We start from the raw sequence: 115,077 nt of genomic DNA on the forward strand, positions 1-115,077 counted from the left end.
CCACGTCCCTTCCGAGCCGTCCGTAGCGCCCGAGGTGCCGCCCTTGCCGGCCGTGCCACTGCCGGAGGTGCCGTTGCCCGCGCCGGTGAACTTGTCCCGGAGCTTGCCCCCCAGGTCACCTGCCCCGCCCGCGATGTCGCCGACGAGCTTCATCAGCGGGTCCTTGCTGGTGCGCACGGAATCCGCGTAGTGCGAGGCGGACTCCCGGAAGGAATCCGTGACCGAGGTGTTCTTGTCCTCGTCCCGCCTGGGGTAGTGGCCGTCCATGATGCGCTGGAAGTCCCGGGTCTCCGACCACTTCTTCAGCTCGGCGGCCCGCACCGTCGTGAACGGGTGGGTCCGGGGCAGCATGTTGAGGATCTTGAGCACGGAGTCGCGGAGATCACCGCCCTTCTCGTACTCGTCGGCCTGGGCGAGGAAGGCGTCCACATTCATCTCGTGGAGGTGATTGCCTCCCGCGATCTTCATCAGCCCGCGCATCGAGGCGCGCAGGTCCTGGCCCACCAGCAGCCCCGCCCGGTCGGCGGAAAGCTCCGACTTGCGGAACCACTCGCGCAGGGCCGTCACGATCGCCATGATCGCGACGTTGCCGAGCGGGATCCACGCCACCTTGACCGCGAGGTTGGTGAGGAAGAGCAATATCGTGCGGTACACCGCGTGACCGGAGAGGGCGTGGCCCACCTCGTGGCCCACGACGGCCCGCATCTCCTCCTCGTCCAGGAGCTCGACCAGGCCGGTCGTCACCACGATGATCGGCTCGTCGAGGCCGATGCACATCGCGTTGGGCTGCGGGTCCTGCGTGACATACATCGGTGGGACCTTCTTCAGGTCCAGGATGTAACACGCATCCCGCAGCATGTCGTTGAGATGGGTGAACTGGGCGTCACTCACCCGGACGGAGTCCGAGAGGAAGAGCAGTCGCAGACTGCGCTCGGGCAGCAGGCCGCTCAGCGCCTTGAACACGGTGTCGAAACCGCTCAGCTTGCGCAGCGCCACCAGGGCGGAGCGGTCCGCCGGATGCTCGTAAGCCCGTGAGGAGATGTCCGGGAATCGCCTGCGCTGCCTGCTCGGCACGCTCTCGTGACTGTTGTCGGTCATGGATGCCCCCTGTTCGTACGAGACGCCGCTCGTCCCCCTGACAGAAGCCAGCGTATGTGCTGGCGCTACGGTGTGCGGGGGGCTGTGGATAACTTTGAGGAGCGCCCGGAATGCCGCATACCGCCGTACTGCTCGCCGCCGTGTCCGAGGACCAGGGGCCGGGCAACACGCTCCGCGTCGTCCTGCTCGTCGCCCTTGTCGGAGCGGCGCTGCTCGCCTGGTTCCTGCTGCGCGGATACCGCAACGACGACAACAACGACTGAGTCGGCGTGAGCGTGCCCGGGGCGCCCGCATACGATGTGCGCGACGTCTCCCTCCTGATTCCCGATGGATAGGTCCCGCAGAAGATGAGCCTCACGAGCACCGCGCACCAGCTGGTCACCCTCGCCGCCGAAGGCGAGCAGGGCGGAAACCACGAAAGCCTCAGCCCGTACCTCACCGGTGGCGGCGCGCTCCTCGCGCTGCTCCTCCTCCTGTGGATCACCACCCGCTTCAACCGGGACCGCTGAGGCAGACGCGAACAGCTGTGCCAGTAGGGTCTGCACGCATGGGAGAGCAGAAAGTGCCTACCGGCCGCGCCAAGCGCCGACTGGGCGTGATGGGCGGGACGTTTGACCCGATTCATCATGGACACCTGGTGGCGGCCAGTGAAGTGGCCGCCCAGTTCCACCTCGACGAGGTCATCTTCGTCCCGACCGGGCAGCCGTGGCAGAAGAGCCACAAACAGGTGTCCCCGGCCGAGGACCGCTATCTGATGACGGTCATCGCGACGGCGTCCAACCCGCAGTTCTCGGTCAGCCGCAGCGACATCGACCGTGGCGGACCCACGTACACGATCGATACGCTGCGGGACCTGCGCACGGTCCACGGCGACGCGGACCTCTTCTTCATCACCGGCGCCGACGCCCTGTCCCAGATCCTCACCTGGCGCGACGCCGCGGAGCTGTTCTCGCTCTCCCACTTCATCGGCGTGACCCGGCCGGGTCACCTGCTGACGGACGACGGACTGCCCAAGGGCGGTGTCTCGCTGGTGGAGGTGCCCGCACTGGCGATCTCGTCCACGGACTGCCGTGCGAGGGTCGCGCAGGGCGAGCCCGTCTGGTATCTGGTGCCGGACGGTGTCGTCCGCTACATCGACAAGCGCCAGCTGTACCGCGGCGAATGAGCCACGGAGAGGGGCACCTGTGAACGACCGACAGAACCCGTACGACCCGTACCAGCAGGAGCAGCCGCAGATCATCGGCTACGACGCGTACGGGCAGCCGGTCTATCAGCAGCAGGGGCAGCAGCACTACGACCAGCAGCAGTACGACCCGTACGCCCAGCAGCAGCCTCAGCACCCTCAGCAGTCCCAACAGCCCCAGCATGACGGGCAGTCGCAGCAGGGGTACGGCTACGACCCGTACGCCGGCACGCAGCAGCAGTACGACCCGTACCAGCACACCCAGCAGCAGGCGCAGCAGCAGGGATACGGCTACGGCGAGGGTGGCTACGCCGCGTACGGCTACCACACAGGCACGCAGCCCGCCGTCGACGACACCGCCCAGCAGTGGGACGCGGCCCAGGCCCCGGCCGCCCCGGCGACGGCACCACCGGTGCCGGAGCCCCGGCGTGAGCCGGAACCAGCGGCCGACGCCGCCGTTCCCGGCCCTCGCCGCGCCGACCGTGACTACCGCACCGAGCAGTTCTCGTTCATCGAGGAGCCCGACGAGGACTCCGAAGACGTCATCGACTGGCTGAAATTCACCGAGAGCCGCAGCGAACGGCGCGAGGAAGCCCGTCGGCGCGGCCACAACCGGATGGTCGCGCTGATAGTCGTCGTGGCCCTCGTCGTCGTCGGCGGCGCAGGCTACCTCTGGTTCGCCGGCAAGATTCCGGGGATGTCGAGCCAGGAGGAGCAGAACGCCACGGCGACCGGGCCGCAGAAGCGGGACGTCATCGTCGTCCATCTGCACAACACCAAGAAGGGCGGCACCTCCACGGCGCTGCTCGTCGACAACGTCACCACCAAGCAGGGCACCACGGTCCTGCTCCCCAACTCGCTCGCCGTGGCGTCGGACGACGGGTCCACCACGACGCTGGGCAAGTCCGTCGAGGACGACGGGTCCACCGGCACCCGCGAGGCGATCGACACCCTGCTCGGCACCAGCATCAGCGGGACCTGGCGCCTCGACACCCCGTACCTCGAGAACCTCGTCGAGCTCGTGGGCAACATCGAGGTCGACACCGACACCGAGGTGCCCGACACCAAGAAGGGCGCCGCCCCGCTCGTGAACAAGGGCGAGGCGCAGACGCTGAGCGGCCAGATGGCCGTCGCGTACGCGACCTACCAGGGTCCGGGGGAGGCCGAGGCCAAACAGCTGACGCGCTTCGGGCAGGTCATGCGCGGCGTGCTGCGCAAGATGTCCGAGGACCCCGAGGCCGCGACCGTCACGGTCCAGACGCTGGCGCAGATTCTCGACCCGTCCCTGCCGGAGCAGGACCTCGGCGCGTCCCTGGCCAGACTCGCCGGCCACGCCAAGATCGGCGACTACAAGACGGAGCTGCTCCCGGTCCAGGCCGACGGCACACTCACCGACGCGGCCACCGAGAGCGTGGTCAAGGACGTGCTGGGCGGCGCGGTGAAGGCTCCCGACCCGGACGCCGCCGTGCGCGTGGGCATCAGGAACGGCACGGGTGACACCGCCGGGACGAACGCTGCCAGGATCCAGCTGGTCAACGGCGGATACGCCTTCGTGGACAGCGGCAAGGCGGACGTCGTGGCGACCTCCCAGATCCTGTACGGAACCGCCGAGGACAAGGCGAAGGCGGTCGAGATCGCCAAGACGCTGGGCCTGCCGACGAGCGCGGTGAAGCAGGGCAAGCCCGCCGCGAACGCCGACGTCTCCGTGGTTCTCGGCCAGAACTACGAGATCCCGAAGCGACCGGCGTCGTAGGAAGTCAGGGCTGTCGGCGGTCCGTGAGACCCTAGAGGTTGATCTGACCGCCGACGAAAGCCTGCATGTGACCGCCACGGACCGCTCCATCGAGCTCATCAACGCCGCCGCCCAGGCGGCGGCCGACCGGCTCGCGCACGACATCATCGCCTACGACGTCAGCGACGTCCTGTCGATCACCGACGCCTTCCTGCTGGCCTCGGCTCCCAACGACCGCCAGGTCAAGTCGATCGTCGACGAGATCGAGGAGCGGCTGCAGAAGGAGCTCGGCGCCAAGCCGGTACGCCGCGAGGGCGACCGCGACGCGCGCTGGATCCTCCTCGACTACGTCGACATCGTGATCCACGTCCAGCACAGCGAGGAGCGCGTGTTCTACGCGCTCGAGCGCCTGTGGAAGGACTGCCCCGAGATCGCCCTCCCCGAGGACGCGGTCAAGACCCGGGGCAAGGCCGAGGAGCACGCCCAGCTCAACGGCGGTACGGAAGGTGAGCAGAGCTGAACGGCAGCAGCAGCGGCAGGGGCCGCAGGATCGTCCTCTGGCGGCACGGCCAGACCGCGTGGAACCTCGAGCGGCGTTTCCAGGGTTCCACCGACATCGAGCTGACCGAGGTCGGCGTCGGGCAGGCCCGCCGTGCCGCCCGGCTGCTGGCCTCGTTGCGGCCGGACGCGATCGTCGCGTCCGACCTCCGGCGGGCAGCGGCCACGGCCGCCGAGCTCGCCTCGGTCACCGGCCTCGACGTCGCCCATGATTCCGCACTGCGCGAGACGTACGCGGGCGCCTGGCAGGGCCTCACGCACGAGGAGATCGTCGGGCAGTACGGCGAGCAGTACGCCGCCTGGAAGCGCGGGGAGCCGGTGCGCAGGGGTGGTGGCGAGCTGGAGACGGAGGTCGCCGACCGAGCGGCCCCCGTGGTCCTGGAGCACGCCGGCAAACTGCCTGATGCGGGCACGCTCGTCGTCGTGAGCCACGGCGGCACCATCCGGACGACCATCGGCCGCCTGCTCGGACTCGACGCCCACCACTGGGAAGGGCTCGGCGGACTCTCCAACTGCTGCTGGTCCGTCCTGGGCGAAGGCGCCCGAGGCTGGCGCCTGCTGGAGCACAACGCCGGGACGCTCCCCGAACCGGTGCTCGGGGACGACGACTAGCCGACGGCCGGGGCTCCCACGGAGCCCGTCCGTGGGCGGGAGGGGCCGGATTTCACTTTCCGGCTCGTCGCAGGCTAAAGTTCTTCTTGTTCGCAGCGCGGAAACGCAGGGAAACACAGCGGACAGCGGGGCTATAGCTCAGTTGGTAGAGCGCCTGCATGGCATGCAGGAGGTCAGGAGTTCAATTCTCCTTAGCTCCACAGTAGAGATCCCGTCCCCGGCAGGGGACGGGATCTTTTTTTGCCTGTTGTACGGAACCGGCCGCGCGTTCCGCCCGGGCATGCCTCAACTGCCTTGGCCCGTGCGGGACAAGGGCTCTCGGGGTGCACCTGGGACGTACCCGTGGGTACGCGGGCCACCCGCGGGCCGTTCCTTCAGGCCAAAGCCGGGCAGCGGGGCTCTCGTCGGGCTGACCCCCTTGCGGGGCCATGGCAGAATCGGAGCGCCGAAGGGGGCGACGGACCGATCGGGAGGGAGCGCGATGCCTGTGAGCCGCGTACAGGTCCCGGACCTGCGCGTCACCTCCACCGCGGCCCATCCCCCCGCCACGCCCCGCGGCCCCGCCGGCCCGCAGGAGGACTCCTTCGCGTGCACGGCCCGCGGCCACAGTCGGAGCTGACCGGATGGGTGCACACAGGCGGAAGTGCGACTGGTGCGGCAGTGGTACGCCCATCGTCAGGGACATGGACCCCGTCAACGCCGAGTTCCAGTACTGGTGCGAGGAGTGCGCGCGGGCGCTGATCATAAAAGGCGACCCCATCGAGACCTACCGGGAGCTCGAGGGGGAGCCCATCTACGGGCGGCTGCTCGAGGAGCACTGCACCCTCAAGCGCTTCTACTCCTTCGCCACCGCTTGACGAGCCGCTCACGGACGGGGTGTTGACGGCTGCCCGCCGCTGAGGGTCCGTGGCCCCGGCAAGCGTCGGCCCAGGGGGCCGCCGCAGGGGGATCGACCGCTGGTCGGAGCGTCGGGCGCCGGCCGCGCCGGGTGGCAGTGGAAACGATTTTTGATGCGCCGCCGGGACCGTGTAATGTTCTCGATGTCGCCAGGGAAACCGGGTGGCAAACAGCACGGGGCTATAGCTCAGTTGGTAGAGCGCCTGCATGGCATGCAGGAGGTCAGGAGTTCAATTCTCCTTAGCTCCACAGTGAAGAAGCGGACCATCCGGATCGGATGGTCCGCTTCTTGCTTGTGTCCTTCGTCTCTCCTGCGCGATCGGCCCGTTCGCGCGCTCCGCTGGATCAGCCGCTTCCGCTGCCCAGCGCCCTGCGCTCGGCGCTCGGGAGGGCGGGGCGTTCGGCCGGCGCCTGCTCGACGCGGAGGGCCAGCGCCGGGCACCGCCGGACGGCCCGCTGGGCCCGGCCCCGCAGGTGCACGGGGACGGCGGCGTCCGCGAGCGCCGGGTAGCCGTCGGGGCCAAGCCTGATCAGTTCGGGAACGATGTCCGCGCACAGGCCGTGACCCTGGCAGAGCGTCCAGTCCACCGCCAGTTTCTCGCCGCTCGGAATGGACTCCTCCAGCCCTTCGTAGCCGGGAGCGGGCAGGGGCAGGACTCCGAGTGTCTCCCGTCCGCAGCCGCCGTCCAGCACGTGCGCGGCGAGGTCGTCCGTGAACGCCGAGAGCGTGGACGCGAGGAAGCGGGCGGATCCGTCCGGATGCTTGCACGCCCCGCGGCCCTTGACCGCCTGCGTCACCTCGCGCAGCGCCTCCAGGGCCGCGGGACCGCCTCCGTTCAGCACGTCGGAAAGGCCACCCGCAGCGGCCGGCAGCCCGAGCTTGCAGGGACCGCACTGTCCGGCCGTCTCCGCCGCCAGCCAGTTCGCGATGCGCAGCGACTCACCGATCGGGCAGGTCTCCGGGCCGATCGGCAGGATGGCGCCCGCCCCGAGTGCGCCGCCCGCGGCTGCCATGGAGGCCCGGGAGACCATGGCGTCGTGCGAGGCGATCGCGTCGATCCAGCTGCCGTGATAGCCGCCGGTCAGTACGCCCTGGGGGAGAGGCGGGGCTCCGGCCAGTTCGAGGACGTACCGCAGGGGCACCCCCGTGGGCACCTCGATCACCATGGGGCGCGCCACGGCCCCCGAGACCGTGAGCAGGACCGTGCCGGGCTCGTCGGGCAGGCCGGTGTGCCCGTAGCGGCGGGAGCCGAGCCGGGCGGCGACCGCGAGCTGTGCGTACGTCTCCGCGTTCGACAGGAGGGTGGGGGCGCCGGCCACACCGGACTCCGCCGCGCGTTCCCTTCGGCCCGGCGGCAGGGCCGGCCCGCCGTTGACCGCCCTGATGACCGCCGAGGCCTCCCCGGAGACCATGCGCTCAGGGGTGCGCACGACCCGGGCGCGCAGATGCTGGCCGCGCCGGTCGGACAGACCGCGTTCGGCGAGGGCGGAGCGCACGGAGATCTCCGTGGAGTTGCGTGTGACGGCCACCACCAGGGTGCGCGCGCCGAGCGCCTCCGCCGCGAGCAGGGCGCCGTCGAGGATGAGGTGCGGGGCCCGGTTGAGCAGAACGGTGTCCTTGCGGCAGGCGGGCTCGCCCTCGCTGCCGTTGATCACGACGACGGGCCGGACCCCCCGCCGTACCGAGGCCTTCGCGACCGCGCGGAGCTTCTTGCCGAAGGGGAAGCCCGCGCCGCCGCGGCCCCGCAGCGAGATGGACTCGGCCAGTTCGGCGAGCCGCTCGCCGGTCATCGGTTCGAGCGGGCCGTGCACCTTCAGGTGCATGGCCAGCCCCAGGCGTTCCACCAGGTCGAAGCCGGTGGTCAGCTGGGGGAGCCCCACGACGCGGACCTCGGGGACATCGGGGAGGGGGACGTTCACGGGCGGTCTCCTGCGGGTGCTTGCCAGGGCGCTCCGGCCGGGGGCGGGTAGAGCGGTCCCGGCAACTGTTCGGTCTCCTGGCCGGAGGGGGGCGGAGGTGCGGCGTACGTGGGCCTGAGCGCCTGAGCGGGAGGCGCGGGCGAGGGCGCGGGCCACCGGTCGTCCGTCGCCGGCTCAGGGGGCCGGCCGGAAGCCCGGGAGACGGCCCGGTACGCCGCCGAGAATCCGGGCCGGGAGCCGGCGGGGCGTGCCGGCCCCCGGGCCGGTCGCTCCGGGCTGCGAGGCGGCGGTTCGTGGGGTGTGGCCCGGTCGTACGGATGCTCATGCAGCGTGGGCGAGTCCTGGGAGTGTTCCTGGAGCGTCGACCGGTCGTACGGACGTTCGTGGGGCTGCGGCTGCTCGTACGGACCAGCGTGCGAGGGGAAGGCCGACTGCTGCTGCTCGTGGAGCGACGTTTCGTACGGCAGCCTCCCGTGCGGCGCGGGGGCCGCGAGCGTCCGGGGGCGGACCGGGGTGCCACGTACTCCGCGGTCGTCCTCGCCCCAGCCCGGAGCCTCCGGAGGAAGGCCACGGGGAAACGGTGGAGGCATGTGATCCGCACCCGGGAGGGCGGAACCGCGCAGGACCGGGTCCGACGCGGAAGGAGGGGCCTCCGGGCTGATCAGGGAGGAGACCCGGTCGGTGATCGCACGTTTGGCCGGGCCGGGAAGCAGGCGCAGGCCGAGTGCCGCGGCCACCGCCGTCAGGCAGAGCATGTACATCACGACGACCCAGGTGGCCGGCTGCCTGCCGGCGTACAGGCCGTGCACCAGCGCCGAGCACCAGGCCGGATAGGCCAGTGCGTGCAGTGCGCGCCACCGTGCCGCGATCCTGCCCGGGGTGGCGAAGGCACTGCGCATGGCGCCGGTGGCCGCAGCGGCGATCATCAGCAGTCCGGCCAGGGAACCGAATCCGATGAGGCCGGCCGTGCCGCCGGCACCCGTGCCGAACGGGACGAGGGCGGCGAGCAGTCCGACGTGCCCGAGGGCGATCTTCACGGTTCCGTGCAGCAGGAGGAAGCCCAGAGAGGCGACGGCGCAGGCCCGGTGGACGCCTTGGCAGAGCAGCCGCTGGCGGGTCGAGAGGAACAGCCGGTCGGTGGCCAGCAGGCCCCAGGCCACGGCTGCGGTGAGCGAGACCAGCGTCAGGACGCCGGTCGTGAAGTCGAACGCGGTGCGCATGCCGTCGCTCCCGGCGACGGCGAGCAGAGGGATGAGAACCAGCGCCGCGACGGTCAGCCCGCCCTGCAGAGGGCGGCTCATTCCCGGGCTGAGGCTCATGGAGGGGGACGAACGGATCCTGCGATGAGGCTTCATGGGGGCGACTCCGAACGGCTCGGCAAAGCGGTCCCGTTGCCGCATGCTAGGTCGCCGCGTACTGACCGGTACGGGCTTTGAGCGGTTGCCCCGATAGAGGGCAGTACGCGGAGTAACCCCCGGAGTGTGTGGGTCGTGCGGAGAGTTCGTGTTCAAGGGGTGTGCTCGTGGCGCGGGCCGTGGGAGGGCGGTCGCGGCGCCCCGGCCCCGTATCTGCCGGGCCAGGGCCCGGGGCCGTGCGGTACCCTGGCGCCATGCGTGCCGTACGCCTTCTGCTTAGCGAGCCGCGCTGATCACTCCCGACCGGTGAGAATGCCTGGTCGGACTCGGCGCGGCGTCCCCTCCTGTGCGAGGGGATTTTTCGTTTCCGTAGACGTGTGTCCGTAGACGTGTGTCCGTGGACGTGGGTGCCGGCAGATGACGATCGATGGAGCTTTGAGGATCATGAGCGAGACGAACACCGCGGCCGAAGTGGCCGCGCCGCACCGCTATACGGCAGCGATGGCCGCCGACATCGAGGCACGCTGGCAGGACTTCTGGGACGCCGAGGGGACCTACGAGGCGCCGAACCCGACCGGTGATCTGGCGGGCGACGCGGAGCTGGCCGCCCGGCCGAAGAAGTTCATCATGGACATGTTCCCGTATCCCTCGGGCGCCGGTCTGCACGTCGGCCACCCCCTGGGATACATCGCCACGGACGTCTACGCCCGCCATCAGCGGATGACGGGGCACAACGTCCTGCACACCCTGGGCTTCGACGCCTTCGGTCTGCCGGCCGAGCAGTACGCCGTGCAGACGGGCACCCACCCGCGGGCCTCCACCGAGGCCAACATGGAGAACATGAAGGTCCAGCTGCGCCGGCTGGGCCTGGGCCACGACAAGCGCCGCTCCTTCGCCACGATCGACGCGGACTACTACAAGTGGACCCAGTGGATCTTCCTGCAGATCTTCAACTCCTGGTACGACACCGAGGCCGACCGGGCCCGGCCCATCGCCGAGCTGGTCGCGCAGTTCGAGAGCGGCGAGCGCCCGGTCCCCGGCGGCCGTGAGTGGGGCGCGCTGGACGCCGCCGAGCGCGCCGACGTCCTGGGACAGTACCGGCTGGCGTACGCCTCGGACGCGCCCGTCAACTGGTCGCCGGGCCTGGGCACCGTGCTGGCCAACGAAGAGGTGACGGCCGACGGTCGCTCCGAGCGTGGCAACTTCCCGGTCTTCAAGGCCAAGCTGCGCCAGTGGAACATGCGGATCACCGCCTACGCGGACCGGCTGCTGAACGACCTGGACGGGCTGGACTGGCCCGAGGCCATCAAGCTGCAGCAGCGCAACTGGATCGGCCGTTCCGAGGGCGCGCGCGTCGGCTTCCCCGTCGACGGGGCCGGTGACATCACCGTCTTCACCACTCGTCAGGACACCCTGTTCGGTGCCACCTACATGGTGCTGGCGCCGGAGCACGAGCTGGTCGAGCGGATCATCCCCGCCGCCTGGCCCGAGGGCACCCACCCGGTGTGGACCGGCGGTCACGCGAACCCCGCCGAGGCCGTCACCGCGTACCGCAAGCAGGCCGCCGCCAAGTCCGACGTCGAGCGGCAGGCGGAGGCGAAGGACAAGACCGGCGTCTTCACCGGCGCCTACGCGACCAACCCGGTCAGCGGCGAGAAGGTCCCCGTCTTCATCGCCGACTACGTGCTGATGGGTTACGGCACCGGCGCGATCATGGCCGTACCGGCGCACGATGCGCGCGACTTCGCCTTCGCGCGCGCCTTCGAGCTGCCGATGCGCTGCGTGGTCGAGCCGTCGGACGACCGCGGTACGGACCCGGCGACCTGGGAGGACGCGTTCTCCTCGTACGAAGCGAAGCTGGTCAACTCGGCCAACGACGAGATCTCGCTGGACGGCCTGGGCGTCGTCGAGGCCAAGGCGAAGATCACCGAGTGGCTGCAGGCGCGTGGCGTCGGCGAGGGCACCGTCAACTTCCGGCTGCGCGACTGGCTCTTCAGCCGCCAGCGCTACTGGGGCGAGCCGTTCCCGATCGTGTACGACGAGGAGGGCATCGCCCACCCGCTGCCCGAGTCGATGCTGCCGCTGGAGCTGCCCGAGGTCGAGGACTACTCGCCGCGCACCTTCGACCCGGAGGACGCCGACACCCAGCCTGAGACCCCGCTGTCCCGGAACGCCGACTGGGTCAACGTCACCCTGGACCTGGGTGACGGGGCCGGTCCGCGGAAGTACCGCCGCGAGACCAACACCATGCCGAACTGGGCGGGTTCCTGCTGGTACGAGCTGCGCTACCTGGACCCGCACAACGACCAGCGGCTGGTCGACCCGGCGATCGAGCAGTACTGGATGGGGCCGCGCGAGGGTCAGCCCACCGGTGGCGTCGACCTGTACGTCGGCGGCGCCGAGCACGCGGTGCTGCACCTGCTGTACGCGCGCTTCTGGTCCAAGGTTCTGCACGACCTGGGGCACATCTCCTCCTCCGAGCCCTTCCACAAGCTGTACAACCAGGGCATGATCCAGGCCTTCGTCTACCGGGACAGCCGCGGTATCGCGGTCCCGGCCGCCGAGGTCGAGGAGCGCGACGGGGCGTACTACCACGACGGTGAGAAGGTCAGCCGCGTCCTGGGCAAGATGGGCAAGTCCCTGAAGAACGCCGTCACGCCCGACGAGATCTGCGGCGAGTACGGTGCCGACACCCTGCGGCTGTACGAGATGGCCATGGGGCCGCTGGACGTTTCGCGTCCGTGGGACACCCGGGCGGTCGTCGGCCAGTACCGGCTGCTGCAGCGTCTGTGGCGCAACATCGTCGACGAGGCGACCGGCGAGGTCACCGTCGTCGACACGGAGCCCACCGAGGACACACTGCGGGCGCTGCACAAGGCCATCGACGGCGTCGGCCAGGACATGGCCGGGATGCGCTTCAACACCGCGATCGCCAAGGTCACCGAGCTGAACAACCACCTGACGAAGACGGGCGGCCCGCTGTCGCGGTCGGTCGCCGAACGGCTGGTGCTGCTGATCGCACCGCTGGCGCCCCACGTGGCCGAGGAGCTGTGGAGCCGGCTGGGCCACACCGGGTCCGTCGTCCACCAGGACTTCCCGGTCGCCGATCCGGCGTACGTCGTGGACGAGACGGTGACCTGCGTGGTGCAGGTCAAGGGCAAGGTCAAGGCGCGCCTGGAGATCTCCCCGTCGATCACGGACGAGGAACTGGAGGCGCTGGCCCTGGCCGACGCGAACGTCGTCACCGCACTGGGCGGGGCAGGGGTGCGCAAGGTGATCGTGCGTGCGCCGAAGCTGGTCAACATCGTCCCCGCTTGACGGCGCCGGGCGGCCTCCGCCGTCCGTGTGAGGTGCCCGGGCTTCTCGGCCCGGTGTGCCAGGGCTTTCCCCTACGGGCAGGTTGGGGGTTCCGGTGGAACCCTCGGCCTGCCCGTTCCGTTTACGGTAGAAGGGGCGACCGCACACCGGCAGCCGAGTCGACAATCGAGGGGCGTCCATGGAAACCGTGATCCTCATCCTGACGCTGCTGTTCATCGCGTTCATGGCGCTCGGGGTGTACGCGGGGGTCAAGGCCGTGCGCGCTGCCAAGCGCGGCGTGGACCGGACGATCACGCAGGCCCGCCGCTCCGTGGAGGACACCGCGCTGAGGGCCAAGAGCTACAGCCAGCCAGGGGTGCCGGGCGAGCTCGCACAACTGCGGCTGTCCTTGCGCACCTCGATGCGGGCCACGCAGGACGCGCTGAACGCCGGCGCCGCGGAGGATGCCTCACTCTCGGAGTCGCTGGCGCTCTTCCAGCGTCTCAGCGCTCACGGACGCGAGCTCGACGAAGACCTCAAGCGCATGGAGCGGGAGCCTGACCGGTCGACGGTCGCCTCCCTGCTGCCAGATCTGAAGGAACGCACGCAGCGCATCACGCACTCCGCGGAGTCACTGCGCTGGGCGGTTCGTGACCGGGCCAGGCAGTTCGCCGACGACGACCTGGCCGCGCTGAACGCTCAGATCGACGTGGAGGCGGGAGCCCTGCGGCACTGGACGACCGAGGAGCCCCGGACGCAGGGCGAGACGGCCGGACAGAGCTGGAGCGGACCCGCCGACGAAGGACCGCAGCCACTCGCCCCCGCGGACCCGAGGCTGAGCACCGGCTACCCGTGGCAGAAGAACTCCAAGCCGGAGACCACGACCTGACCCACCCGGTCCCTGGCTGCGGAGCACCCCGCCTGCCGATAGGCGCCCGCCTGCCGGCTGACTGCTGGTGAGGGCGGTCGCATGCGGTCGGGTTGTGCGCTGCAGGTGTGAGACGTGCGTACCGGAGAAGCCGGAAGTGTGTCGAAGCAGCCTTCGACCGATCGGAAATGATCAGCAGGTCGGTCCCGGGCTGCCGTGCCCCCTCCGCGGAAGGTAACCTCCGGCTCATGTCCCGCCATGTCGCGATCGTCACCGATTCCACGGCCTACCTGCCACCCCGGGCGATGGAACGGCACGGCATCACCGCAGTGCCGTTGACCGTGGTCCTGGGTGATCAGGCGCTGGAGGAGGGCACGGAGATCTCGGCCCGGTCGCTGGCCCTGGCCCTGCAGAAGCGCCGGTCCGTCACCACATCACGGCCCAGCCCCGAGGTCTTCGCCGCCACGTACCGTGCCGTCGCGGAGGCGGGTGCGACCGGCATCGTCTCCCTTCACCTGTCGGCCGAATTCTCCGGTACGTACGATGCCGCGCTGATCGCCGCCAAGGACGCGCCGGTGCCGGTACGGGTGGTCGACACCGGCATGGTGGCGATGGCCCTGGGATTCTGCGCGCTCGCCGCGGCTGAGGCGGCGGAGGCGGGCGGCGGTCTGGACGACGCGGTCGCGGCGGCCGAGAAGAGGGCGTCCGGCACCTCCGCCTACTTCTACGTCGACACGCTCGACTACCTGCGCAGGGGCGGACGCATAGGTGCGGCCCAGGCGCTGCTGGGGTCCGCCCTGGCCGTCAAACCCCTGTTGCAGCTCGACGGCGGACGTATCGAACTGCTGGAGAAGGTCCGGACGGCGTCGAAGGCGATCGCGCGGCTCGAGGAGATCGTCGTGGCGGAGGCGGGCACGGGCGCTGTGGACGTCGCGGTCCACCACCTGGCGGCTCCGGACGGGGCCGAGCGGCTGGCGGAGAGGCTACGGCAGCGGATTCCGGGGCTGGGCGAGCTGCATGTGAGTGAGGTGGGTGCGGTGATCGGGGCGCACACCGGGCCGGGTCTGCTCGGAGTCGTGATCTCACCCCGCTGAGGTTCACTCCTGGGTGTGGTGGAGATATCCACAACTGGCAAGTTATCCACCGCAATCAGCGCAGCTCAGCGGGTTTTCGCGGAAGTGCCTAGCGTCGTGAGGCATGACCTTCCGATCACTGCACGTGTCCACCAGCGCGCGTGGCCTCGACGGCCTGACTCCGGCCCCGCGGACGGCTCTTGCACCGGACGCGGCTCCCGCCGCGCAGCCGTACGTCTCCATGCCTGGCCAGACCGGTCCGCTCATGGACCGGTTCGTACCTCGCGCGTCGCGCGGGGCAGGGCCGGGAGGACGTGCCCGGCACAGATCCGGTGTCCGCCCCGGCGGCCCGGCCGGCACTTCGCCCGGTGCCGTGGCCGCACGCGGGCGCGGGCGCAGACGGCGCACGGCCGGCGGCACGGACGCGGCGGTGGCGGCAGCCTCGCGACTACGAGCGGACGCACTGATGGCGGGCGACCGGCCACCGGCCGGCGGCGGGGTGCCGGGTGCTGGGCCGGGCGGGGGCGGGGCGGCCGGTGGCGCGGGCTCGGGTGCGATGAGCGCGCCGGGCAGTGACGCGCCTACTTGCTCCATCCCGAGCCTCGCCGGAAACCTTGGGCCCCCCGGTTCCCTCGGATCCCCCGGCGTCTCCCACGCTTCCGGGCTGCGGCTGCGGGAGCGCCCTCGGCCGGCGCCCTCCTGGGCCGTGCGCTCCGAAATTCATGCATCGGCGGATTCTGCCCGGACGAGGCTCCTCGCGCAGGCAGTGGTCCCGCAGGCACCTGTCGGGTCGGCCCCTGCTCCGGAGGCCCCTGCCCGGCGGTTCCCCGTACAGGCACTCCCAGCGGAGGCTCCTCCCACGCAGGTACCTTCCGCTGAAGCGCCTGCCGCTGGAGCTCGTTCGGGGTCGGCGGGGAGTTCCATGGCGCCTCCGGCCGCCGGGCCGGACCTGCCCATGTGCGGCGGGGAAGTCGGTTCCGCCGGTGCCCCGCCGAGGTGGTGGCGGGAAGCCGCATGCGCTCTGCGGGACCGGTTACCCCTGTGGGTGCAGCTCCGGTGCGGTCTGGAACCGCGCGCGCTCGCCGCGCTCGCCGTGGTCCTGGCAGGGGCCGCGCTGTTCGCGGCGGCACATTTCTGGTCGGCCCGCCCCGAGCCCGTACGCCCACCGGAGCGGGTCACCGACGCCGCCGCACCCCAGGCGTCCGGGCCCGGTTCCACGCACACGCAGCTGACCGGCGCCGCGCCCGGCCCGGCCGGGGGGTCGCAGCCTGGCACTCAGCCCGGCACTCACCTCGGCGGAAGGATCGTCGTCGATGTGAGCGGCAAGGTTCACCGCCCCGGAATCCGGTATCTGCCGGCCGGGTCCCGTGTGGAGGACGCCCTGCGCGCCGCCGGAGGCATCCGCAGGGGGACCGACGTGACCGGACTCAACCGTGCCCGTGTCCTGACGGACGGGGAGCAGGTCGTGGTGGGCTTCCCCTCCCTCGCGGCGCCGCCCGGGGGAGCGGGGACGAGCGGTGGACCCACGGCAGGGCAACCAGCGCCGGGTACGCCGGTGAGCCTCGGCACAGCCACGGTGGAGCAGCTCGAAGCTCTGCCGGGGGTCGGTCCGGTACTCGCCCAGCACATCGTGGACTACCGCACCGAGCACGGCGGTTACCGTTCGGTCGACGAACTGCGCGAGGTCAACGGCATCGGCGACCGCCGGTTCGCGGACCTTCGGCCACTGGTCCGTCCATGAACAGCTCCGACGTGCAGAGGGACACGAACACGGCTGCCGACACGAACACGGCTGCCGACACGGCACGGCGGTCGTATTCGGCGGACCCGCGCCAGGAGGCTCCTGTCGATCTCCGGCTCGTCCCTCCCGCTCTCGCGGCATGGGCCGCGGCTGTCCTGGCTCTGGGGGTGCCTGGGCGGTGGGCGGCGACGGGAGCTGTTCTCTGTGCCTGCGCCGGCCTCGGCGTCATGGTCGACCCCCGGGCCGCGGCGCGCCGAGCGACCGGGGAAGGGGCGTGGATAGGCCCGCGCGGACGCTCGGGGCCCCGCGGACGCCCCGGACCGCACGGACGCCCCGGACCGCACGGACAGTCCGGGCCTCCTGGGCGGCGAGGGGCGGTGCGGTCACCGAGGCCGGCCTGGCGCGCCTTGCCGCGTAGCACCACTGCCGCCGGCGTGCTGCTCTGCGCGGCTGCCGGGGCGGCTGCGGCCGGGCTCCACGGTGCCGACGTCCGCAGCGGACCCGTCCCCGGTCTGGCGCAGGACTACGCGCGAATCCGAGCGGACGTGACCGTCACATCGGATCCCCGTCAGACCCGGCCACGCGTACAGGGTGACCACAGCACACCCGTATCCCTGCTGCTGAACGCCGAGATCACCCGGCTGACCGCTCCCGACGGCACGGTCACGGTGCTCAGCACGCCGGTACTCGTCATGGTCGCCCCGGGGGAGGCGGCGGCGCGTTGGCAGCGGCTGCTGCCCTCCACCGGGCTGAGTGTCGAAGGACGGCTCGCACCGCCGCGTCGCGAGGGTGAGCGCGTCGCGGCGGTACTCGGCACGGACGCGGACGACCCGCCGCGCGTCACGGTGGAGCCGTCCCTGCTCCACCGCACCGCGGGACGGCTGCGCTCCGGGCTGCGGGAGGCGGCCGACGGGCTCGCCCCTGATGCGCGAGCCCTCCTGCCGAGCCTGGTCGTCGGCGACACCTCGCGGGTTCCGCCCGAACTGCATGACGCGTTCAGAACCACCGACCTCACCCACCTGCTCGCTGTATCCGGGGCAAACCTCTCGATCCTGCTCTTCCTCCTCATCGGGCCCCCTGGCACGGCCCTGCGCAGCGAACGGCGGGGCCTAGCACCGCGACTGGGCATCTCCCTGCGCATGACAGCGCTGATCGGCGGAGGGATCGCCCTCGCGTTCGTGATCGTCTGCCGTCCCGAACCGAGCGTCCTGCGGGCGGCGGCCTGCGGCCTGATCACGCTGCTCGCCATCGGTACGGGCCGGCGCAGATCGCTGATTCCGGCCCTGGCCGCCGCCGTTCTGCTGCTGGTGCTGTACGACCCTTGGCTGGCCCGCAGTTACGGGTTCCTGCTGTCCGTGCTCGCCACCGGGGCGCTGCTCACGCTCGCGCCCCGGTGGAGCGACGCGCTGCGACGCCACGGGGTTCCGGCACGGCTGGCCGAGGTGCTGGCAGCCTCGGGGGCCGCGCAGGCGGTCTGCGCGCCCGTCGTCGTGGTCCTCGCGTCCCGAGTGGGGCTCGTGGCGATCCCCTGCAATCTGCTGGCCGAATTCGCGGTGGCGCCCGCGACGGTCCTGGGATTCGCCGCACTCGCCGCAGCTCCTGTGGCCATGCCGGTGGCGGAAGGTCTGGCCACGGCTGCGGGCTGGCCGACCGGATGGATCGCTTCGGTGGCCCGGACCGGAGCGGCCCTTCCCGGGGCGGAGGTCGACTGGCCGGGCGGCTGGCGCGGTGCCGCTCTCCTGGCTGTGCTCACGGCCCTGTTGGTGCTGTCCGCCCGCCGCCTGATCCGCCACCCGTGGATCTGTTCGGCCGCCGCGCTCCTGCTGGTGCTGGCGGTGCTGAGACCGGTGCCGCTCACCCGGCTCATGACGGGATGGCCGCCACCAGGCTGGGCCTTCGCCCTGTGCGACGTGGGTCAGGGTGATGCCATGGTGCTGGCCGCCGGAGACGGTACGGGGGTGGTGGTGGACACCGGCCCTGAACCCCGGCTCGTCGACCGGTGCCTGCGGGACCTGGGCATCACCCGCGTGCCACTCCTGCTGCTGACGCACTTCCACGCCGACCATGTGCGGGGACTGTCCGGTGTCTTGCGGGGCCGTGAGGTGGGGGCGATCCAGACCACGCATCTCGACGAACCGCCCGAGCAGGCGGCGTTCGTGAGGAGAACGGCCGAGACGGCGCACGTCCCGGTGATCCAAGCAGTGCCCGGGGAGCGACGCCGCGAGGGCCCGCTCCACTGGCAGGTGCTCTGGCCCGCCGCCGACGCGCGGGGGGCGGCCGGGGCCCTCGGCTCCGAGGAGCCGAACGATTCCAGCGTCACCCTCCTCGTCCGGTCCGGCGGACTGATCCTGCTGCTCCTCGGCGATCTCGAACCCCCGGCGCAGCAGGGGGTGCTGCGCAGCCATCCGGCGTTGCCCCGGGTGGACGTGCTCAAGGTCGCGCACCACGGCTCCGCCCATCAGGACCCCGCCCTCCTGCGCACCGCCCGCCCGAGGATCGCGCTGATCAGCTGCGGCACGGACAACCCGTACGGCCATCCGGCAGCCCGGACGCTCGATGCGCTCGAAGCGGCGGGGGCGAAGGTACTGCGTACCGACACCCACGGAGCGATCGCGGTGACGGGCAGCGGGGCGGGACTGCGCGCGGCAGGCCGTTCATGAGCGCGGGGTCCCGCCCGGGCTCCGTCGGCGGTCCTAGGTCCCGTGGCGCATGCGCCTGCCTGCGTGCCGCGACAGACTGCCGGTATGGACGAGGAAGTGCCCCAGCCGGCCCACACATCCGCCCCCGCCTGGGTGGATGCCTACCTGCAACACATCGGCGCCGCCCGCCCCGCCCGCGCCGACGCGGAGGCGCTGCGCGAACTGCAGTTGCGTCATCTGATGACCGTGCCCTTCGAGAACCTCTCGATCCACCTGGGACAGGACATCGTCCTGGAGGAGGAGAGGCTCGTCGACAAGATCGTGACCGATCACCGGGGAGGATTCTGCTACGAACTCAACGGCGCTTTCGCCGGACTGCTGCGCGCGCTCGGCTTCCGCGTCACCCTGCTCCAGGCGCGGGTGTTCGGCGACGGCGGACGCCTCGGCATTCCGTACGACCACGTCGCACTGCGGGTGGAGACAGAGGACGGTACGGGTCCGTGGCTCGCCGACGTAGGCTTCGGCGACCACGCCCTGAGGCCGCTCGCGCTGGACTCCCGTACGGAACAGGACGATCCCTGCGGCAGTTTCCGCTTCAGGGAGGCGCCGCAGGGGGACCTCGATCTGTTGCGCGGGAGTTCGCGGGAGTTCCGTCTGGACCTGCGACCGCGCGTACTGGCGGATTTCCGGGCCGGTGCCTGGTATCACCGCACCTCGCCGGATTCCCATTTCACCCGCTCCCCCGTCTGCTCACGACGCACCGCCGAAGGCCGGGTGACGCTTCGGGACCGCACCCTGATCACGACGGTGCGGGGCGAGCGGTACGAGAAGGAGCTGGCTGCCGATGCCGAGGTACTCGCCGCGTATCACGACCACTTCGGCATGGTGCTGCCCCGGTTGCCCGACGTTCGGGGCGCGACCACGACCGTATGAGGGGGGTGGTGCGGTGGCGCACGGCATGACAGGGGCCCGGGCTGTGGTGCGCGACGGGGAGCAGGGCAATCCGGAAGTTCCGTCGTACCTGCGTACAGCCGCGTACAGCTGGGACAGCTGGGCGCACGGCGGGACAACCCCCTCTGAGCTGCGGCGTTTGCCTCGAACCTCACAACGGTGATCGAATGTGTATTCGTCGGCGGGCCGCTGCTCCGACAGCGACGTCCAGCCGGCAGGGGTCCGAGGTGAGAACCGCCCCTGGGGAGTACGTGTACATGTTCGGCCGTTGGCTAGGCAGCAGAGCGAAGCCCGATACCGCTCAGAACAACGCCCTCGCCGCATTCCCGGTGCCGCTCACCGCCGGCATGCTGAGCTGCAGGGTCCTTGATCCTGTCAGCGAACCCGTCCCGCAGGCGGACTTCGTGGTCACCGACAGCGCCGGCCGCAAGATCGTCGCCGGCGAGACGGACCCCTTCGGGAACGTGGTCGCCACCGTCCCCGCCGGCGACTACCGCGTGGGCGTCACGGCCGACGGCTTCACTCCCTTCCACGGCCCGGTCACCGTGACCGAGGGCGGCCACGCGAGTCTCGGTGACGTGGCCCTCCAGGTGGCGCAGCCCCCGCAGCTCCCCGACCCGGGCGACTGGGAGATCGAGCCGTCGCACACCCAGATCGGTTTCACCGCACGGCACATCGGCATGGCCCGTATCCACGGCCGGTTCAACACCTTCGCCGGCGCGGTCCGGATCGCCGACCGCATGGAGGACTCCGCCATGCATGTCGTCATCGACGCCGCGTCGATCGACACGAACGTCCAGATGCGGGACGACCATCTGCGCTCCGCCGACTTCCTCGACATCGAGCGGTATCCCACCCTCGAGTTCTACAGCGACCGCTTCGTCCACCGAGGCGGCACCCGATGGGGCGTCACCGGTGGGCTCACCCTGCACGGCGTGAGCCGCACCGTCACGCTGGACACCCAGTACCTGGGCCTGGGCAACGGCCTCGAAGGTGAGACCAGGGCCGCCTGCCGCGCAACCACCGAGCTGCACCGCGAGGACTTCACGCTCACCTGGCAGACGATGCTGGCGCGCGGCATCGCGGTCGTCGGCCCCAGCATCAAGATCGACATGGACATCCAGATCGTCCCCAAGAGCTGACCTGGCGGGGGCACCGGTCACGCCCCCGCCTCGCGGCCCGGGCCCGCGCTTCACGGTCCCGGCCCTGAGCCCAGACACCGGCCCAGGCCCAGGCCCTGAGCCCCAGGCGCCGACCTGAGTGCACGCCTCACCGCGTCGGCCGGTGCCCTGGTTTTAACGACGCCGACGGGCGGTGCCGCGCGTTACGGCACTTCCAGCCATCCCTCGTACTCCGCGGCGAACATGTCGAGCGCCGCGGAGTCCAGCCGTGCGCCCGGGTCCTCCACCACGACCAGCCACTGGGCGTCCTCGGCGTCGTCCTCCCCGGCCAGGGCGTCCCGGACGAGCTGGGGCTCTTCGGTCACGCCGAACCTGTCGGCCAGTTCCCCGGCGACCTCCTCGGCGGCGTCCCGGTCGGGCAGCACCAGTACATGTCTCACATCGCTCACCCGGTCATTCTCCGGCATGTCCCGAGCGGGAACGCGTCCGGGCGGCGGCCCCCGGCGTTGTCACACGGGCGTGGGATGCTGGACGGCGATGGCCACCAGACGCAATTCCACCGACGATCCGCTCGCCCCCGTCACCCTCGCCGTGGGCCAGGAAGACCTGCTCCTGGACCGCGCCGTGCAGCAGGTGGTGGCGGCGGCCCGCGCCTCGGACGCCGATACGGACGTCCGCGACCTCACCCCGGACCAGCTGCAGCCGGGCACGCTCGCGGAGCTGACGAGTCCCTCGCTCTTCGCCGAGCGCAAGGTGGTGATCGTCCGCAACGCCCACGACCTCTCCGCCGACACCGTCAAGGACGTCAAGGCGTACATCGGCGCCCCGGCCGAGGAGATCACTCTCGTGCTCCTGCACGCGGGCGGAGCCAAGGGCAAGGGGCTGCTGGACGCGGCGCGCAAGGCGGGGGCGCGGGAGGTGGCGTGTCCCAAGACCACCAAGCCGGCCGAGCGGCTGTCCTTCGTACGGTCGGAGTTCCGGGCGCTCGGGCGGTCCGCCACCCCCGAGGCGTGCCAGGCCTTGGTGGACTCCATCGGCAGTGACCTCCGGGAGCTGGCGAGTGCCGTATCCCAGCTGGTCGCGGACGTCGAGGGCACCATCGACGAAGCGGTCGTCGGCCGTTACTACACGGGCCGCGCCGAGGCATCCTCCTTCACTGTGGCCGATCGCGCGGTCGAGGGCCGGGCGGCGGAGGCACTGGAGGCGCTGCGGTGGTCGCTCTCCACGGGTGTGGCGCCGGTCCTGATCACCAGCGCTCTGGCCCAGGGCGTCCGGGCCATCGGCAAGCTCTCCTCGGCCCGTGGCGGACGGCCTGCGGACCTTGCCCGCGAGCTCGGGATGCCGCCCTGGAAGATCGACCGGGTGCGCCAGCAGATGCGCGGATGGACGCCGGACGGAGTGGCGGCTGCGCTGCTCGCGGTCGCGGCGGCCGACGCCGGCGTCAAGGGAGGCGGGGACGACCCCGAGTACGCCCTGGAGAAGGCCGTGGTCGCCGTGGCCCGCGCGGCCCGCTCCGGCGGCCGCTGACCGCACCCCTGCCGTGGCCCGTGCGGCTCGCTCTCCCCGCTGGGGCGCGAGGCGCGGCGGGCCGTGGGGCATGGGTTCCGCGTATCCCGTGCAGCACCGCACCACACCATGCCGCACCACGCCGAAGGCCCCGGCGACATCCTGGGGAGGACGTCGGCCGGGGCCTTCGGTTCACACTTTGTGCGCCGCACCCGCGTGGCGAACGCAGGTTCGGTGTGCGGCGCGGGGTGCCGGTCAGGAGCGGGAGAGAGGGCCCGCTGAATCCGTCCCGGCGATCACATCAGTAGCTCAGCCCTGGAGGGCGGCAACCTTGAGCGCCAGCGCCGACTTCTTGTTGGCGGCGGCGTTCTTGTGGATGACACCCTTCGAGACAGCCTTGTCGAGCTGGCGCGACGCGTCACGGACGGCCACAGTGGCCTTCTCGACGTCACCGGCAGCGGCAGCCTCACGGGCCTTGCGGATCGAGGTCTTGAGCGAGGACTTGACGGCCTTGTTGCGCAGGCGCGCCTTCTCGTTCGTCTTGTTCCGCTTGATCTGGGACTTGATGTTCGCCACGAAAGAGCCTTTTCAGGTTCGTTGGATCTTCTATGTGCGCCACGCCGCTTCTGAGGGCCACGAGGCACAGCTGCCCACGGTAGCAGTCACCCTCGGACCGGCCCAAACCGGTCCCGGTCCCGCAGGCGTGGGACCATGGAGGCTACGTATCGATCCGTCCGACCCGACATCGACCCGAGACACGGCGTCCGGCGTCTCAAGAATCAGGACCCTGCGTGCCCGCGACTCCTACCAACGTGCCCGAGCCGAGCCGTACCGACCCGGCGCTGATCCGCAACTTCTGCATCATCGCGCACATCGACCACGGCAAGTCGACCCTTGCCGACCGGATGCTCCAGCTGACGGGAGTGGTCGACCAGCGGCAGATGCGCGCCCAGTATCTCGACCGGATGGACATCGAGCGCGAGCGCGGCATCACCATCAAGTCCCAGGCGGTCCGTCTGCCGTGGGCGCCCACCGAGGGTGAGGACAAGGGCGCGACCCACATCCTCAACATGATCGACACCCCGGGCCACGTGGACTTCACCTACGAGGTCTCCCGCTCGCTGGCCGCGTGCGAGGGCACCGTCCTCCTGGTCGACGCCGCTCAGGGCATCGAGGCGCAGACGCTGGCCAACCTCTACCTGGCGATGGAGAACGACCTCACCATCGTCCCGGTGCTCAACAAGATCGACCTGCCGGCCGCCCAGCCCGAGAAGTTCTCCGAGGAGCTCGCCAACCTCATCGGCTGCCAGCCCGAGGACGTGCTCAAGGTCTCGGCGAAGACCGGTGTCGGCGTCGACGCGCTGCTGGACCGGGTCGTCCGGGACGTCCCGGCTCCGGTCGGTCAGGCGGACGCACCCGCCCGCGCGATGATCTTCGACTCGGTCTACGACGCCTACCGCGGTGTCGTCACCTATGTCAGGGTCGTCGACGGTCAGCTCAACAAGCGTGAGCGCATCAAGATGATGTCGACGGGCGCCACCCACGAGCTCCTGGAGATCGGTGTCTCCTCCCCGGAGATGACCCCGGCCGACGGCATCGGCGTGGGTGAGGTCGGCTACATCATCACCGGTGTGAAGGACGTCCGGCAGTCCAAGGTCGGTGACACCATCACCTCCCTGAACAAGGGGGCGACCGAGGCGCTGGGCGGCTACAAGGACCCCAAGCCGATGGTGTTCTCGGGGCTCTACCCCCTGGACGGATCCGACTACCCGGACCTGCGTGAGGCCCTGGACAAGCTCCAGCTCAACGACGCCGCCCTGGTGTACGAGCCGGAGACCTCGGCCGCGCTCGGCTTCGGCTTCCGCGTCGGCTTCCTCGGTCTGCTGCACCTCGACGTGATCCGTGAGCGCCTGGAGCGCGAGTTCGGCCTGGAGCTCATCGCCACCGCGCCCAACGTGGTCTACCGCGTGGAGATGGAGGACGGCTCGGAGCACATCGTCACCAACCCGAGCGAGTTCCCCGAGGGCAAGATCGACAAGGTGCACGAGCCGGTCGTCAGGGCCACGGTCCTCGCGCCCAGCGAGTTCATCGGCGCGATCATGGAGCTCTGCCAGAACCGGCGCGGCACCCTGATCGGCATGGACTACCTCTCCGAGGACCGGGTCGAGATCCGGTACACCCTTCCGCTCGCCGAGATCGTCTTCGACTTCTTCGACCAGCTGAAGTCGAAGACGCGCGGCTATGCCTCGCTCGACTACGAGCCCACGGGTGAGCAGTCCGCCCAGCTGGTCAAGGTCGACATCCTGCTGCACGGCGACAAGGTCGACGCCTTCTCCGCCGTCACGCACAAGGACAAGGCGTACGCCTACGGTGTCCGGCTCGTGGCCAAGCTGCAGAAGCTCATCCCCCGGCAGAACTTCGAGGTGCCGATCCAGGCGGCCATCGGTTCCCGGGTCATCGCCCGTGAGACCGTCCGCGCCATCCGTAAGGACGTCCTCGCCAAGTGCTACGGCGGTGACATCTCCCGTAAGCGGAAGCTGCTGGAGAAGCAGAAGGAAGGCAAGAAGCGGATGAAGATGGTCGGCAACGTGGAGGTGCCGCAGGACGCGTTCATCTCCGTGCTGTCGACGGACGAGTCGGCGGGCGAGGGCAAGGCCAAGAAGTAAGTGCCGTCGTCGGCGCGTACGCGGTCGTACGCGCCGTAGGTGTCGGTGCGTACCCGGCTGTACGACCTGGGAGTACCCAGGAGTAGCCCAACTGGCCCCTGCGTCGCGGATGTCCGTGGCGCAGGGGCCCGGTTCGTTATGAAGCGGCGGCCTGTTGCCTCTTACCAGACGGTCCCGGGCCCTTTAGTCTGATCACCACCCCGTTAGTTACTCGCCAGTTAAACAAGACAGGCCGAGCGGGAACGAGAAGCAGGAAGAACAAGCAGCACCAAGAAGCCGGTCGTAGCAATGCCGCAGGCCCGGAGGACGTCGTGAGCGACACACAGACCTTGATCGATAGCCGACCGCCCTCCGTGGCGACTCTCTTCATCGACCGCGTGGCGGCCACCCCGGACGGTGAGGCCTACCGCTACCCGGTGCCGGCCGCCTCGGGCCAGGGCCCGGACGAATGGAAGTCGCTGACCTGGGCGCAGGCCGCCGAGCGGGTCCACGCCGTCGCGGCCGGTCTGATCGCGCTCGGCGTCCGGCCGGAGGAGCGGGTCGCGCTCGCCTCCTCCACCCGTGTCGAATGGATTCTCATCGACCTCGGTGTGATGTGCGCGGGCGCCGCCACCACGACTATCTACCCCTCGACGAACACCGAGGAGTCCGCCTTCATCCTGGCCGACTCCGAGAGCCGTGTACTGGTCGCCGAGGACGCCGCCCAGCTGGCGAAGGCCCGCGAGAACAGGGCGCGGCTGCCCGAGCTGGCGCACGTCGTCGTCATCGACCCGGCCGGCGTCGAGCCCGCCGATGACGACCCCGAGGGCTGGCTCCTCACCCTGGCCGAGCTGGAGACCAGGGGCGCCGAGTACCTGGTGAAGAACCCGGACGCGATCACCGACCGGGTCTCCGCCATCACCGCGGACCAGCTGGCGACGCTGATCTACACCTCGGGCACCACCGGCCGCCCCAAGGGTGTGCGGCTGCCGCACGACAACTGGTCGTACATGGCCAAGGCGACCGTGTCCACCGGGATGATCAACCCGGACGACGTCCAGTACCTCTGGCTGCCGCTCGCCCACGTCTTCGGCAAGGTGCTCACCTCCGGCCAGATCGAGGTCGGTCACGTCACGGCCGTCGACGGACGGGTCGACAAGATCATCGAGAACCTCCCGGTGGTCCAGCCGACCTACATGGCAGCCGTCCCCCGCATCTTCGAGAAGGTCTACAACGGGGTCGCCGCCAAGGCGCGGGCCGGCGGCGGAGCCAAGTACAAGATCTTCCAGTGGGCCGCCGGAGTCGCCCGCGAGCACGCGAAGGTCTCGCAGGACAACTTCCGCCGCACCGGCAAGGCATCCGTCCCCTTCGCCCTGGCCGCCAAGCACAAGGTCGCCGACACCCTCGTCTACGCGAAGATCCGCGAGGCCTTCGGCGGCCGGCTCCGCGCCTGCATCTCCGGATCCGCCGCCCTGGCGCCCGACATCGGCCTCTTCTTCGCCGGCGCCGGCATCCACATCCTGGAGGGCTACGGCCTCACGGAGTCCAGCGCCGCCTCCTTCGTCAACCCTGGCGAGGCGTACCGCACCGGCACCGTCGGCAAGCCGCTCCCCGGCACCGAGGTCCGGATCGCGGACGACGGCGAGATCCTGCTGCGCGGCCCCGGCCTGATGGAGGGCTACCACCGGCTGCCCGAGAAGACCGCCGAGGTGCTGGAGTCCGACGGCTGGTTCCACACCGGTGACATCGGCGAGCTGTCCGAGGACGGCTACCTGCGGATCACCGACCGCAAGAAGGACCTGATCAAGACGTCCGGCGGCAAGTACATCGCCCCGGCCGAGGTCGAAGGTCAGTTCAAGGCGGTGTGCCCCTTCGTCTCGAACATCCTGGTGCACGGCGCCGACCGGAACTTCTGCACGGCCCTCATCGCGCTCGACGAGGCGACCATCCTCGGCTGGGCCGAGGAGAACGGTCTCGGCGGCAAGCCCTACGCCGACGTGGTGGCCTCCCCGCAGGCCGTGGAGCTCATCGAGGGCTATGTGCAGCGGCTCAACGAGGGCCTGCAGCGCTGGCAGACCATCAAGAAGTTCCGGCTGCTGCCGCGCGACCTCGACATCGAGCACGGCGAGCTGACGCCGAGCCTCAAGCTGAAGCGGCCGGTCGTCGAGCGGGAGTACAAGGACCTGATCGAGGACATGTACGCGGGCTCCCGGGAGGCGTGACAGCCCGGAGCGTGGATGCGGGGCCGGTGGGCGCGGGAGCGCCTGCCGGCCCCGTTCGTTTCCGTTCGACTCCGGCCACTTCCGTCACTCGGTGCTTATAGGTGCGCCCGGTCTGTCACTCTGTCGTAGAACGTCAGCGGTGTTTCGCGAGACCGTCAGGAGCCGCACCGTGGGGCCCATTCCCTTGCAGCGGGACGTCGTTCACCGTCCCGGCACCGTCGTCGCCGGTCAGGGCGACGGCACGCCTGCGGTCGCCCGCACGAGCCTGCCGGGGATCCCGCAGGCGTCGTCCGCGGCGCGCAGATTCGTCCGGGCCGCCCTCGCCGACTGGACCGGTCACGGTCTGCCCAGCGCCGGTGAGTTCGGCGAGCGGCTCACCGACGACGCGCTGACCGTGGCCAGCGAGCTGGTGACCAACGCGGTCGTGCACGCCGGTACGACGGTCGAGCTGCTCCTCAGGCTGGAGGACTCGGCCGGACCCGAGCCGGCCGCGCTGGTGCTGGAGATCACCGACCACCACCCGGCCCGGTCGGTGCGCGACAGCCGCGCGGAACGGCCCGATCCCGCGGAGTACGGCCGGGGGCTGCAGCTCGTCGCCACCCTCGCCGAGTCCTGGGGCATCACCTATCGCACCGGCCTCAAGACCGTCTGGGCCCGGCTCCCGGGCGACGACCGGTACGGACTGCCCGACGCGACGCGGGCCGAGGCGTCCGCCCGCAGGCGCGGCCTGCCCGCCGGCGGGACACCCGCCCCAGCCGGGTCCGCCGAGCGCGACGACGCCGGATGGGCCGGGGGCGGCGGACTCTCCTTCCTGGCCGAGGCGTCCGGCCTGCTCGCCGGTCAGCTCGACGAGGACCTCGTCGCGTCGACGGCGGGCCCGCTCCTCGTGCCCCGGCTCGCCGACTGGTGCGCGATATGGCTGGAGAGCGAGGCGGGCGGCCCGGCCGCCGTCCCCAGGCTCGCCGGTGTCTGGCACCGTGACGAGGAGCGGGCCGAGCTGCTGCGCCCGGCGCTGGAGAAGGAGCCGCTCCGCTTACCCGGGAGTGTCGGGACCGGGCCCGTGCCCCTGCCGTGGCCCGAGGCGGCGGAACGCGGCAAGGGCTCAGGTGCCGCGCTGGCCCACCGCATCGTGTCGGGCGGGCGCACGCTCGGAGCGGTCCTGGTGGGCCGTGAGGGCGCCGACCACATCCCCGACGAGGTCGCCGCCCTCCTGGCGGACTTCGTACGCAGGGTCGGCCTCGCCGTGGGCGCCGCGCGCGCCTACACCCGGCAGGCCACCATCAGCCGCATCCTCCAGCGCGGTCTGCTGCCCACCAAGGTCGCCGACATACCCGGCGTCACGAGCGCCCTGGTGTACGAGCCGGGGGACGACGGTGTCGTCGGCGGCGACTTCTACGACCTCTTCCCCTGCCCCGGCGGACGCTGGTGCTTCGTGCTCGGCGACGTACAGGGCAGCGGCCCCGAAGCCGCCGTCGTCACCGGTCTGGCCCGCCCGTGGCTGCGTCTGCTGTCCCGGGAGGGCTTCCGGGTCGGAGAGGTCCTCGACCGGCTCAACCGGCTCCTCCTGGACGACGCCATGGAGGCCGCGGAAGCCGCCGCACTCATGGTCGCCGCGGCGGGCGGTCAGCAGATCCAGGGGGACGGGCAGAACCAGGACGGCTCCCAGTCCCGCTTCCTCTCCCTGCTGTACGGCGACCTCGTGCCGCTCCCGGGCGGTGGGGTGCGCTGCACCGTGGCGAGCGCGGGCCACCCGCTCCCGCTGCTGCTGCGCCCCGACGGGACCGTGCGGCCCGCCGCCGAACCGCAGGTCCTGCTCGGGGTCGTCGACGACGTGGCGTACGAGAGCCAGAGCTTCGAGCTGGCACCGGGGGACAGCCTCCTCTGTGTCACCGACGGCGTGACGGAGCGGCGCTCGGGGCGGCTGATGTTCGACGACGGCGACGGCCTCGCACGGGCCCTCGCCGACTGCGCGGGGCTGCCGGCCGCCGGGATAGCCGACCGGATCAAGCGGGCCGTCCACGCCTTCGCCGAGCGCCCGCCCGACGACGACCTGGCCATGCTCGTGCTCCAGGTCGACTGAGCGGGGACCACGGCACGAGGGGCCGACGGCCGGGCGCTGAGGCGGGCAGCACGGCCCGGGGCCCGCAGCCCGAGGCCACGGCCCGCAGCCCCGGGCCCGAGGCCAGGGCCCGGGTGACCGAACCCTGGGACCGTGCCCGCCATGCGGCGGTCCGGGGCAGCTCCGGCGGCGAGTGACAATGGACGGTATGCCTTCCGTACTGCCCGATGGTGAACCCGTGCCCGACGACGGGGCGCTGCCCCGCCATGCCCTGGAAGGCGCCGCAGACCGTCCGCTCGGCTTCTACCTGCATGTGCCCTACTGCGCCACCCGCTGCGGGTACTGCGACTTCAACACCTACACCGCGACCGAGCTGCGCGGCTCGGGCGGTGCCCTGGCGTCCCGCGACAACTACGCCGCCCACCTGATCCAGGAGGTCCGCCAGGCCCGCAAGGTGCTCGGCGACGACCCCCGGCCGGTCCGTACGGTCTTCGTCGGAGGCGGTACGCCGACCCTGCTGCCCGCCGCCGACCTCGTCCGGATGCTCGCCGCGATCCGTGAGGAGTTCGGGCTGGCGCCGGACGCGGAGATCACCACCGAGGCCAATCCGGAATCCGTGGACCCGGCGTATCTGGCCGCCCTGCGGGAGGGCGGCTTCAACCGGGTCTCCTTCGGCATGCAGAGCGCCCGGCAGCACGTCCTGAAGATCCTCGACCGCACCCACACCCCGGGCAGGCCGGAGGCCTGTGTCGCCGAGGCCCGTGAAGCCGGTTTCGAGCACGTCAACCTCGACTTGATCTACGGCACACCGGGTGAGTCCGACGACGACTGGCGGGCCTCCCTCGACGCGGCGATCGGTGCGGGACCCGACCATGTGTCGGCGTACGCGCTGATCGTCGAGGAAGGCACCCAGCTGGCCCGTCGCATCAGGCGCGGCAAGGTCCCGATGACGGACGACGACGTCCACGCCGACCGCTATCTGATCGCTGACGAGGCCATGGCGGCGGCAGGCTTCTCCTGGTACGAGGTGTCGAACTGGTCCCGTACGCCCGAAGGCCGCTGCCTGCACAACGAGCTGTACTGGCGCGGGGCGGACTGGTGGGGCGCCGGACCGGGGGCGCACAGCCACGTCGGTGGCGTGCGCTGGTGGAACGTGAAGCACCCCGGGGCGTACGCCCAGGCCCTGGCCGAGGGGCGCTCCCCCGGAGCGGGCCGCGAGGTCCTCGCCGACGAGGACAGGCGGGTGGAGCGCATCCTGCTGGAACTGCGCCTCGTCGAGGGCTGCCCGCTGTCGCTGCTCGCCCCCGCCGGGCTCGCGGCGGCCGGACGCGCGGTGGCGGACGGCCTGCTGGAGCCCGGCCCGTACGCGGAGGGACGCGCGGTCCTCACCCTGCGGGGCCGCCTGCTGGCCGACGCCGTGGTCCGGGACCTGGTGGACTGAGCGCGCGGCCACGGCCCCGCACGGCTCCTCAGAGGGCCTCGGGCGGGGCTGTCAGCCCGGCAGGGTGACGAAGTCGATCAGTTCCTCGACCCGGCCCAGCAGCTGCGGTTCGAGGTCCTTGTACGAGCCGACCCTGGACAGGATGTGCTGCCAGGCCGCGCCCGTGTTCTCCGGCCAGCCCAGCGCCCGGCAGACGCCCGTCTTCCAGTCCTGGCCGCGCGGCACGACCGGCCAGCCCGGGATGCCCACCGACGAGGGTTTCACGGCCTCCCAGACGTCGATGTACGGATGCCCCGCCACCAGCACGTGCGCGTCCGTGACCTGGGCGGCGATCCGGGACTCCTTGGACCCCGGCACCAGATGGTCGACCAGGACGCCGAGCCGGGCGTCCGGACCCGGGGCGAACTCCCGCACGATCGCCGGAAGGTCGTCGATCCCCTCCAGGTACTCCACGACCACGCCCTCGATACGCAGGTCGTCGCCCCAGACCCGCTCGACGAGCTCGGCGTCGTGCCGGCCCTCCACGTAGATCCGCCCCGCCCGCGCCACCCGCGCCCGCGCCCCGGGGACGGCCACCGAGCCCGACGCCGTACGGGAGGGACGCGAGGGCCCGCCCGCCGACGGGCGTACGAGGGTGACCACCTCGCCCTCCAGCAGGAAGCCGCGCGGCTGCATCGGGAACACCCGGTGCTTGCCGAAGCGGTCCTCCAGCGTCACCGTCGGGCCCTCGGCGGTCTTCTCGCACCGGACGACCGCCCCGCAGAAGCCGGTGACGGCCTCCTCGACGACCAGGTCGGGCTCGGCGGGCACCTCGGGGGCGGGGGCCGACTTCTTCCACGGCGGAGTCAGGTCCGGCTGGTAGCTGCGCATGGCAGCACGATAATCGGGGCCGCTTTCACGACACGCCGAAGCGCGCGGCCAGTTGATCGCGTTGCGCCCGTACGAACGCCGCGTCCACCACGGCCCCGTGCCCCGGGACGTACAGAGCCTGCTCGCCGCCCAGCTCCAGCAGCCGGTCCAGTGCGGCAGGCCAGTGCGAGGGGACCGCGTCCGGGCCGGCCTGCGGCTCGCCCGACTCCTCGACCAGATCGCCGCAGAGCACCACGACGGGGGAGCCCGGCACCAGCACCGCGAGGTCGTGCCCGCTGTGGCCGGGGCCCACATTGGCCAGCAGCACCTGGAGACCGCCGCCGAGATCGAGCGTCCACTCGCCGCTCACCTGGTGCCGCGGCGCCACCAGGGCGTCCGTGGCCGCCGCGGCGTCCGCCTCGCTCATCCCGTGCCGCACCGCGTCCGCCCGCAGTTCCCCGGCGCCCCGCTCCAGGAGCGCGGCGGTGCCGACCGCCCCGTAGACCTCCGCCCCGGCGAAGGCGGCGGTGCCCAGCACGTGGTCGAAGTGCGGATGGCTGAGTGCGATATGCGTCACCCTCCGGCCCAGCATGGCCTCCGCCTGACTCCGCAGCTCGACACCCTCCCGGAGCGTCGAACCGGTGTCGTAGAGCAGCACACCGTCCTCCCCGGCGACCAGCGCGGCGGTCGCGTCCCAGACGGGAAGGCGCCGCCGCCCCGTACCGTTGCCCAACCGCTCCCAGCCGAACTCTTCCCAAGCGACGTCCATACGACGACGCTATCGGCAACGACCTGCACCGTCGCGTGAGAGCGTGGCCGGTCGCCCTTGCCTCCGGCCCACCCTGCCCCCGTACACTGACCGGGGGGATCGCTGGCACTCGAACGCACAGAGTGCCAGGCAGACGCCGGAGAACCACAGCTGGAGGTGTGCGCGGTGCTCAGCGAACGCAGACTCGAAGTGCTGCGCGCCATTGTTCAGGACTATGTCGGCACCGAGGAGCCCGTCGGCTCCAAGGCGCTCACGGAGCGGCACAGCCTCGGGGTCTCCCCGGCCACCGTCCGCAACGACATGGCGGTGCTGGAGGACGAGGGCTTCATCGCCCAGCCGCACACCAGCGCCGGGCGCATCCCGACGGACAAGGGCTACCGGCTCTTCGTCGACAAGCTCGCGGGCGTCAAGCCCCTGTCGTCGCCCGAGCGCCGGGCCATCCAGAATTTCCTCGACGGCGCTGTCGACCTCGACGACGTCGTGGGCCGCACGGTCCGGCTGCTCGCGCAGCTGACCCGGCAGGTCGCCGTCGTGCAGTACCCCTCGCTGACCCGGTCCACGGTGCGGCACGTGGAGCTGCTGTCCCTGGCTCCCGCACGGCTGATGCTCGTGCTGATCACGGACACGGGCCGGGTCGAACAGCGTATGATCGACTGCCCTGCACCGTTCGGTGACACGTCTCTGGCGGATCTGCGGGCCCGGCTCAACAGCCGGGTCGTCGGACGGCGCTTCGCGGACGTCCCGCGGCTGGTGCAGGATCTGCCGGAGTCCTTCGAGACCGAGGACCGTGGAACCGTGTCCACGGTGCTCTCCGTTCTCCTGGAGACACTGGTCGAAGAGACGGAGGAGCGGCTGATCATCGGCGGCACCTCCAACCTCACCCGCTTCGGGCACGACTTCCCTGTGATGATCCGGCCGGTGCTGGAGGCATTGGAGGAGCAGGTCGTCCTGCTGAAGCTGCTCGGTGAGGCAACGGATTCGGGCATGACCGTACGGATCGGGCACGAGAACGCCCATGAGGGCCTCAACGCCACGTCCGTCGTCGCGGTCGGCTACGGTTCGGGCGACGAGGCAGTCGCCAAACTCGGCGTGGTCGGACCGACCCGCATGGACTACCCCGGAACGATGGGAGCGGTACGCGCAGTGGCACGTTACGTCGGACAGATCCTGGCGGAGTCGTAAGTGGCCACGGACTACTACGCCGTACTCGGCGTGCGCCGCGACGCATCTCAGGACGAGATCAAGAAGGCATTCCGCAGGCTCGCCCGCGAGCTGCACCCGGATGTCAACCCGGATCCCAAGACCCAGGAGCGGTTCAAGGAGATCAACGCCGCCTACGAGGTGCTGTCGGACCCGCAGAAGAAGCAGGTCTACGACCTCGGCGGCGACCCGCTGTCGGCCTCGGGCGGCGGTGGCGGGGCCGGTGGCTTCGGCGCCGGCGGCTTCGGCAACTTCAGCGACATCATGGACGCGTTCTTCGGCAACGCGGCCCAGCGCGGGCCCCGTTCGCGGACCCGGCGCGGCCAGGACGCCATGATCAGGCTGGAGATCGACCTCAACGAGGCGGCTTTCGGCACGACCAAGGACATCCAGGTCGACACCGCGGTCGTCTGTACGACCTGCAGTGGTGAGGGGGCCGCACCCGGCACCTCCGCGCAGACCTGTGACATGTGCCGCGGCCGTGGCGAGGTCTCCCAGGTCACGAGGTCCTTCCTCGGCCAGGTCATGACCTCGCGCCCCTGCCCGCAGTGCCAGGGCTTCGGCACCGTCGTACCGACCCCGTGCCCCGAGTGCGCCGGCGACGGCCGTATCCGCTCGCGGCGCACCCTCACCGTGAAGATCCCCGCCGGTGTCGACAACGGCACCCGGATCCAGCTCGCGGGCGAGGGCGAGGTCGGCCCCGGCGGCGGCCCCGCCGGCGATCTGTACGTCGAGATCCACGAGCTCTCGCACCCGGTGTTCCAGCGGCGCGGCGACGACCTGCACTGCACGGTCACCATCCCCATGACGGCGGCGGCCCTCGGCACCCAGGTGCCGCTGGAGACGCTGGACGGCCTGGAGGAGATCGACATCAGGCCGGGCACCCAGTCCGGCCAGTCGGTACCGCTGCACGGGCGCGGCATCACGCACCTGCGTGGTGGCGGGCGCGGCGACCTCATCGTGCACGTCGAGGTCATGACCCCGACGAAGATGGACCCCGAGCAGGAGCGCCTCCTGCGGGAGCTGGCCAAGCTGCGCGGCGAGGAGCGGCCCACGGGCCAGTTCCAGCCGGGGCAGCAGGGGCTGTTCTCCCGCCTGAAGGACGCGTTCAACGGCCGCTGAGCCCTGCCACCCCGACGCCCGCCGGTCCCCGGACCGGCGGGCGTCGCCGTGTCCGCAGGTACGGAGCCGGCGGGCGTCGCCGTGTCCGCCGCCGCGTTCCCGCTGCGGACAAGGGCTGATTCGGAACGATCCGCCGGACATGGCACGATGCGGTCATGTCGTCGCCCCTCACCGATCTCTGCCGCTACCCGATCGTGCAGGCCCCGATGGCGGGAGGCGTCTCCCGGCCGGAGCTGGCCGCCGCGGTCTCCGAGGCCGGTGGGATGGGGTTCCTCGCCGCCGGCTACAAGACGGCGGACGGGATGTACAACGAGATCGAGCAGCTCCGGAGGATGACCCGACGGCCCTTCGGCGTGAACCTCTTCATGCCGCAGCCATCGGTCGCCGACCCCAGTGCCGTCGAGGTCTACCGCAGTCAGCTGGCGGGTGAGGCCTCCTGGTACGAGACCCCGCTCGGCGACCCGGACGCCGGCGGGGACGACGGCTACGACGCCAAGGTCGCGATCCTGCTGGACGACCCCGTGCCCGTGGTCTCCTTCACCTTCGGCTGCCCCGCGCGCGAGATCCTCGACGCGTTCGCCGCCGCCGGCACGTGCACCGTCGTCACGGTCACCTCGGCCCAGGAGGCACGCAACGCCCAGTGGGCGGGCGCCGACGTCCTCTGCGTCCAGGGCACCGAGGCGGGCGGTCACCAGTCCACGCACCGCGACGACCCCCAGGGCGGCCTCTCCGGCACCGGACTGCTCGCCCTGATCGCCGAGATCCGCGAGTCCGTACGGCTGCCTGTCATCGCCACCGGCGGTCTGATGCGCGGTGCCCAGATCGCCGCGGTCCTGACCGCGGGGGCCGACGCAGCGCAGCTGGGCACGGCCTTCCTGCCCTGCCCCGAGTCGGGGGCGCACCCGCTGCACAAGGACGCCCTGACCAACCCGCTGTTCGTGACCACGGCCCTGACCCGGGCGTTCTCAGGGCGTCCCGCACGCGGGCTGGTCAACAGGTTCGTACGGGAACACGGTCCGTACGCCCCCGCCGCCTACCCGCAGGTGCACCAGCTGACCAGCGGGCTGCGCAGGGCGGCGGCCGCGGCCGGGGACGCCCAGGGCATGGCCCTGTGGGCGGGCCAGGGGCACAGGCTGGCACGCGAGCTGCCCGCCGGGGAACTCGTGGGCCTGCTCGCCGCAGAAACGGACGCCGCGCGAGCGGCAGTGAGTGTGAGGAGTGCCCAGTGACGGCACCGGTCTTCGTCGTCGAACACCTGCCCGGCGGGCCCGAGTTCGTCCTGGATGGGCCCGAGGGGCGCCACGCCGTGTCCGTGAAGCGGCTGAACCCCGGGGAGGACGTCGTCCTCACCGACGGACGGGGGCGCTGGGCCGAAGGCGTCGTACGGACGGCCGAGGGCAAGGACCGGCTCGTCGTCACGGGCCTGGAGACGGTGCACGAGGAGCCCGCGCCCACCCCGTTCGTCACCGTCGTCCAGGCGTTGCCCAAGGGGGACCGGGGCGAACTCGCCGTGGAGACGATGACCGAGACGGGCGTCGACGCGATCGTGCCGTGGCAGGCCGCGCGCTGCATCACGCAGTGGAAGGGTGACCGAGGGCTCAAGTCACTGGCCAAGTGGCGCAGCACCGCCCGCGAGGCCGGAAAACAGTCGCGCCGCGTGCGCTTCCCCGAGGTCGCGGAGGCCATGACGACTAAGCAGGTCGCCGCTCTGCTGGCGGGCGCGGACTTCGCGGGAGTCCTGCACGAGGACCGGGAGAGCGGCAGCGAGCCACTGGCCACCGCCGCACTCCCCGCCACCGGCACGATCGTGCTGGTCGTGGGCCCCGAGGGCGGGGTCTCGCCCCAGGAGCTCGCCGCCTTCGCCGAGGCGGGAGCACCCCCGTACCGGCTCGGCCCCAGCGTGCTGCGTACCTCGACCGCGGGGACGGCCGCGGGGGCGCTGCTGATGGGACGCACCGGGCGCTGGAGCTGAGGGGCGGGCCGCCCCGCATCGCGCCGCCGGGCTGTCCGCCGTACCGGGCACGCGGGGGTGCGTCCGGTCGACGCCGGTGCCTCCGCGCGCCGCCGTTGCCGCGGGCTCGGTGCGCGGACCCGGGCCGGATAGCATGCGGTGTACCGATCACGAGGACCCTACGAGCGAGGAGGCCGGGCCATGGCGGGAGAGCCGCAGACCGACTGCCTGTTCTGCAAGATCGTCACGGGGGACATCCCGGCGACCATCGTCCGTGAGAGCGAGACGACCGTCGCCTTCCGTGACATAAACCCCCAGGCTCCCACCCACGTCCTGGTCATCCCGAAGGCGCACTACCCCGACGCCGCCTCGCTCGCCGCCGCCGAACCGGAGATCGCCGCCGACGTGCTGCGCGAGGCCGGACAGGTCGCCGCCGACGAGAAGATCACCGACACCGGCTACCGCATCGTCCTCAACACGGGCGCGGGCGCGGGACAGACCGTCTTCCACGCGCACGCGCACGTCCTGGGCGGGCGCGGAATGCAGTGGCCCCCCGGCTGACGTCGTGTCCGTACGAGAACTCGTGGTCCTCGGCACCGCCAGCCAGGTCCCGACCCGCCACCGCAACCACAACGGCTATCTGCTGCGCTGGGACGGTGAGGGGATCCTCTTCGACCCGGGCGAGGGCACCCAGCGCCAGATGCTGCGGGCGGGCGTCGCCGCGCACGACATCGACCGGATCTGCGTCACACACTTCCACGGAGACCACTCGCTGGGCCTCGCGGGAGTGATCCAGCGGATCAATCTCGATCAGGTGCCGCACCCCGTCACCGCCCATTTCCCGGCGAGCGGACAGCGCTTCTTCGACCGGCTGCGGTACGCCACCGCCTACCGCGAGTCGGTGGAGCTGACCGAGGCGCCGGTCGCGGCCGACGGGGTCCTCGCGACCACTGCTTCGTACACCCTCGACAGCCGGAAGCTCTCGCATCCCGTCGAGTCCTTCGGCTACCGCCTCACCGAGCCCGACCGGGTGCGGATGCTGCCCGCGAAGCTGGCCGGGCACGGTATCTCGGGACCCGACGTCGGACGGATCCAGCGGGACGGTGCGCTGCGCGGCGTCACGCTGGACGAGGTCTCCGAGACCCGCCGCGGACAGCGCTTCGCGTTCGTCATGGACACCCGGCTCTGCGACGGCGCGTTCGCGCTCGCCGAGGGGTGCGACATGCTGGTCATCGAGTCGACGTTCCTCGACGAGGACGGCCGGCTGGCCGCCGACCACGGTCACCTCACCGCGGGACAGGCCGCCCGGGTGGCGAAGGAGTCGGGCGTGCGGCACCTCGTGCTGACGCACTTCTCCCAGCGCTACAGCGACCCCGATGTCTTCGAGCACCAGGCCAGGGCGGCCGGCTTCGAAGGCGAACTGACCATCGCCCAGGACCTGATCCGGGTCCCCGTACCCACCCGCCACACGTAACGAGAACTCCGTGCACCTCCCCAAAGCCGAACTCCACCTCCACATCGAAGGGACCCTCGAACCCGAGCTGGCCTTCGAACTCGCCGCCCGCAACGGCGTGGACCTGCCCTACGCGGACACCGAAGAGCTGCGCACCGCATACCTCTTCGACGACCTGCAGAGCTTCCTCGACCTCTACTACGCCCTCATGGCGGTGCTGCGCACCGAGGACGACTTCGCCGAGCTCGCCGACGCCTACCTCACCCGTGCCGCCGCCCAGGGCGTCCGGCACGCGGAGATCTTCTTCGACCCGCAGGCCCACACCGACCGGGGCGTCCCGATCGGCACCGTCGTCGAAGGGCTCGGCAGGGCGCTGGACCGCAGCGAGGAGAAGCACGGCATCTCCACCCAGCTGATCATGTGCTTCCTGCGCGACAAGTCCGCGGAGTCGGCGCTGGAGACGCTGGAGGCGTCGAAGCCGTACCTGCACCGCATCAGCGCGGTCGGCCTGGACTCGGCGGAGGTCGGCCACCCGCCCGCGAAGTTCCGCGAGGTGTACGCCGCCGCCACGGCCCTCGGGCTGCGCAAGGTCGCCCACGCGGGCGAGGAGGGCCCGCCGGAGTACATCCGGGAGGCCCTGGACGTCCTCGGTGTCGAGCGCATCGACCACGGCCTGCGCTGCATGGAGGACCCGGAGCTGGTGGACCGGCTGGTCTCCGAGCGGATCCCGCTCACGCTCTGCCCCCTGTCCAACGTGCGGCTGCGCGCCATCGACGTCCTGGAGCAGCACCCGCTGCGGGCCATGATGGACGCCGGGCTGCTCTGCACGGTGAACTCCGACGACCCGGCCTACTTCGGCGGATACGTCGGAGACACCTTCCACGCCGTCCACGAGGCGCTCGGCCTGGACCGTGAACAGCTGCGCACGCTGGCCCGGAACTCCTTCGAGGCGGCCTTCCTCGACCACGACGAGGAGCGCAGGGCGCGTTACCTCTCCGAGGTCGAGGCGTACGCGTTCGACTGACCCGCGCCTCCGGCCGGTCCCGCCGTCCGGAACGCGCTCCGCACCAGCCGCCTGCGCCGCAGCGCGGGCACGCTGATCTCCGCGACCGCCTGCTCCGGCGCGCCCAGCTTGGGCACCGCGCCGGAGAGGCTGTTGGTCGTCGCGGCGAGCAGTGCGGCAGGGGCCCCGCCCCTGCGCCGGACGGAACCCGGCACCAGCGGGCGTCCGCCGGTGTGCAGCGCCACCGCGGTGACCGGGGCCGCCACCAGGAGCGTGGCGGCCCCCAGGATCAGGCCCATCACCGCGTAGCCCGCCTGCTCGGAGAGCACACTGCCGAGCAGGGGGCCGCAGGCCGTGCCGACGGATGAGGCCGAGCCCGCGAGGACCGCCCACCGGCCGCGGACGTCCAGGGAGGCGGCCAGGCCGATCAGATACGACAGGACCACCGGGTAGAAGGTGTTCCAGGCGATCTCGCCGGTCGCGAAGGCCCCGAGGTCCTCGGCCGAGGAGCTGAGCACGATGCTCCCCGCGATGATCATCGTCCCGAGACCGATGGGCACGGCACGCCCGAGACGGGACCCGAGCATCCCGGCTCCCATGACGCCGAGCAGCCCGGCGCCCAGCGCCGCGGCGAACACGGCGCCGATGGTCACCTCGGAGAGCCCCACCTGGACGGCTCCGATGCGGCTGCTCACGCCCCACAGGGCGTTCTGGGCCATGGACCAGACGAGCATCCCGCCCGCCAGCACCAGGCCCGACCGCCGGTGCGGGAGGCGGCCCTGTACCGCTGACGTCTCGCCCACGGCGGCCGGGCCGCCCAGCCGCGAGGTGGCGGGCCAGACGAGCAGGGCGACCAGCGCGATGGAGGCGAAGGGCAGCCGGTGCCCGCCGCCGAGGTGGGGGACCGTCAGATAGAGGGCCCCCGCCGTCGCCGAGACGCTGAGGAGCCCCAGCGACGAGGTGCGGTGCGGATCGCGCTGCGCCGCGATGCCCGAAGCGGCGACGGCGGTCGCCGTGCCCGAGCCGAGACCGCCGACGACCACACCCGCGACGACCAGAGGCACCGAGGTGGTCAGCGCGGCGCAGCCGTAGCCGAGCACCGCCAGCACCAGACCTGCCCGAGCGGGTCTGCGCGACCCGAATCTCTCGACGCGGCCCGCCAGGGTGAATCCGGCCGATGCCGAGCTCAGCAGCAGGGCGCTGCCGACCAGACCAGCCTGTGCCGAGCTCAGCCCGAGATAAGTGCTGAGGCGGCCGACGATGGTGGGGAGGAGATAGGCGGCGAGGTAACCGGCGGTGAACACGGCGACCAGGGGCCACGCGGCGCGAGGGCGCGAGGACATGGGCGTTCCTGAAGACATGCCTGAGGAGGCAGAAGAAGGCAGGGGAGGGTACGGCGAGGTGGAGCAGGGGAGGATGATGCGAGAAGAAGCGGGGGAATGCCACAGAAGCGGCACTCGTCGTCAACTGTCCCGAACGGTGCTCGCGGGCCAATTTGTATCAAGCGCGCCCAGGCAGCGGAAAGCCGGGCCGATGTGATCTGGGTCACGTTCATGTTTATGCATGACCAGCTCGGGTAACAGCGCATGTTTATGCAGGTCGGAGTGGCTGTGCGCGGTACGGCGCGGACCCTCGGGACGGAGGGGCGAATCGGGCACACTGGCCGGATCCCGCACTGTTCAGAACATCCTCGCCCGGGGAGCGCACGGTGAGCACACTTGATCCAGGCATCGACCCGCTGTACGGGCTGCGCGCCCCGCAGGACCCCGCCTGTGACGTCTTCCTGACCGGCACGGTCTTCCTCGACATCATCTTCACCGGCCTGGACTCCGCGCCGGTGCGCGGAACCGAGTCCTGGGCGCGGGGGATGGGCTCCAGTCCCGGCGGCGTCGCCAACATGGCCACCGCCCTCGCCCGCCTCGGCCTGCACACCTCACTGGCCGCCGCCTTCGGGGACGACCACTACGGCGAGTACTGCTGGGACGCCCTCGAACACGGCGAGGGCATCGACCTCTCCCTCTCGCGCACCGTCCCCGGCTGGCACTCTCCCGTCACCGTCTCCATGGCGTACGAGGGCGAGCGCACCATGGTCTCGCACGGCCACGAGGCCCCCGCCCCGGCGGGACCCGTGGTGCCCGGCCGTACGCTCCCCCGACGCCCGCCCCGCGCCCGCGCCGCCGTCGCCTCGCTGGTCCCCGGCCGCAGCGAGCCCTGGGTGGCCCGCGCGGCCCGCGACGGCGCGATGGTCTTCGCCGACGTCGGCTGGGACGAGACCGGCCGCTGGGACCTGGACGCCCTGCCCGACCTCGACCACTGCCTGGCCTTCCTGCCCAACGCGGAGGAGGCCATGCGCTACACCCGGACCGACTGCCCGCGCGCCGCCGCACACGCCCTGGCCGAGCGGGTTCCGCTGGCCGTGGTCACCCTGGGTGCCGAGGGCGCCTACGCGGTCGACCGGGAGGCCGGGACCGCCGCCGAGGTGCCCGCCATCGAGGTGGAGGCCCTGGACCCCACCGGCGCGGGCGACGTCTTCGTCGCCGGCTTCCTCACCGGGACCCTGGCCGGCTGGCCGCTCGCCGACCGCCTCGCGTTCGCCGGACTGACGGCGGCCCTCTCGGTGCAGGAGTTCGGCGGGTCCCTGTCCGCGCCCGGCTGGGCCGAGGTCGCCGGATGGTGGCAGCAGGTGCGCACCTGCGCGGACCAGGACCCGGCGGCGCTGGAGCGCTACGCCTTCCTGGAGGAGCTGCTGCCCGGCACCTGCCGGGCCTGGCCACTGCGCCGCGCCGTGCCGACCATCGGCTTCCGGCAGTGAAGCGCTGATGATCACCGGGTAAAACCTCTCGGCGTTGTCGGCGGGGAGTCGTACGCTGGTAGTCCAGAGGCGGTCGAGCAGCGACGGCCCTGCAACGGGAGGTATGCGCAGGCCCGAGGGCCGGCCCATGACTCAGTCACCTACACAGCCGCAGGCGCGCGCCAAGATCAGCATCCCGGCCGCGCATCCCATGGTGATGCTCCTGGGGTCCGGCGACTCGCTGCTGCGCGTGATCGAAACGGCGTTCCCGGCCGTCGACATCCATGTCCGGGGAAACGAGATAAGCGCGACTGGAAGCGCGGCCGACGTCGCACTGATCCAGCGCCTTTTCGACGAGATGGTGCTGGTGCTCCGCACCGGGCTGCCGATGACGGAGGACGCGGTGGAACGCTCGATCGCCATGCTCAGGGCGAGCGGGAACGGCAACGGGGACGGTGCCGAGACCCCGGCGGAGGTGCTCACGCAGAACATCCTCTCCAGCCGGGGCCGCACGATCCGCCCCAAGACGCTCAACCAGAAGCGGTACGTCGACGCGATCGACAAGCACACCATCGTGTTCGGCATCGGTCCCGCGGGTACCGGAAAGACCTATCTGGCCATGGCCAAGGCGGTCCAGGCCCTTCAGTCCAAGCAGGTCAGCCGGATCATCCTGACCAGGCCCGCCGTCGAGGCGGGGGAGCGGCTCGGCTTCCTGCCCGGCACGCTCTTCGACAAGATCGACCCGTATCTGCGCCCGCTCTACGACGCCCTGCACGACATGCTCGACCCCGACTCGATCCCCCGGCTCATGGCCGCGGGAACGATCGAGGTCGCGCCGCTGGCGTACATGCGAGGCAGGACCCTGAACGACGCCTTCATCATTCTCGACGAGGCGCAGAACACCAGCGCCGAGCAGATGAAGATGTTCCTCACCCGCCTCGGCTTCGACTCGAAGATCGTCGTCACCGGTGACGTCACCCAGGTGGACCTTCCGGGCGGCACCAAGAGCGGTCTGCGTCAGGTCCAGGAGATCCTGGACGACGTCGAGGACGTGTACTTCTCCAGGCTCACCTCCCAGGATGTCGTCCGGCACAAGCTCGTCGGCCGTATCGTCGACGCGTACGAGAAGTACGACAACGCGGACGGCCATAACGGCCGCAGAGGGAAGTAGTCGCAGCGCACCATGTCGATCGACGTCAACAACGAGTCCGGAACCGAGGTCGACGAGCAGGCGATCCTCGACATCGCCCGCTACGCCCTCGCCCGGATGCGGATCCATCCGCTGTCCGAACTGTCGGTGATCGTGGTGGACACCGCCGCCATGGAGCAGCTCCACATCCAGTGGATGGACCTGCCGGGCCCGACGGATGTCATGTCCTTCCCGATGGACGAGCTCCGTCCCCCGGCCAAGGACGACGAGGAGCCCCCGCAGGGGCTCCTCGGTGACATCGTGCTCTGCCCGGAGGTCGCCAAGAAGCAGGGCGAGGACGCCGAGACGCAGCACTCCATGGACGAGGAGCTCCAGCTCCTGACCGTCCACGGGGTGCTGCACCTCCTCGGCTACGACCACGAGGAGCCGGACGAGAAGGCCGAGATGTTCGGCCTCCAGGCGGCGATCGTGGACGGCTGGCGCGGCGAGCGCGGGCTGACCGGTCCGTCCCCGGCCCCCACCGTCTCGTGAGCGTCCCTCTCGTCTCCGGGGCCGTCCTGCTGATCGTGGTGGGCTGGCTCGCGGCCTGTGCGGAGGCCGGGATCGCGCGCACGTCCAGCTTCCGTGCCGCCGAGGCCGTCCGGGCCGGACGCCGCGGCAGCGCCAAGCTGGAACAGGTCGCCGCCGACCCCACCCGCTACCTCAACGTCGCGCTGCTCGTCCGGGTGGCCTGCGAGATGTCGGCCGGTGTGCTCGTCACGTACGCCTGTCTCCAGGAGTTCGCCGAGACGTGGCAGGCGCTGGCCGTCGCCATGGGCGTCATGGTCCTCGTCAGTTACGTCGCCATCGGGGTCTCGCCGCGCACCATCGGCCGTCAGCACCCGCTGAACACCGCCACGGCCGCGGCGTACGTCCTGCTGCCGCTGGCCAGGATCATGGGGCCGATCCCTCAGCTCCTGATCCTCCTCGGCAACGCGCTGACCCCCGGCAAGGGCTTCCGCAAGGGCCCCTTCGCCAGTGAGGCCGAACTGCGCGCCATGGTCGACCTCGCCGAGCAGGAGTCGCTCATCGAGGACGAGGAGCGCCGCATGGTGCACTCGGTCTTCGAGCTCGGCGACACCCTCGTACGCGAGGTGATGGTGCCCCGCACCGACCTGGTCTGCATCGAGCGCTACAAGACGGTCCGTCAGGCACTGACCCTCGCCCTGCGCTCGGGCTTCTCCCGGATCCCGGTCACCGGCGAGAACGAGGACGACATGGTCGGGATCGTCTACCTCAAGGACCTCGTCCGCAAGACGCACATCAACAGGGACGCGGAGGCGGACCTGGTCTCCACCGCGATGCGGCCCGCCGCCTTCGTCCCCGACACGAAGAACGCCGGTGACCTGCTGCGCGAGATGCAGCAGGACCGCAGTCACGTCGCCGTCGTGATCGACGAGTACGGCGGCACGGCAGGCATCGTCACCATCGAGGACATCCTGGAGGAGATCGTCGGCGAGATCACCGACGAGTACGACCGTGAACTCCCCCCGGTCCAGGAGCTGGAGAACGGCTGCTTCCGGGTCACCGCCCGGCTCGACATCGGCGACCTCGGCGAGCTGTTCGGCCTCGACTCGTACGACGACGAGGACGTGGAGACGGTCGGCGGCCTGCTGGCCAAGGCGCTCGGGAGGGTACCGATCTCCGGCGCCACCTCGATCGTCGACCTCCCCGACGGACGCAAGCTGCGGCTGACCGCGGAGTCCCCTGCGGGCCGCAGGAACAAGATCGTCACGGTGCTGGTGGAACCGGAGGGGGCGGAGACGGCATGACCCCCCAGGAGCTGCGCGCCCTGTGCCTGGAGTTCAACGCGGGCGTCGAGGAGTTCCCCTTCGGACCCGAGGCCTCGGTCTTCAAGGTCCTGGGAAAGATGTTCGCGCTCAGCGTGTTGGACGCGCGGCCCCTGAAGGTCAGCCTCAAATGCGATCCGGACGAGGCGCTGCGCCTCCGTGAGAAGCACACCGCGATCGTCCCCGGCTACCACCTGAACAAGCGGCACTGGAACACCGTGACGGTCTCCGAGCTCCCGGACCGGATGGTCCGGGAGCTCGTGGAGGACAGTTACGACCTGGTGGTGGCCGGCCTCCCCAAGGCGCAACGACTGCGCCTGGACCGGCCGTAGGGGCTCGCGGGGCAGCGCCGTCAGGCCCGCCGCAGACCGGCACCGACCGCCAGCCCCGTCGCGACCAGGACGACCGCCGCGATGGCCACCACCAGCCGTACGCCCTCGAACAGCGAACCCTGCGTGGTCGACAGCACCCCCAGCAGCGGGATGCCGATCGTGATGCCCACCTGCTGCGTCGTGGTGACCAGACCGGTCGCCAGGCCCTGCTCCTCGTTCGGCACGCCGGAGGTCACCGTCAGTCCGTAGGCGATGATGGCGCCCAGGTGGAAGGCGCTCGCCAGGGACACGGCCACCGTGGCCAGCCAGACACCGGAGTCCTCGCCCAGGCCCAGCAGCGCCCCGATGAACACGCCCTGGCCGATCAGGGACAGGACCAGTGTCCGGCGTGCGCCGATCCGGCCGACGATCCTCGGGGCGTACACGCCGGCGGCCACCGACGCCAGGCCCTGGACCCCGAAGACGAGCCCCGTCCCGAGGGCCGACAGTTCCAGCAGGTCCTGGAGGTACAGGGTCAGGACGAACACGATGGTGCTCATCATCGAGAACGTGGCCAGACCGCCCAGGTTGCCGAACGCGATCGTACGACGCCGCAGCATCGGCAGGGAGACCAGCGGGGCCGCCGAGCGGGACTCGACGATCACGAACGCGGTCAGCAGGGCCACTCCCAGCACCAGGGTGATCTGCGCGTCCGCCCCACCGAAGCCGCGCTCGGCGGCCGTCGACAGCGAGTAGATCAGCGCGAGGAGACCGCCGGTCACGGTGACGGCACCAGGCACGTCGAGCTTCGGCCGCTCCGGCGTACGTGACTCGGCCAGCACCTTCGGAGCCAGGACGAACACGATGACCGCGGCGCCGGTCAGCAGCCCCATCGTGGAGCGCCAGCCCAGGGTGTCGGTGAGCACACCGCCCGCCACCATCCCGACGGTGAAGCCCAGCGAGAGCAGCGTCCCGCTGATGCCCAGCGCCCGGTCCCGCAGCGGGCCTTCGGGGAACGTCGTGGTCAGCAGGGACATCCCGGTCGGCACGATCACAGCGGCCCCGAGCCCCTGGAGCGCCCGCCCGGCGAGGAAGGAAGCAGGGTCCCAGGCAAGCGTCGCCAGCAGCGAGGCCGCCCCGAAGACGGCGAGGCCCGCGAGGAACAGCCTGCGCCTGCCGTAGAGATCGGCGATCCGGCCGAAGAGCAGCAGGAAGCCGCCGGACGGCAGGGCGAACGCCGTGACGGCCCACTGGAGCCCGGACCGGCTCAGGCCGAGGTCCTCACCTAGGACGGGCAGAGCCACATTCAGTACGGAGAAGTCGAGCGCCACCATGAACTGCGCGGCGCACAGCACGAAGAGCACCAGCCGGTCCCGGCGGGAGAGCGAGGGCGGGGCCTCGGCCACCGGGCCGGAGGTGCGCGGGGGAGCGGAAGTCGGGGATTCGATTGCCATGTCCCACAGCGTGGGCGGGCCGGAATATTCGTGGGGAGCGGCAACTTATCCTGTTGGCCGCACCACCAGCCAGGAGCGCATCGGCCGCGCCGGCTGCCAGGAGCACACGGACACCAGGGGGAGTACGTGGCCTCACCGGCCCAGCACAGCAACGCGGTTCGTGACAGTACGGCCCGCGCCGCCACCGGCGACAAGGCCCATCGCCTCGCGGAACTGCGTGAGTTCCTGCGGAGCCGCAGGGCCAGGGTCAGCCCGGCGGACGCCGGACTCCCGGACGGTGGGGCCCGCCGGCGTACGCCCGGACTGCGCCGGGAGGAGGTCGCCGTGCTCGCGGGCGTCGGCGTCTCCTGGTACCAGTGGCTCGAACAGGGCCGCGACATCACCGTCTCGCCGCAGGTCCTGGACTCCGTCGCCAGGGTGCTGCGCCTCAGCAGCGCGGAGCGCCGCCATCTCTACGCCCTGGCCGGACTCAATCCGCCGGCCCTGGAGGTCGACCCGGCCCACCAGGACATGTGCGCGGGACTGACCAGGCTCATCGATGCCTGGATGCCCTTCCCGGCCCACATCATGGACCGGTACTGGAACACCGTGCTCTACAACGACGCGGCCTCGGCGGTGCTCGGCATGCGCCCCGGGATCGTGCAGAACTGCATGATCGCGTTCTTCACCGACCCGGTGTACCGGGCCAGATCGAAGCACTGGGAGACCATCGCGGGCCAGGTCGTCGCCCAGTACCGGGCAGCCTGCTCCGACCACCCCGGGGACGAGGGTTTCCGGGCCGTGGTCGACGAGGCGAGGGAGCTCAGCGCCGAGTTCGCGGCGCTCTGGGACCGGCGGGACGTGGCCCCGGGCGGCCAGGTCCGCAAGGAGCTCACCCACCCGCTCGTCGGCACCCTGTGCGTGGAGTCCACCCAGCTGCGGGTGCCCGCACGCCCTGACCTCGTGATCGTCCTGCACACGCCGCTGCCGGACACGGGGACGGAGGCCAAGCTCCAGTGGCTGGCCTCACCCGAAGGACGACGCGGCTCGATGTACCCCGTGCCGGGGTGAGCGGACCCCGTCGCGGTGGGCGCGCCAGGCCGCTTCGTATGCTCAGCACATGACCGATGACAACGCCCTCGGCGCCGAGGACCGCAAGATCGTCACGCTGGCCCGCAGTGTCCGCGCCCGGAACGCGGTGCCGGAGGGCGCCGCCGTGAGGGACGAGACCGGACGCACGTACGCCGCCGGCACCGTCACCCTGGAGTCGCTGAAGCTCAGCGCGCTCCAGACCGCCGTCGCGATGGCCGTGGCCAGCGGCGCCACATCGCTGGAGGCGGCGGCCGTCGTCTCACAGGCCGACGCCGCCTCCGACGCCGACCGCGCCGCCGTCCGTGACCTGGGCGGCCCGGAGACGCCCGTGCTGCTCGCGGGCCCCGACGGCACCCTGCGATCCACGGTCACCGCGGGCTGAATCGGGGGCGGGCTCGCCCTGCTGTGCATCGCCGCCGCCGGGATCGGGGAGAATGGGCGCCATGAGCGCTCGACCGAACACCGAAGCCGCTGCGCAGCAGGCTGAGAACACCGCCCCCCACCGGGCCGGCTTCGCCTGCTTCGTGGGCCGCCCCAACGCGGGCAAGTCCACCCTCACGAACGCTCTGGTCGGTCAGAAGGTGGCGATCACCTCCAACCGCCCCCAGACCACCAGGCACACGGTGCGGGGGATCGTGCACCGTGACGACGCCCAGCTGATCCTGGTGGACACGCCCGGCCTCCACAAGCCGCGCACCCTGCTCGGCGAGCGGCTGAACGACGTCGTACGGACCACCTGGGCCGAGGTCGACGTCATCGGCTTCTGCCTGCCCGCCGACCAGAAGCTCGGCCCCGGCGACAAGTACATCGTCAAGGAACTCGCCGGGATCAAGAAGACCCCGAAGATCGCGATCATCACCAAGACCGACCTGGTCGAGTCCAAGGCGCTCGCCGAGCAGCTGCTCGCCGTCTCCGCCCTGGCCGACGAGCTCGGCTTCGAGTGGGCCGAGATCATCCCGGTCTCCGCGGTCAAGGACCAGCAGGTCGGTCTCCTCGCCGACCTGATCGCCCCGCTCCTGCCCGAGAGCCCTCCGCTCTACCCGGAGGGCGACCTCACCGACGAGCCCGAGATGGTCATGGTCGCGGAGCTGATCCGCGAGGCCGCGCTGGAAGGCGTACGGGACGAGCTGCCGCACTCCATCGCGGTGGTCGTCGAGGAGATGCTGCCCCGCGAGGACCGTCCGGCGGACAAGCCGCTGCTGGACATCCACGCGAACGTCTACATCGAGCGGCCCAGCCAGAAGGGCATCATCATCGGCCCGAAGGGCAAGCGGCTCAAGGACGTGGGTACGAAGTCGCGCAAGCACATCGAGGCGCTGCTGGGCACGCCGGTCTTCCTGGACCTGCACGTGAAGGTCGCCAAGGACTGGCAGCGCGACCCGAAGCAGCTGCGCAAGCTGGGCTTCTGAGGCAGAGCGACCCGGGCAGCGAGGGCGGCCGACTCGGCGAGGGAGGCCGACTCGGCGAGCGCGGCCCGGGGAGCGCGGGAGACCCGGGCGGGCGGGGAGACCGCGCGGCCCGGGTTCCGGGCGGACCCCTCCTGGGCGTAGGCCCGGGAGAACTCCTCCCGGGCCTACGCGCCCTCCTTCAGGACCCTGGAGATCAGCGTCCGCTGCGCGTCGGTAAGGCGTGGGTCCGCGCAGTCGACCGCCCGGTCGCCCACCGTGATCCGATAGCGGAAGCCGTCCGGCACCCCCGCCGGCGGGCCGTCCCGCCCGGCGGCGAGCGCCGCCTCGGCCAGGGTCTCCCACTCGGCCGCGTCGGGCCGCCCGGCGGTGTCGACCTCGCCGCGGCGTGCGATGCCGGCGAAACCGCCGGTCCGGCTCACCTGAATGCGCATGCGTCCTGCTCCTGCCTGGCCCCGTCCGGACGGGGCCGGCTCGTATCTACCCGGTCAGCGTGTCGGCACGCCCACCTCCGACCACGCCTTCAGCACCGCCTCGGCCTCGTCGCCCTCGCCGAACCTGTGCCGTGCCGCTGTGACGGTCAGCTTGGCGAAGTCCGTGAACGACGCGTCCTGGGCCAGTTCGCCGCCGGTCAGGACGTCGAACCAGATCCGGCCGGCCCGCTCCCAGGCGTTGCCGCCCAGCGCCGTGGCCAGCAGGTAGAAGGCGCGGTTGGGGATGCCGGAGTTGATGTGGACCCCGCCGTTGTCGTCCTCCGTCTCGACGTAGTCGTCCATCGAAGCGGGCTGCGGGTCCTTGCCGAGCACGTCGTCGTCGTACGCCGTGCCCGGGGCCTTCATCGAGCGCAGCGCGACGCCGCTGACCCGGGGGGCGAGCAGGCCCTCGCCGATCAGCCAGTCACCCTGGTCCGCGCTCTGGCCCAGCGAGTACTGCTTGACCAGGGAGCCGAAGACGTCCGACACCGATTCGTTGAGGGCGCCCGACTGGCCCTCGTACGCCAGGTTGGCGGTGTACTGGGTGAGTCCGTGCGCCAGTTCGTGGGCGATCACGTCGATCGCGATGGTGAAGTCGAGGAAGATCTCGCCGTCACCGTCCCCGAAGACCATCTGCTCGCCGTCGAAGAACGCGTTGTTGTACTTCTCGTCGTAGTGCACGGAGCCGATGAGGGGCAGCCCCTTGCCGTCGATCGAGCTGCGGCCGTACTCAGTGAGCAGCAGGTCGAAGGTGGCGCCCAGTCCCGCGTACGCGCGGTTGACGCTGGCGTCCTGGGTCGGTTCGTCCCCCTCGTCGCGGACCTTGTGGCCCGGCAGATCCGTGCCGTGCCGGCAGTCGTACAGGGTGCGGTGGGGCTTGCTGGGGACCGCGGCGGAGGTGCGGGCTGCCTGGGGGGTCCAGGCCAGCGCGGTCACCTGCCGGTGGTGGCGCCGGGCCGCGTCGGCCTCCAGGGTGCGCCGCGCGGGGTCGGCCAGGAGCGGGTCGTCGGCCTGGGACAGCTTGTCGAGGACGTGGGGCGGCACGATCGTGCAGAAGACGGGCCGGAGCCCGTTGTTCGGTCGAGGCTGCATGCAAACGACTGTGGCACTCCGTCACCGCGCTGTCACTAATTGCGATTGCGATTGACGAAATAGAGTGATGTATCACCGTTCTGCCTCCATGAAGGCGCGATCCCGCATACTGATACGGACCGACGCACCAGGCGCCCCTCGGTTAGTGTGGCCGCATCATGCGTTTCGGGCTGCTCCTTCTTAGCTGCCGCGGCGAGGGCCTGTAGTCGTAGGCCGGCTCCCTCCCCGCGGAGTTCGCTGTTGCAGCGACACAGTCGGCCGCCCCTGCTGGACCTCAGAGGAGCCGTACGCCATGACCGCAGTGAACCCTTCCGCGAACGCCGATGCCGCCACCCCCGTGGGTGGCCCCACCCCGGTCACCAACGCGACGCAGCTGCAGAAGCCTTCCGGGATGCCGGTGCACAAGTACCGCGGGTACGAGGCCGTGGACATCTCCGGCCGCACCTGGCCCGACAACCGCATCACGCGGGCGCCCCGCTGGCTGTCCACCGACCTGCGCGACGGCAACCAGGCCCTGATCGACCCGATGTCCCCGGCCCGCAAGCGCGAGATGTTCGATCTGCTCGTACGCATGGGCTACAAGGAGATCGAGGTCGGCTTCCCGTCCTCCGGCGAGACCGACTTCGCGTTCGTGCGCTCCATCATCGAAGAGGGCGCGATCCCCGAGGACGTGACGATCTCCGTCCTGACGCAGGCCCGCGAAGAACTGATCGAGCGCACCGTCGAGTCGCTGGTCGGTGCCCGCCGCGCCACCGTCCACCTGTACAACGCCACCGCCCCCACCTTCCGCCGCGTGGTCTTCCGCGGCTCGAAGGAGGAGGTCAAGCAGATCGCCGTGGACGGCACGCGGCTGGTCATGGAGTACGCGGACAAGATCCTGGGCGACGAGACGATCTTCGGCTACCAGTACAGCCCGGAGATCTTCACCGACACCGAGCTGGACTTCGCCCTGGAGGTCTGCGAGGCCGTCTGTGACGTCTGGCAGCCGGAGGAGGGCCGCGAGATCATCCTCAACCTGCCCGCCACCGTGGAGCGTTCCACGCCCTCCACCCACGCGGACCGCTTCGAGTGGATGTCGCGCAACCTGTCCCGCCGCGAGTACGTCTGCCTGTCGGTCCACCCGCACAACGACCGGGGCACGGCCGTGGCCGCCGCCGAGCTGGCCATCATGGCCGGCGCCGACCGCATCGAGGGCTGCCTGTTCGGCCAGGGCGAGCGCACCGGCAACGTCGACCTGGTCACCCTGGGCATGAACCTCTTCTCCCAGGGCGTCGACCCGCAGATCGACTTCTCGCAGATCGACGAGATCCGCCGCACCAGCGAGTACTGCAACCAGATGGAGGTCCACCCGCGCCACCCCTACGCGGGCGACCTGGTCTACACCGCCTTCTCCGGCTCCCACCAGGACGCCATCAAGAAGGGCTTCGACGCCATGGAGGCCGACGCCGCCTCCCAGGGGAAGACGGTCGACGACATCGAGTGGGCGGTGCCGTACCTGCCGATCGACCCGAAGGACGTCGGCCGGTCCTACGAGGCCGTCATCCGGGTCAACTCGCAGTCCGGCAAGGGCGGGATCGCCTACGTCCTGAAGAACGACCACAAGCTGGACCTGCCGCGCCGCATGCAGATCGAGTTCTCCCGGATCATTCAGGCCAAGACGGACGCCGAGGGCGGGGAGGTCACCCCGGCCCAGATCTGGTCGACGTTCCGGGACGAGTACCTGCCGAACCCGGAGAACGCCTGGGGACGCGTACAGATCCGTTCCGGGCAGACCACCACCGGCTCCGACGGCCAGGACACGATCACCGTCGAGGCCACGGTGGACGGCACGGACACGGTGCTGACCGGCACGGGCAACGGACCGATCTCCGCGTTCTTCGAAGCGCTGCAGGCCATCGGCATCGACGCCCGTCTGCTGGACTACACCGAGCACACGATGAGCGAGGGCGCGAGCGCCCAGGCGGCCTCCTACATCGAGTGCGCCATCGACGGCAAGGTGCTGTGGGGCATCGGGATCGACGCCAACACCACGCGCGCCTCGCTCAAGGCCGTGGTCTCCGCGGTCAACCGCGCGACCCGCTGACACCGGCGGGCGGCATGACGGACAAACGCCCTACATGACGCCGAACCGACCGGCCCGGGAACCCCGTTCACCCTCCGAGGGTGGGCGGGGTTCGGCCATCTCCCGGTGTTGTGACGTCCGGGATACTGACGCCACATCACGCGTGTGGCTAACATCACGTCCAACGCGGCAATGTTGCCGTGGCGTTACGGAGGTGTGCGACGTGCGGACAGCCAAAGGACAAAGCGCCACAAAGCTACGCATCTGCGGCATCCGCACCGTCTGGGACGCCGTCGGTGACGGCGAGTTCTTCTGCCCGGGCTGCGGAGGTGACCGCAACTACCGGCGCCTCACCGGCCGCCACCGCCTCACGGTCCTGGGCCTGCCCCTGCTGAACCGGGGCAGCGCGGGCCCCGTCGTCGAATGCGCCGCGTGCCGGGCGCACTTCGCGACCGACACCCTGGACCGCCCCACCACCACCCGCTTCTCGGCGATGCTCCGCGAGGCCGTGCACACGGTCACGCTCGCCGTGCTCGCGGCGGGCGGCACCACCTCCCGTACGGTCCTGGAGACCGCGGCGGCCGTCGTCCGCGACGCCGGGCTCGACGACTGCACCCAGGAACAGCTCTTCACCATCGTCGAGGTGCTCGCCGCCGACACCGGCCCCGGCGGCACCTCCGATCCCGCTGCCGAGGCCTGCGGCGCCGCCCTCGCCATAGAGCTGCACGAGGTCCTCGAACCCCTCGCACCCCACCTGGCCGTCGCCGGCCGCGAGGGCGTCCTGCTGCGGGGCGCCAGGATCGCGCTCGCCGACGGGCCGTACAGCCAGGCGGAGCGCGAGGTGCTGACCATGGTCGGCGGCGCGCTCCAGCTCTGTCCCGCCGACACCGCGGAGCTGCTCGCCGCAGCCGCCCGTACGCCCTCGTAGGCCGCTGGCGGCCCGCGCAGGGCGCCCCTGGGGCCCTTGGGGAGGGGCGGGGGAGCCCTGCCGGCCCGAACGGCTTCCGGAACCGCTTCGTGGGCCGGTGCCCCGGTGGGCGACAATGGCCGCATGAGCTTGTTCCGGGACGACGGCGTCGTGCTGCGTACGCAGAAGCTGGGCGAGGCCGACCGGATCATCACGATCCTGACCCGCGGCCACGGGCGGGTGCGTGCCGTGGCCCGGGGGGTGCGCCGCACCAAGTCGAAGTTCGGGGCGCGGCTCGAACCCTTCTCGCACGTGGACGTGCAGTTCTTCGCGCGCGGCAGCGAGCTCGTCGGCCGGGGCCTTCCCCTGTGCACCCAGAGCGAGACGATCACTCCGTACGGTGGCGGGATCGTCTCCGACTACGCCCGCTACACCGCCGGCACCGCGATGCTGGAGACTGCCGAGCGCTTCACCGACCACGAGGGCGAGCCCGCCGTCCAGCAGTACCTGCTGCTCGTCGGCGGGCTCCGCACCCTCGCGCGCGCCGAGCACGCGCCGAACCTCATCCTGGACGCCTTCCTGCTGCGTTCGCTGGCCGTCAACGGCTACGCCCCGAGCTTCGACGACTGTGCCAAGTGCGGAATGCCCGGACCGAACCGGTTCTTCTCCGTCGCGGCGGGCGGCGTCATATGCGGCGACTGCCGGGTGCCCGGCAGCGTCGTACCCTCGGCGGAGGCCGTCGAACTGCTGAGCGCGTTGCTCACCGGTGACTGGGAGACGGCGGACGCGTCCGAGGCGCGTCACGTCAGGGAGGGGAGCGGGCTCGTGTCCGCCTACCTGCACTGGCATCTGGAGCGCGGTCTGCGCTCGCTGCGGTACGTAGAGAAGTGACACAGGGAGACGAGAGAAGCCCATGGCAGTACGCGGGATGCTCGGCGGCCGTAACCGGCGTGAGTACAAGACCCCCGAGCCGCACCCCTCCGGCGCCACCCCGCCGAAGATCCCCGGCGAGCTTGTGCCCAAGCACGTCGCCGTCGTGATGGACGGCAACGGCCGCTGGGCCAAGGAGCGGGGTCTGCCGCGCACCGAGGGCCACAAGGTCGGTGAGGGCGTCGTCATGGACGTCCTCAAGGGCTGTATCGAGATGGGCGTCAAGAACCTCTCGCTGTACGCCTTCTCCACGGAGAACTGGAAGCGTTCGCCGGACGAGGTGAAGTTCCTCATGAATTTCAACCGGGACGTCATCCGCCGCAGGCGCGACGAGATGGACGAGCTCGGCATCCGCATCCGCTGGGTCGGCCGCATGCCGAAGCTGTGGAAGTCCGTCGTCCAGGAGCTCCAGGTCGCCCAGGAGCAGACCAAGGACAACGACAGGATGACGCTGTACTTCTGCGTCAACTACGGAGGCCGGGCCGAGATCGCCGACGCGGCGCAGCGCATCGCCCAGGACGTCGCGGCGGGGAAGCTCGACCCGTCGAAGGTCAACGAGAAGACCTTCGCGAAGTACATCTACTACCCGGACATGCCGGACGTGGACCTCTTCGTGCGTCCCAGCGGTGAGCAGCGCACGTCCAACTACCTGATCTGGCAGAGCGCGTACGCCGAGATGGTCTTCCAGGACGTCCTGTGGCCGGACTTCGACCGCCGGGACCTGTGGCGTGCCTGCCTGGAGTTCGCACGGCGCGACCGGCGGTTCGGCGGGGCCGAGGAGGTCACGCAGGCGTGAGCCGGACGGTGGGGGGCCCGGTGCCCGGGCCTCCCGCCGGCGGTCAGCTCCGCTCGGCCGCGCAGTCCGCGCAGGTGCCGAAGATCTCCACCGTGTGGGCCACGTTCACATAGCCGTGCTGCGCGGCGACGGTCTCGGCCCACTGCTCAACTGCCGGGCCCTCCACCTCCACGGCCTTGCCGCAGACGCGGCACACCAGGTGATGGTGGTGGTCACCGGTCGAGCAGCGCCGGTAGACGGCCTCGCCGTCCGTCGTGCGCAACACGTCGACCTCGCCCGCGTCGGCGAGGGACTGGAGCGTGCGGTAGACCGTGGTCAGCCCGACCGAGTCGCCCCGGTGCTTGAGCACGTCGTGCAGGTCCTGGGCGCTGCGGAACTCGTCGACCTCGTCGAGCGCCGCCGCGACCGCCGCCCGCTGCCGGGTGGACCGGCCGCGTACCGGTGCCGCGTTCGTGCCACTGATCGGCGCCGTCGCCACAGCTGCCTCCTCGTGTCGCCCGTACGTACGTCGGGCCATTGTGCCAGCCCGGCCCGGCGCCACGGTCACACCCGTACGTCGTCCGGCGCCGGGCGGGCCGCCGGTACCTCAAGGGTGCACCGGTCCGCCTCGCTCCCGCGGACCTTGGCGCGCCGGCGGGCCAGCGGCGTGGCGAGTGCGGTGAGCAGGACGAACGCGGCGATGGCCAGCAGCACGATCGTCGCGCCGGGGGGCACGTCCTGGTAGTACGAGGTCACGGTGCCGGCCAGGGTGACCACCGTACCGATGACCACGGCGAGGACGAACGTCACCTTGAAGGACTTCGAGATCTGCTGGGCGGCGGCGACCGGCACCACCATCAGCGCGCTGACGAGCAGCAGGCCGACGACCCGCATCGCCACGGTGACCGTGACGGCGGCCGTCACGGCGACCAGCAGGTTGAGCACGCGCACCGGCAGCCCGGTGACCCGGGCGAACTCCTCGTCCTGGCTGACGGCGAACAACTGCCGCCGCAGGCCCACGGTGACCAGCACCACGAAGGCGGCCAGGACGACTATCGCGGTGACGTCCTCCTCGGAGACCGTCGACAGGGAGCCGAAGAGGAACGAGGTCAGGTTGGCGTTGGAGCCGGTGTCCGAGAGGTTGATCAGCATCACGCCGCCCGCCATGCCGCCGTAGAACAGCATGGCCAGGGCGATGTCGCCGCGGGTGCGGCCGTACCACCGGATGAGCTCCATCACGACCGAACCGGCCACGGCGACGAGCGTCGCCATCCACACCGGGTTGGTGGAGAGCAGGAAACCGAGGCCGACACCGGTCATCGCGACGTGGCCGATGCCGTCGCCCATCAGGGCCTGCCGGCGCTGGACGAGGTATATGCCGATGGCGGGGGCGGTGATGCCGACCAGGACGGCCGCGATCAGGGCCCGCTGCATGAAGGGGGGGTTCAGGAATTCCAGCATGATCAGGTCAGCAGTCCCGTCCGTACGGGCTCGGTGGCCGCGTGGGGGTGTACGTGGTCGTGGCCGGGCAGGGCGTGCTGGCCCACGGCCTCGGGGGGCGGCCCGTCGTGCATGACGCAGCCGTCGCGCAGGACGATCGCCCGGTCGATCAGCGGTTCCAGCGCACCGAGTTCGTGCAGGACGAGCAGCACCGTCGCGCCGCCGGCGACCTGCTCGCGCAGCGTGGCGGCGAGGATCTCCTGGCTGGCCAGGTCGACGCCGGCCATGGGCTCGTCCATGATCAGGACCTCGGGCTCGGCGACGAGCGCGCGGGCGATCAGCACCCGCTGGTGCTGGCCGCCCGAGAGGGCGTTCACCGAGTCCTCGGCGCGCTCGGTGAGGCCGACGAGCTCGATGGCCCGGTCCACGGCCGCCCGGTCCTGCCTGCCGAGCGGCAGGAACCTCGTGCGCGACAGCCGTCCGGAGGCGACGACCTCGCGGATCGTGGCGGGGACGCCGCCGGCCGCCGTGGTGCGCTGCGGTACGTAACCGACGCGGGCCCACTGCCGGAACCGGCGCAGCGGCGTACCGAACAGTTCCACGGTCCCGCCGGTCAGCGGAACCTGGCCGATGACCGAACGGACGGCGGTGGACTTGCCGGAGCCGTTGGCCCCCAGCAGGGCCACGACCTCGCCGCGGCGGACGGTGAGGTCGACACCGCGCAGCACCGGGCGCGCGCCGAGCGTCGCCGTGGCTCCGCGCATGCTGATCACGGCTTCTGGCGTACTGGGCTCGGGCACGATCGCCTCCGGTGCTGCGACTGGTTCGGGTGTTGCTCGGGTCACTTCGCGCCGAGGGCCTTCTCCAGCGCGGCCAGGTTGGACTCCATGACCTCGATGTAGTCAGCGCCCGCGGACTTGTCGGTAATTCCCTCCAGCGGGTCCAGGACGGCCGTGCCCAGACCGAGGTCCTTCGCCAGCGTCTTGGCGGTCTTGTCGCTGGCGAGCGTCTCGAAGAACACGGTGGTGGCCTTGTTCTCCTCGGCGACGTGGTGGATCTCGTCGATCCGGGCGGGGCTGGGCTCGGTCTCGGGGTCGATGCCGGCGATGCCCTCCTGGGTGAGGCCGTAACGCTCGGCGAGGTAACCGAAGGCGGAGTGCGTGGTGATGAACGTCTTCGTGGCCGTGTTCTTCAGCCCGGTCTCGTAGGCCTTGTCCAGCTTGTTCAGCTCGGCGACGAGGCTCTCCGTGTTCTTGCGGTAGTCCGCGGCGTTGTCGGGGTCGGCCTTCTCCAGGGACTTCCCGACGCCCTCGGCGACCTCGGCGTACTTCACGGGGTCGAGCCAGATGTGCGGGTCGAGGGCCGCCCCGTCCTCCGCGTGCTCCTCGCCCTCGTGCTCCTCGCCCGCGTGCTCGTCGGCGCCGTGGTCGTGGCCGTCGACCGCCGAGCCGTGACTCTCCAGCGTGGTGAGCTCCGCGGCGTCCACGGTGTTCTCGACACCTGCCTGCGCGACGGCGTCGTCGACGGCGGGCTGGACGTTCTTGAGGAACAGGATGTAGTCGGCGTCGCTCAGGCCGCCGATCTGCTGGGGGGAGAGCTCCAGGTCGTGCGGCTCCACACCGGGCTTCGTCAGCGAGGTGACCGACACATGGCTCCCGCCGATCTCCTCGGCGAGGAACTGCATCGGGTAGAAGGACGCCACCACGTTCAGCTTGCCGTCGCCGCTGCCCTCGGCCGCGTCGGACGAGGAGCAGGCGGAGAGCGCGGTGAGGCCGAGGGCGACTGCTCCCGCGACGGCGGTGGTGGGTATGAGGCGACGTACGTTCATGACAGTCATTTTCAACAAATGTGGAAACGATTGTCAACAAGGCTGATCAGATGCCCGGATACGGACTTCGTGACCGCGATGCGCCCCACCGATTTGATCCGGGGGGTGCGCCCGCCGGTAATCTGGGGCATTCGCCCGCCCGTCTCCCGGACCACCACCCCCACCGAGGCGCCGTGCGCCGTCCCTGTCCAATTTCGCCGTCGTAATGAAGAGAGCACCGTGGCCGCCGACAAGATCGACACCATCGTCAGCCTGAGCAAGCGCCGTGGCTTCGTCTACCCCTGCAGTGAGATCTACGGTGGCCAGAAGGCCGCCTGGGACTACGGGCCCCTCGGCGTCGAGCTGAAGGAGAACCTCAAGCGCCAGTGGTGGCGCTACATGGTCACCTCGCGCGAGGACGTGGTCGGTATCGACTCGTCGGTCATCCTTGCCCCCGAGGTCTGGGTCGCCTCCGGCCACGTCGCCACGTTCTCGGACCCGCTCACCGAGTGCACCTCCTGTCACAAGCGCTACCGCGCCGACCACCTGGAGGAGGCGTACGAGGAGAAGCACGGCAAGCCGCCCGTGAACGGCCTCGCCGACCTCAACTGCCCCAACTGCGGGAACAAGGGCACCTTCACCGAGCCCAAGCAGTTCTCGGGTCTGCTCTCCACCCACCTCGGCCCGACCCAGGACTCCGGCTCCGTCGCCTACCTGCGTCCCGAGACAGCCCAGGGCATCTTCACCAACTTCGGCCAGGTCCTGCAGACCTCGCGCAAGAAGCCACCGTTCGGCATCGCGCAGATGGGCAAGTCCTTCCGGAACGAGATCACTCCGGGCAACTTCATCTTCCGCACGCGCGAGTTTGAGCAGATGGAGATGGAGTTCTTCGTCAAGCCGGGCGAGGACGAGCAGTGGCAGGAGTACTGGATGGAGCAGCGCTGGAACTGGTACACCGGCCTGGGCCTGCGCGAGGAGAACATGCGGTGGTTCGAGCACCCGCAGGAGAAGCTCTCCCACTACTCCAAGCGCACCGCTGACATCGAGTACCGCTTCCGCTTCGGCGGCAGCGAGTGGGGCGAGCTGGAGGGCGTCGCCAACCGCACGGACTACGACCTCAAGGCGCACTCCAAGGCTTCGGGCACCGACCTCTTCTACTTCGACCAGGAGAAGGGCGAGCGCTACACGCCGTACGTCATCGAGCCGGCGGCCGGTGTCGGCCGCTCGCTGCTGGCCTTCCTCCTCGACGCGTACAGCGAGGACGAGGCTCCCAACGCCAAGGGCGTCATGGAGAAGCGCGCCGTGATGCGCCTCGACCCGCGCCTGGCGCCGGTCAAGGTCGCGGTCCTGCCGCTGTCCCGCAACCCGCAGCTCTCGCCGAAGGCCAAGGGCCTCGCGGCCGACCTGCGGCAGAACTGGAACATCGAGTTCGACGACGCGGGTGCCATCGGGCGCCGCTACCGCCGCCAGGACGAGATCGGCACGCCGTTCTGCGTCACCGTCGACTTCGACACCCTCGACGACAACGCGGTGACCGTGCGCGAGCGCGACACGATGAAGCAGGAGCGCGTCTCCCTGGACCAGATCCAGAGCTACCTGGGCTCCCGTCTGCTGGGCTGCTGACCGCCCCGTCCCCATGACGAAGCCCCCGGTTCCGGCCTACGGAGCCGGGGGTTTCGGGCACACTGGGCGCACTCGTCCACAGGGGAGGCCAGGATGCCGTCCATGACCACGAGCAAGGTCAGCAGATGGGACCAGCACGGCCGTGAACACGTCGTCCACGTACGGAAGTCGGGGCCCCGGCGGCAGCTGACCTGCGCCACCTGCGGCTGGCGCAAGGGGGCGCAGTTCCTGCCCTGGCTGAAGGCCGAGGAGCACCTGACCGAGGCGCACCAGGCCACGGTCGACCCGACGGCCTGAGACGGCGACGGGCCGTCGGCCGAAAATAACCGGATGAGGCACCTCCTTCGCCGGGGTACCTTTTCCGTCATGTCTTCGTTCTTCCAGATCTACGAGTGAGCGCGCGACGGGCCCGACCGCCCGTCGCCCATCGGATCGATACACGACACGTCATCCTCACCTCCTCACTACGAACGGGAGAACCCCGTGGCCAAGAGCCGCAACAACCTCCTCGGCGTGGGCGGGCAGCGCAAGAAGCTGTCCCGCGCCGAACAGCAGGGCGCAGGCCCCGCGCGCGACAAGGACCGCAAGGCCGCCGAGGACAAGAAGCAGGAACTGGTGCGCAAGATGCGTGAGCGCGCGGCAGCCGCCGCCGAGGCCGAGCCGGAGCAGGACGCACCGGCCGGGAGCTGACCTCCTCGCACCACCCGTACGGCATGGCCCCGGATCACCTCGGTGATCCGGGGCCATGCCCCGTCCTGCTCACCCCAGCTGTGCGGCCCTCGGCCGGTCCGCGCCGGGTGACGTACGTCCCGTCGGACGAGGAATCCCGGCGTGGGCCGGCGCGGCTGCCGGCCTCGGCCGTCGCCGAGAGCCGAACGGCTGTCCCGGCCGCCGCCGGGGTGCGGGACAATGGGGCAATGACCACGCTCGCCCCCGCCCTCCCGCTGCTCCGGATCGGCCCGCACACGGTGCAGCCGCCGGTCGTGCTCGCCCCCATGGCCGGCATCACCAACGCACCCTTCCGCACCCTGTGCCGCGAGTTCTCCGGCGGCAAGGGGCTGTTCGTCAGCGAGATGATCACCACACGGGCGCTGGTCGAGCGTAACGAGAAGACCATGCAGCTCATCCACTTCGACGCGAGCGAGACCCCGCGCTCCATCCAGCTGTACGGAGTGGACCCGGTCACCGTCGGCAAGGCGGTCCGCATGATCGTGGACGAGGACCTCGCCGACCACATCGACCTGAACTTCGGCTGCCCCGTCCCCAAGGTCACCCGCAAGGGCGGAGGCTCCGCGCTCCCGTACAAGCGGCCCCTGCTCCGGGCGATCCTCCGTGAGGCCGTGGCGCAGGCGGGCGAGCTCCCGGTCACGATCAAGATGCGCAAGGGCATCGACGACGACCACATCACCTTCCTCGACGCCGGCCGTATCGCCGTCGAGGAGGGCATCACCGCCGTCGCCCTGCACGGCAGGACCACCGCCCAGCACTACGGCGGCACCGCGGACTGGGACGCCATCGCGCGGCTCAAGGAGCACGTCCCGGAGATCCCCGTCCTCGGCAACGGCGACATCTGGTGCGCCGACGACGCCCTGCGGATGATGCGCGAGACCGGCTGCGACGGCGTGGTCGTCGGCCGTGGCTGCCTGGGTCGCCCCTGGCTCTTCGGCGACCTGGTCAGTGCCTTCGAGGGCACCGGGACGAGGCAGGCGCCCACCCTGCGCGTGGTCGCGGACGTCATGCTGCGCCACGCGACGCTCCTGGGGGAGTGGATCGGTGACGAGAGCCGGGGCGTGATCGACTTCCGCAAGCACGTGGCCTGGTACCTCAAGGGCTTCGCGGTCGGCTCGGACATGCGCAGGAAGCTGGCGGTCACCTCCTCGCTGGAGGAGCTCGGCGGCCAGCTCCAGGAACTCGACCTGGACCAGCCCTGGCCGGAGAGCGCGGACGGCCCCCGGGGGCGTACGTCCGGCAACAACCGTGTGGCGCTGCCCGACGGCTGGCTCAAGGACCCGTACGACTGCGCGGGCGTGAGCGCCGACGCCGAGCTGGACACCTCGGGCGGCTGAGCGCCCGCCCGCCGGAGGGCACCGAGTGCCCCGGACAGGAGCCCGCTCATTCGAGCGGGCTTTTGTCGGTCCGGGTGGCGCGTTCCCCGTGGATCGACCCAGGACCTGGCGTGTTCCCTCTCCGTGGGCGACCGAACGTCACTTGTCGTGGTCGGCGTGTGACGGACGGGTGGCCGACTGTCGCCCTGAGGGCGTCCGGATGGTGACATCTGAGCGAAGGCGCGGGCGTGATTCTCGCCACCTCTGAGGGGTCCTCGGCTCAGATGAGCACTCAAAGGCATGCTGTATTTCTCAAATGATGGCACTGGGTGCCAGACGACTTTGCTTTGATCGATCAAGCCATCCGTGACCGTGGGTTCGAACAGCGTGAGATGCCGCGACCCAGCGTAGTGATCCATTCAAGAAGTGAATGAATGCTTACCTCGTGCGGGGTCCGGGCATCACTTTCGATCTGCTGGCGGACGGGTGGTTGAGACCTCATGACGCGCAAGTGGCCGTACCCAGACACCTTCGATCTGGGTATGTTCCTCGCCGTCAGGGCAGCCACCGCGTCCTCGAGGAGTCGAGACCCGTGTCGGAAAACAAAGACCCCCAGAAGTTCGTCTACGACTTCACCGAGGGCAACAAGGATCTGAAAGATCTTCTGGGCGGCAAGGGTGCCAACCTCGCCGAGATGACCAATCTCGGGCTGCCGGTCCCTCCCGGCTTCACCATCACGACCGAGGCCTGCAAGGTCTACCTCGACAGTGGCGAGGAGCCGGCGGAGCTGCGCGACGAGGTCGGTGCGCACCTCGCGGCGCTGGAGCGGCGGATGGGCAAGACGCTGGGCCAGGCCGACGACCCGCTGCTGGTCTCCGTCCGGTCCGGTGCGAAGTTCTCCATGCCCGGCATGATGGACACGGTCCTCAACATCGGCCTCTCCGACGCCTCGGTCGTGGGCCTCGCCGCCCAGGCCGGGGACGAGCGCTTCGCCTGGGACTCCTACCGGCGCCTCATCCAGATGTTCGGCAAGACCGTGCTCGGCGTCGACGGTGACCTCTTCGAGGAGGCGCTGGAGGCCGCCAAGGAGGCCAAGGGCGTCGCGGTGGACGTGGACCTGGACGCGGCCGACCTGAAGAAGCTGGTCAAGCGCTTCAAGGAGATCGTCACCCGGGACGCGGGGCGCGACTTCCCGCAGGACCCGCGCGAGCAGATGGACCTGGCCGTGAAAGCGGTCTTCGAGTCGTGGAACACCGACCGGGCCAAGCTCTACCGCCGCCAGGAACGCATCCCGGGCGACCTCGGCACGGCCGTCAACATCTGTTCCATGGTCTTCGGCAACCTCGGCCCCGACTCCGGCACGGGCGTCGCCTTCACCCGCGACCCGGCCAGCGGCCACCAGGGCGTCTACGGGGACTACCTGCAGAACGCCCAGGGCGAGGACGTCGTCGCGGGTATCCGCAACACGGTGGCGCTCGCCGAGCTGGAGTCGATCGACAAGGCGTCGTACGACCAGCTGATGAAGATCATGGAGACGCTGGAGACCCACTACAAGGATCTCTGCGACATCGAGTTCACCATCGAGCGCGGCCAGCTCTGGATGCTCCAGACTCGGGTGGGCAAGCGCACCGCCGGTGCCGCCTTCCGTATCGCCACCCAGCTGGTCGACCAGGGCCTCATCGACGAGGCCGAGGCGCTCCAGCGGGTCAACGGCGCCCAGCTCGCGCAGCTGATGTTCCCCCGCTTCGACCACGGCGCCGCCAGCGTGCTGCTCGGGCGTGGCATCGCCGCGTCGCCCGGCGCGGCCGTGGGCAAGGCCGTCTTCGACTCGTACACCGCCGTCAAGTGGTCGCGGTCCGGCGAGAAGGTCATCCTCATCCGCCGGGAGACCAACCCCGACGACCTCGACGGCATGATCGCCGCCGAGGGCATCCTGACCTCGCGCGGCGGCAAGACCTCGCACGCCGCCGTCGTCGCCCGCGGCATGGGCAAGACCTGTGTCTGCGGCGCCGAGGAGATCGAGGTCGACACCAAGCGCCGCCGGCTGACCGTCGGGGACACCGTCGTGGAGGAGGGGGACCTCGTCTCCGTCGACGGCTCCACCGGCAAGGTGTACCTCGGCGAGGTACCCGTCGTACCGTCCCCGGTCGTCGAGTACTTCGAGGGCCGCATGCACGCGGGCGCCGACGACGCCGACGAGCTCGTCGCCGCCGTGCACCGGATCATGGCGTACGCGGACCGGGTGCGCCGGCTGCGCGTGCGGGCGAACGCGGACAACGCCGAGGACGCGTCGAGGGCCCGGCGCTTCGGCGCCCAGGGCATCGGCCTGTGCCGCACCGAGCACATGTTCCTCGGTGAACGCCGCGAGATGGTCGAGAAGCTGATCCTCGCGGACACCGACGACGAGCGCGAGGCCGCGCTGGCCGCACTGCTGCCCCTCCAGAAGGCCGACTTCATCGAGCTGTTCGAGTCGATGGACGGGCTCCCCGTCACCGTCCGGCTGCTCGACCCGCCGCTGCACGAGTTCCTGCCCGACATCACCGAGCTCTCGGTGCGGGTCGCGCTCGCCGAGTCCCGCAAGGACGCCAACGAGAACGATCTGCGGCTGCTCCAGGCCGTGCACAAGCTCCACGAGCAGAACCCCATGCTGGGCCTGCGCGGAGTCCGCCTCGGTCTGGTCATCCCCGGCCTGTTCGCGATGCAGGTGCGGGCGATCGCGGAAGCGGCGGCGCACCGCAAGAACGCCAAGGGCGACCCGCGCGCGGAGATCATGATCCCGCTCGTCGGCACGGTCCAGGAGCTGGAGATCGTCCGCGAGGAGGCCGACCGGGTCATCGCGGAGGTCGAGGAGTCGACCGGCACGGAACTGAAGCTGAAGATCGGCACGATGATCGAGCTGCCCCGGGCCGCACTCACCGCCGGTCAGATCGCGGAGGCCGCAGAGTTCTTCTCCTTCGGCACGAACGACCTCACCCAGACGGTGTGGGGCTTCTCCCGCGACGACGTGGAGGCCTCGTTCTTCACGGCGTACCTGGAGAAGGGCATCTTCGGGGTGTCGCCGTTCGAGACGATCGACAAGGACGGCGTCGGCTCCCTCGTGCGCAGCGCCGTGGAGGCCGGCCGGGCCACCCGCCCGGACCTCAAGCTCGGCATCTGCGGTGAGCACGGCGGCGACCCCGAGTCGGTGCACTTCTTCCACGAGGTGGGCCTCGACTACGTCTCCTGCTCGCCGTTCCGCATTCCCGTGGCGCGGCTGGAGGCGGGCAGGGCCGCCGCCGAATCCAGGGGCAGCGACAGCCGCTGAGACCCGGCGTACGGCCCCGGCACGACTCCGGCGCCGCCATCGGATGACATCGACCCTCATCGATCCGACGGCGGAGCCGGATTACCAGGAAGCGGCGGCACCCTGTGCGGGGGTGCCGCCGCTTCGTCAATTGAATGGCGAACCGTTCAAGTTTGATTCTTTTCAGCGTTCGGTGCGCAAATCCCGGGCGTCACGCCGGGGTGCGGCCCGGGGATCCCCACCCCCGGGCCGCACCCGCTTACCGCTGCCGGGTACGGAGCCGCACCGTCGCGCACCGCCGCCGAACGGGCGAAGCCCCCCACGGCCCTCACCCGCTCTTTCGGTGACGTCGGATGCGTACCCGACGTCGTACAGCTTTTCGGGTGGCGTCGATGCGGGCGAGGCATTTCAACTGTGGCCGAAACCCCGTGGTGACCTCCTGTGACGCCGCGCATACGCTTCGGCGGGGGGAATTGCGGTTGCAACAGGGGGTTCGGTGCTGCGTATCCATGTGTCCGGGGTGGACCTTTCGCGTGTGCGGATGGCCACGAGGCCGGACGCGATGTGGGAAACCATTCTGAGTTTTCACCGGCTGAGGGACCGCCGGGGTTCCACGGTGTTCGGTAAATGGCGCGCGGAATCCCGCGCCCGGTTGAATGGTGAAGCACGTCTGCTGGCCACGGTGGTTCCACCCCGCGGCTATTTCCCCGACTTCCTGACGCCTTCTCAGGGAGGCGCCGAGCCATTCGGGCTCGACGCCGGAATGGAGGCGCTGCGCGACACTGCCGTGGACCGGATCCGCGAGGAGACCGGACTCCTCGCGCAGCAGGCTCCCCGGGCGCGGCGGGCGTCCTCGGGAGCCCCGTCCGGCGCCGCGCTGCTGGAGGCGCTCGCCGAGGGGCGTACGGAGCCCCTGGGCCGTCTCATCGCCACGCTGCGGGACTACCACCGCGCCGCGGTCGAGCCCTACTGGCCGCACATCCGTGCCTGTGTCGAGGCCGACCGGGCCGTCCGGGGGCGCGCACTGCTGGACGGCGGCGCGGACGAGCTCCTCGCCGGCCTGCCTTCCATGATCCGCTGGCGCGCACCCGTGCTGGAGGCCGACTACCCCGTCGACCGGGAGCTGCGCCTGGACGGGCGGGGCCTGCTGCTCCAGCCGTCGTTCTTCTGCCGCGGCACCCCCGTCGTCTACCGCGACCCGGGCCTGCCGCCGGTTCTCGTCTATCCCGTCACCCATCCCGGCGCCCCGGTCTTCGCCGAGCCCGGACCCTGGCTCGGCAGGCTCGTCGGCCACACCCGTTCCGCGGTGCTGCGCTCCATAGGCCATGGCTGTACGACCAGCGAGCTGGCCCGCAGGACCGGGGTGTCCCTCGCGTCGGCGAGCCAGCACGCCTGTGTGCTGCGTGAGGCGGGCCTGGTCCGCACCCTGCGCCACGGCAGCTCGGTCCTGCACACGCTCACACCGCTGGGGGCGGCACTGCTCAGGGGCGGGGCGCCGCTCCCGGTGTCCTGACCCCGGACGTCCCGGGAGCGGCGCCCCGCCCCGAGCGATGAGTTCTGCCCGCCGCCGCCGTCCACCCCTCGTAAGCGCTCGTACGGAGCGCGGGGGAGCGCCGCAGGGTGCCGGACGGAAGAGTGGAACCATCATGACCCAGCCTCAGATGATCTTCGTGAACCTGCCGGTCAAGGACCTGGAGACGTCGAAGAACTTCTTCTCGAAGCTCGGTTTCGGCTTCAACCCGCAGTTCAGCGACGAGACGACCGCGTGTCTGGTCATCAGCGACACGATCTTCTCGATGCTCATCACCGAGCCGCGCTTCAAGGAATTCACCAAGAAGGAGATCGCCGACGCGGGCAGGACGACCGAGGTCCTCCTCGCCCTGAGCGCCGAGAGCCGCGAGAAGGTCGACGAGATGGCCGACGCCGCGCTGGCCAACGGCGGCTCGCCCGCCAACGACCCCATGGACGATGGATTCATGTACGGCCGGTCCTTCCAGGACCCGGACGGCCACATCTGGGAGGTCGTGTGGATGGACCCGGCCGCCGTCGCGGGGCAGGCCTGACGCCGGTGCGGGGAGGCTGCCGGAGGGCGGGTGCCCGCGACAGCCTCCCGCTTCCCGTCAGGACCGGAACGGCCCCGTGACCTCGTAGGTGATGCCGCCCGACGAACTGCCGCTCGTCCCGCGCTGCGAGGAGAAGTACAGGCGCCTGCCGTCCGGCGAGAAGGCGGGACCGGTGATCTCCGACGAGGACTGGCCGCTGATCCGCAGGAACGGGGCGACCGTGTCGTCCGGGGTGATCAGGCAGATCTCCATGTTCCCGCCGTCCTCCGCGACGTACAGGTCGCCGGAGGCGGCGCGGGTGACGTTGTCGACACCCGTCAGCGGGGCGCCGCCGCCCGTGACGAGCGAGTCGTCGTAGACGAGGGAGAGGGACGAGGCGTTCGCGTCGTACGCCCATACCCGGTTGTCGCCCTTGGTGGTGAACCAGCAGGTGCCGCCCGCGTAGAAGCAGCCCTCGCCGCCGTTGAAGACCTTGGCGCCGGAGACCTGGTAGCGGGTCTGGGTGGGGGAGCCGTCCGGGTCGGGGACGGTCGTCCAGGTCACCGGGCCGCTGGTGGCCGTCCCCGCCACCAGCACCTGGAGGGTGCCGCTCGCGAGGCTGCCCCAGGTGGTGGGACGGAAGCGGTAGAAACGGCCGTCCGTCTCGTCCTCCGTCAGGTAGACGTAACCGTGGTCGGGGTCGGCGGCCGCAGCCTCGTGCTTGAAGCGGCCCATCGCGGGTCGCTGCACCGCGGCGTTCACCCCCCACGGGTCGGTCTCGTACACGAAGCCGCGGGTGACCTCCTCGCAGGAGAGCCAGGTGTTCCACGGGGTCCTGCCGCCCGCGCAGTTCGTGTTCGTGCCGGACAGGATGCGGTACGCGGAGGTCACCGTCCCCGAGGAGTTGAAGCGCACCGCGCTCGCTCCGCCGCCGCTGCTCGCGGAGACCTCGGCGTTGGAGACGTAGATCCAGCCGCTGCCGTCGGTGAAGGTGGCGCCGCCGTCCGGTGCGCTGTGCCAGGTGTACGAGGTGCCGGGGACGGTCTGTCCCGAACGGGCGATGATCCTGCTGGTGAAGCCGCTCGGCAGCAGGATGCCGTTGCTGTTGGCCGCCTGCAGCGCACCGTAGGGCCCGGTGGCGGGCTGGGCGGGATCGGCGAAGGCGGCACCCCGCCACAGGGTGCCGCCGAATGCCGCTGCCGAGCTGCCGATCACGGCCGTGCGCAAGAAGGTCCGACGTTCCACGATCACTCCACGGGTGACGTGCGGGCCCGCCGGTCCGGTCGGCCCGGCGGGTGGAACGTCAGGACAGTAGAGGCGTGTGGTGGCCGGAGTTCCAACGTGTCATGAACAGACCGCGGTCAGTCCGCGCGGACCGCGAAGACGGGCACCGTGACCTCGTCGTCGTCCAGGCAGGCGCCCGTCTCCAGGTCGAAGCGCTGCTTCAGCAGAGGCGACGCGACGAACGGCCGGCCCTCCGCGGAGCCGATCAGGCCCCGGGAGAGGACGTACGCCCCGGTGAACGGATCCCGGTTGTCGATCGCGTAGGCGCGCCCCGCCCGGTCCACGAACAGCGCCACCTGCCGGCCGTCCGGGAGGAGCGCCGCCACTCCGCGCCCCGGGGTGAGCAGCGCACGGTCGCAGACCGTGAGCCAGCCGTCCCCGTCCGCGAGCTGGATCGTCCGGGTGTCCTGCGCCGTTTCCATCATCTGGGTCGTCATCAGGAAGGGGTCCCTTCAAGGGTACGGATGGCGAGCACCGGGCCCGCGAGGATGTCCAGGTCGGGCTTGACCTGGTCGCGCTCCGGGACGAACTTGACCGAGGGGTCGGGGGCGTCGGGGGCGTTGACGAAGGTCACGAAGCGCCGCAGCCGCTCCGGGTCGTTGATGGTCTCGGCCCACTCGTCCCGGTAACCGGCGACGTGGTCGGCCATCAGCCGCTCCAGTTCGTCGCAGAGACCGAGCGAGTCGTGCACGACGACGTCCCGCACGTGGTCCAGGCCGCCCTCGATGCGGTCCAGCCAGGTCGAGGTACGCTCCAGGCGGTCCGCCGTACGGATGTAGAACATCAGGAACCGGTCGATGAGGCGGACCAGTTCGGCGTCGGAGAGGTCCTGGGCGAGCAGGTCGGCGTGGCGCGGTGTGGCGCCGCCGTTGCCACCGACGTAGAGGTTCCAGCCCTGCGCCGTGGCGATGATCCCGAAGTCCTTGCCGCGGGCCTCCGCGCACTCCCGGGCACAGCCCGAGACCGCCGACTTCAGCTTGTGCGGGGAACGCAGGCCGCGGTAGCGCAGCTCCAGGTCGATAGCCATCTTGACCGAGTCCTGGACGCCGTAGCGGCACCAGGTCTGCCCCACACAGGACTTGACCGTGCGCAGCGACTTCCCGTACGCGTGCCCGGACTCGAAGCCGGCGTCGACCAGCCGGGTCCAGATCAGGGGCAGCTGGTCCACCCGGGCGCCGAAGAGGTCGATGCGCTGACCACCCGTGATCTTCGTGTAGAGGCCGAAGTCGCGGGCCACCTCACCGATCACGATCAGCTTCTCCGGGGTGATCTCACCGCCCGGGATGCGCGGCACGATCGAGTACGAGCCGTTGCGCTGGAGGTTGGCCAGGAAGTGGTCGTTGGTGTCCTGGAGGGCCGCCTGCTCGCCGTCCAGGACGTAACCGCTCGCGCCGACCGTCGGGGCCAGCGAGGCGATGATCGAACCGACGGTCGGCTTGCAGACCTCGCAGCCGTCACCGCCGCGGGCCGCCTCACGGCCGTGCGAGTCGAGGAGTGAGGCGTACGTCGTGATGCCGAGGGTGCGGACGATCTCGTACAGCTCGCTGCGGGTGTACTCGAAGCAGCCGCACAGCCCCTGGTCCTCGGGCTGAGGGAGCAGCTGCCCGATGACCTTCACGCAACTGCCGCAGCCAGTACCGGCCTTGGTGCACTTCTTCACCTCGGGCAGCGTGGTGTGCTCGCAGATCGCGCCCTTGGTGACGTTGTGGCAGGAGCAGATCACGGCCTCGTCCGGCAGCGAGGACGGGCCGAGGGTGACCGGGCCGCCCGCGCCGGCCGGCAGCACCAGCTGCTCGGGGGCGACCGGGAGGACCGTGCCGGTCATGGGGCGCAGCGTGCCGTACTGGTCCGCGTCACCGACCAGGACACCGCCGAGCAGCGTGCCGTCCTGGCCGATCACCAGCTTCTTGTAGACCCCGGAGCGGGAGTCGGAGTACACCACGTCGAGGCAGCCCTCGGCGGCGCCGTGCGCGTCCCCGAAGGAGGCGACGTCCACGCCGAGCAGCTTCAGCTTGGTCGAGAGGTCGGCCCCGGTGAAGGAGGCCGCGTTGCCCGCGATCACCTCGGCGACCGCCAGCGCCATCTCGTAACCCGGCGCCACCAGCCCGTAGACCCGGCCGTCCGAGGCCAGCGCGCACTCGCCGATCGCGAAGACGTCGCTGTCGGAGGTGCGGCACTCCTCGTCGACGATGATGCCGCCGCGCGGGCCGACCGCCAGACCGCAGTCGCGGGCCAGCTGGTCCCGGGGGCGCACACCGGCGGAGAAGACGACCAGATCGGTCTCCAGCGAGGAGCCGTCCGACAGGGACATGCCGTCGACCCGGCCGTCCTCGCCCGCGGTGACCTCCTGGGTGCCGACACCCGTGTGGACGGTCAGGCCCATGTTCTCGATGGTGCGCAGCAGCGCGGCGCCACCGCCCTCGTCGACCTGGACCGGCATCAGCCGGGGCGCGAACTCCACGACGTGCGTGTCGAGTCCGAGACCCTTCAGCGCGCCCGCGGCCTCCAGGCCGAGCAGCCCGCCGCCGACGACCGCGCCGGTCTTCGCGGTCTTCGCGTACTCCTCGATCGCGAGGAGGTCCTCGATGGTGCGGTAGACGAAACAGCCCTCCGCGTCCTTGCCGGGGACCGGCGGCACGAAGGGGTACGAGCCGGTGGCCAGCACCAGCGTGTCATAGGAGAAGGTCTCCCCGGAGCGCGCGGTGACGGTGCGCGCCTCACGGTCGACGCTCTCCGCCGGGTCACCGACGCGCAGATCGATACCGTGGCGCTCCATGAAACCGGCCTCGACGAGCGAGAGGTCCTCCGGAGTCTTCCCGGAGAAGTACGAGGTCAGCTGCACCCGGTCGTACGCGGGGCGGGGCTCCTCGCAGAGCACCACGACCCTCGCGGTGCCCGCGGCGGGGGTCAGGCCGCGGTCGGCGAGCGCTTCCAGGAACCGCTGTCCGACCATGCCGTGCCCGACGACCACGATCGTCGGCACGCCTGCGGTGGGGGCGGTCGGGGGAGTGGACACCGGCATCAGAAGCCTCCGTCGTTGGTGAGCAGGTGGAGCAAGGGCATGTCGGCGGGGAGGGGTTCGTCGTCCTGCCAGGTCCGGGCGAGGGTGCCGACCGCGGCGAGATCGCCGAACAGCACCCCGCCCGCCAGCCGGTCGCCCCGGACGACGACCGTGCGGTACGCGCCCCGGGTGGCGTCCGCCAGCCGGATCACGTCGTCTCCGGGCATCGGCCGGGAGTCGCCGAAGGCGGCCAGGTCGAGTCCGCCGGACGTCCCGGAGACGACGGCGGCTCCGGTGGTCGTGGCGGTTCCGACCGTTCCGGCAGGGACGGGTGCGGCGGAGGGGGAGCGCAGGGTCAGCCGGGTCAGGGCCCGGGTGCCCCCGTAACGGGCGGGACGTCCTGCCAGCACCTCGGCCAGCACATCGGCCTGTTCGAGCGCGGCGCCCGCCAGCCCGTAGACCGTCCCGTCGTGTTCGGCGCAGTCGCCGACCGCGTGGATGTACGGGTCCGAGGTGCGCAGCTCGTCGTCCACGACGACGCCCTTGCGGACCTCGAGTCCGGCGGCCTGCGCGAGACCCGTCCGGGGACGGACGCCGCAGGCCAGCACCGTGATCTCGGCCTCCAGCTCGTAGCCGTCGGCGAGTTCCACGGCCCGCACCGCCGGGGTGTCCCCGTCGGTGCAGCGCAGTCCGCGCACCCGGCACTCGGTGTGCACCTCGACCCCGAGGGCCTCCAGGTGCCGGCGCAGCATCCCGGCCGCCTCGGCGTCCAGCTGCCGCTCCATGAGGTGCTCACCCTGCTGGGCCAGCACCACCTGGGCACCGCACTCCGCCAGTGCGCGCGCGGCCGACACCCCGAGGAGCCCGCCGCCGATCACGACGGCGCGCACTCCGGGGCGTACGGCGGCCCGCAGGGTCAGGCAGTCGTCGAGGGTGCGGAAGGGATGCACCCCGTCGGGCAGTACGTGACCCAGGCCCCGCAGCGGCGGCAGCACGGGGTTGGAGCCGGTGGCCAGCACCAGGCGCCCGTAGCCGATGACGCTGCCGTCGTCGCAGAGCACCTGCCGCTCCGCCCGGTCGATCCGCACGACCCGCACCCCGCGCCGCACCTCGGCGGGCGGCAGGGCGATGACGTCCGGCTCGTACCGGCCGGCGAGCACCTCGGCCAGCAGCACCCTGTTGTACGGTGCGTGGGCCTCCTCGCCGATGACGGTGACCCCGGGGACCCGGGCGGCGAGGCGTGCGCCCGCCATCCCGGCGCCGATCACCACCACCCGCGCCGCGTTCTCCGTCTGTGTCCTCATACCGACGAGAGTGCGCGGTGGGTGTTACCCGACCGCATCCCTCCTGTTTCCCGGGAGGAACCTTGCGCTCAGCGCGTCCGGACGCCCTCTGTGAGGGCCGGGGCACGGCCGGTTGGACGGTGTACCCACCATCTGTTTAAGGTCCGGGCATGCCTGAGATCACCCTCACCACCCTGATCCTCCTCTGCCTGGCCGCCGCGGCGGCCGGCTGGATCGACGCGGTGGTGGGCGGCGGAGGGCTGCTTCTCCTGCCCGCCCTGCTGCTCGGCCTCCCGCACGTCCCGGCCGCGCACATCCTGGGCACCAACAAGGCGGTGGCCATCGTCGGGACGTCCGGGGCCGCCGTCACCTACGTACGCAAGGCGCCGGTCCAGGTCGGGACCGCCGTACGCATCGGGCTCATGGCGCTCGCCGGGTCGATGACCGGTGCCTTCTTCGCGGCGGGCATCAGCAGCGACGTGCTGCGCCCGGTGATCATGGTGGTGCTGCTCGGCGTCGCGGCCTTCGTACTGCTGCGGCCGTCCTTCGGCACCGCGGCGGCGGGTGACGGCACGGGGCGGAAGGTCACCCGTGCCCGCACCGTCACCGCGATCGTGCTGGTCGGCGGCGGTATCGGCTTCTACGACGGGCTGTTCGGGCCGGGCACGGGCACCTTCCTGGTGCTGGCGCTCACCGCGGTGCTCCACCTCGACCTGGTCACCGCGTCGGCCACCGCCAAGATCGTGAACGTCTGCACCAACGGCGGCGCGCTGGCGATGTTCGCCTACCAGGGCACCGTCCTGTGGCAGCTGGCCGCGCTGATGGCCGTATTCAATCTGGCGGGCGGGATGTTCGGGGCGCGGCTGGCCCTCAGGAAGGGCAGCGACTTCGTCCGGGGCGTCCTGCTGGTCGTGGTGTTCTCGCTCGTCGCCAAGCTCGGCTTCGACCAGTGGACGGCCTGAACGCCCGGTACGGGGCGAGCTGATCACCGGTACGGGGCGGTCTGCTCACCACGTCGGAGCACCGCTGCTGGGCGGCCTGGAGGGCGGGCTGCTCACCGCCTCGGCCGGGTTGTGCGCCGGAGCGCTCACCGCACCTCGGTGAGGTGCGCGTACGCCACGACGTTGCCCTGGTAGCCCGTCTCGCGGGTGTAGCCGCCGCCGCAGGTGATCAGGCGCAACGAGGCGTGGGGCGTGCTGCCGTACACGCGCTTGTCGGGGAAGTCGTCGTTCTCGTACACCTCCACCGCGTCGACGGAGAAGACGGCGGTACGGCCGTCGCGGCGGTCGATCTCGACCCGGGAGCCCTTCTTCAGGGACCCGAGACCGTAGAAGACCGACGGCCCGTCGGCGCTGTCGACGTGCCCGGCGACGATCGCCGTGCCCTCGGCGCCCGGGGGAGTGCCGTCCTCGAACCAGCCGGCGAGGTTGCGGTCGTCGGCGGGCGGCGCGTCGAGTCTGCCGTCGGCGCCCAGGGCGAGACCCGTCATGGGCGCGTCCACGTCGATACGGGGGATACGGATCCGCACCGGTGCGGCAGGGCGCAGCGGCTCGGCGACCGGCGAGCCCGGACGGAGCTCGGGCCCCGCCGCGAAGGCCTCGGTGGTGGAGGGCTGGGGCGCCATCAGCCGGATCGCCGCACCGCTCTGCACCAGCCAGACACCGCACAGCGCGACGATGCCCGCCAGCCAGGCCCTGGCCTTCAGAGCCGTCCTGTCCACGTCGCCCGTCCTCCGTAGTCGCCGCTCAGTGTCGGGTGCCGTCCGCGCGCCGCCTCCGCAGGAGCAGGGCGCCGCCGACGCCCGCCGCCGCGACGAGGCCCGCGCCCGCGGCGAGCTGCGCGGTGTCGGGGGCGGCGCTGCCGCCCACACCCGTGTCGACGTGCCCGGAGGGGCGGCTGGGTGCGGTCGTCGGCCTGTCGTGCGGAGGGGCGGGCGGCTTCGCGGACCCTGGACCGGTGAGGTCGGCTCCAGGAGGGCTCACGGGCGCGGGCCGGGTGCCGGGTACCGTCGCACCGGCCTCGTCCCCGGCGCCCGTCTCCGCCGGAGAGTCCCCGGCGCCCTCCTCGCCGGTCTCGGGCCAGGGGGAGCCCGGAAGCGCGGAGAGACCTTCCGCCGCCTCCGGATCGCCGGCTTGCAGGGTGCCGGCGGCCTCACCGAGTTCCTCGGGGGCGGCGGCGGCCAGGTCGGCGGCGGGATCCTCGGGGGCTGTCAGGTCGCCGAGGGTGCCCGCGTCCCCGGGGGCCTCCAGATCGTCCGGTGCCTCCGGATCCGTGGGCGCCTCCGGGGCTGCCTCCTCCCCGCCGCTGTCGCAGGGGAGCGCCGTACCGCCGTCCACGGCCCCGGGACCGCACTCCGCCGGGACGGGAGCGGCTGTCGCCGCGACCTGTCCGGTTCTGCCGAAACCGTCCGTCTCCGCGTGGGCGGGCGGGGCGACGGCGAGTCCGAGCGCGGCGGCGGTGAGGGCCGCGGCGGCGGTACCGGTCACGAGGCGGGCAGGGCTGCGCATGGGAATCCTCCGGGCAGACGGATGTGTCCTGCCTCCGAGGTAACGGGCCCCGCCCGGCCGCTGCACGCTGACGCCTGGTCAGATTTCACCCGTCCGGCCCTGCGGGCCGCCCCTGCCTCCCGCGTCCCGTGCAGGTCGAGGCGGTGCGGGCGTCCGCAGGGGCCGCTCGATACCGATCGGGTGACCCCTCCGCCGCATGAGTGTGATGCAGGTCACATGCATGGGGCGTGGGGGGCCGGGCACATGGTCCATAACCCCCATGGGACGGCAGCCCCCCGCCGGCCCCCGGCAACCGCCCTCACCGGTCCACCCCCCCCGGGACCCGTGAGGGCGGTGTCGTGTGCCCCGCGCCTTCAGGCCCCGCCCCCTGCCCTTCCGTCCGTGGCCGACCAGGTGATGTCCGGTGGCCGCACGCGGGCGCACCGGGGCAGTCCTCTGTCGTCGGTCAGGCGCAGCCGGGCGGTGAGGTGCCCCGACCGCGAGGCTTCCTCCAGGACCTCGGGTCCGGCGTCGATCAGCATCAGCTTGGCGCGCCGGAACATGGTGAAGGTCCCGGCCGCGTCCACGGTGCCCCACGACAGATGGACGAAGCGCCCCCCGAACCGGTTCTGGATGTACGGGCCCGAGACCTCGACGCCCTCCGGGGTCCGGGTGGTGACGCAGTCCAGGGTCCAGGCGGCGCGTGGCGCGTCCCCCGGGTGCAGGCCGAGCAGTTCGCCGGGCCGGTCCTTTCGCTGGACGCCGACGTGGATGTTCTCGAACCCGGCGAATTCGGTGCCGGGGCCGCAGGTGCGGCCCGGAAGTTCGGAGGCCTCGATGTGGATCTGCATGGGCCTCATCGTCCCGTACGCCTCCGGGGCCGGTCAGACGGTCTCCCCGGGAGTGGCCTCGTAGGCCTGTTCCAGCAGGTCCATCAGCTCCTCGTCGACGGCGAAGGGGGTGTCGTCGATGCGGCGTACCGGTGCGATGCCCTGCGAGTTGGTGACGAACGCCGCGCGGAAGGAGCCCACCGCCTCCAGTGTCACCGGGCGCCGGGCCGAGGGCCGGTCCGCCCGCGCGAGTCCGGTCTCCAGCAGCGCCATGGTGATGCCCGTCAGGGCGGGGGCGTCCGGCCACACCACGCGCGATCCGTCCCAGAAGCCGATGTTGGTGATCGCTCCTTCGGTGACCAGGCCGCCGGGCGAGGTGAGCAGCGCCTCGTCGAAGCCCGAGCGTTCGGCCAGTCGCCCGTAGTACATCTGGCCGAACTCGCCGGGGCGCTTGATGTGCGGCACCGAGCGCGCGTACGGCACCGACATCAGGCTCCGGGGCGCGGCGGTCATGTGGGCCGGCTCCCGTACGGTCACCATCGGCACCGTGTCCTCGCTGCCCGGCGGCAGGAAGCCGTGCACCCGCACCGACGCGTCCCGCCTGCCGGCGCCGTCGAGCGCGTGCCCGATCAGTTCACGCACCCGCGCCCCGTGCAGGGGAAGCCCGAACAGCTCCCGGTTCGCCGAGTCCAGGCGGTCCAGATGCAGGGCCAGGCCGCGCACCGTGCGGTCCCTGACCTGCATCGCGGTGAAGTGGCCGTAACCGGCGAAGGCCGGGATCCGCAGATCGTCCCCGGTGGCGGGGCGGCCGTCGAACTCGACGTAGGGGGCGGGCGCGGGATTCGTCATGGCACCACGGTAGAACGCGGTGTCATGGGACCACGAGCGAACGGCGCTTGACCTCAATCATGGTTGAGGTGTGAGGCTGCCGTGCATGGACCTCACCACTTCCCCCACCCCGTCCGCCGCCCCGCTGAAGGTGGCCGTCATCCTCGGCAGCAACCGCGAGGGGCGCTTCGGGCCCGTCATTGCCGACTGGTTCCTGAGCCGGGCCGCCGGCCACCCGGACATCGAGACCGAACTCATCGACGTCGCCGAGACCGAACCTCCGGCCGGCCCCGCGGCCGGGGCCGTCCCGCACCTGGCACGCGCGGACGCCTTCGTCGTTCTGACACCCGAGTACAACCACTCGTACCCGGCGCCGCTGAAGCACCTGATCGACCGGCACTTCGCCGAATGGCAGGCGAAGCCCGTCGCGTTCGTGTCGTACGGGGGAGTCTCCGGGGGCCTGCGGGCGGTCGAGCACCTGCGCCAGGTCTTCGCGGAGCTGCACGCCGTCTCGGTGCGCGACACCGTCTCCTTCCACAACGCGGGCGCCCTCTTCGACGACCGGGGCCGGCACCGGGACCCCGCCCAGGCCGAGGGGGCGGCCAAGAGGATGCTCGACCAGCTGGTCTGGTGGGGCCGGGCCCTGCGTGATGCCAGGGCCCGGCACCCGTACGGCAGCTGAGGCCCACCGCGCGGCAATGGGCCGACAATCGAGGAACCGCCCGCCGAGAGCACGAGGAGACCAGGGATGACCGAGCCCGCAGCGCTGACCGTACTGACCACGACGGACAGCGAGGAGAAGGCCCGCGCCCTGGCCCGGGACGCGGTGGACGCACGACTGGCCGCCTGCGCCCAGATCTCGGGGCCGGTCACCTCGGTCTACCGGTGGGAGGGCGCCGTCGAGACCGGCGAGGAGTGGCAGGTGCTGTTCAAGACGACGGCGCACCGCTACGACGAGCTGGAGGCGCACCTGCTGGCAGCGCACGACTACGAGACACCCGAGATCATCGCGACTCCGGTGGTCCGCGGCAGCCGGCGCTATCTGGCCTGGGTGGCGGCGGAGACGGCCCCCACAGCGGCTCTGTGACCGGGGGCCCCCACACCGGCCCCGTGACCGGCCCCCACGGCGGCGCCGTGCCCGGCCCCCGGCTGCCGTTCTTCGTCTACGGCACGCTGCTCCCCGGCGAGCCGAACCACGACCGGTTCCTGCGCGGCCGCACACGCGCGGAGCGGCCCGCGGTGCTGCCGGGCACCCTCCTCTACGAGGGCCCCGGCTATCCGTATGCCGTCGAGGGCCACGGCACGGTCCACGGCGCGCTGGTCACGGCCGACCCCGCGACGTACGCCGAACTGCTCTCCCTCCTGGACGATCTGGAGCAGTACCTGGGCCCCGGCCACCCGCGCAACCTGTACGAACGGGTGGCCCGCCCCGCCCTCCCGCTTCCGGACCCGGGCGCGCCCGGCACCGCCGGGGCCGTCCGGGCCTGGGTCTATCTCGCGGCCGGAGCCGTCGCCCGCTCGCTGCGCACCGGCGGCACGCCCGTGCCGGGCGGGAACTGGCTCACCCGGCGGCCTCCACCCGCACCGCGCACACCTTGAACTCCGGCATTCGCGACACCGGGTCGAGCGCGGGGTTGGTCAGGGTGTTGGCCCGCCCCTCGCCCGGCCAGTGGAACGGCATGAACACGGTGTCCTGACGGATCGCGGACGTGATCCTCGCCGGTGCCACCGCCCGCCCGCGCCGCGAGGTGACCGCCACGGTGTCGCCCTCGGCCACCCCGATCCGCTCGGCCAGCCGAGGGTGCAGTTCCACGAAGGGCCCCGGCGCGGCTGCGTTCAGCTCGGCCACCCGGCGGGTCTGCGCCCCCGACTGGTACTGGGACACGACCCGCCCGGTCGTCAGCACCACCGGGAACTCGGCGTCCGTCTCCTCGGCGGCAGGCCGGTGCGTGACCGGGACGAACCTGGCCCGCCCGTCGTCCGTCGCGAACCGCTCCAGGAAGAGCCGCGGCGTCCCGGCGTGCTCCTCGTCGGGGCAGGGCCAGAACACCCCGTCCTGCGCCGTGATCCGGGCGTAGGTGATGCCCGCGTAGTCCGCGGCGCCGCCCGCCGAGGCCCGGCGCAGCTCGTCGAAGACCTCCTCTGGGTCCGCCGGGAAGCCCTTGCCGTGCCCCAGCAGAGCGGCCAGCGCGTTCAGCACCTCCAGGTCGCTCCGTACCCCTTCCGGCGGCGTGACCGCCCGCTGCCGCAGCAGCACCCGGCCCTCCAGGTTGGTCGTCGTCCCCGTCTCCTCCGCCCACTGCGTCACCGGCAGCACCACATCGGCCAGCGCCGCCGTCTCCGACAGCACCACGTCGGCGACCGCCAGGAAGTCCAGCGACCGCAGGCGCTCCTCGACGTGCCCCGCGTGCGGCGCCGAGATGACCGGGTTGGACCCCATGACCAGCAGCGACCGCACATCCCGCCCCAGCGCGTCCAGCAGCTCGTACGCACTGCGTCCCGGACCCGGCAGGGAGTCGGGGTCCACACCCCAGACCCCGGCCACATGCTGGCGAGCCGCAGGATCCGTGAGCTTGCGGTAGCCCGGCAGCTGGTCGGCCTTCTGGCCGTGCTCCCGGCCACCCTGGCCGTTGCCCTGGCCGGTCAGGCAGCCGTAGCCGGACAGCGGGCGGCCCGCACGGCCGGTGGCCAGGCAGAAGTTGATCCAGGCCCCCACCGTGTCCGTGCCCTTCGCCTGCTGCTCGGGGCCCCGGGCGGTGAGCACCATCCCGGTCTCCGCGCCGCAGAACATCTCCACGGCTTCGCGCAGCTGCGGTACGGGAACCCCGGTGAGGCGCTCCACCAGTTCGGGCCAGTGCGCCATCGCGCCCGCCCTGGCCTCGTCCCAGCCACTCGTACGCGTGACGACGAACTCCTCGTCCACCCGCCCGTCCGCCACGACGAGATGCAGCATGCCGAGGGCGAGGGCGAGATCCGTGCCCGGCCGGGGCGCCAGATGCAGATCCGCCTGCTCAGCCGTCCTGGTGCGGCGCGGATCGATGACGATCAGCCGGCCGCCGTTCTCCCTCAGCTCGGTCAGATAGCGCAGCGCCGGCGGCATCGTCTCCGCGAGGTTGGAGCCGACCAGGATCACGCACCCGGTCCTCGGGATGTCCTCCAGCGGGAAGGGCAGCCCCCGGTCGAGCCCGAACGCCCGCTGGTGCGCCGCGGCGGCCGAGGACATGCAGAAGCGGCCGTTGTAGTCGATCTGCGAGGTGCCGAGCACCACCCGGGCGAACTTCCCGAGGGCGTACGCCTTCTCGTTGGTGAGCCCGCCGCCGCCGAACACCCCCACGGCGTCCGCGCCGTGCTCCGCCCGCGTCCCGCGCAGCCCGTCGGCGATCCGCTCCAGCGCCTCGTCCCAGCCGGCCGGCACCAGCTCACCGTGCGCGTCGCGCACCAGCGGCCCGGTGAGCCGTACCCCGGCGGCGAGCACGGCGGGAGCGGTGCGCCCCTTGCCGCAGAGCGCGCCCCGGTTGACGGGGAACTCGGTGCGCTCCACGACCTCGACCACCCCGCCGTCGGTGACCGGTCGCAGCTTCATCCCGCACTGGAGGGCGCAGTACGGGCAGTGGGTGGAGGTCTCGGTGCTGGCCATACGCCCAGCGTGCGAGCCCGGTATTACGGGGACCGGTGCGCCCGGTTACGCACCGGGTACGCGCACCTCAGCCCGCCCCGCCGGGCGCGGTGAGGTCGGCGGCGAGCGCCTCGGACACGCCCGTCTCCCGTGGGCCCAGGAAGTGCGGATCAGGCTCGAAGACCACGTCCAGCAGCGCCTTTCCCGCCGCCAGGACCTCCCTCGTCCCGCCGTAGTACCAGGTCACATCGTGTACGGCGTCGACCCCCACGCCGTACGCGTCGATTCCGGCGGACCGGCACAGGGCGATGGCCCGGCGTATGTGGAAGCCCTGGCTCACCAGCACGGCCCGGTCGACGCCGAAGATCTTCTTGGCCCGGACGCAGGAGTCCCAGGTGTCGAACCCGGCGTAGTCGCTGACGATCCGCGCGTCCGGCACCCCGCGCCCGGTGAGGTACGTGCGCATGGCGTCCGGCTCGTCGTACTCCACGCGGCTGTTGTCGCCGGTGACGAGCACGACCCGCACCTTCCCCGTCCTGTACAGCTCGGCGGCGGCGTCGAGCCGGTGCGCGAGATACGGCGACGGCCTCCCCTGCCACAGCCCTGCCCCGAACACCACGGCGACCTGCTGCGCCGGGGCGGCCGCCGTCGTGCGCACCCGTGCGTCGGCCGTGGTGTACAGCCAGGTCGCGGGCGCCAGCGCCATCGCGCAGGCGACCATCAGCGCCTGCGCCAGCCGCCGCTGCCCCCGCCGGCTCCGCGGCAGCCGTGCCCGCAGGGGCGCCGGCCACCCCCGTGCCCGTACGGCCGCGAGCCTCGCCCGTGCCCCCTGCCACGCGGCCGCGCGTTTCCCCGGTTTCCCCAGCAGCCCCATGCGGCGCCCCCCGCGCTCGTCCACGATCCTCGAAAGAGGGGACGAACGACGGACCCGAAAGGTTCGCACCGGTGTGAACAGGTACTGACAGCGACGGCCCCCCTCCCGTGAGACAGCGGCAAACACCCGTCACCGGTGCGAAACGGCCCGGCAACGTCCGGCCTTCACCATCGGTTCATGACGGAGACGGCACCGGAACACCTCAGTGAGCCCCTGCCCCTCGACAGCACGGCGCAACTCCTGACCCGCATCACCTCCCAGCTCGGAAGCCAGCTCAGCCTCGTCTCCCCGAACGGAACCCGCAGGCCCATGCACCTCACCCGCAGCTCAGCCCCCACACTGGTCGCCGTCGCCCACGGCAGCCGGGACCCGCAGGCCCTGCGCACCGTCCTGGAGCTCCTGGACCTGGTGCGGGAGCTGCGGCCCGGTCTCGACGTGCGCCTCGGCCACATCGAGCTCAACGAACCCCTGCTGCCGGACACCCTGGACGGCATCGGGCGCGGCGAAGCCGTCCTCGTCCCGCTGCTGCTCGGCCGGGGCCACCACGTCCGCCACGACCTGCCCGTCGCCGCGGCCGCCGCGAGCCACCTGCGGACCCGTGTCGCGGCACCGCTCGGACCGCACCCCCTGCTCGCCGAGGTCCTGTACGAGCGGCTCGTCGAGGCCGGCTGGCGCGACGCGGACGGCGCGAGCCGCAGCACCGGCGTGGTGCTCGCCGCCGCCGGATCGCGCGACCCCGACTCGGACGCCGACGCCCGCCGCACGGCCGCCATGCTCAGTGACCGCCTCGGCGGTGTGCCCGTCGTACCGGCCTACGCCTCGGCGGCCACCCCCACCGTGCCGGCCGCCGTGCGTGCCCTCACCGCCCGGGGCCGCCACCGGATCGCCCTCGCCTCCTACTTCACGGCGCCCGGCCGCTTCGCGACCGTCTCCGCCGCCGCGGCTCCGGGGATCGCCGCCGCACCGCTCGGCGCCCACCCGGGCATGGCACGCCTCCTGCTGCACCGCTACGACCAGGCGCTGACCGGCCCCGCGTCCGTCCACGGCGCCCTGACGCACACCCGTCTCCTCGCCTCCGCCTGACCCTTCCTGTCAGCCCGGACGATTACTGTCGAGGGCATGGACGGTACGCACGACCCCCGGGACACGCCCTACGGCACCGCTGACACCGAGCGCTGGGACACCGAGCCCGACAAACGGCCCGGGCGCACCGCGTTCCAGCGCGACCGCGCCCGTGTGCTGCACTCCGCCGCCCTGCGCAGACTCGCGGGGAAGACCCAGGTCGTCACACCGGGCACCCGCGGACGGGCCTGGGACGCCAGCCCCCGCACCCGGCTCACCCACTCCCTGGAGTGCGCCCAGGTGGGCCGGGAGCTCGGCGCCGCCCTCGGCTGCGACCCCGACCTGGTGGAGGCGGCCTGCCTCTCCCACGACATGGGCCACCCGCCCTTCGGGCACAACGGTGAACAGGCGCTCAACGACTTCGCGTCGGACTGCGGCGGTTTCGAGGGCAACGCCCAGTCGCTGCGCCTGCTCACCCGCATCGAACCCAAGCGCTTCGTCCGAGACCCGCGCAGCGGTGAACTCGTCAGCGTGGGCCTCAACCTGACCCGTGCCGCCCTGGACGCCGCCACCAAGTACCCCTGGCCCAGGGGCGCGCACCCGACGGACCCCGCCTCCCCGAAATTCGGGGTGTACGAGGACGACCTGCCGGTCTTCGCGTGGATCCGCAAGGGCGCTCCGCAGGACGGCACCTGCTTCGAGGCCCAGGTCATGGACTGGTCCGACGACGTCGCCTACTCCGTGCACGACTTCGAGGACGGACTGCACGCCGGGCACATCGACCCGGACTGCCTCTTCTCCGCGCAGGAGCGCGCGGAGATCTGGCAGGTCGCCATCGGGCGGTACGTCCCGGCCGACACCGATCCCCAGGAGCTCTCCGACGCCCTGGACCGGCTCACGGCCCAGGAGTGGTGGCCGCGCGGCTACGACGGCAGCGCCGTCGCGCAGGCCCGGCTGAAGGACGCGACGAGCCAGCTCATCGGCAGGTTCTGCCTCGCGGCGGAGGCCGCGACCCATGCCGCGTACGGCCCCGGACGGCTCGGCAGGTACGGCGCCGAGCTCATCGTCCCGCGCGAGGTCCGGCACGAGTGTGCCGTCCTCAAGGCCGTCGCCGACCGTTACGTCATGCAGCGCGCCGAGCAGGAGGCCATCCGCGCCGACCAGCGGATCGTCATCGCCGAACTCGCCGCCGCGCTCACCGCCCGCGCCCCCGAGGGCCTGGAGCCGCAGTTCCGCGCGCTCCACGAGGCGGCCCCCGACGACCGGGCCCGCAAGCGGGTGCTCGTCGACCAGATCTCCGCGCTCACCGACGCCGCCGCCCGGTCCCTCCACAGGACTCTCACGGGGGTTCGGCAGACTGGACCATGACAGGGCCACATGCCAGCGGCTGTGACCTGATCGAGGCACACCCTCTTTCGCCATCACGCTGCGTGCGGGACGCTCGCAGCTGGCGGCGCCGCGCAGCACAGTACCGAGGAGGCATCAAGTGGTCGACGCACATCGGACGTTCGTCATCATCGGCGGGGGACTGGCCGGAGCGAAGGCGGCCGAGACACTCCGGGCGGAAGGCTTCAGCGGCCGGGTCATCCTCATCGGCGACGAGCGCGACCATCCGTACGAACGGCCTCCCCTCTCCAAGGGCTACCTCGCGGGCAAGGACGAGCGGGAGACCGTCTTCGTCCACAAGACCGCCTGGTACGCCGGCGCCGACATCGAGCTCCACCTCGGCCAGGTGGTGACCTCCATCGACCGGGCCGGCCGCTCCGTGCAGCTCGGCGACAACACCGTGGTCCACTACGACAAGCTGCTGCTCGCCACCGGCGCCGAGCCGCGCCGCCTGGACATCCCGGGCACCGACCTGGTGGGTGTCCACCACCTGCGCCGGCTCGCCCACGCCGACCGGCTGCGCAACGTCCTGGCCGCCCTCGGCCGTGACAACGGCCATCTGGTGATCGCCGGAGGCGGCTGGATCGGCCTGGAGGTCGCCGCCGCCGCCCGGGGGTACGGCGCGGAGGTCACGGTGGTCGAGCCCTCCGCGACCCCGCTGCACCACGTCATCGGCCCGGAGCTCGGCCAGATCTTCACCGATCTGCACTCCGAGCACGGTGTCCGCTTCCACTTCGGTGCCCGGCTCACCGAGATCACCGGCCAGGACGGCCTGGTGCTCGCGGCCCGCACCGACGACGGCGAGGAGCACCCCGCCCACGACGTGCTCGCCGCGATCGGCGCCGCGCCGCGCACCTCGCTCGCGGAGGCCGCTGGGCTCGACATGGCGGACCGTGCCCAGGGCGGCGGTGTCGCCGTCGACGCCTCCCTGCGCACCTCCGACCCGCACATCTTCGCCGCGGGCGACATCGCGTCCGTGGAGCACCCGCTCTTCGGCGGACGGCTGCGCGTGGAGCACTGGGCCAACGCCCTGAACAGCGGCCCGGCCGCCGCGAAGGCCATGCTCGGCCAGGACGTGACGTACGACCGGGTGCCGTACTTCTTCTCCGACCAGTACGACCTCGGCCTGGAGTACTCCGGCTGGGCGCCCCCCGGCTCGTACGACCAGGTCGTCATCCGGGGCGACGCCGGGAAGCGGGAGTTCATCGCGTTCTGGCTGAAGGACGGGCGGGTCCTCGCCGGGATGAACGTCAATGTGTGGGACGTCACCGAGAGCATCCAGAAGCTGATCAAGGCCGCCCGGCCGGTGGAAGCGGACGCGCTCGGCGACCCCTCCGTGCCGCTGGATTCCCTGCTCTGAGCCGGAGGCCGCCAGGCCCGGGGCCGTCAGACGGCGCGGTGGACCGCCCCCCGCCGGCCGGTCCCGGACCTCCGGCCCCACCCGTAGACTTCACTCGTGGCAGGCAGGATCAATGACGACGACGTGAAGGCGGTACGGGACGCGGTCCCGATCGACGCCGTCGTGTCCGAGTACCTCCAACTGCGCAACGCGGGCGGCGGCAACCTCAAGGGTCTGTGCCCGTTCCACGACGAGAAGTCCCCCTCCTTCCAGGTGAGCCCCGGCAAGGGCCTGTTCCACTGCTTCGGGTGCCAGGAGGGCGGCGACACGATCGCCTTCGTGATGAAGATCGACCATCTCACCTTCTCCGAGACGGTCGAGCGGCTCGCCGCCAAGGCGGGCATCACCCTGCGGTACGAGGAGGGTGGCTACAACCCCTCCCACCAGCGCGGCGAGCGCATCCGGCTGGTCGAGGCGCACAAGATCGCCGCGGACTTCTACCGCGAGCAGCTGAACGGCCCCGAGGCCGAGATCGGCCGGAAGTTCCTCGCGGAGCGCGGCTTCGACCAGGACGCGGCGGCCCACTTCGGCGTCGGCTACAGCCCGGCGGGCTGGGACCACCTCACCCGCTACCTGCGCGGCAAGGGCTTCAGCGACAAGGAGCTCATCAGCTCCGGCCTCTCCCAGGACGGCCGCCGAGGCCCCATCGACCGCTTCCGCGGCCGGCTGATGTGGCCCATCAGCGACACCTCGGGTGAGATCGTCGGCTTCGGCGCCCGCAAGCTGCGGGACGACGACAACGGCCCGAAGTACCTCAACACCCCCGAGACCTCGATCTACAAGAAGTCCCAGGTGCTCTACGGCATCGACCTGGCCAAGAAGGACATCGCCAAGGCGAGCCGGGCCGTCGTCGTCGAGGGCTACACCGACGTCATGGCCTGCCACCTCGCCGGGGTCACCACCGCCATCGCCACCTGCGGAACCGCGTTCGGCAACGACCACATCAAGATCCTCCGCCGGCTCCTGATGGACAACGGCAGCGCCCGCGTGATCTTCACCTTCGACGGCGACGCCGCAGGCCAGAAGGCCGCTCTGCGTGCCTTCGAGGACGACCAGAAGTTCGCGGCCGAGACGTACATCGCGATCGCTCCCGACAACATGGACCCGTGCGACCTGCGGCTGGCCAAGGGCGACGACGCCGTCCGTGACCTGGTCGAACCCCGCACGCCGCTCTTCGAGTTCGCGCTCCGGCAGATCGTCGGCCGCTACGACCTGGAGACCCCCGCCGGGCGCGCCGCCGCTCTCGACGAGGCCGCCGCCGTCGTGGCGAAGATCAAGACGAGCAGTGTGCAGCGGGAGGTGGCCGTCCAGCTCGCGGGCTTCGTCGGCATCCTCGACCAGGAGTTCGTCGTCCGCCGGGTCCACCAGCTCGCCCAGTGGGCCCGCGGCCGGGGCGGCGACCAGCGAGGACCCGGCCCCGCCTCCCGCACCGGTGCACGGCCCGCGCAGGTCACGGCCCCCGTGGCCCCGTCCGGCCCCGCGCTCAACCTCCGCAGCCCCGCCCACCGCACGGAGCGCGAGCTGCTCAAGCTCGCCCTGCAGAAGCCGGCCCTGGTCTCCCCGGCCTTCGACGCGTACGGCGTCGACGAGTTCACCGCCCCGCCGTACGCCGCCGTACGCCAGTGCATCGCGGAGGCGGGCGGCGCGGAGATGGGCGTCGCCGAGACCCGGGAGTATCTGGTCCAGGTGCTCGACGCGACCCCCGACGACACGGTGCGCAAGCTCGTCACGGAACTCGCGGTCGAGGTCTTCCACGGCAAGACCATCGACGAGTCGTACGCGGGCCAGCACCTGGTCAAGGTCCGCCTCCGGGCGGTCGACCGCAGGATCGCGGACGTCCAGAGCAGCCTCGCCCGCCTCGGCAGCAACGTCGCCCCGGACCATCTGGCCGCGGCGCAGAACGAGGTCTGGGTCCTCCAGCAGTACGCCCAGTCGCTGCGCAACCACGGCGCCGACGCCCTCTGAGCCGCATCAGCACCCCGTCACGCTCCGGACGCAAAAAGTCACCGCACGCCCCTCGTGGCAGTGATGTGTCGTACCCCACACTGGATGGCGGTGCCTGAGTCATCGGAGCGCGGACGGTCCGCCCGGGGCGGACCTCCATCCCCCGCGATCCGGCAGCGATCACCTGGAGGTCGCCCCCGTGCAGACCCGGACCGTGACGATCACGAGCGAGCATGTCCCGGCCATTCCCGCCCAGAACCGGGTCACGCGTCACCCGGAGACGGCGGGCGCGCCGGAAGCCGTGCTGGAGGAACCGGTGGAGCCCCCGGAGCCCCCCGAGCCGCAGAGCCGCCCGGAGGCGGGCGGCCCGTCCTCGGATCTCTTCCGCCAGTACCTCAGGGAGATCGGGCGGATCCCGCTGCTGAGCGCGGCGGAGGAGGTGGAGCTCGCCCGCCGGGTCGAGGCGGGCCTGTTCGCTGAGGAACGGCTCGCCCGCACCCCCGACCCGGACTCGCGGCTCGCCTTCGACCTCGACCGGCTCGTCGTCATGGGGCGGTTGGCGAAACGCAGACTCATCGAGGCCAACCTCCGCCTCGTGGTCTCCGTAGCCAAGCGCTATGTCGGCCGCGGCCTGACCATGCTCGACCTCGTCCAGGAGGGCAACCTCGGCCTGATCAGGGCGGTCGAGAAGTTCGACTACGCCCGGGGGTACAAGTTCTCCACGTACGCCACCTGGTGGATCCGCCAGGCGATGTCCCGGGCCCTGGCCGACCAGGCCAGGACCATAAGGGTCCCGGTGCACGTCGTCGAGCTGATCAACCGGGTCGTCCGCGTCCAGCGCCGCATGCTCCAGGAACGCGGCTACGAACCCACGGCCGAGGAGATAGCGGCCCAGCTCGACCTGACACCCGAACGCGTCGGCGAGGTCCTGCGCCTCGCCCAGGAACCCGTCTCCCTGCACGCCCCGGTCGGCGAGGAGGACGACGTCGCCTTCGGAGATCTCATCGAGGACGGCGACGCCGCATCCCCCGTCGAGTCCGCGGCCTTCCTGCTGCTGCGCGAACACCTGGAGACCGTCCTGTCCACGCTCGGGGAGCGCGAGAGGAAGGTCGTCCAGCTGCGCTACGGGCTGGACGACGGCCGGCCCCGCACCCTGGAGGAGATCGGAAGGATCTTCGGCGTGACACGCGAACGCATCCGCCAGATCGAGTCCAAGACCCTCGCCAGGCTGCGGGACCACGCCTTCGCCGACCAGCTGCGCGGCTACCTCGACTGACTCAGTCGACCTCCGACAGCGCCTGCGCGAACTGCGCCGCGTACAGCCGGGCGTAGGGCCCCCCGGCCGCCAGCAGTTCGTCGTGCGTGCCCTGTTCGACGATCGAGCCGTTCTCCATCACCAGGATCACGTCCGCGTCCCTGATGGTGGAGAGCCGGTGCGCGATCACGAAGCTCGTACGCCCGTGGGCCAGCCGAGCCATCGCCTTCTGGATCAGCACCTCGGTCCGGGTGTCCACCGAGCTGGTGGCCTCGTCGAGGACCAGGATGACCGGGTCGGACAGGAACGCCCGCGCGATGGTGATCAGCTGCTTCTCACCCGCGCTGACCCCGGAGCCCTCGTCGTCGATCACCGTGTCGTAGCCGTCGGGCAGCGTGCGGACGAAGCGGTCGGCGTGCGCCGCCCGCGCCGCCTCCTCGATCTCCTCACGGGTCACCTCGCGCGAGGCGCCGTAGGCGATGTTCTCCGCGATCGTGCCGCCGAAGAGCCAGGTGTCCTGAAGCACCATGCCTATGCCCGATCGGAGTTCGTCGCGCGTCATCTTCGCCGCGTCGACTCCGTCGAGGGTGATCCGGCCGCCCGTGACCTCGTAGAACCGCATCAGCAGATTGACCAGCGTCGTCTTGCCGGCGCCGGTCGGGCCGACGATCGCGACCGTGTGCCCGGGCTCCACACTCAGCGAGAGGTCCTCGATGAGCGGCTTCTCCGGGTCGTACCGGAAGGACACGTTCTCCAGCGCCACGCTGCCGCGCAGCTCCTTCGGCCGCTCCGCGGGTTCGGGGTCGGGCGCCTGCTCCTCGGCGTCCAGCAGAGCGAAGATCCGCTCGGCCGACGCGATGCCCGACTGCACCAGGTTCGCCATCGAGGCGACCTGCGTCAGCGGCATCGAGAACTGCCGCGAGTACTGGATGAACGCCTGCACGTCACCGATCGACAGCGAACCGGACGCCACCCGCAGCCCTCCCACGACCGCGACCAGCACGTAGTTCAGATTCGACACGAACATCATCAGCGGCTGCATGATCCCGCTGTTGAACTGCGCCCTGAACCCCGCCTCGTAGAGCGCGTCGTTCTGCTCGGCGAAGTCCTTCGCGGACTCGTCCTGCCGCCCGAAGACCTTCACCAGCGTGTGGCCGGTGTACATCTCCTCGATATGGGCGTTGAGCTTGCCCGTCACCTTCCACTGCGCCACGAAGTGCGGCTGCGAGCGCTTGCCGACCCGCGCCGCGACGAACACCGACAGCGGGATCGTCACCAGCGCCACGAGGGCCAGCAGCGGCGAGACCCAGAACATCATGATCAGGACGCCGACGATGGTGAGCAGGGAGTTGATGAGCTGACCCATCGTCTGCTGCATCGTCTGGGAGATGTTGTCGATGTCGTTCGTCGCCCGGCTCAGCACCTCACCGCGCTGCTGCCGGTCGAAGTAGGACAGCGGCAGCCGCGACAGCTTCGTCTGCAGGTCCTCGCGCAGCTGGAAGACGACCCTGTTGATCACCCGGATCGACAGCCGGCTCGACACGAGCATCAGCAGCCCCGCGCCCACGTACACCGCCAGCGCCACGAGCAGGACATCGCCCACCGCGCCGAAGTCGATGCCGCTGCCGGGTGTGAAGTCCACCCCGGACAGCATGTCGGCGAGTCCGTCGTCGCCCTGCTCGCGCAGGTTGTCGACGGCCTGCTGCTTCGTCGTGCCGTCCGGCAGCTGCCTGCCCACGACACCGGCGAAGACCAGGTCCGTCGCCGCGCCGAGGATCTTCGGCCCCACCACCGAGAGCGCCACGCTCAGCGTCCCGGCGCCCAGCATCAGATACAGCGAGGACTTCTCCTGGCTGAACCTCCGCAGCAGTCGCTTCCCGGACCCCTTGAAGTCCATGGACCGCTCGGTGGGGCCCCCGGCCATCATTCGTCCGCCCGGCCCGGCCATCAGGCGGCCTCCGCTTCCGTCAGCTGGGAGAGCACGATCTCCCGGTAGGTTTCGTTGCCGTCCATCAACTCGTGGTGGCTGCCCGTCCCGACGACCCGGCCTTCGTCCAGGACCACGATCCGGTCCGCGTCACGGATCGTGGACACCCGCTGCGCCACGATCACCACGGTCGCTCCCCGGGTCTCGTGGGACAGGGCCGCGCGCAGTGCGGCGTCCGTCGCGTAGTCCAGGGCGGAGAACGAGTCGTCGAAGAGGTAGATCTCCGGCCTGCACACCAGCGTCCGAGCGATCGCGAGCCGCTGACGCTGACCGCCGGAGACGTTGGTGCCGCCCTGCGAGATCGGTGCGTCCAGGCCGTGCTCCAGCCGCTCCACGAAGTCCTTGGCCTGCGCCACCTCCAGCGCGTGCCACAGCTCCTCGTCCGTCGCGTCCGGGTTTCCGTAGCGCAGGTTCGTCGCGACCGTCCCCGAGAACAGGTACGGCTTCTGCGGGACGAGGCTCACCGTCCGGGCCAGCAGCACCGGGTCCAGCGTCCGTACGTCCGTGCCGTCGACGAGCACCTCGCCGTCCGTCGCGTCGAACAGCCGGGGCACCAGCCCCAGCAGCGTCGACTTCCCGCTGCCCGTCGACCCGATGACCGCGGTCGTCTCCCCGGGCCGCGCCACGAGATCCACCGCGCGCAGCACCGGCTCCTCGGCGCCCGGGTAACGGAACTCCGCGCCCCGTATCTCCAGATGACCGTGCTTGAGCAGCTTCGTCACCGGAGCGACGGGCGGGACGACGCTCGAATCGGTCTCCAGGACCTCCTGGATGCGCTCGGCGCAGACCTCGGCACGCGGGACCATGATGAACATGAAGGTGGCCATCATCACCGACATGACGATCTGCATCAGATACGCCAGGAACGCGGTCAGCGCGCCGATCTCCATCCCGCCGCTGTCGATGCGGTGCGCGCCGAACCAGACGACGGCGACGGACGACACGCTCACCACCGTCATCACGGTCGGGAACATGAGCGCCATCAGACGGCCCGTCGACAGCGCGACGTCCGTCAGTTCGGTGTTGGCGCCGCGGAAGCGCTTCTCCTCGTAGTCGTCACGGATGAAGGCGCGGATGACCCGGTTGCCGGTGATCTGCTCGCGCAGCACCCGGTTCACCGTGTCCAGCCGCTCCTGCATCGTGCGGAACAGCGGGCGCATCCGCCTCACGATGAGCCCCACGGAGACCCCGAGGACGGGCAGTACGGCGAGCAGTACCGCGGAGAGCGGCACGTCCTGGCCGAGCGCCATGATCACGCCGCCGACGCACATGATGGGCGCCGACACCATCAGCGTGAACGCCATCAGGACGAGCATCTGGACCTGCTGCACGTCGTTGGTCGTACGGGTGATCAGCGAAGGAGCGCCGAACCGTCCGACCTCGCGCGCGGAGAAGGACTGCACCCGGTCGAAGACGGAAGCCCGCACGTCGCGCCCCAGCGCGGAAGCGGTCCGGGCGCCGTAGTGGACGGCCCCGATGTTGCAGACGATCTGGATGACGCTGACGACGATCATCACGCCGCCGAACTCCAGGATGTAGCCCGTGTCCCCGCGCACGACACCCTTGTCGATGATGTCCGCGTTGAGGCTGGGCAGATAGAGGCTGGCACAGGTCTGCAGGAACTGGAGCAGCACCAGCAGGATGATGGGCTGTCTGTACGGACCCAGATAGGTCCGCAGGAGTTTTATGAGCACACGTGTCTCTCGGAGTCGGCGAACGGCAGAGGCCGGTCCATACTCCGGTACACCGCACCATGGCGGCCAACGCTTTTGCTCAAGCCCGGGTCAAATCCCGGGCCGCCCTCACTCCGTCGTGGCGAACGCGCCGGGATGGACCTGATCGCGCGTCGCCCCGTACTGCTGGCGCACCGCACGGCCGACCGCGAGCTCCTCACCCGGCTCCAGGACCTGCGCGGCGGCACCGCGCCACGCCGGGGGAGTACGGGCGTCGAGCGTCCCCTGCGAGACGCCGAGCGCCCACGCCGCCTGCCGGGCCGCGCCCAGCGCCGCGTACTGGGCGGGCTGCGGCACGACGACCTGGGTGCCGAACACGGCGGGCGCCAGCGCCTGCACGGCGGGCAGCTCGGCCGCCGCGCCCAGCAGGAACACCCGCCGCACCTCGACGCCCCTGCCGCGCAGCACGTCCAGCGCGTCGGCCAGCGAGCACAGCATCCCCTCGAAGGCGGCCCGCGCCAGGTGCTCGGGCTTCATCGACTCGCGCCGCAGCCCGCTCAGCGTGCCCGCGGTGTGCGGCAGGCGCGGGGTGCGCTCCCCCTCCAGATACGGCAGCAGGACGAGTCCGGAGGCCCCCGGGGTCGACTTCAGGGCCAGCGCGGACAGCTCGTCCAGACCGTCGAGGCCCAGCATCTCGGCCGTACCCCGCAGCGCGCGCACCGCGTTCGAGGTGTGGACCACGGGCAGGTGCATCCCGGTCGCGTCGGCGAAGGAGGTGATCATCCCCGTCGGGTCGGCCAGCGCCTCGTGGTGCACGGCCATCACCGAGCCCGAGGCGCCCAGCGACACCACGGCGTCCCCGACGGCGACTCCCAGGCCGAAGGCGGCGGCCATCGTCTCGCCCGTGCCCGCCGAGATCAGCAGCCCCTCCGGAGTCGTCCCGGCGGAGTCGGCGGGACCGAGCACCTCGGGCAGGGCGGCCTGGTGGCCGAGCGCCAGCTCCACGAGATCGGGGCGGTAGGACCCGGAGCCCGCCGACCAGTACCCGGTGCCCGAAGCGGCACCCCGGTCCGTCGTCCGGCGGGCCGGCCTGCCGAGCAGCTGCCACACCAGCCAGTCGTGGGGCTGGAGGACGGCGGCGACCCGCTGGGCGTTCTCCGGCTCGGTCCGCACCAGCCAGCGCAGCTTCGTCACCGGCTGCGCGGCCTGCGGCACCGCCCCGACGGCCTCGGCCCAGGGCCGGCGCCCGCCGAGCCCGTCGATCAGGTCCGCGGCCGAGGCCTGCGCGCGCCGGTCGTTGCCGACCATCGCCGGCCGTACGAGATTGCCCTGGTGGTCCAGCGGCACCAGCCCGTGCTGCTGCGCGGACACGCCGATGGCCTGTACGCCTTCGAGCAGCCCTCCGGAGGCCGCCTCACCGAGTGAGAGCAGCCACGCCTGCGGATCCACGTCGGAGGCCTTGGCCTCGACGGGGTGCGCGGCGTACCCCTGCCGCAGCACCTCACCGGTGTCCGTGTCACAGACGACGATGTGCGTGAAGGCGGATGAACTGTCCAAGCCGGCGACTATGCCCATGTCACAGATTCTGCCGCACCGGCGAACCTTTCCCGCACCGGACCTCTGCCGCACCGGGTGATGCCCGATGCGGTGTCCGGTGCGAGAAGGGCCCTCAGGTGTTGGTCGTGCCCCAGTCGTCACTGCCGTTGTGGCCACTGCGCTCCCGCAGCGAGCGCACCCGGTCGGAGACGGACACGGGGACCTTGTCCCCGACCTTCTCGCTCACCGAGTGGTACGCCTTGCCGGCGAAATCCCGGCCGCCGTGCGCGGCGGACTCCGCCGCGTTCCGCACGGCCGGGTTCTCGGCCAGCCGCTGTGCGGACTTCTTCAGCTGCTCGTAACGCTCGCGCCCCGCTCGCGTGCCGAGCACGTAACCGAGGGCCACTCCGGCGATGAACGTGAGCCGGTATCGCATGGCTGCCACCCTTCCTTCGCTCCGTGCGACGTGTGCTGCACCGCCTACCCGCAGACACCCGAGATCACCCAGGGGGATACCGATTGGCGGAGCACCCCCCTGCTTGCGCTAATGTATGTGTCGCAGCGAACGCGCGCCGCTCGGCAGCCGCCAGGTAGGTACGATTCGAGGCACCGCAGCAATCCCCTGTAGCTCAATTGGCAGAGCAGCCGGCTGTTAACCGGCAGGTTACTGGTTCGAGTCCAGTCGGGGGAGCGCGATCCCCTGTAGCTCAATTGGCAGAGCATTCGGCTGTTAACCGGAGGGTTACTGGTTCGAGTCCAGTCGGGGGAGCAGACGGAAGAGGACCCTTCGGGGTCCTTTTTCGTGCGCCCGGAAGGTGCCCTCCGTGACTCTTTCGGGGCGATTACGCGGCGCCTGGAACCGGGCAGCACCCTGCGAGGTCTTCATGGTCACGCGAAGGCGGCCATCCGAAGCAGGAGATCGTATGACCGGCTATGCTGCGGCAGACGGCGCGCACACATGTACGCGCCACGCCGAGACGGGGCGGTAGCTCAGCCGGTTAGAGCAGCGGACTCATAATCCGTCGGCCGTGGGTTCGAGTCCCACCCGCCCCACCAGACTTACCCTGCGGAAACGTTCTGACCTGCGGAAGCGCGGTTTTCGCCGCTGGTTTCCGTGCGGTACTCGCCGTACGCGGTGCGGTACTGAGCCGCTTTCGCGTGGCGGCGGCACCCGTCAGCCCCGTCTGACCTGGCCCTTTGTGGCGATTGCCCGAGGGGCTTCGTTGCTGGCTCCCACGGCTGCTGATGCAAGGGCCGCCCCGCCTCACTGCTTCGACATCAGTCACTGGTGTGTGGCTGGTGGTCGCCGGTGCGTGGCCGGGCGGGCTCCCTGTGTCACGTTCGGTGATCTGCCGCCCGTGAATGTTGGTGATGTATCGTAACTATGTACATCATGGACTCGGAGTGAGGGGTGGCTGACATGTCTGTGACGCAGGTCGATCTCGATGACGAGGCGCTGGCTGAGGCGATGCGGCTCATGGGTGTCTCGACGAAGAAGGAGACGGTCAACGGTGCCCTGAGGGACTACGTGGCGCGCATCAAGCGGCTGGAAGCTGCTGAGAAGCTGGCCGCGAGGGGTGAGCGGGGCGAGTTCGAGGCTCCGGCTGCGGCGCATGCGGCAGCCAAGCAGGCCCGGCGGGCAGCCTTCGAGTGATCACATACCTCCTCGACACGTGCGCCCTCTGGCACCTCTTCCGTACGCCGGGGGCGTTGCGTCCCTGGGAGGGGCACATCGCCGCGGGGGTGTTCCATGTCTGCGAGCCCACGAGGACGGAGTTCCTCTATTCGGCCACAAGCCCGGCTCATCGGGACGAGTTGGCCGAAGAGATCGATGACCTCTGCCATCTCGCCCCGGTTCCCGAGAGTGCGTGGCGCTGGGTCGACACCGCGCAGTACAAGCTCACCCAGCGAGGGCAGCACCGTGCCGCCGGAGCCATCGACCTCCTGGTGTGTGCGACGGCGGTCCATCACGGTCACACGGTGCTTCACGTGGACAACGACTTCGCCACGGTGGGAGCGGTCCTGAAGGAAGTGCAGCAACGAGACGTGCGCGCCTGATTCTTCGCCCTCGGCAGTGATCCTGGCTCCGACGAATGCCATCCCAGGGCGGAAGGGCGTCCGGCCCGTTCGCGAACCCGGGCAACAGTGTGTCTCCACTTACGGGGCGCAGGTCGCTGCCGTCACCGAGGGTGAGAAGTTGCCGTCCAGGTTCAGACACTGGGGAGCTCAGGTGTTCCCCTCACGGTGGGAAGGTGCGCCTTCCGTGCCGGCTGAGCCGCAGATGCGCTCGGCAGACCTCCGCCCGGATGACCGAGCGGATCGCTTTCCTGGAGCAGAACCGCGACGCACTCACCCGTTACATCGAGGCGATGGACATCGCGGGAGGATTGTTGCCTGCGACAGGCGCACGATGAGCCGCCAGCGGATTTCATGTGCCACCGTCTGTGCATCCACTCCGCCACGGAGTGTGACTGCACTGGGCGAGGGGAGGGGGGACGGAGCCGGCGGCATGCACTACGGGTGAGTCGCGCGACTGGCTGCCTGCCCGCGGATATGCCGGGCAGTTCTTCTCCCTCTACATGCAGCACCGGAGCCGCCTGTAGCCGTGCGGTACGTACCGCACCGCTTTGCCCTTGCACGGGATCGAGGCGGATGCAGCAGGACGCAGCAGGATGCGAATGTCCGTCTCTGTGGCGTTTCCGCAGGTGAGAGGCGTCACGCTTATGGGTTCGAGTCCCACCCGCCCCACCGAGCATCCCCAGGCAGAATCGTTCTGACCTGGGGAAACGCGTCTTCTGGGGTCATTCTGCGTGAGGTGTTCGCCTCACGGTGGTGCGGCGGACGTGCGTCTTCGGCGACCTGGATCTGCCCCAGACCCCTCCGCTCGGATCGCCGTGGGGCGCGGTCCAAGCAGCAGCCCAGGCCACTTTCGATCACACCGCGCTCAAGATCGATTGAGCGACGGCCCTCAGGTCGCGACGAGCTCCTGCTCGTGGCCCGGCGCTTTGACCTTGGGCTTCTTGTTCGGCAGTGAGAGCCGGAAGACCTTGTGCCACGCGGAGACCACTTGCTTGGGCAGCGGCCCGGTGACGTACTCCAGCTCGTACTTGTCGAACAGTGCGCGCACCTTCACCGCGACCTCGGCGTACCGGTTGCTCGGAAGGTCCGGGAACAGGTGGTGCTCGATCTGGTGTGACAGGTTGCCGGTCATGAAGTGCATGGCCCTGCTGCCGCTGATGTTCGCCGAGCCCATCATCTGGCGCAGGTACCACTGGCCGCGCGTCTCTCCCTCGATCGACCGGCGCTCGAAGACCTGCACGCCCTCGGGGAAGTGCCCGCACATGATCACCGAGTGGGACCAGAGGTTGCGGACCAGATTGGCGGTGAACGTGGCGCCGAGTGTGGTGAGGAATGACGGGCCCGACAACAGCGGGTGGATCACGTAGTCCTTGAGCACCTGCTTGCGGATCTTCCGGCCCACGGCCTTGGCCCGCGCGCGGAACTCCGGGCTCTTGCGGCTGCGCTTGCCGAGGTTGTTGCCGAGCTCCAGGTCGTACGCTGCGATGCCGTACTCGAAGAAGCAGGCGTTGAGGAAGTTCCACAGCGGCTGGCCGAGGTGGAAGGGGTGCCACTTCTGGTCCTCGTCCACGCGCATGATGCCGTAGCCGAGGTCGTTGTCCTTGCCGATCACGTTGGTGTACGTGTGGTGCAGCTCGTTGTGCGAGTGCTTCCACTGCTCGGCCGGCGAGACGTGATCCCACTCCCACGTGGTGGAGTGGATCTTCGGGTCCCGCATCCAGTCCCACTGGCCGTGCAGGATGTTGTGGCCGATCTCCATGTTGTCCATGATCTTCGCCACGGACAGACCGGCGGTGCCGAGCAGCCACGCGGGCGGGAAGAACGAGAACAGCAGCACGCCCCTGCTGACCAGCTCGAGCTTCCGCTGCGCCGAGATGACCTTGCGGATGTAGGCGGCGTCCTTCTCGCCGCGGCCTGCGATCACCTCGTCGCGGATCGCGTCCAGCTCGCGGCCCAGCTCCTCGATCCGCTCCGCGGTCAGGTGGGCAGTGGGGTCGATGGCGGTCAAGGCGCTCCTATCGTGCGAGGTCGCAGTGGCCCGCCGCGGCGGACACACAGGTCTGGATGAGGACGCCCGGCTCGGCCTCGGTGATCTCGCCGGTGCGCAGGTCGCGGACGGCGCCCGCCTTGAGCGGCGTGACGCAGCCGAAGCAGATGCCCATGCGGCACCCGGAGGGCATGAGTACGCCGGCCTCCTCGCCGACGTCCAACAACGGCGTGGCGCCGTCCGCGTCGACGGACTTGCCGGAGACGCTGAACGTGACCTCGCCACCGGCGCCGACGGCGACGACGCTCGGGCGGAAGCGTTCAGTGTGCAGGCGCTCTTGTACGCCGCTCTCGGCCCAGTGCTCTTCGGCGGCGTCGAGCAGGCCCGCGGGCCCGCAGGCCCAGGTCTCGCGCTCGGCCCAGTCGGGCACGAGTTCGTCGAGACGCGCGATGTCAAGCGTGCCGTCCGTGTCGGTGTGCACCTCAGTGAGGCGCAGCTTCTTGTCCGCGACCAGTTCGTGCAGCTCGTTGCGGAAGATCACGTCCTGCGGCTGTGGCGCGCAGTGGACCATGACGACGTCGTCGAACTCGGTGTCGCGCAGCATGCCCATCACGGGAGTGATGCCGCTGCCGGCCGTCAGGTAGAGCACCTTGGCGGGCTTGGCTCCCTGCAGCACGAAGTCACCGGCCGGCTGGTCGAGCTGGATCAGCGTGCCCGGTTTCGCCCTGCGGACCAGGTGGTTGCTGACCTTGCCGTCCGGGATCGCCTTCACGGTGATTGTGACGCGGCCGTCCTGACGGTTTGTCGGCGAGGTGATGGAGTAGGCACGCCACAGGCGCTTCCCCTCGACGTCGACCCCGATCCGCACGTACTGGCCGGCTGTGTGGCCGCGCCAGCCCCGTCCCGGTCTGATGACGATGGTTGCTGCGTCATCCGTCTCGGGGTGCACGGCCTCGATGCGCCCACGCAGGTCAGCGCCCGCACGCAGCGGGCTGACCAGGTCGAGGTAGTCCGACGGCAGCAGCGGCGTCGTGACCATCTCCAGCAGTTTCCACGCCCTGCTGCGGAGGGCTGCACTCGTCATGAATCCAGCTTGCTGCGCCTCAAGGCGTAAAGTCCTGACCACAGGACGTAAATCTGGTTGGCAGAATTGTTCGCAGGGAACAAAACGTGAGTCATGCAATCCGGAGGGCCAGAGAACTGGCGCTGGGCGAGGCGACGGTCGCCGCACTTCGGGCCGAGCTGAAGACCACCGCCGACGAGGTGGTCCAGGCGATCATCGACGAGGTCCCTTCCTATGCCAACGCCCTTTCGGGCCGGATGGGCGGCACCATCCGCCGAGCCGTCCGCACCGCTCTGGGGCACTACCTGGACCTCGCGAGCGGGAACGCCACAGGCGGCGACGCCGGTGACGCGGCCTACGAGCTGGGCCGCGGCGAGGTGCGTGACGGCCGCTCGATGGACGCCCTGCTCAGTGCCTACCGCGTCGGCGCCCGCGTGGCCTGGCGATGTCTGGCAGCGGGCGCCGTACCCGCAGGTCTGCCCGCCGCCGAGGTCGCCAAGTTCGCCGAGCTGACCTTCGCCTACATCGACGAGCTCTCCGCCGCGAGCGCCGCGGGCCATGCCGACGAACTGGCCGCCCGGGGCAGGGCCCACGAGCGCCACCTGGAACACCTGGCCCGCGACCTTCTCGCCGGCACGAGCCCGGACGTGCTGCTGGCCTCTGCTCAGCGGGCCGGGTGGCAGCCTCCGGTTTCGTTGACCGCTGTCCTGCTGCCCGCTGCCCAGGCCCGGCCGGCCTACCGCGCGCTCGACCCGAGCACCCTCGTCCTCGACGATCTGCCGGATGCCACCGGTGTGCTGCTCGTCCCCGACGCCGACCGATCACATCTCCTGCGGCAGCTGACCGACCGCACCGCAGTGGTCGGCCCGGCACGGCCATGGACCCGTGCGTCCGCCTCGTACGCACGAGCCATACGCGCGCGCTCCCTCTCCCCTGATATTCGCGACACCGAGGACCACCTGCCCGAACTGGTGTTGAGTGCGGACATGGAGGCGTTCGCGGACCTGCGTGCCCGAGCCCTCGCACCGTTGCAGACCTTGCCTGTCGCGACCGCCCGGCGGCTGGAGGAGACGTTGCGTGCGTGGCTGCTGCACCAGGGCAGGCGGGAGGAGGTGGCGGCGGCGCTGTTCGTCCATCCCCAGACGGTCCGGTACCGGATGTCGCAGCTGCGAGAGCTGTTTCCGGCACTCGCATCGCCACACCGGGTCCTTGAACTGACCCTTGCGGTCGGTCTTCGGGTCAGCTGACGCGCTCCTCGACCGCGTCCGCGAGCAGGCCGGGCGCCGTCGACGAGCTGGTGCGTGGCCTGCTCGGGCAGTTGACCGACTGGCAGCAGTCGATCGGCGAGCTGGGCCGCGCGCTCACCACGGCAACTGAAGGCCGACCGCTACCCGGCGGGTCCACCGACGCCGGCCGCACCGAGGACATCGGGTGGCGCCGGGCCCGCACCACGCTGCTCGAGGCCGTCGCACGCCACCACCACGCTCATCTGCTCGTCGCCATCGTCGAGCTCGACGGTGAGCTGGAGCTCCCCGCTACCCGTAATGGGTGCTTCAGGGACGCGGTCCTCCCAGAAGGCCGCGCGGTCAGCGCCGGCGGCCGCCGCCGATGCGGCGGTCGTCGGCCAGTGCGGTCAGCGGGCCGAACTCGCAGGCAAGCTGGTTCCACGTCAGAACCTCGCCGCAGCGGGCCGGAAACTCCTTCGGGTCGAACTCGGGCATGGTCCAGGTGCCGGTGCCCCGGTCCCGCAGCCACAGGTCCCCGTCACCGTCGACCACAGTCGGCGGGACCGGTACGGGCTCGGCCTGATCGGTGGGCTCCCAGGTGATCCGGCCCGGGTGGGAAACGCGGCGCAGCTCGGTGGTGGCCAGCCGAGCGGCCAAGTCACGGGTGGACTCTTCGGCGTCCTTGACCGACGAGAGTCGGAATGCGTCGTCAAGTACGGGCAGGGCTGGATTCTTGCTGCGCTTTGAACTCATACGCTGACTACCTCCGGTGAGGGGCGTCACATCCGTTATGGCGCCCCGTAGAGGAACACGGTATCCGAGGCGGGAGCCGGGCCGGCTACGACCACTGTCCAGGTGGAGGCGCTGGCACACCGGTCGGTGGGGCTAAGTGGTCAGCTGGTCCTGGGCGTAGCGCAACCCGTGGTGGTGGCGCTCGGACATGGCGGTCCGGGGCTGCGAAGGCGAGGTCGCCGGGGGCGAGCGGACGTCGGGCCGGGGTGAGTGCGGGCTCGGGCTCGCCGGGCGGCTGGCGGAAGTCGGCGCCCTGCTAGGGCCAGACCGCTATCAGCGGTGATAGTGCTCTGGCCCTGGCCAGCAGTGCCAGGCTGGTTGTCTCAGCTCACCAGAACAGAGCGGTTGAGCCACTGCCACCGCCGGTGAACCGGCCCGGGCCGCCTAGGCCGGGCGGCACACTGCGCGGGTGACCACGACCCCCGCAACGCGTCTTCTGGGGTCCCTCAGCGCGTGGTGTTCGCCTCACAGGGGTGTGGCGAGCGTGGGGTCCCACGCAGCCAAGACGAGTCCGGCATGGCTCTGAACTGGCCTTTTGTGGCGATGTCTCGGTGGGGGCGGCGTTGAGCGCCCCCACGGCCGCTGATGCCATGAAGATGCGGGGGCACCCCTCTCCTCGGCCGGCGCGGAAGTGCGCGCACGCGACTGGTGTTTACGTGCCCTGCGGGTGGGGCCGCTTGGCATACTTCGAGTATGGCGACTCGGAAGATCACGATCACGGTGCCGGATGAGCTGGTCGAATCGATCAAAGGGCGGGTCAATGCCCGTGGGGTTTGTCGGTTCTCGGCTCGGTACGGACCGTGCTGCCCCGACCGCCCCTGCGCCGGGCCGGCCGGGCACGAGCACGTTCTCAGTGGTCAGCAACCGACGCGCCATCGCATGGGGCTTCGTGGGCGGTGCGGACGTGGACCAGCAGTGAACGCAGGGTGTTGCTCGCGAGGGGGTGAGGTCTGTCCTGCCGTCGACGAGGAGCATGCGCTCGGCCATGGGGATCATCAACAGGATCCAAGCGGTGTCGGTGGCGTTGAAGGCCGGCTCCGGCGACGCGCCGGCCGCCGGCTGCGATGTGCAGCCGACGGCCGGCAGCGCCACCACCATGGCGCACGCCGATCACAGGGTCAGAATGTGCCGGCGGAGTTGCACTTGGCCTTCTGGGTGATGCAGTCCTTCACGCGGTGCCCGAGACCGGCGTTGTCCCAGGCGTTGAAGAAGTCGCCGTGGATGGACGATGCCATGCCCGAGGCCAGCCGGAAGCCCGCGGTGCTGCCGCTGGTCGGATAGCTGACGACGAAGGAGAGGTTGGGGATGGCGACAGGGTAGGCGCCGCTGCACTTGCCGTCGTAGGTGGTCGCCACGTGCGACTTGTGGTCGGGACTGTCGAGGTTCTTGCCGTCCCAGCAGTCGGGGAAGACGAGTTGGTGGGTGAGATGGGCCTTCGGGGCGCAGCGCGGCCAGTTGCCGTCGGCGCTGCGGCCGATCTCACCGCCCTCGCCGGCGCACCAGTACTGGCCCGGCGAGCCCGCCGGGGTGGGCGTCTGGGTCTTGGCGTTGCCCGCGATCATGCGGAACCCCTGCGGGAAGGGCACGGTCACCGAGGGGTCGGCGAGCCGGGACCCGTAGTACACGATCATGCTCTCGGCTTCGACGGCCTTGTCGCCTTCGTACAGGGTCGGGATCCAGTACGCCGAGAGGTCGTTGGCCGGCGTGCAACTGGTGGGTGTGTTGGTCAGCAGCGACTGGGTCGTGGAGAACGCGTCGGTGCTCTTGTTGCCGAAGAAGCTGTGCATGTGGGACGCACCGGGCAGGCCCGGCAGGACGATGGGGTCGTCCGGCTTGGAGTGGCTGTAGGAGCAGGTGGCGTTGAACTCCGGGACCCGGACGATACCGGCGGGCACGGCGGCGGGCGTCATCGCACGGAACTGCGCCAACTGGGCGTCCCACTTGGCCTGGTCGATGGGGACCCACCCGGCCGCCGGGGTGTCGCCCGCGCCGACGAAGGAGAACCAGTTGATGTTGACGAAGTCACCGGCCCCCGTGCTGCGCAGCACGGCGAACACCGTCTGTGAACCGGTGGGATGGGTGGTGACGTCGGTGGCCTGGGTCGCCCAGGTCTGCCAGCCGCCGGTCGGGGAGACCGGTATGACGGCGAGCAGTGGTCCGGTCAGGCTGCCGGTCCGTAATTCCACCGTGCCCGAGCCGACGGCGGACGCGATCCTGGCCGACACCGTCAGCCGGCCGGTCGCGCCCAGGTCGACGTTGTCGTAGCGCATCCAGTCACCGTTGGCGAGGAACGCGGCGTTCTGCCCGCCCCCGATGTCCCCGGTCGCCTCCGACGCGACACCCGACTGGGCTGCGTAGGACTCGGCCTGGACGGTGACCGTCGCGGCCTGGGCCTGCTGGGTCGATACGGTCAAGCTCAGGGCGGCGGCCAGCACGACCGCCAGAGTGCTCACCAACAGTGTGTACAGATGGGCGGGATATCTGCGCATTTCACTTCCTCACGGGCATCAGGGGTGAAGGGTCTGCTCGCCGAAGTGCGGCGATGGGAGAGCGGGAGACGGACAGGGGCGTTTGCCGCAAGGCGATCCGGGTGTCCCGGCCTGCTGCCCGCAGGGGGGCGGGCGGAGCCGCCCGGGACCTTCGCGGTCACCGGGCGGCCAGGGGTTACTGATAGACCCGCACGTGATCGACGAGCATTCTGGCGGGGAAGGGGGTGCCGGCGTCTGTTGGGCCCGGCCAGTCACCTCCGACCGCCAGGTTGAGGATCAGGTAGTGAGGGTGGTCGAAGATCCACGGTCCGCGAGTCTGCTCCACCTGCTCTTTGTCGAGAGTCAGAACGGTGCGGCCGTCCAGGCTGTAGGTGATGCCCTTGCTGTTCCAGTCGGCGACCCAGGTGTGGAAGTCGTCGGAGAAGTCGGCGTTCCCGGGCAGTGTGTACGGCGCGCCGATTCCACCCCCGCCGTTGTAGGCGGGCGCGTGGACGGTCGAGTAAGCGGTCTTCACGTCCTTGCCGAGGATCTCCATGATGTCGATCTCGCCGTTGTACGGCCACGGCCGGCCCGTCAGGAAGTCGCCGCCCATCATCCAGAACGCGGGCCACAGACCGTTGCCCTTGGGCACCTTGATGCGTGCTTCGACGCGTCCGTAGGTGAACTGGAAGGTCGCGCCGGTGTTCATCCGCGCCGAGGTGTACTGACACGTGGTGCTGCCGCTCAGCGGGTCACGCGGGCACGACGATCCGGCGGTGACCTCCTTGCGTGCTTCCATCACCAGGTGTCCCGCCCCGTCCAGCGCGGCGTTGCGGTGGTCGGTGTAGTACTCCAGCTCGTTGTTCGGCCCGGTGCCCGGGTCGGCCCTCCATTTCGAGGGGTCGGGTCTGCCGCCCGCGGCGCCGTCGAATTCGTCGCTCCACACCAGCCGCGGCGGGGTCGCGGGGTCACTCGGCAGCGGCGGAGCCTGTATCGGGTCGCCGCCGGTGCCGTACACCTGGAACTCCCACAGCGAGTAGCCGTAAGGGGTGGCGCGCTGCGTCCCGTACATGCGCACATAGCGGCCGGTGCCGGAGACGGTCAGCGTCTGCTTGAAGCCCGTGCCGGACGTCGTCGAATAGATCGGTGTCCAGTCGGCTCCGTTCGAAGAGACCTGGATCTGGAAGGACTTGGCGTAGGCCGGATCCCACTGCAGGACGACCTTGTCGATCTGCGCCGTCGCACCGAGATCGACGGAGATCCAGCCCGGATCGGTCCATCCCGTGGTGGGGCTCGTGGCCCAGCGGGAGGCCGGGTCCCGGTCGAACGCCCTGGCCGGTGTGCACTCCCAGCAGTTCTGGTCGCTCTGGGAAGAGGAAGCCGCGCCCGGCCTGCCGTACGAGAGCAGCCTGGCGGCGTCACCACCGGGACTGCCGGCGGTGCCGTACACCTGGAACTCCCACAGCGAATATCCGTAGGCGGTGGCGCGCTGCGTCCCGTACATGCGTACATAGCGGCCGGTGCCGGAAACGGCCAGATTCTGGGTGCCGCCCGTGCCCGTGGCTGTCTGGTGGACGACGGTCCACCTCTCCGCGTCGCTCGATACCTCGATCCTGAACGCCGTGCCGTACGCGGCTTCCCAGTTGAGGACGACCCGGCTGATCCCGGCACTCGCCCCGAGGTCGATCTGAATCCACTGCGGGTCGGCGAAGGCGCTGGACCAGCGCGTCCCGGGGTCGCCGTCGACGGCGCTACGAGCGCTGAAGTTTCCCTCGGTACTCGAGGAGGTGGCGGGCTTTCCCTGGGAGAGCAGCACCTCCGCCGCCTGCGCGGTGGGGGTGGGGAGAGCGATGAAAGCGAGCAGTGCGGCCGCGAGGGACAAAAATAAGCTGAAGCGACGCAGCGGCGGTTGCATGGGCGACTCCTCAAGTGGGGGGAGGTCAGGGAGCGCTCCCTGAGAGGGAGGATGGAGGGGCTGGTAGAGGCTGTCAAGGCATCTTTCACCTCGAAAAAACAGAGACGTAACACTTACGACGCATGGGGGGAGCGGTCTCTCGTGGGCTACGCGGTGCCCCGACAGCCACGAGGGTGGCGCTGAGAGAGAAGCCTTTCCGGGCACGCTCATGTCGCCCCGGCCTGCGGATACGCTGCTCGCATCGCCATGACGCAGAGCTGGAGGTCGCCCTGATGAGAAATCCCGCCCCGCGCACGAACCCGGGCGGCGGCACAGGGGACGGACAGGTATGAAACGCCCCACTCTCGATGTGGTAGCCGCCCGAGCGGGCGTGTCCAAATCAAGCGTCTCCCGGGTCATCAACGGCGAGACGACGGTCGCCCCGCAGATCCGAGAAGTCGTCATGCGCGCCGTGAACGAGTTGGGCTACGTGCCCAATGGCGCGGCACGCAATCTCGTCACCCGCCGCACAGACACCCTCGCCGTGGTGGTATCCGACCCGCCCCAAGGAGTTGTCTCCGACGACCCCCTCTTCTCCGCCGTGGTCCGCGCCGTCAGCAGAGAGCTCGAGACGGCGGGCAAACGGCTCGTGCTCATGCTCGCGGAATCGGACCGGAGCCGGGCCAGAGTGGTGCAGTACATCGCCGGCGGTCAGGTGGACGGCGTGCTCCTGGTCGCCTTGCACGGTACGGATCCGCTGCCGGCCGCACTGGCCCGGCAGGGCCTGCCTGTCGTGTCCTTCAACCGCACCTCCGCACAGGACGTCCCGTACGTCGCGCTGGACAACGCCGGCGGGGCGGCACTGGCCGTGCGTCATCTCCTGGAGCGCGGTCGGCGCCGGATCGCCACCATCACCGGGCCGCTCGAACTGTACGAGGCGCGTGAGCGCCTCGATGGCTACCGCCAGACGCTGCGTGACACCGGCCGTCGTTCCATCGTGGCGCTGGGCGACTTCACCAGAGCCTCCGGCGCCGAAGCCATGCGGCAGCTCCTGGAGGACGATCCCGACCTCGATGCGGTCTTCGCAGCCAATGACTTGATGGCGATCGGAGCCCTGCGCGCCCTCCATCAAGCGGGCCGACGCGTCCCCGAAGACGTGGCGGTCATCGGCTTCGACGACATAGAAGCCGCGTCCTACACAAGCCCCGCGCTCACCTCGGTGCGCAGCCCGATGGCCGACCAGGCGACCGCCGCCGTCCACCTGCTCCTCGGCCTGATCGACGGCGGCCCCACAGGGCCGGTGATCATGCCGAACGAACTCGTCGTGCGCGAGTCGACCTGATTGGCCGTCAGTACGGCTCGCCGCGCAGGGCAGGCGGAGCGCCGGTGCTCCGCTCGCGCCGGGGCTATGCACCCGCCCCGGCGCGTTCTTGGCGGGATGTCAGGAGCGGAGGGCTGCCGCCCCGGCACTTCGCTCCGGCTCGTCGACCGGTGGAGACGTCGAGACAGTGCGCCGCATTTGCTGTCTGCGGGCTTCGCGCGCGATCCTCGGCACCACGTGCTGCCGCTCATCGGCATTGTCCGACGTCGGCGTTCAGGCCGTCACGTTCGAGCAGGCCCCTGTTCGGCGGGGCCGGTGGGAGACCCCTTCGCCCGGGAGGGGTTCAGCGCCGTGGCGCTGATGATCCCGAGTACGCAGACGGCGGCCGCGATGAGGAACGGGACGGCTGCCGTGCCGCCGCTGCTGTGGTTCTGGGTCAGCACGCCGGCGGCGACCGCGGCGGCGATGGTTGCGCCGGTCTGACGGGTGGCGTTGAGGATGCCGCCGACCGAGCCGGCGACTTCGGGGGCAGCGTGATCGACGGCGAAGCCGACCAGTGCGGGCAGGGTCCAGGAGACGCCGAGGCCACACAGCAGGAGCCCAAGACCGAGGACAAGTGGTTGGTCGTGCCTGGCTGTCGCGGCGGCGATGAGGGTCAGGCCGATCGGGAATGCGACGAAGCCCATTCGGATCGGCCGCAGCGGCCCGTAAGCGGCGACGAGACGTCCCGTGACCAACGGGTTCAGAGTGATCAGCAGGGTCATCGGCAGCAGCGTTGCCCCCGCGGCGGCCGGGGTGACGTGGAGCAGAAGTGGCAGGGAGAAGATCACTGTGGTGAGGGCGTAGTTGACCGCTGCGCCCCATCCGAACGCGGTCCACACCAGACGGTTGCGACGCAGGGCTGCCGGCACCAGGGGTGCGGGCGAGGTCCGGTCGATCACTGCCGTGCTGTACGCCAGCCCCAGGGCGACGAGGCCGAACAGAAGGGCCTGGGACCACGAGCGTTGGCCGGCCTGCGTGATCGCGAGCGTCGCGGCGGTGAGTGTCGCCGCCAGCCCGAGGTGGGGGAGCCAGGAGATGGCGCGCATGTGCCGCGTGCTCGTCATCCGGGTTCGGCAGAGGGCGAGAACGGCGAGTGCTATCGGGGCGTTGATCACGAAGACGGCGCGCCAGTCGTCCACGGCGATGAGCCATCCGCCCACCAGAGGGCCGGCTGCCACGGCGGCGCCGCTGATCGCTGCCCAGGCGCTGATGGCGCGCCCGCGCGGTCCGGGATCGGGATACAGGCCGGTGATCAGACCGAGTGAGCTCGGGATGATCGCGGCGGCGAATAGCCCGAGCAGCGCCCGGAACACGAGAAGGAACGCAAGGGTGGGTGAGAGTGCACATGCCACCGACGCTGCGCCGAAGCCGATCACCCCGAGGATGAAGACCGGGTAGGCGCCCAGACGGTCAGCGAGACTGCCGCCGAGTACCAGCGTGGACGCCAGCGCCATCGTGTAGATCGTGGTGGCCCAGCCGACGCCCACGACACCGGTATGGAGCGAGGTCATGATGCTGGGTTCGGCCACTGCGAGCACCGTGGTGTCCAGCAGCACCATGAAGTAGGCGAGCGAAATGCCCATCAGTTGTGCCGCAGGCCGACGCCTGTGCCGAGATCGGCCGGTGAGGGATGGTGCCGCGGACATGAATCTCCTTGGTCCGACGAGGAGGGACGGTGCACAGATTCCGTGTTCGTCGCGTGAGGCGCGACCGAAGGCACCGCATCACCGTTCGGAATATCCGAACAGCTGCCTAGAGTGAGCGGATGAACCTGGACCAACTACGGACCGCTGTCGCGTTGTTGCAGCATCGGACGGTCAACAGGACAGCGGCGGCCCAGCGTCTCGCGCCGTCCTCGGTCTCTGACCGGGTACGTCGGCTGGAAGCCGAACTCGGAACACCGTTGTTCACCCGCGACCGCGCAGGAATGCACCCGACCCCTGCCGGCCGCTCCTACCTCCTGGCAGCGGCCGAAGCCCTGGAAGCGCTCGACGACGCGGCCGAACACCTACGCGCCGCGCCAGGCCTCAGCGTGGGAGCACAGGCGTCAGTCGCAGACGAGCTCCTGCCGGCGGTCCTGGACGACTTGAGCCAATCGCGCCCGGACCTCCAAGTGCGTCTGCGCCCGGATCCCGACCGCGGTCGCCTCCTTGCCGCGCTCGACCGCGGTGAGATCGATGCGGCGGTGCTCCTCGATACCGGCGAGCACGTCGGCGACCTGGGATTCCCGAAGCCGACCTCGGCCCTGGAGTATGTGGACCTTCGCGACATCGCCATGACGGTCGTTGCCCCACCCCGGCATCCGCTTCTCGGGCACCAGGTGAGCATGGAAGAGATCCAGCGCACAGGAGGCTTGATCGGGCGCGAGCCGCGCTGTTCCTTCTGGATGGCCACTCAGCGTTGGCTCGGCCCCGATGTCGATCTCACCGCCGTCGGCGGACTGGCACAGGTGCGTGAATGGGTCGCCACCCGGCGAGGAATCGCGCTGCTGCCCGAGTTCGCGGTCCAAGCCGACCTCGACTCCGGGCGCCTCGCAAGGGTCGACGCCCAGGCGCCGCCTCTGCGGTTGCGACTCATCTGGCGCGAAGACCGCGGCGCAGCCGGCCGGCTGCGCCCACTGCTCTACGCGCTCGCCCACGCCTAACCGCGGCGGCGGGGAAAACAGGCGGTCCAGCGAACGCTGCACCGCGTCCGCTGGCCCCGGATCGAGCGGGATGCAGTCGGACGGAAGCAGGCCGATACGCTCGGCTCTCCGAGAAAACCGCAGGTGAGGCGCGTCACCCATGTGGGTTCGGGCCTACCCGCCCCACCCAGCATCCCCAGGAAGAATCGCTCTGACCTGGGGATTCGCGTTTTTCGTAGGGATTGCAGCGAAGCCTTGGCAGGCGCCGTACGAACTCATGCGCGCCGGAGAACTCGATCCGCCCCTCGCCGGGATCGCACCGGCCGAGGTGCCGCAGGCCTGGAGCGCCTCGCGATGTCTGCCTGGGTCGCCGGTGGTCCCCGGAGAGAAGGGCGCGGCGCGCGACGGGCCTCGCCCCCCGTCCCGGTTCGCCGCCTGGCTTCGCACCGCAGCCGGTTCACCGCCTCACGAGTTCAGGAGGCGCGGCAAGAAAGCGACAAGGTCTGGCCAAGGGCTTCCGGCGAGTGTGTGAGCTGCCCGTCCGCGCATGCGGGTGAGCACGCCACGGAACACTCGAACAGGATTGGGCGCCATTCATGAACGGGATCATGGAAACGGGGACCACTGCCCTCGCTCCGGCTCGGTCGCATGCCCGGCAGCTCGCATCGGACGCCGACTGCGAGGCCTTCATCAGGGACATCTACGACCGGTACGGCCCTCTGCTCGTCCGGTACGCCACGCGTCTGCTGGACGGTGACTGGCACAAGGGGGAGGACATCCTTCAGGAGACCGCGGCCCGCGCCTGGAAGCACGCCCGGTTCCTGGGTACGCGCCACGAACACCTCAGACCGTGGTTGTTCACCGTGGCCAGGAATCTCGTCATCGACCACCACCGGGCACGCCAGGTCAGGCCACTGGAGCTCATGCCCGTCGAGGAGTTGGACGCCTCCAGCGACAGCACCGCGTCCACACTCGACTCCCATGCGGTGGCGCAGGCCATGGGGGAGCTGAACGAGCAGCAGCAAACCGTCATCCGCCTCATGTACTACCTGGAGTGCAGCGTCAATCAGGCTGCCGAGCACCTCGGCATACCGCCCGGCACCGTCAAGAGCCGCGCCTTCTACGCAGTACGGGCGTTGCGCAAGGCGCTGGAGAAGCAGGGGATTCCGGGGGTGTAGCCGCGGCGCGGCCCTGTGCACGCTCCCGATCGCCGGCGCACCGGGAGCCGCGCCCCGCACGCTCGGTACGGCGGAACATCGCAGGACACGCGGAATCACGTGCCGGATGAGCTGAACCCACGGAGGACTCCCGCCGTTCCTAGCCTCGGGCTGATCAACGCCCCCACGGAAGCGAGCTGCGGCACGTTTCTGGGAACGGCAGTCGTCGACGTCCTCGACCAGGACGCCGGCACCACCTACGAAAGGACCGACTCCTGTGCCGGTCATCAACAACTCTCTGCCGGAGCGCGACCGCGAGACCGCGGGTGCGGCGCTGCAGGCGACCCTGGCCGACCTTCTCGACCTGTCCCTGGTGGCCAAGCAGGCCCACTGGAACCTGTACGGCCCGCGTTTCCGCTCGGTTCACGTCCAGCTCGACGAGGCCGCCACCATCGCTCGCAACCACGCCGACACGGTGGCCGAGCGCGCGGCAGCGCTGGGCGTCAGCCCGGACGGACGGGCCGCGACCATAGCGGGAACCAGCGGCGTGCCCGCTTTCCCGTCAGGCTGGACCAAGGACAGCGACGCCGTCGATGCCTTGGTGCGCGCGCTCTCCGCGGTGACAGCGAGACTGCGTGAGCGCATCGCCGAGACCGGCCCGGTGGATGTCGTCACCGAGGACCTCCTCATCGGGGTCACGGCCGATCTGGAGAAGCAGAGCTGGATGTTCCAGGCTGAGAACCGGGTCTGATCGGGTCCGATCAGGTCTGACCGGTACTCCTGCGGCGAACCGCCCGGGTGCCGTGCCGTGCCGAGGGCAGGCCGAGGGCGGCTCGGTGTGGCGTCCCCCGCACGAGGTGAGCGGAAGGGTTCCCGCGAGGCGCTCCTCGCCCTGCCCTCCTGGTGTCAGGCGAAGATCGCTTTCGCGGTCCTGGTCACCGGCGGGTCCAGGTCTGGTTCGCGGCACCGGTGCAAGGCCACAGGATGGCTCGGGTTCCGTCGGCGGACTGCCTGTCGTAGACGTCCACGCACTTGGCGGCGAACCGGGCCACCAAGTCGTCGGTCGCATTCAGGTGGAACTGCTGAGTGGCTGCGCCGGTGCAGGGTGCCACCCGGATCGCCGTGCCGTTGTCCTTCGAGGCGCCGACTAGATCCATGCACAGTCCCTGCGAACGGACCGTGCCGTCCGAGCGGAACTCCCACCGCTGACCGGCGGACCCGTCGCAGGTCCGGATGGTCAAATGGGCCCCGGCGCCTCCTGCGGAGAGGCACTTGCCCGACTGCTGCCCGGTCAGCATCCGACCGGCCACCGTAGCTGCCGTGGGGTGGGGGGTTGCCTTGCCGCCCGGCCTGTCCGCGTCGGCCACGGCCTCGCCCGCGTCCGCGGGCGTACGCGTCCTGCTGTCAGCTGCGCCTCCCTTCTCTCCTGGGTCCTTCTTCGCTCCGTCCGTGGAGACCTCCCCCGCGCCGCCGTCCTTCCGGTCCTCCTCCGCGGACGTGGCGTCGTTCCCCGCCCTACCGCCGGAAGGGGTGACTTCGAGGGGAGTGCTGCCTGTCCGTGAGTTCTCGCGGCCGGCAGAGGACGCTGGGGTTTTGGGGTCGTCCCCGAGTCCGGGCAACAGGAGCGCCGCACCTGTCAGTACGACGACGCCGGCGATCGCGGCGATGAGCGGTCTGCGCTGAAGGCGGGACGACGACGGCTCGCCCTCCTCGGATGTGCGGCTGGGTGACGGGGGCGTGCTCCCAGCACCGGAAGGGCGAGCCGGGGGGACTGATGCGTCCGTCGTGCTGGCCGCCGCACGGCGAGTCGCCCGCAGTGCCCTGGCGACGTGGGCACGTTGCGCCTCGTCCGGGGGCTCGGCCTCGGTGGGCGTCCTTGCCGGCTCCGTGGATGGCTTCCGGACCGGCAACGGGTCGGTCCTGGGGCGTCTCCCGCCGCCCGCCGGGATACCGGCCGGATCCGTGCTGTCCATCTGGGGCATCAATCTTGCCTCTCAGTCGTTCGAAGGGTCAGGAGCCGGGCTCCGAGGGTGGGCCCTACGGATGGCAGGCGTCCCCAGAGGGACCGCGGCCGGCCCGGCAAGCCCTCTCGTGAGCCGCTCGCGACCCCGCGCCTCGGCCCGACGGCGCGTGCTGAGCCGGTGGCTCGCCGAGGGGGGGGAGGCACCGGTTCGACCACGCGGTCGCGGGCGGCGCACGGCTGGGTACGTGTGGCCTCTCCTCGGAGGACGAGGCAACCGACGGATCGGTTCACGCCCCCGTACATTCCCCCGCGCGCGGATGAACCGGCGCCTCGTTCCGGTCGTTCACAGCAGAGGGACGCCCGTTCGGAGATCATGGCGCGCCGTTCCGCGACGGACGCTCCGCCGCGTCTTCCGAGGGAAGTTCCCGAACCCACCATCTCCCGGCAGGTCCGCCGGTGACGAAACGAAGAGGAACATCAGTGATCGGTTCACGGCTGCGCCGCGTTCTGCTGTCCGGAGCAGTGCTGGCAGGCGCCCTGGTGACGTTCAACGCTCCGGCCGCACAGGCGCACTACAGTCAGTGCCCTCCCGGGCACTTCTGCATCTGGCAGCACAGCAACTACGAAGGCCGCTTCTTCTCCAGCCCCAACAGCACGCCCAACGTCGGCAGTTACATGAACGACCGCACGACCTCGGTCTGGAACCGGACCAACCGCACCGTCTGCATGTACCGGCACGAGAACTACAGCTACGACATGGGGTGCTACTCGGCCGGCGGCTCGACCGGCGTGATGCCGATCCACAACGACCATCTGACCAGCTTCCGGCTCGTGTAGCCCTCGCCCGGCAGGGGGCCTCGCCGCACCGGCTGGGCCTCAGACGTCGGGTCGGACGCCGTCCCGGACGGCCCGGCCGGCAGCCGGAACCGTCCGGGACGGCTGAGAGGTGCAGCATCCCGGCCGAGGCTCCTACGGCGCGGGATCGCTGCTCCTCGGAACCGGGAGCTCGTGCTTTCCGACCGCCCTCTCCGCCACGGGGGGCGTGGGGTCCTCATCCATGTCGAGGGCGGTGAGCCGGTCGCGGACCTGCTGAGCGCTGTGTGACATCTTTCGCGCGCGGGCATCCTCGAGCGCGTCCGTCCAGTCCGCCCGCGCGCCTTCCCGGTCGCCCATGGCCAGCCGGGTGTCGCCGAGCCGCATCCGTGTGCCGATGGCGTTTCTGTGGTCGCCCAGTTCCTCGAACGCCCGCGACGCCTGCTGGTACGTGGTCACCGACTCCTCGTAGCGGCCGAGCAGACGGAGGTTGTGGCCCAGGATGTCCCACCCCTGGGCGAGCTGCCAGGGCGCGTCGAGGCGGTGGAACAACGCGATGCCCTCCTCGCTGTACAGCAGACTCTTCTCGAGGTTTCCCAGGTTGGAGTGGAACCAGGCGAGTTCGAGGAGGCACTCGGCCAGCCACAACTCTTCGCCGGTCTCCCGGGAGAGTTCCAGACCACGCTCGGAGGCCGCCACCGCTTCCTGAGTCCGTCCGAACAGGAACAGCGCACACGCCGTGACGTAGTGGGCTCGTGCCTGTTCACCGATGTCGTCGAGCTGTTCGAAGATCGCCGTCGCGCGTCGCAGCTGGTGCAGAGCTTGCTCGTGATGGCCGAGATAGCCGTGGATGCCGCCGAGATGGCGTAGGCAACGGCCCTCTTCGAGGCGGTCGTCACGACGTCGGGCCACTTCGAGGGCGGGGGTCAGCGCGGTGATGGCTTCGGGCCAGAACTCCTGGCGGTTGAGGTACTCCTTGAGTGACCAGGCGAGCCCGGTGGTGTGATGGTCGAGCCTCTGGCTGACGGCGGTGTGCAGCAGGCCGGTCAGTACAGGGTGCTCGGCGTCGAGCCATCGGGTCGCCTGCTTGACGGTGGTGAGTTCTTCCGGAGTGACGCCCGAGCGGGGTGCACCGAGGTCGAGGTCGTGCGACGTGTCCTGTTTGAGGAACTCGTTCGCCTCGCGGGCGGTGAACATGTAGTGGTCCAGGATCCGGAGAGCGGCGTGGTGGCGTCCCTGGCCGGTGTCGTGGGCGTGGGTGAGTTCGGTGGCGTAGCCGCGCAGAAGGTCGTGCAGGCTGTAGCGACCGGGCAGCGGTTGTTCCACGAGGCAGCAGCTGAGCAGTTCGGCGAGTGCGCGGCGGGCCTGGGGGAGGGGGACGCCGGCGAGGCTGGCCGCGGCGGGGGCGGTGATGTGGGGGCCGGGATGCAGGGCCAGCAAGCGGAAGAG

General features: G+C 70.8%; 101 protein-coding genes and 5 tRNA genes (3 of these 106 only partly in view). 68 read left to right on the forward strand and 38 right to left on the reverse strand.

What is annotated here, in order from left to right; all coding sequences use genetic code 11:
* Positions 1-26: the 3' end of a hypothetical protein gene (locus ABZY45_RS02175; protein ID WP_356735177.1), read on the forward strand. It extends 1,099 nt beyond the left edge of the window; the window shows 26 of its 1,125 coding nt (coding positions 1,100-1,125); its start codon lies off the left edge, out of view; the stop codon is at positions 24-26.
* Here ABZY45_RS02175 and ABZY45_RS02180 read toward each other — a convergent pair.
* On the reverse strand, positions 1-1,098 hold the 5' portion of the coding sequence (locus tag ABZY45_RS02180; protein WP_356735179.1) for a M48 family metallopeptidase. The gene continues 45 nt to the left of window position 1, outside the view; 1,098 of the gene's 1,143 nt are visible here — the first part of the coding sequence; its start codon is at positions 1,096-1,098; its stop codon lies off the left edge, out of view. The two genes, ABZY45_RS02175 and ABZY45_RS02180, sit on opposite strands and share 71 nt — an antisense overlap.
* A gap of 110 nt (positions 1,099-1,208) precedes the next feature.
* Here ABZY45_RS02180 and ABZY45_RS02185 point away from each other — a divergent pair, with 110 nt between their 5' ends.
* From ABZY45_RS02185 to ABZY45_RS02225, 9 genes are all read left to right on the forward strand, one after another.
* Positions 1,209-1,361 (forward strand): hypothetical protein, encoded by a 153-nt coding sequence (locus ABZY45_RS02185; protein WP_356735181.1) that lies wholly within the window; start codon positions 1,209-1,211, stop codon positions 1,359-1,361.
* Positions 1,362-1,445: 84 nt separating this feature from the next.
* Positions 1,446-1,607 (forward strand): hypothetical protein, encoded by a 162-nt coding sequence (locus ABZY45_RS02190; RefSeq protein ID WP_356735183.1) that lies wholly within the window; start codon positions 1,446-1,448, stop codon positions 1,605-1,607.
* 38 nt (positions 1,608-1,645) lie between these two features.
* Positions 1,646-2,263 (forward strand): nicotinate-nucleotide adenylyltransferase, encoded by a 618-nt coding sequence (gene nadD, locus ABZY45_RS02195; RefSeq protein WP_145801576.1) that lies wholly within the window; start codon positions 1,646-1,648, stop codon positions 2,261-2,263.
* A 19-nt stretch (positions 2,264-2,282) separates the two neighbouring features.
* Complete coding sequence (locus tag ABZY45_RS02200) at positions 2,283-4,034, forward strand: LCP family protein (protein ID WP_356735185.1); 1,752 nt, start codon at positions 2,283-2,285, stop codon at positions 4,032-4,034.
* 67 nt (positions 4,035-4,101) lie between these two features.
* Positions 4,102-4,533, forward strand: a complete 432-nt coding sequence (gene rsfS, locus ABZY45_RS02205; RefSeq protein ID WP_329228761.1) for a ribosome silencing factor — start codon at positions 4,102-4,104, stop codon at positions 4,531-4,533.
* Positions 4,530-5,183 (forward strand): histidine phosphatase family protein, encoded by a 654-nt coding sequence (locus ABZY45_RS02210; protein ID WP_356736548.1) that lies wholly within the window; start codon positions 4,530-4,532, stop codon positions 5,181-5,183. Before rsfS ends, ABZY45_RS02210 begins: the two co-directional genes overlap by 4 nt.
* Before the next feature lie 127 nt (positions 5,184-5,310).
* A tRNA-Ala gene (locus ABZY45_RS02215) sits at positions 5,311-5,383 on the forward strand.
* Between the two features lie 423 nt (positions 5,384-5,806).
* The gene (locus tag ABZY45_RS02220) at positions 5,807-6,040 is read left to right on the forward strand and encodes a hypothetical protein (protein ID WP_033305681.1); all 234 of its coding nucleotides are present in this window, start codon (positions 5,807-5,809) and stop codon (positions 6,038-6,040) included.
* A gap of 216 nt (positions 6,041-6,256) precedes the next feature.
* Positions 6,257-6,329, forward strand: a tRNA-Ala gene (locus tag ABZY45_RS02225).
* A gap of 96 nt (positions 6,330-6,425) precedes the next feature.
* On the opposite strand, the gene ABZY45_RS02230 is transcribed toward ABZY45_RS02225, so the two are convergent.
* Together ABZY45_RS02230 and ABZY45_RS02235 are read right to left on the reverse strand one after the other, a co-directional pair.
* Positions 6,426-8,000, reverse strand: a complete 1,575-nt coding sequence (locus ABZY45_RS02230) for an NADH-ubiquinone oxidoreductase-F iron-sulfur binding region domain-containing protein (protein ID WP_356735188.1) — start codon at positions 7,998-8,000, stop codon at positions 6,426-6,428.
* Positions 7,997-9,301 (reverse strand): hypothetical protein, encoded by a 1,305-nt coding sequence (locus tag ABZY45_RS02235; RefSeq protein ID WP_356735190.1) that lies wholly within the window; start codon positions 9,299-9,301, stop codon positions 7,997-7,999. The genes ABZY45_RS02230 and ABZY45_RS02235 overlap by 4 nt, the downstream gene beginning before the upstream one ends.
* A 498-nt stretch (positions 9,302-9,799) precedes the next feature.
* On the opposite strand from ABZY45_RS02235, the gene leuS reads away from it, so the two are divergent.
* From leuS to ABZY45_RS02270, 7 genes are all read left to right on the forward strand, one after another.
* On the forward strand, positions 9,800-12,673 hold the full coding sequence (leuS, locus tag ABZY45_RS02240) for a leucine--tRNA ligase (RefSeq protein WP_356735192.1): 2,874 nt from the start codon (positions 9,800-9,802) through the stop codon (positions 12,671-12,673).
* Between the two features lie 178 nt (positions 12,674-12,851).
* Positions 12,852-13,541: a hypothetical protein gene (locus ABZY45_RS02245; RefSeq protein ID WP_356735194.1), complete on the forward strand. Its 690-nt coding sequence runs from the start codon at positions 12,852-12,854 to the stop codon at positions 13,539-13,541.
* A gap of 227 nt (positions 13,542-13,768) precedes the next feature.
* A complete protein-coding gene (locus tag ABZY45_RS02250) occupies positions 13,769-14,614 on the forward strand; it encodes a DegV family protein (protein WP_356735196.1) in 846 nt (281 codons plus the stop codon).
* 901 nt (positions 14,615-15,515) lie between these two features.
* Positions 15,516-16,334: a ComEA family DNA-binding protein gene (locus ABZY45_RS02255; RefSeq protein WP_356735198.1), complete on the forward strand. Its 819-nt coding sequence runs from the start codon at positions 15,516-15,518 to the stop codon at positions 16,332-16,334.
* Complete coding sequence (locus ABZY45_RS02260; RefSeq protein ID WP_356735200.1) at positions 16,331-18,994, forward strand: ComEC/Rec2 family competence protein; 2,664 nt, start codon at positions 16,331-16,333, stop codon at positions 18,992-18,994. The genes ABZY45_RS02255 and ABZY45_RS02260 overlap by 4 nt, the downstream gene beginning before the upstream one ends.
* 84 nt (positions 18,995-19,078) lie before the next feature.
* Entirely contained in the window at positions 19,079-19,906 is an 828-nt protein-coding gene (locus ABZY45_RS02265; protein WP_356735202.1) for an arylamine N-acetyltransferase, read from the forward strand.
* Positions 19,907-20,181: 275 nt separating this feature from the next.
* Positions 20,182-21,066, forward strand: coding sequence for a YceI family protein (locus ABZY45_RS02270; RefSeq protein WP_356736550.1), 885 nt, complete (start codon positions 20,182-20,184; stop codon positions 21,064-21,066).
* 182 nt (positions 21,067-21,248) lie between these two features.
* Here the strand turns inward: ABZY45_RS02270 and ABZY45_RS02275 are convergent, their stop codons facing one another.
* Positions 21,249-21,512, reverse strand: coding sequence for a hypothetical protein (locus tag ABZY45_RS02275; protein WP_356735204.1), 264 nt, complete (start codon positions 21,510-21,512; stop codon positions 21,249-21,251).
* A gap of 70 nt (positions 21,513-21,582) precedes the next feature.
* Here ABZY45_RS02275 and holA point away from each other — a divergent pair, with 70 nt between their 5' ends.
* A complete protein-coding gene (gene holA, locus ABZY45_RS02280; protein ID WP_356735206.1) occupies positions 21,583-22,572 on the forward strand; it encodes a DNA polymerase III subunit delta in 990 nt (329 codons plus the stop codon).
* 288 nt (positions 22,573-22,860) lie between these two features.
* Here holA and rpsT read toward each other — a convergent pair whose 3' ends face one another.
* Complete coding sequence (gene rpsT, locus ABZY45_RS02285) at positions 22,861-23,127, reverse strand: 30S ribosomal protein S20 (RefSeq protein ID WP_014156344.1); 267 nt, start codon at positions 23,125-23,127, stop codon at positions 22,861-22,863.
* Between the two features lie 215 nt (positions 23,128-23,342).
* Here rpsT and lepA point away from each other — a divergent pair, with 215 nt between their 5' ends.
* The 4 genes from lepA to hemW all read left to right on the forward strand — a co-directional run bounded on the left by lepA (position 23,343) and on the right by hemW (position 30,918).
* Positions 23,343-25,217: a translation elongation factor 4 gene (lepA, locus tag ABZY45_RS02290; protein WP_145801591.1), complete on the forward strand. Its 1,875-nt coding sequence runs from the start codon at positions 23,343-23,345 to the stop codon at positions 25,215-25,217.
* A gap of 311 nt (positions 25,218-25,528) precedes the next feature.
* Complete coding sequence (locus ABZY45_RS02295) at positions 25,529-27,418, forward strand: AMP-binding protein (RefSeq protein WP_356735209.1); 1,890 nt, start codon at positions 25,529-25,531, stop codon at positions 27,416-27,418.
* A 169-nt stretch (positions 27,419-27,587) separates the two neighbouring features.
* Positions 27,588-29,498 (forward strand): SpoIIE family protein phosphatase, encoded by a 1,911-nt coding sequence (locus ABZY45_RS02300; RefSeq protein WP_356735211.1) that lies wholly within the window; start codon positions 27,588-27,590, stop codon positions 29,496-29,498.
* Between the two features lie 187 nt (positions 29,499-29,685).
* Positions 29,686-30,918, forward strand: a complete 1,233-nt coding sequence (gene hemW / locus ABZY45_RS02305; RefSeq protein WP_356735213.1) for a radical SAM family heme chaperone HemW — start codon at positions 29,686-29,688, stop codon at positions 30,916-30,918.
* A 51-nt stretch (positions 30,919-30,969) separates the two neighbouring features.
* Here hemW and ABZY45_RS02310 read toward each other — a convergent pair whose 3' ends face one another.
* Entirely contained in the window at positions 30,970-31,788 is an 819-nt protein-coding gene (locus ABZY45_RS02310) for a DUF3097 domain-containing protein (RefSeq protein WP_356735215.1), read from the reverse strand.
* 25 nt (positions 31,789-31,813) lie between these two features.
* Positions 31,814-32,536: an MBL fold metallo-hydrolase gene (locus tag ABZY45_RS02315; protein WP_356735217.1), complete on the reverse strand. Its 723-nt coding sequence runs from the start codon at positions 32,534-32,536 to the stop codon at positions 31,814-31,816.
* Positions 32,537-32,701: 165 nt separating this feature from the next.
* Here ABZY45_RS02315 and hrcA point away from each other — a divergent pair, with 165 nt between their 5' ends.
* From hrcA to ABZY45_RS02350, 7 genes are all read left to right on the forward strand, one after another.
* A complete protein-coding gene (hrcA, locus tag ABZY45_RS02320; protein WP_014156352.1) occupies positions 32,702-33,718 on the forward strand; it encodes a heat-inducible transcriptional repressor HrcA in 1,017 nt (338 codons plus the stop codon).
* Positions 33,719-34,858, forward strand: coding sequence for a molecular chaperone DnaJ (gene dnaJ, locus ABZY45_RS02325; RefSeq protein WP_356735219.1), 1,140 nt, complete (start codon positions 33,719-33,721; stop codon positions 34,856-34,858).
* Between the two features lie 155 nt (positions 34,859-35,013).
* Positions 35,014-36,087, forward strand: coding sequence for a nitronate monooxygenase (locus ABZY45_RS02330; protein WP_356735221.1), 1,074 nt, complete (start codon positions 35,014-35,016; stop codon positions 36,085-36,087).
* Complete coding sequence (locus ABZY45_RS02335; RefSeq protein ID WP_356735223.1) at positions 36,084-36,830, forward strand: 16S rRNA (uracil(1498)-N(3))-methyltransferase; 747 nt, start codon at positions 36,084-36,086, stop codon at positions 36,828-36,830. Before ABZY45_RS02330 ends, ABZY45_RS02335 begins: the two co-directional genes overlap by 4 nt.
* 180 nt (positions 36,831-37,010) lie before the next feature.
* The gene (locus tag ABZY45_RS02340) at positions 37,011-37,370 is read left to right on the forward strand and encodes a histidine triad nucleotide-binding protein (RefSeq protein WP_356735225.1); all 360 of its coding nucleotides are present in this window, start codon (positions 37,011-37,013) and stop codon (positions 37,368-37,370) included.
* A gap of 4 nt (positions 37,371-37,374) precedes the next feature.
* The gene (locus tag ABZY45_RS02345; RefSeq protein WP_356735227.1) at positions 37,375-38,283 is read left to right on the forward strand and encodes a ribonuclease Z; all 909 of its coding nucleotides are present in this window, start codon (positions 37,375-37,377) and stop codon (positions 38,281-38,283) included.
* A gap of 10 nt (positions 38,284-38,293) precedes the next feature.
* Positions 38,294-39,286 carry an adenosine deaminase gene (locus ABZY45_RS02350; RefSeq protein ID WP_356735229.1) on the forward strand — a complete coding sequence of 331 codons (993 nt, stop codon included), beginning with the start codon at positions 38,294-38,296 and terminating at the stop codon, positions 39,284-39,286.
* Here the strand turns inward: ABZY45_RS02350 and ABZY45_RS02355 are convergent.
* Positions 39,250-40,608 (reverse strand): MFS transporter, encoded by a 1,359-nt coding sequence (locus ABZY45_RS02355; RefSeq protein WP_356735231.1) that lies wholly within the window; start codon positions 40,606-40,608, stop codon positions 39,250-39,252. The two genes, ABZY45_RS02350 and ABZY45_RS02355, sit on opposite strands and share 37 nt — an antisense overlap.
* A 365-nt stretch (positions 40,609-40,973) precedes the next feature.
* On the opposite strand from ABZY45_RS02355, the gene ABZY45_RS02360 reads away from it, so the two are divergent.
* The 5 genes from ABZY45_RS02360 to ABZY45_RS02380 all read left to right on the forward strand — a co-directional run bounded on the left by ABZY45_RS02360 (position 40,974) and on the right by ABZY45_RS02380 (position 45,367).
* Entirely contained in the window at positions 40,974-42,077 is a 1,104-nt protein-coding gene (locus tag ABZY45_RS02360; protein WP_356735233.1) for a PfkB family carbohydrate kinase, read from the forward strand.
* A 127-nt stretch (positions 42,078-42,204) separates the two neighbouring features.
* Positions 42,205-43,227, forward strand: a complete 1,023-nt coding sequence (locus tag ABZY45_RS02365; protein WP_356735235.1) for a PhoH family protein — start codon at positions 42,205-42,207, stop codon at positions 43,225-43,227.
* A gap of 12 nt (positions 43,228-43,239) precedes the next feature.
* Positions 43,240-43,737, forward strand: a complete 498-nt coding sequence (gene ybeY / locus ABZY45_RS02370; RefSeq protein WP_277334053.1) for an rRNA maturation RNase YbeY — start codon at positions 43,240-43,242, stop codon at positions 43,735-43,737.
* Positions 43,734-45,017, forward strand: a complete 1,284-nt coding sequence (locus ABZY45_RS02375; RefSeq protein WP_356735237.1) for a hemolysin family protein — start codon at positions 43,734-43,736, stop codon at positions 45,015-45,017. Before ybeY ends, ABZY45_RS02375 begins: the two co-directional genes overlap by 4 nt.
* Positions 45,014-45,367 (forward strand): MmcQ/YjbR family DNA-binding protein, encoded by a 354-nt coding sequence (locus tag ABZY45_RS02380; protein ID WP_356735239.1) that lies wholly within the window; start codon positions 45,014-45,016, stop codon positions 45,365-45,367. The genes ABZY45_RS02375 and ABZY45_RS02380 overlap by 4 nt, the downstream gene beginning before the upstream one ends.
* 20 nt (positions 45,368-45,387) lie before the next feature.
* On the opposite strand, the gene ABZY45_RS02385 is transcribed toward ABZY45_RS02380, so the two are convergent.
* The gene (locus ABZY45_RS02385; RefSeq protein WP_356735241.1) at positions 45,388-46,800 is read right to left on the reverse strand and encodes an MFS transporter; all 1,413 of its coding nucleotides are present in this window, start codon (positions 46,798-46,800) and stop codon (positions 45,388-45,390) included.
* 126 nt (positions 46,801-46,926) lie between these two features.
* Here ABZY45_RS02385 and ABZY45_RS02390 point away from each other — a divergent pair, with 126 nt between their 5' ends.
* From ABZY45_RS02390 to era, 3 genes are read left to right on the forward strand one after another with little or no spacing between them, the layout of a single operon-like run.
* Positions 46,927-47,850, forward strand: a complete 924-nt coding sequence (locus ABZY45_RS02390; protein WP_356735243.1) for a helix-turn-helix transcriptional regulator — start codon at positions 46,927-46,929, stop codon at positions 47,848-47,850.
* A gap of 49 nt (positions 47,851-47,899) precedes the next feature.
* Positions 47,900-48,253 carry a cytidine deaminase gene (locus ABZY45_RS02395; protein ID WP_356735245.1) on the forward strand — a complete coding sequence of 118 codons (354 nt, stop codon included), beginning with the start codon at positions 47,900-47,902 and terminating at the stop codon, positions 48,251-48,253.
* A gap of 52 nt (positions 48,254-48,305) precedes the next feature.
* Positions 48,306-49,280 carry a GTPase Era gene (era, locus tag ABZY45_RS02400; RefSeq protein ID WP_356735247.1) on the forward strand — a complete coding sequence of 325 codons (975 nt, stop codon included), beginning with the start codon at positions 48,306-48,308 and terminating at the stop codon, positions 49,278-49,280.
* 164 nt (positions 49,281-49,444) lie between these two features.
* On the opposite strand, the gene ABZY45_RS02405 is transcribed toward era, so the two are convergent.
* The gene (locus tag ABZY45_RS02405; protein ID WP_356735249.1) at positions 49,445-49,711 is read right to left on the reverse strand and encodes a protealysin inhibitor emfourin; all 267 of its coding nucleotides are present in this window, start codon (positions 49,709-49,711) and stop codon (positions 49,445-49,447) included.
* A gap of 54 nt (positions 49,712-49,765) precedes the next feature.
* Positions 49,766-50,842 (reverse strand): M4 family metallopeptidase, encoded by a 1,077-nt coding sequence (locus tag ABZY45_RS02410; protein WP_356735251.1) that lies wholly within the window; start codon positions 50,840-50,842, stop codon positions 49,766-49,768.
* Positions 50,843-51,134: 292 nt separating this feature from the next.
* On the opposite strand from ABZY45_RS02410, the gene leuA reads away from it, so the two are divergent.
* The 4 genes from leuA to ABZY45_RS02430 all read left to right on the forward strand — a co-directional run bounded on the left by leuA (position 51,135) and on the right by ABZY45_RS02430 (position 55,537).
* Complete coding sequence (gene leuA / locus ABZY45_RS02415) at positions 51,135-52,925, forward strand: 2-isopropylmalate synthase (protein WP_356735253.1); 1,791 nt, start codon at positions 51,135-51,137, stop codon at positions 52,923-52,925.
* Between the two features lie 202 nt (positions 52,926-53,127).
* Positions 53,128-53,832 (forward strand): TerB family tellurite resistance protein, encoded by a 705-nt coding sequence (locus tag ABZY45_RS02420; protein ID WP_356735255.1) that lies wholly within the window; start codon positions 53,128-53,130, stop codon positions 53,830-53,832.
* A 123-nt stretch (positions 53,833-53,955) separates the two neighbouring features.
* Entirely contained in the window at positions 53,956-54,702 is a 747-nt protein-coding gene (gene recO, locus ABZY45_RS02425) for a DNA repair protein RecO (RefSeq protein WP_356735257.1), read from the forward strand.
* A gap of 22 nt (positions 54,703-54,724) precedes the next feature.
* Positions 54,725-55,537 (forward strand): isoprenyl transferase, encoded by an 813-nt coding sequence (locus ABZY45_RS02430; protein WP_356735259.1) that lies wholly within the window; start codon positions 54,725-54,727, stop codon positions 55,535-55,537.
* A 43-nt stretch (positions 55,538-55,580) separates the two neighbouring features.
* Here the strand turns inward: ABZY45_RS02430 and ABZY45_RS02435 are convergent, their stop codons facing one another.
* The 4 genes from ABZY45_RS02435 to ABZY45_RS02450 all read right to left on the reverse strand — a co-directional run bounded on the left by ABZY45_RS02435 (position 55,581) and on the right by ABZY45_RS02450 (position 58,784).
* Positions 55,581-56,015 (reverse strand): Fur family transcriptional regulator, encoded by a 435-nt coding sequence (locus tag ABZY45_RS02435; RefSeq protein WP_356735261.1) that lies wholly within the window; start codon positions 56,013-56,015, stop codon positions 55,581-55,583.
* A gap of 65 nt (positions 56,016-56,080) precedes the next feature.
* Positions 56,081-56,980: a metal ABC transporter permease gene (locus ABZY45_RS02440; protein WP_356736552.1), complete on the reverse strand. Its 900-nt coding sequence runs from the start codon at positions 56,978-56,980 to the stop codon at positions 56,081-56,083.
* Complete coding sequence (locus ABZY45_RS02445; RefSeq protein ID WP_356735263.1) at positions 56,980-57,756, reverse strand: metal ABC transporter ATP-binding protein; 777 nt, start codon at positions 57,754-57,756, stop codon at positions 56,980-56,982. The genes ABZY45_RS02440 and ABZY45_RS02445 overlap by 1 nt, the downstream gene beginning before the upstream one ends.
* A 41-nt stretch (positions 57,757-57,797) precedes the next feature.
* Positions 57,798-58,784, reverse strand: a complete 987-nt coding sequence (locus ABZY45_RS02450) for a metal ABC transporter substrate-binding protein (RefSeq protein ID WP_356735265.1) — start codon at positions 58,782-58,784, stop codon at positions 57,798-57,800.
* Between the two features lie 219 nt (positions 58,785-59,003).
* Between ABZY45_RS02450 and ABZY45_RS02455 the strand changes: the two genes are divergently transcribed.
* From ABZY45_RS02455 to ABZY45_RS02485, 7 genes are all read left to right on the forward strand, one after another.
* Complete coding sequence (locus tag ABZY45_RS02455) at positions 59,004-60,386, forward strand: glycine--tRNA ligase (protein WP_145801629.1); 1,383 nt, start codon at positions 59,004-59,006, stop codon at positions 60,384-60,386.
* Between the two features lie 93 nt (positions 60,387-60,479).
* On the forward strand, positions 60,480-60,683 hold the full coding sequence (locus ABZY45_RS02460; protein ID WP_356735268.1) for a hypothetical protein: 204 nt from the start codon (positions 60,480-60,482) through the stop codon (positions 60,681-60,683).
* Between the two features lie 186 nt (positions 60,684-60,869).
* Entirely contained in the window at positions 60,870-61,076 is a 207-nt protein-coding gene (locus ABZY45_RS02465) for a DUF6243 family protein (RefSeq protein WP_356735270.1), read from the forward strand.
* 227 nt (positions 61,077-61,303) lie between these two features.
* Positions 61,304-62,452 carry a tRNA dihydrouridine synthase DusB gene (gene dusB, locus ABZY45_RS02470; protein ID WP_356735272.1) on the forward strand — a complete coding sequence of 383 codons (1,149 nt, stop codon included), beginning with the start codon at positions 61,304-61,306 and terminating at the stop codon, positions 62,450-62,452.
* 571 nt (positions 62,453-63,023) lie between these two features.
* Entirely contained in the window at positions 63,024-65,735 is a 2,712-nt protein-coding gene (gene ppdK, locus ABZY45_RS02475; RefSeq protein ID WP_356735274.1) for a pyruvate, phosphate dikinase, read from the forward strand.
* Between the two features lie 475 nt (positions 65,736-66,210).
* Complete coding sequence (locus ABZY45_RS02480; protein ID WP_356735276.1) at positions 66,211-67,227, forward strand: helix-turn-helix domain-containing protein; 1,017 nt, start codon at positions 66,211-66,213, stop codon at positions 67,225-67,227.
* A gap of 133 nt (positions 67,228-67,360) precedes the next feature.
* Positions 67,361-67,777: a VOC family protein gene (locus tag ABZY45_RS02485; protein ID WP_356735278.1), complete on the forward strand. Its 417-nt coding sequence runs from the start codon at positions 67,361-67,363 to the stop codon at positions 67,775-67,777.
* 57 nt (positions 67,778-67,834) lie between these two features.
* On the opposite strand, the gene ABZY45_RS02490 is transcribed toward ABZY45_RS02485, so the two are convergent.
* The 4 genes from ABZY45_RS02490 to ABZY45_RS02505 form a co-directional block, all read right to left on the reverse strand.
* Positions 67,835-69,001 (reverse strand): alkaline phosphatase PhoX, encoded by a 1,167-nt coding sequence (locus ABZY45_RS02490; protein ID WP_356735280.1) that lies wholly within the window; start codon positions 68,999-69,001, stop codon positions 67,835-67,837.
* 116 nt (positions 69,002-69,117) lie between these two features.
* Positions 69,118-69,477 (reverse strand): nitrite reductase small subunit NirD, encoded by a 360-nt coding sequence (nirD, locus tag ABZY45_RS02495; protein WP_356735282.1) that lies wholly within the window; start codon positions 69,475-69,477, stop codon positions 69,118-69,120.
* Positions 69,477-72,062 (reverse strand): nitrite reductase large subunit NirB, encoded by a 2,586-nt coding sequence (nirB, locus tag ABZY45_RS02500; RefSeq protein WP_356735284.1) that lies wholly within the window; start codon positions 72,060-72,062, stop codon positions 69,477-69,479. Before nirB ends, nirD begins: the two co-directional genes overlap by 1 nt.
* Positions 72,062-73,345: an FAD-dependent oxidoreductase gene (locus tag ABZY45_RS02505; protein ID WP_356735286.1), complete on the reverse strand. Its 1,284-nt coding sequence runs from the start codon at positions 73,343-73,345 to the stop codon at positions 72,062-72,064. The genes nirB and ABZY45_RS02505 overlap by 1 nt, the downstream gene beginning before the upstream one ends.
* Positions 73,346-73,494: 149 nt before the next feature.
* On the opposite strand from ABZY45_RS02505, the gene ABZY45_RS02510 reads away from it, so the two are divergent.
* Positions 73,495-74,286 (forward strand): TSUP family transporter, encoded by a 792-nt coding sequence (locus ABZY45_RS02510; protein WP_356735288.1) that lies wholly within the window; start codon positions 73,495-73,497, stop codon positions 74,284-74,286.
* A gap of 125 nt (positions 74,287-74,411) precedes the next feature.
* On the opposite strand, the gene ABZY45_RS02515 is transcribed toward ABZY45_RS02510, so the two are convergent.
* The 4 genes from ABZY45_RS02515 to ABZY45_RS02530 all read right to left on the reverse strand — a co-directional run bounded on the left by ABZY45_RS02515 (position 74,412) and on the right by ABZY45_RS02530 (position 77,489).
* Entirely contained in the window at positions 74,412-75,044 is a 633-nt protein-coding gene (locus ABZY45_RS02515; RefSeq protein ID WP_356735290.1) for a class F sortase, read from the reverse strand.
* A gap of 25 nt (positions 75,045-75,069) precedes the next feature.
* Positions 75,070-75,831 carry a hypothetical protein gene (locus ABZY45_RS02520; RefSeq protein ID WP_356735292.1) on the reverse strand — a complete coding sequence of 254 codons (762 nt, stop codon included), beginning with the start codon at positions 75,829-75,831 and terminating at the stop codon, positions 75,070-75,072.
* A gap of 353 nt (positions 75,832-76,184) precedes the next feature.
* Positions 76,185-76,661 (reverse strand): DUF5990 family protein, encoded by a 477-nt coding sequence (locus tag ABZY45_RS02525; RefSeq protein ID WP_356735294.1) that lies wholly within the window; start codon positions 76,659-76,661, stop codon positions 76,185-76,187.
* Between the two features lie 33 nt (positions 76,662-76,694).
* Positions 76,695-77,489, reverse strand: coding sequence for an aminotransferase class IV family protein (locus ABZY45_RS02530; RefSeq protein ID WP_356735296.1), 795 nt, complete (start codon positions 77,487-77,489; stop codon positions 76,695-76,697).
* A gap of 85 nt (positions 77,490-77,574) precedes the next feature.
* Here ABZY45_RS02530 and ABZY45_RS02535 point away from each other — a divergent pair, with 85 nt between their 5' ends.
* The 3 genes from ABZY45_RS02535 to ABZY45_RS02545 all read left to right on the forward strand — a co-directional run bounded on the left by ABZY45_RS02535 (position 77,575) and on the right by ABZY45_RS02545 (position 79,067).
* Positions 77,575-78,150: an NAD(P)H-dependent oxidoreductase gene (locus ABZY45_RS02535; RefSeq protein WP_356735298.1), complete on the forward strand. Its 576-nt coding sequence runs from the start codon at positions 77,575-77,577 to the stop codon at positions 78,148-78,150.
* A 66-nt stretch (positions 78,151-78,216) separates the two neighbouring features.
* Positions 78,217-78,555 carry a divalent-cation tolerance protein CutA gene (gene cutA / locus ABZY45_RS02540; RefSeq protein ID WP_356735299.1) on the forward strand — a complete coding sequence of 113 codons (339 nt, stop codon included), beginning with the start codon at positions 78,217-78,219 and terminating at the stop codon, positions 78,553-78,555.
* 23 nt (positions 78,556-78,578) lie between these two features.
* Positions 78,579-79,067 carry a gamma-glutamylcyclotransferase family protein gene (locus ABZY45_RS02545; RefSeq protein WP_356735300.1) on the forward strand — a complete coding sequence of 163 codons (489 nt, stop codon included), beginning with the start codon at positions 78,579-78,581 and terminating at the stop codon, positions 79,065-79,067.
* Here the strand turns inward: ABZY45_RS02545 and ABZY45_RS02550 are convergent.
* Complete coding sequence (locus tag ABZY45_RS02550; protein WP_356735302.1) at positions 79,030-81,105, reverse strand: molybdopterin oxidoreductase family protein; 2,076 nt, start codon at positions 81,103-81,105, stop codon at positions 79,030-79,032. The two genes, ABZY45_RS02545 and ABZY45_RS02550, sit on opposite strands and share 38 nt — an antisense overlap.
* A 67-nt stretch (positions 81,106-81,172) precedes the next feature.
* A complete protein-coding gene (locus ABZY45_RS02555; RefSeq protein WP_356735304.1) occupies positions 81,173-81,982 on the reverse strand; it encodes an ElyC/SanA/YdcF family protein in 810 nt (269 codons plus the stop codon).
* A 153-nt stretch (positions 81,983-82,135) separates the two neighbouring features.
* Between ABZY45_RS02555 and ABZY45_RS02560 the strand changes: the two genes are divergently transcribed.
* The 5 genes from ABZY45_RS02560 to ABZY45_RS02580 all read left to right on the forward strand — a co-directional run bounded on the left by ABZY45_RS02560 (position 82,136) and on the right by ABZY45_RS02580 (position 89,025).
* Complete coding sequence (locus ABZY45_RS02560) at positions 82,136-83,041, forward strand: sirohydrochlorin chelatase (RefSeq protein WP_356735306.1); 906 nt, start codon at positions 82,136-82,138, stop codon at positions 83,039-83,041.
* A gap of 36 nt (positions 83,042-83,077) precedes the next feature.
* A complete protein-coding gene (locus ABZY45_RS02565) occupies positions 83,078-84,388 on the forward strand; it encodes a deoxyguanosinetriphosphate triphosphohydrolase (RefSeq protein WP_356735308.1) in 1,311 nt (436 codons plus the stop codon).
* A gap of 118 nt (positions 84,389-84,506) precedes the next feature.
* Positions 84,507-85,766 carry an FAD-dependent oxidoreductase gene (locus tag ABZY45_RS02570; protein ID WP_356735310.1) on the forward strand — a complete coding sequence of 420 codons (1,260 nt, stop codon included), beginning with the start codon at positions 84,507-84,509 and terminating at the stop codon, positions 85,764-85,766.
* Positions 85,767-85,862: 96 nt separating this feature from the next.
* Entirely contained in the window at positions 85,863-87,770 is a 1,908-nt protein-coding gene (gene dnaG, locus ABZY45_RS02575; protein WP_356735312.1) for a DNA primase, read from the forward strand.
* Positions 87,771-87,948: 178 nt separating this feature from the next.
* Positions 87,949-89,025: an RNA polymerase sigma factor gene (locus ABZY45_RS02580; RefSeq protein ID WP_356735314.1), complete on the forward strand. Its 1,077-nt coding sequence runs from the start codon at positions 87,949-87,951 to the stop codon at positions 89,023-89,025.
* 1 nt (position 89,026) lies between these two features.
* Here the strand turns inward: ABZY45_RS02580 and ABZY45_RS02585 are convergent, their stop codons facing one another.
* The 4 genes from ABZY45_RS02585 to ABZY45_RS02600 form a co-directional block, all read right to left on the reverse strand.
* Entirely contained in the window at positions 89,027-90,952 is a 1,926-nt protein-coding gene (locus tag ABZY45_RS02585) for an ABC transporter ATP-binding protein (protein WP_356735316.1), read from the reverse strand.
* Positions 90,952-92,685 carry an ABC transporter ATP-binding protein gene (locus tag ABZY45_RS02590; RefSeq protein ID WP_356735318.1) on the reverse strand — a complete coding sequence of 578 codons (1,734 nt, stop codon included), beginning with the start codon at positions 92,683-92,685 and terminating at the stop codon, positions 90,952-90,954. The genes ABZY45_RS02585 and ABZY45_RS02590 overlap by 1 nt, the downstream gene beginning before the upstream one ends.
* 108 nt (positions 92,686-92,793) lie before the next feature.
* Entirely contained in the window at positions 92,794-94,239 is a 1,446-nt protein-coding gene (locus tag ABZY45_RS02595) for an FGGY family carbohydrate kinase (RefSeq protein WP_356735320.1), read from the reverse strand.
* Positions 94,240-94,333: 94 nt separating this feature from the next.
* Positions 94,334-94,636, reverse strand: coding sequence for a YtxH domain-containing protein (locus ABZY45_RS02600; RefSeq protein ID WP_356736554.1), 303 nt, complete (start codon positions 94,634-94,636; stop codon positions 94,334-94,336).
* Between the two features lie 182 nt (positions 94,637-94,818).
* Between ABZY45_RS02600 and ABZY45_RS02605 the strand changes: the two genes are divergently transcribed.
* The 5 genes from ABZY45_RS02605 (at position 94,819) to ABZY45_RS02625 (ending at position 96,258) form a co-directional block, all read left to right on the forward strand.
* A tRNA-Asn gene (locus ABZY45_RS02605) sits at positions 94,819-94,891 on the forward strand.
* Positions 94,892-94,896: 5 nt separating this feature from the next.
* Positions 94,897-94,969: transfer RNA gene (locus tag ABZY45_RS02610), tRNA-Asn, on the forward strand.
* 210 nt (positions 94,970-95,179) lie between these two features.
* A tRNA-Ile gene (locus tag ABZY45_RS02615) sits at positions 95,180-95,256 on the forward strand.
* Positions 95,257-95,620: 364 nt separating this feature from the next.
* Complete coding sequence (locus ABZY45_RS02620; protein ID WP_356735322.1) at positions 95,621-95,854, forward strand: type II toxin-antitoxin system VapB family antitoxin; 234 nt, start codon at positions 95,621-95,623, stop codon at positions 95,852-95,854.
* On the forward strand, positions 95,851-96,258 hold the full coding sequence (locus tag ABZY45_RS02625) for a PIN domain nuclease (RefSeq protein WP_356735324.1): 408 nt from the start codon (positions 95,851-95,853) through the stop codon (positions 96,256-96,258). Before ABZY45_RS02620 ends, ABZY45_RS02625 begins: the two co-directional genes overlap by 4 nt.
* Before the next feature lie 910 nt (positions 96,259-97,168).
* Here the strand turns inward: ABZY45_RS02625 and ABZY45_RS02630 are convergent.
* On the reverse strand, positions 97,169-98,287 hold the full coding sequence (locus ABZY45_RS02630) for an acyl-CoA desaturase (RefSeq protein WP_356735326.1): 1,119 nt from the start codon (positions 98,285-98,287) through the stop codon (positions 97,169-97,171).
* 7 nt (positions 98,288-98,294) lie between these two features.
* Positions 98,295-99,350 carry a ferredoxin reductase gene (locus ABZY45_RS02635; RefSeq protein ID WP_356735328.1) on the reverse strand — a complete coding sequence of 352 codons (1,056 nt, stop codon included), beginning with the start codon at positions 99,348-99,350 and terminating at the stop codon, positions 98,295-98,297.
* 86 nt (positions 99,351-99,436) lie between these two features.
* On the opposite strand from ABZY45_RS02635, the gene ABZY45_RS02640 reads away from it, so the two are divergent.
* Positions 99,437-100,576: a helix-turn-helix domain-containing protein gene (locus tag ABZY45_RS02640; protein ID WP_356735330.1), complete on the forward strand. Its 1,140-nt coding sequence runs from the start codon at positions 99,437-99,439 to the stop codon at positions 100,574-100,576.
* Here ABZY45_RS02640 and ABZY45_RS02645 read toward each other — a convergent pair.
* The 4 genes from ABZY45_RS02645 to ABZY45_RS02660 form a co-directional block, all read right to left on the reverse strand.
* Positions 100,569-100,694 carry a hypothetical protein gene (locus ABZY45_RS02645; RefSeq protein WP_356735332.1) on the reverse strand — a complete coding sequence of 42 codons (126 nt, stop codon included), beginning with the start codon at positions 100,692-100,694 and terminating at the stop codon, positions 100,569-100,571. The two genes, ABZY45_RS02640 and ABZY45_RS02645, sit on opposite strands and share 8 nt — an antisense overlap.
* 221 nt (positions 100,695-100,915) lie before the next feature.
* Positions 100,916-101,308: a hypothetical protein gene (locus ABZY45_RS02650; protein ID WP_356735334.1), complete on the reverse strand. Its 393-nt coding sequence runs from the start codon at positions 101,306-101,308 to the stop codon at positions 100,916-100,918.
* Between the two features lie 1,157 nt (positions 101,309-102,465).
* Positions 102,466-103,800: a DUF1996 domain-containing protein gene (locus ABZY45_RS02655; protein ID WP_356735336.1), complete on the reverse strand. Its 1,335-nt coding sequence runs from the start codon at positions 103,798-103,800 to the stop codon at positions 102,466-102,468.
* 211 nt (positions 103,801-104,011) lie between these two features.
* A complete protein-coding gene (locus ABZY45_RS02660; protein WP_356735338.1) occupies positions 104,012-105,730 on the reverse strand; it encodes a discoidin domain-containing protein in 1,719 nt (572 codons plus the stop codon).
* Positions 105,731-106,058: 328 nt separating this feature from the next.
* Here ABZY45_RS02660 and ABZY45_RS02665 point away from each other — a divergent pair, with 328 nt between their 5' ends.
* Positions 106,059-107,051, forward strand: coding sequence for a LacI family DNA-binding transcriptional regulator (locus ABZY45_RS02665; RefSeq protein ID WP_356735340.1), 993 nt, complete (start codon positions 106,059-106,061; stop codon positions 107,049-107,051).
* A gap of 260 nt (positions 107,052-107,311) precedes the next feature.
* On the opposite strand, the gene ABZY45_RS02670 is transcribed toward ABZY45_RS02665, so the two are convergent.
* The gene (locus ABZY45_RS02670; RefSeq protein ID WP_356735342.1) at positions 107,312-108,655 is read right to left on the reverse strand and encodes an MFS transporter; all 1,344 of its coding nucleotides are present in this window, start codon (positions 108,653-108,655) and stop codon (positions 107,312-107,314) included.
* 182 nt (positions 108,656-108,837) lie between these two features.
* Between ABZY45_RS02670 and ABZY45_RS02675 the strand changes: the two genes are divergently transcribed.
* From ABZY45_RS02675 to ABZY45_RS02685, 3 genes are all read left to right on the forward strand, one after another.
* Entirely contained in the window at positions 108,838-109,716 is an 879-nt protein-coding gene (locus tag ABZY45_RS02675; protein WP_356735344.1) for a LysR family transcriptional regulator, read from the forward strand.
* Between the two features lie 587 nt (positions 109,717-110,303).
* Entirely contained in the window at positions 110,304-110,873 is a 570-nt protein-coding gene (locus tag ABZY45_RS02680) for a sigma-70 family RNA polymerase sigma factor (protein ID WP_356735346.1), read from the forward strand.
* A gap of 256 nt (positions 110,874-111,129) precedes the next feature.
* On the forward strand, positions 111,130-111,603 hold the full coding sequence (locus tag ABZY45_RS02685) for a DNA starvation/stationary phase protection protein (RefSeq protein ID WP_356735348.1): 474 nt from the start codon (positions 111,130-111,132) through the stop codon (positions 111,601-111,603).
* A gap of 184 nt (positions 111,604-111,787) precedes the next feature.
* Here ABZY45_RS02685 and ABZY45_RS02690 read toward each other — a convergent pair whose 3' ends face one another.
* Positions 111,788-112,150: an RICIN domain-containing protein gene (locus tag ABZY45_RS02690; RefSeq protein WP_356735350.1), complete on the reverse strand. Its 363-nt coding sequence runs from the start codon at positions 112,148-112,150 to the stop codon at positions 111,788-111,790.
* Positions 112,151-113,295: 1,145 nt separating this feature from the next.
* On the opposite strand from ABZY45_RS02690, the gene ABZY45_RS02695 reads away from it, so the two are divergent.
* Positions 113,296-113,652, forward strand: coding sequence for a peptidase inhibitor family I36 protein (locus ABZY45_RS02695; protein ID WP_356735352.1), 357 nt, complete (start codon positions 113,296-113,298; stop codon positions 113,650-113,652).
* Between the two features lie 132 nt (positions 113,653-113,784).
* Here ABZY45_RS02695 and ABZY45_RS02700 read toward each other — a convergent pair whose 3' ends face one another.
* A protein-coding gene (locus ABZY45_RS02700; RefSeq protein ID WP_356735354.1) for a BTAD domain-containing putative transcriptional regulator crosses the window boundary here: on the reverse strand, positions 113,785-115,077 show its 3' portion. It continues 1,848 nt past the right edge of the window; 1,293 of the gene's 3,141 nt are visible here — the last part of the coding sequence; the start codon falls outside the window, past its right edge; it ends in the stop codon at positions 113,785-113,787.

Origin of the sequence: Streptomyces sp. NPDC006516, from assembly GCF_040611875.1 — a bacterium.
Lineage (GTDB): Bacteria > Actinomycetota > Actinomycetes > Streptomycetales > Streptomycetaceae > Streptomyces.

What these genes read in the sequence shown, in the direction of transcription:
- ABZY45_RS02365 (WP_356735235.1), top strand. Translation starts at nt 42,205, where the DNA reads ATGACTCAGTCACCTACACAGCCGCAGGCGCGCGCCAAGATCAGCATC.
- ABZY45_RS02690 (WP_356735350.1), bottom strand. Translation starts at nt 112,150, where the DNA reads ATGCTGACCGGGCAGCAGTCGGGCAAGTGCCTCTCCGCAGGAGGCGCC.
- ABZY45_RS02250 (WP_356735196.1), top strand. Translation starts at nt 13,769, where the DNA reads ATGTCCCGCCATGTCGCGATCGTCACCGATTCCACGGCCTACCTGCCA.
- ABZY45_RS02245 (WP_356735194.1), top strand. Translation starts at nt 12,852, where the DNA reads ATGGAAACCGTGATCCTCATCCTGACGCTGCTGTTCATCGCGTTCATG.
- hemW (WP_356735213.1), top strand. Translation starts at nt 29,686, where the DNA reads ATGCCTTCCGTACTGCCCGATGGTGAACCCGTGCCCGACGACGGGGCG.
- ABZY45_RS02255 (WP_356735198.1), top strand. Translation starts at nt 15,516, where the DNA reads ATGGCGCCTCCGGCCGCCGGGCCGGACCTGCCCATGTGCGGCGGGGAA.
- nirB (WP_356735284.1), bottom strand. Translation starts at nt 72,062, where the DNA reads ATGCCGGTGTCCACTCCCCCGACCGCCCCCACCGCAGGCGTGCCGACG.
- ABZY45_RS02275 (WP_356735204.1), bottom strand. Translation starts at nt 21,512, where the DNA reads ATGCCGGAGAATGACCGGGTGAGCGATGTGAGACATGTACTGGTGCTG.
- ABZY45_RS02650 (WP_356735334.1), bottom strand. Translation starts at nt 101,308, where the DNA reads ATGAGTTCAAAGCGCAGCAAGAATCCAGCCCTGCCCGTACTTGACGAC.
- ABZY45_RS02535 (WP_356735298.1), top strand. Translation starts at nt 77,575, where the DNA reads ATGGACCTCACCACTTCCCCCACCCCGTCCGCCGCCCCGCTGAAGGTG.
- ABZY45_RS02190 (WP_356735183.1), top strand. Translation starts at nt 1,446, where the DNA reads ATGAGCCTCACGAGCACCGCGCACCAGCTGGTCACCCTCGCCGCCGAA.
- ABZY45_RS02430 (WP_356735259.1), top strand. Translation starts at nt 54,725, where the DNA reads ATGGCAGTACGCGGGATGCTCGGCGGCCGTAACCGGCGTGAGTACAAG.
- ABZY45_RS02310 (WP_356735215.1), bottom strand. Translation starts at nt 31,788, where the DNA reads ATGCGCAGCTACCAGCCGGACCTGACTCCGCCGTGGAAGAAGTCGGCC.
- leuS (WP_356735192.1), top strand. Translation starts at nt 9,800, where the DNA reads ATGAGCGAGACGAACACCGCGGCCGAAGTGGCCGCGCCGCACCGCTAT.
- ABZY45_RS02530 (WP_356735296.1), bottom strand. Translation starts at nt 77,489, where the DNA reads ATGACGAATCCCGCGCCCGCCCCCTACGTCGAGTTCGACGGCCGCCCC.
- ABZY45_RS02485 (WP_356735278.1), top strand. Translation starts at nt 67,361, where the DNA reads ATGACCCAGCCTCAGATGATCTTCGTGAACCTGCCGGTCAAGGACCTG.
- ABZY45_RS02550 (WP_356735302.1), bottom strand. Translation starts at nt 81,105, where the DNA reads ATGGCCAGCACCGAGACCTCCACCCACTGCCCGTACTGCGCCCTCCAG.
- ABZY45_RS02675 (WP_356735344.1), top strand. Translation starts at nt 108,838, where the DNA reads ATGAACCTGGACCAACTACGGACCGCTGTCGCGTTGTTGCAGCATCGG.
- cutA (WP_356735299.1), top strand. Translation starts at nt 78,217, where the DNA reads ATGACCGAGCCCGCAGCGCTGACCGTACTGACCACGACGGACAGCGAG.
- nadD (WP_145801576.1), top strand. Translation starts at nt 1,646, where the DNA reads ATGGGAGAGCAGAAAGTGCCTACCGGCCGCGCCAAGCGCCGACTGGGC.
- ABZY45_RS02560 (WP_356735306.1), top strand. Translation starts at nt 82,136, where the DNA reads ATGACGGAGACGGCACCGGAACACCTCAGTGAGCCCCTGCCCCTCGAC.
- ybeY (WP_277334053.1), top strand. Translation starts at nt 43,240, where the DNA reads ATGTCGATCGACGTCAACAACGAGTCCGGAACCGAGGTCGACGAGCAG.
- ABZY45_RS02330 (WP_356735221.1), top strand. Translation starts at nt 35,014, where the DNA reads ATGTCGTCGCCCCTCACCGATCTCTGCCGCTACCCGATCGTGCAGGCC.
- ABZY45_RS02410 (WP_356735251.1), bottom strand. Translation starts at nt 50,842, where the DNA reads ATGCAGCCTCGACCGAACAACGGGCTCCGGCCCGTCTTCTGCACGATC.
- ABZY45_RS02385 (WP_356735241.1), bottom strand. Translation starts at nt 46,800, where the DNA reads ATGGCAATCGAATCCCCGACTTCCGCTCCCCCGCGCACCTCCGGCCCG.
- dusB (WP_356735272.1), top strand. Translation starts at nt 61,304, where the DNA reads ATGACCACGCTCGCCCCCGCCCTCCCGCTGCTCCGGATCGGCCCGCAC.
- ABZY45_RS02185 (WP_356735181.1), top strand. Translation starts at nt 1,209, where the DNA reads ATGCCGCATACCGCCGTACTGCTCGCCGCCGTGTCCGAGGACCAGGGG.
- ABZY45_RS02315 (WP_356735217.1), bottom strand. Translation starts at nt 32,536, where the DNA reads ATGGACGTCGCTTGGGAAGAGTTCGGCTGGGAGCGGTTGGGCAACGGT.
- ABZY45_RS02680 (WP_356735346.1), top strand. Translation starts at nt 110,304, where the DNA reads ATGGAAACGGGGACCACTGCCCTCGCTCCGGCTCGGTCGCATGCCCGG.
- ABZY45_RS02220 (WP_033305681.1), top strand. Translation starts at nt 5,807, where the DNA reads ATGGGTGCACACAGGCGGAAGTGCGACTGGTGCGGCAGTGGTACGCCC.
- ABZY45_RS02600 (WP_356736554.1), bottom strand. Translation starts at nt 94,636, where the DNA reads ATGCGATACCGGCTCACGTTCATCGCCGGAGTGGCCCTCGGTTACGTG.
- era (WP_356735247.1), top strand. Translation starts at nt 48,306, where the DNA reads ATGGGCGCCATGAGCGCTCGACCGAACACCGAAGCCGCTGCGCAGCAG.
- ABZY45_RS02525 (WP_356735294.1), bottom strand. Translation starts at nt 76,661, where the DNA reads ATGCAGATCCACATCGAGGCCTCCGAACTTCCGGGCCGCACCTGCGGC.
- ABZY45_RS02405 (WP_356735249.1), bottom strand. Translation starts at nt 49,711, where the DNA reads ATGCGCATTCAGGTGAGCCGGACCGGCGGTTTCGCCGGCATCGCACGC.
- holA (WP_356735206.1), top strand. Translation starts at nt 21,583, where the DNA reads ATGGCCACCAGACGCAATTCCACCGACGATCCGCTCGCCCCCGTCACC.
- ABZY45_RS02520 (WP_356735292.1), bottom strand. Translation starts at nt 75,831, where the DNA reads ATGCGCAGCCCTGCCCGCCTCGTGACCGGTACCGCCGCCGCGGCCCTC.
- ABZY45_RS02660 (WP_356735338.1), bottom strand. Translation starts at nt 105,730, where the DNA reads ATGCAACCGCCGCTGCGTCGCTTCAGCTTATTTTTGTCCCTCGCGGCC.
- ABZY45_RS02565 (WP_356735308.1), top strand. Translation starts at nt 83,078, where the DNA reads ATGGACGGTACGCACGACCCCCGGGACACGCCCTACGGCACCGCTGAC.
- recO (WP_356735257.1), top strand. Translation starts at nt 53,956, where the DNA reads ATGAGCTTGTTCCGGGACGACGGCGTCGTGCTGCGTACGCAGAAGCTG.
- ABZY45_RS02510 (WP_356735288.1), top strand. Translation starts at nt 73,495, where the DNA reads ATGCCTGAGATCACCCTCACCACCCTGATCCTCCTCTGCCTGGCCGCC.
- ABZY45_RS02355 (WP_356735231.1), bottom strand. Translation starts at nt 40,608, where the DNA reads ATGTCCTCGCGCCCTCGCGCCGCGTGGCCCCTGGTCGCCGTGTTCACC.
- ABZY45_RS02670 (WP_356735342.1), bottom strand. Translation starts at nt 108,655, where the DNA reads ATGGGCATTTCGCTCGCCTACTTCATGGTGCTGCTGGACACCACGGTG.
- ABZY45_RS02460 (WP_356735268.1), top strand. Translation starts at nt 60,480, where the DNA reads ATGCCGTCCATGACCACGAGCAAGGTCAGCAGATGGGACCAGCACGGC.
- ABZY45_RS02260 (WP_356735200.1), top strand. Translation starts at nt 16,331, where the DNA reads ATGAACAGCTCCGACGTGCAGAGGGACACGAACACGGCTGCCGACACG.
- nirD (WP_356735282.1), bottom strand. Translation starts at nt 69,477, where the DNA reads ATGACGACCCAGATGATGGAAACGGCGCAGGACACCCGGACGATCCAG.
- ABZY45_RS02380 (WP_356735239.1), top strand. Translation starts at nt 45,014, where the DNA reads ATGACCCCCCAGGAGCTGCGCGCCCTGTGCCTGGAGTTCAACGCGGGC.
- ABZY45_RS02395 (WP_356735245.1), top strand. Translation starts at nt 47,900, where the DNA reads ATGACCGATGACAACGCCCTCGGCGCCGAGGACCGCAAGATCGTCACG.
- ABZY45_RS02235 (WP_356735190.1), bottom strand. Translation starts at nt 9,301, where the DNA reads ATGAGCCGCCCTCTGCAGGGCGGGCTGACCGTCGCGGCGCTGGTTCTC.
- ABZY45_RS02270 (WP_356736550.1), top strand. Translation starts at nt 20,182, where the DNA reads ATGTTCGGCCGTTGGCTAGGCAGCAGAGCGAAGCCCGATACCGCTCAG.
- ABZY45_RS02620 (WP_356735322.1), top strand. Translation starts at nt 95,621, where the DNA reads ATGTCTGTGACGCAGGTCGATCTCGATGACGAGGCGCTGGCTGAGGCG.
- ABZY45_RS02450 (WP_356735265.1), bottom strand. Translation starts at nt 58,784, where the DNA reads ATGAACGTACGTCGCCTCATACCCACCACCGCCGTCGCGGGAGCAGTC.
- ABZY45_RS02505 (WP_356735286.1), bottom strand. Translation starts at nt 73,345, where the DNA reads ATGAGGACACAGACGGAGAACGCGGCGCGGGTGGTGGTGATCGGCGCC.
- ABZY45_RS02340 (WP_356735225.1), top strand. Translation starts at nt 37,011, where the DNA reads ATGGCGGGAGAGCCGCAGACCGACTGCCTGTTCTGCAAGATCGTCACG.
- leuA (WP_356735253.1), top strand. Translation starts at nt 51,135, where the DNA reads ATGACCGCAGTGAACCCTTCCGCGAACGCCGATGCCGCCACCCCCGTG.
- ABZY45_RS02585 (WP_356735316.1), bottom strand. Translation starts at nt 90,952, where the DNA reads ATGGCCGGGCCGGGCGGACGAATGATGGCCGGGGGCCCCACCGAGCGG.
- ABZY45_RS02665 (WP_356735340.1), top strand. Translation starts at nt 106,059, where the DNA reads ATGAAACGCCCCACTCTCGATGTGGTAGCCGCCCGAGCGGGCGTGTCC.
- ABZY45_RS02635 (WP_356735328.1), bottom strand. Translation starts at nt 99,350, where the DNA reads ATGACGAGTGCAGCCCTCCGCAGCAGGGCGTGGAAACTGCTGGAGATG.
- ABZY45_RS02595 (WP_356735320.1), bottom strand. Translation starts at nt 94,239, where the DNA reads ATGGGCATAGTCGCCGGCTTGGACAGTTCATCCGCCTTCACGCACATC.
- ABZY45_RS02265 (WP_356735202.1), top strand. Translation starts at nt 19,079, where the DNA reads ATGGACGAGGAAGTGCCCCAGCCGGCCCACACATCCGCCCCCGCCTGG.